The 115,343-nt window shown below is 44.7% G+C and carries 102 protein-coding genes, 1 pseudogene and 1 riboswitch (1 of these 104 running past the window's edge); of the genes and pseudogenes, 17 read left to right on the forward strand and 86 right to left on the reverse strand.

All coding sequences use genetic code 11. From position 1 onward, the window contains the following. The 8 genes from CRO25_RS05840 to CRO25_RS05875 all read right to left on the reverse strand — a co-directional run. Positions 1-168: Holliday junction resolvase RecU (locus CRO25_RS05840; RefSeq protein ID WP_179132096.1), on the reverse strand; the 168-nt coding region annotated here is incomplete at its 3' end. Next, positions 165-1,058, reverse strand: a complete 894-nt coding sequence (locus tag CRO25_RS05845; RefSeq protein ID WP_079694310.1) for a DnaD domain-containing protein — start codon at positions 1,056-1,058, stop codon at positions 165-167. The genes CRO25_RS05840 and CRO25_RS05845, both read right to left, overlap by 4 nt. Before the next feature lie 382 nt (positions 1,059-1,440). Then, positions 1,441-1,863 carry a hypothetical protein gene (locus CRO25_RS05855; RefSeq protein ID WP_079694312.1) on the reverse strand — a complete coding sequence of 141 codons (423 nt, stop codon included), beginning with the start codon at positions 1,861-1,863 and terminating at the stop codon, positions 1,441-1,443. Continuing rightward, on the reverse strand, positions 1,860-2,015 hold the full coding sequence (locus tag CRO25_RS33235) for a hypothetical protein (protein WP_179132097.1): 156 nt from the start codon (positions 2,013-2,015) through the stop codon (positions 1,860-1,862). Before CRO25_RS33235 ends, CRO25_RS05855 begins: the two co-directional genes overlap by 4 nt. Continuing rightward, positions 2,012-2,359: a hypothetical protein gene (locus CRO25_RS05860; RefSeq protein ID WP_079694313.1), complete on the reverse strand. Its 348-nt coding sequence runs from the start codon at positions 2,357-2,359 to the stop codon at positions 2,012-2,014. The genes CRO25_RS33235 and CRO25_RS05860 overlap by 4 nt, the downstream gene beginning before the upstream one ends. A gap of 14 nt (positions 2,360-2,373) precedes the next feature. Beyond that, positions 2,374-3,108, reverse strand: coding sequence for an ORF6C domain-containing protein (locus tag CRO25_RS05865; protein WP_256863586.1), 735 nt, complete (start codon positions 3,106-3,108; stop codon positions 2,374-2,376). Beyond that, on the reverse strand, positions 3,083-3,304 hold the full coding sequence (locus tag CRO25_RS05870) for a helix-turn-helix domain-containing protein (protein ID WP_079694315.1): 222 nt from the start codon (positions 3,302-3,304) through the stop codon (positions 3,083-3,085). Before CRO25_RS05870 ends, CRO25_RS05865 begins: the two co-directional genes overlap by 26 nt. A gap of 14 nt (positions 3,305-3,318) precedes the next feature. Then, positions 3,319-3,564, reverse strand: coding sequence for a helix-turn-helix domain-containing protein (locus CRO25_RS05875; RefSeq protein ID WP_257018534.1), 246 nt, complete (start codon positions 3,562-3,564; stop codon positions 3,319-3,321). Between the two features lie 183 nt (positions 3,565-3,747). Between CRO25_RS05875 and CRO25_RS05880 the strand changes: the two genes are divergently transcribed. Both CRO25_RS05880 and CRO25_RS05885 read left to right on the forward strand, forming a co-directional pair. Continuing rightward, positions 3,748-4,413 (forward strand): LexA family transcriptional regulator, encoded by a 666-nt coding sequence (locus CRO25_RS05880; protein ID WP_256863588.1) that lies wholly within the window; start codon positions 3,748-3,750, stop codon positions 4,411-4,413. Positions 4,414-4,429: 16 nt separating this feature from the next. Beyond that, a complete protein-coding gene (locus tag CRO25_RS05885; RefSeq protein ID WP_079694317.1) occupies positions 4,430-5,653 on the forward strand; it encodes a site-specific integrase in 1,224 nt (407 codons plus the stop codon). Positions 5,654-5,673: 20 nt separating this feature from the next. On the opposite strand, the gene CRO25_RS05890 is transcribed toward CRO25_RS05885, so the two are convergent. The 18 genes and pseudogenes from CRO25_RS05890 to CRO25_RS05975 form a co-directional block, all read right to left on the reverse strand. Further along, positions 5,674-7,785: a serine hydrolase gene (locus tag CRO25_RS05890; protein ID WP_079694318.1), complete on the reverse strand. Its 2,112-nt coding sequence runs from the start codon at positions 7,783-7,785 to the stop codon at positions 5,674-5,676. A gap of 221 nt (positions 7,786-8,006) precedes the next feature. Beyond that, a complete protein-coding gene (locus CRO25_RS05895; RefSeq protein WP_079694319.1) occupies positions 8,007-10,097 on the reverse strand; it encodes a serine hydrolase in 2,091 nt (696 codons plus the stop codon). A gap of 23 nt (positions 10,098-10,120) precedes the next feature. Continuing rightward, the gene (locus CRO25_RS05900; protein WP_079694320.1) at positions 10,121-11,575 is read right to left on the reverse strand and encodes an alpha/beta fold hydrolase; all 1,455 of its coding nucleotides are present in this window, start codon (positions 11,573-11,575) and stop codon (positions 10,121-10,123) included. Positions 11,576-11,705: 130 nt separating this feature from the next. After that, the gene (locus tag CRO25_RS05905) at positions 11,706-12,686 is read right to left on the reverse strand and encodes an alpha/beta fold hydrolase (protein WP_063565171.1); all 981 of its coding nucleotides are present in this window, start codon (positions 12,684-12,686) and stop codon (positions 11,706-11,708) included. 130 nt (positions 12,687-12,816) lie between these two features. Beyond that, positions 12,817-13,041: a hypothetical protein gene (locus CRO25_RS05910; RefSeq protein WP_306291797.1), complete on the reverse strand. Its 225-nt coding sequence runs from the start codon at positions 13,039-13,041 to the stop codon at positions 12,817-12,819. A 237-nt stretch (positions 13,042-13,278) separates the two neighbouring features. Next, positions 13,279-14,646 (reverse strand): HAMP domain-containing sensor histidine kinase, encoded by a 1,368-nt coding sequence (locus tag CRO25_RS05915; protein WP_079694321.1) that lies wholly within the window; start codon positions 14,644-14,646, stop codon positions 13,279-13,281. Continuing rightward, positions 14,643-15,317, reverse strand: a complete 675-nt coding sequence (locus CRO25_RS05920; RefSeq protein ID WP_063565174.1) for a response regulator transcription factor — start codon at positions 15,315-15,317, stop codon at positions 14,643-14,645. Before CRO25_RS05920 ends, CRO25_RS05915 begins: the two co-directional genes overlap by 4 nt. Before the next feature lie 82 nt (positions 15,318-15,399). Further along, positions 15,400-16,014, reverse strand: a complete 615-nt coding sequence (locus tag CRO25_RS05925) for a hypothetical protein (RefSeq protein WP_079694322.1) — start codon at positions 16,012-16,014, stop codon at positions 15,400-15,402. Between the two features lie 271 nt (positions 16,015-16,285). Then, positions 16,286-17,359 (reverse strand): cell wall metabolism sensor histidine kinase WalK, encoded by a 1,074-nt coding sequence (locus tag CRO25_RS05930; protein ID WP_079694323.1) that lies wholly within the window; start codon positions 17,357-17,359, stop codon positions 16,286-16,288. Beyond that, positions 17,356-18,030, reverse strand: a complete 675-nt coding sequence (locus CRO25_RS05935) for a response regulator transcription factor (protein ID WP_090806109.1) — start codon at positions 18,028-18,030, stop codon at positions 17,356-17,358. Before CRO25_RS05935 ends, CRO25_RS05930 begins: the two co-directional genes overlap by 4 nt. 132 nt (positions 18,031-18,162) lie before the next feature. Next, positions 18,163-18,978, reverse strand: a complete 816-nt coding sequence (locus tag CRO25_RS05940) for an ABC transporter permease (RefSeq protein ID WP_063565177.1) — start codon at positions 18,976-18,978, stop codon at positions 18,163-18,165. Beyond that, positions 18,975-19,997, reverse strand: a complete 1,023-nt coding sequence (locus CRO25_RS05945; RefSeq protein ID WP_079694897.1) for an ATP-binding cassette domain-containing protein — start codon at positions 19,995-19,997, stop codon at positions 18,975-18,977. Before CRO25_RS05945 ends, CRO25_RS05940 begins: the two co-directional genes overlap by 4 nt. Positions 19,998-20,157: 160 nt before the next feature. Next, on the reverse strand, positions 20,158-21,558 hold the full coding sequence (locus CRO25_RS05950) for a family 43 glycosylhydrolase (protein ID WP_079694324.1): 1,401 nt from the start codon (positions 21,556-21,558) through the stop codon (positions 20,158-20,160). Between the two features lie 56 nt (positions 21,559-21,614). After that, a complete protein-coding gene (locus tag CRO25_RS05955) occupies positions 21,615-23,369 on the reverse strand; it encodes a glycoside hydrolase family 2 protein (RefSeq protein ID WP_306291798.1) in 1,755 nt (584 codons plus the stop codon). A gap of 16 nt (positions 23,370-23,385) precedes the next feature. Then, positions 23,386-23,490: pseudogene (locus CRO25_RS33810) on the reverse strand (carbohydrate ABC transporter permease); the annotation flags it as partial. A 316-nt stretch (positions 23,491-23,806) separates the two neighbouring features. After that, on the reverse strand, positions 23,807-24,007 hold the full coding sequence (locus tag CRO25_RS33240; protein WP_079694325.1) for a hypothetical protein: 201 nt from the start codon (positions 24,005-24,007) through the stop codon (positions 23,807-23,809). A gap of 164 nt (positions 24,008-24,171) precedes the next feature. After that, a complete protein-coding gene (locus tag CRO25_RS05970) occupies positions 24,172-24,636 on the reverse strand; it encodes a helix-turn-helix transcriptional regulator (protein WP_257018535.1) in 465 nt (154 codons plus the stop codon). Positions 24,637-24,652: 16 nt separating this feature from the next. Next, on the reverse strand, positions 24,653-25,612 hold the full coding sequence (locus CRO25_RS05975) for a transcriptional regulator (protein WP_079694327.1): 960 nt from the start codon (positions 25,610-25,612) through the stop codon (positions 24,653-24,655). A gap of 188 nt (positions 25,613-25,800) precedes the next feature. On the opposite strand from CRO25_RS05975, the gene CRO25_RS05980 reads away from it, so the two are divergent. Then, on the forward strand, positions 25,801-26,076 hold the full coding sequence (locus CRO25_RS05980) for a hypothetical protein (RefSeq protein WP_079694328.1): 276 nt from the start codon (positions 25,801-25,803) through the stop codon (positions 26,074-26,076). 227 nt (positions 26,077-26,303) lie between these two features. Here the strand turns inward: CRO25_RS05980 and CRO25_RS05985 are convergent, their stop codons facing one another. Next, on the reverse strand, positions 26,304-27,536 hold the full coding sequence (locus CRO25_RS05985; RefSeq protein WP_079694329.1) for a cytochrome P450: 1,233 nt from the start codon (positions 27,534-27,536) through the stop codon (positions 26,304-26,306). A 450-nt stretch (positions 27,537-27,986) separates the two neighbouring features. Between CRO25_RS05985 and CRO25_RS05990 the strand changes: the two genes are divergently transcribed. Beyond that, positions 27,987-28,244: a hypothetical protein gene (locus tag CRO25_RS05990; RefSeq protein ID WP_079694330.1), complete on the forward strand. Its 258-nt coding sequence runs from the start codon at positions 27,987-27,989 to the stop codon at positions 28,242-28,244. Between the two features lie 38 nt (positions 28,245-28,282). Continuing rightward, on the forward strand, positions 28,283-28,645 hold the full coding sequence (locus CRO25_RS33670) for a hypothetical protein (protein ID WP_143813185.1): 363 nt from the start codon (positions 28,283-28,285) through the stop codon (positions 28,643-28,645). Positions 28,646-28,714: 69 nt separating this feature from the next. Here the strand turns inward: CRO25_RS33670 and CRO25_RS06000 are convergent, their stop codons facing one another. Then, positions 28,715-29,320, reverse strand: coding sequence for a TetR/AcrR family transcriptional regulator (locus CRO25_RS06000; RefSeq protein WP_064638644.1), 606 nt, complete (start codon positions 29,318-29,320; stop codon positions 28,715-28,717). A gap of 281 nt (positions 29,321-29,601) precedes the next feature. Here CRO25_RS06000 and CRO25_RS06005 point away from each other — a divergent pair, with 281 nt between their 5' ends. Continuing rightward, on the forward strand, positions 29,602-31,041 hold the full coding sequence (locus CRO25_RS06005; protein ID WP_063565244.1) for a DHA2 family efflux MFS transporter permease subunit: 1,440 nt from the start codon (positions 29,602-29,604) through the stop codon (positions 31,039-31,041). A gap of 163 nt (positions 31,042-31,204) precedes the next feature. Here the strand turns inward: CRO25_RS06005 and CRO25_RS06010 are convergent, their stop codons facing one another. The 5 genes from CRO25_RS06010 to CRO25_RS06030 form a co-directional block, all read right to left on the reverse strand. Continuing rightward, the gene (locus CRO25_RS06010) at positions 31,205-32,104 is read right to left on the reverse strand and encodes a TetR/AcrR family transcriptional regulator (protein ID WP_072732725.1); all 900 of its coding nucleotides are present in this window, start codon (positions 32,102-32,104) and stop codon (positions 31,205-31,207) included. A 49-nt stretch (positions 32,105-32,153) separates the two neighbouring features. Continuing rightward, a complete protein-coding gene (locus CRO25_RS06015; RefSeq protein WP_063565188.1) occupies positions 32,154-32,687 on the reverse strand; it encodes a GNAT family N-acetyltransferase in 534 nt (177 codons plus the stop codon). Between the two features lie 43 nt (positions 32,688-32,730). Continuing rightward, the gene (gene tenA / locus CRO25_RS06020; protein ID WP_079694332.1) at positions 32,731-33,402 is read right to left on the reverse strand and encodes a thiaminase II; all 672 of its coding nucleotides are present in this window, start codon (positions 33,400-33,402) and stop codon (positions 32,731-32,733) included. A 121-nt stretch (positions 33,403-33,523) separates the two neighbouring features. Continuing rightward, positions 33,524-33,622: riboswitch (TPP riboswitch) on the reverse strand. Positions 33,623-33,668: 46 nt separating this feature from the next. Beyond that, positions 33,669-33,959 carry a hypothetical protein gene (locus tag CRO25_RS06025; RefSeq protein ID WP_079694333.1) on the reverse strand — a complete coding sequence of 97 codons (291 nt, stop codon included), beginning with the start codon at positions 33,957-33,959 and terminating at the stop codon, positions 33,669-33,671. Between the two features lie 8 nt (positions 33,960-33,967). Beyond that, positions 33,968-35,098, reverse strand: coding sequence for an FAD-binding oxidoreductase (locus tag CRO25_RS06030; protein WP_079694334.1), 1,131 nt, complete (start codon positions 35,096-35,098; stop codon positions 33,968-33,970). A 242-nt stretch (positions 35,099-35,340) separates the two neighbouring features. Between CRO25_RS06030 and CRO25_RS06035 the strand changes: the two genes are divergently transcribed. Beyond that, positions 35,341-36,156, forward strand: coding sequence for an AraC family transcriptional regulator (locus tag CRO25_RS06035; protein ID WP_063565192.1), 816 nt, complete (start codon positions 35,341-35,343; stop codon positions 36,154-36,156). Here the strand turns inward: CRO25_RS06035 and CRO25_RS06040 are convergent. The 25 genes from CRO25_RS06040 to CRO25_RS06160 form a co-directional block, all read right to left on the reverse strand. Continuing rightward, positions 36,153-36,794: an HAD family phosphatase gene (locus CRO25_RS06040; protein WP_063565193.1), complete on the reverse strand. Its 642-nt coding sequence runs from the start codon at positions 36,792-36,794 to the stop codon at positions 36,153-36,155. The genes CRO25_RS06035 and CRO25_RS06040 overlap by 4 nt on opposite strands. A 47-nt stretch (positions 36,795-36,841) precedes the next feature. Continuing rightward, positions 36,842-37,435 carry a DUF1349 domain-containing protein gene (locus CRO25_RS06045; protein WP_079694337.1) on the reverse strand — a complete coding sequence of 198 codons (594 nt, stop codon included), beginning with the start codon at positions 37,433-37,435 and terminating at the stop codon, positions 36,842-36,844. A gap of 65 nt (positions 37,436-37,500) precedes the next feature. Beyond that, the gene (locus CRO25_RS06050) at positions 37,501-38,745 is read right to left on the reverse strand and encodes an MFS transporter (protein ID WP_072732718.1); all 1,245 of its coding nucleotides are present in this window, start codon (positions 38,743-38,745) and stop codon (positions 37,501-37,503) included. Positions 38,746-38,830: 85 nt separating this feature from the next. Next, entirely contained in the window at positions 38,831-39,862 is a 1,032-nt protein-coding gene (locus CRO25_RS06055) for a zinc-binding dehydrogenase (RefSeq protein ID WP_063565196.1), read from the reverse strand. A gap of 60 nt (positions 39,863-39,922) precedes the next feature. Beyond that, complete coding sequence (locus CRO25_RS06060; protein ID WP_072732716.1) at positions 39,923-41,203, reverse strand: aminotransferase class III-fold pyridoxal phosphate-dependent enzyme; 1,281 nt, start codon at positions 41,201-41,203, stop codon at positions 39,923-39,925. 33 nt (positions 41,204-41,236) lie between these two features. Beyond that, positions 41,237-42,391, reverse strand: coding sequence for a glycosyltransferase family 2 protein (locus CRO25_RS06065; protein WP_079694338.1), 1,155 nt, complete (start codon positions 42,389-42,391; stop codon positions 41,237-41,239). A gap of 352 nt (positions 42,392-42,743) precedes the next feature. Then, on the reverse strand, positions 42,744-43,310 hold the full coding sequence (locus CRO25_RS06070; protein ID WP_063565199.1) for a TetR/AcrR family transcriptional regulator: 567 nt from the start codon (positions 43,308-43,310) through the stop codon (positions 42,744-42,746). A 223-nt stretch (positions 43,311-43,533) separates the two neighbouring features. Beyond that, complete coding sequence (locus CRO25_RS06075; RefSeq protein ID WP_079694339.1) at positions 43,534-45,012, reverse strand: Lsa family ABC-F type ribosomal protection protein; 1,479 nt, start codon at positions 45,010-45,012, stop codon at positions 43,534-43,536. Positions 45,013-45,553: 541 nt separating this feature from the next. Then, positions 45,554-47,254, reverse strand: coding sequence for an NAD-dependent malic enzyme (locus tag CRO25_RS06080; protein ID WP_079694340.1), 1,701 nt, complete (start codon positions 47,252-47,254; stop codon positions 45,554-45,556). A 281-nt stretch (positions 47,255-47,535) separates the two neighbouring features. Next, positions 47,536-47,931, reverse strand: coding sequence for a VOC family protein (locus tag CRO25_RS06085; protein ID WP_063565201.1), 396 nt, complete (start codon positions 47,929-47,931; stop codon positions 47,536-47,538). Positions 47,932-48,089: 158 nt separating this feature from the next. Beyond that, on the reverse strand, positions 48,090-48,473 hold the full coding sequence (locus CRO25_RS06090) for a hypothetical protein (protein ID WP_072732710.1): 384 nt from the start codon (positions 48,471-48,473) through the stop codon (positions 48,090-48,092). Positions 48,474-48,667: 194 nt separating this feature from the next. Continuing rightward, positions 48,668-49,273 carry a pentapeptide repeat-containing protein gene (locus CRO25_RS06095; protein ID WP_063565203.1) on the reverse strand — a complete coding sequence of 202 codons (606 nt, stop codon included), beginning with the start codon at positions 49,271-49,273 and terminating at the stop codon, positions 48,668-48,670. A 189-nt stretch (positions 49,274-49,462) separates the two neighbouring features. Next, complete coding sequence (locus CRO25_RS06100) at positions 49,463-49,939, reverse strand: hypothetical protein (RefSeq protein WP_079694341.1); 477 nt, start codon at positions 49,937-49,939, stop codon at positions 49,463-49,465. Continuing rightward, positions 49,936-51,960: a S9 family peptidase gene (locus CRO25_RS06105; protein WP_079694899.1), complete on the reverse strand. Its 2,025-nt coding sequence runs from the start codon at positions 51,958-51,960 to the stop codon at positions 49,936-49,938. The genes CRO25_RS06100 and CRO25_RS06105 overlap by 4 nt, the downstream gene beginning before the upstream one ends. Before the next feature lie 26 nt (positions 51,961-51,986). Further along, positions 51,987-52,916 (reverse strand): ABC transporter permease, encoded by a 930-nt coding sequence (locus tag CRO25_RS06110; protein WP_079694342.1) that lies wholly within the window; start codon positions 52,914-52,916, stop codon positions 51,987-51,989. Positions 52,917-52,931: 15 nt separating this feature from the next. Then, a complete protein-coding gene (locus tag CRO25_RS06115; RefSeq protein ID WP_063565206.1) occupies positions 52,932-53,849 on the reverse strand; it encodes an ABC transporter permease in 918 nt (305 codons plus the stop codon). 99 nt (positions 53,850-53,948) lie between these two features. Then, a complete protein-coding gene (locus tag CRO25_RS06120) occupies positions 53,949-55,508 on the reverse strand; it encodes an ABC transporter substrate-binding protein (protein ID WP_079694343.1) in 1,560 nt (519 codons plus the stop codon). 14 nt (positions 55,509-55,522) lie between these two features. Then, positions 55,523-56,716 carry a M20 family metallopeptidase gene (locus CRO25_RS06125; RefSeq protein ID WP_079694344.1) on the reverse strand — a complete coding sequence of 398 codons (1,194 nt, stop codon included), beginning with the start codon at positions 56,714-56,716 and terminating at the stop codon, positions 55,523-55,525. Further along, complete coding sequence (locus CRO25_RS06130) at positions 56,716-57,465, reverse strand: FadR/GntR family transcriptional regulator (RefSeq protein ID WP_079694345.1); 750 nt, start codon at positions 57,463-57,465, stop codon at positions 56,716-56,718. The genes CRO25_RS06125 and CRO25_RS06130 overlap by 1 nt, the downstream gene beginning before the upstream one ends. 287 nt (positions 57,466-57,752) lie before the next feature. After that, positions 57,753-58,850 (reverse strand): Gfo/Idh/MocA family protein, encoded by a 1,098-nt coding sequence (locus tag CRO25_RS06135; protein ID WP_079694346.1) that lies wholly within the window; start codon positions 58,848-58,850, stop codon positions 57,753-57,755. 12 nt (positions 58,851-58,862) lie between these two features. After that, positions 58,863-59,786, reverse strand: a complete 924-nt coding sequence (locus CRO25_RS06140; protein WP_024634223.1) for a helix-turn-helix domain-containing protein — start codon at positions 59,784-59,786, stop codon at positions 58,863-58,865. Between the two features lie 18 nt (positions 59,787-59,804). Then, positions 59,805-60,809, reverse strand: a complete 1,005-nt coding sequence (locus tag CRO25_RS06145) for a Gfo/Idh/MocA family protein (protein ID WP_231952525.1) — start codon at positions 60,807-60,809, stop codon at positions 59,805-59,807. A gap of 239 nt (positions 60,810-61,048) precedes the next feature. Further along, positions 61,049-61,807 (reverse strand): YheC/YheD family protein, encoded by a 759-nt coding sequence (locus CRO25_RS06150; RefSeq protein ID WP_079694347.1) that lies wholly within the window; start codon positions 61,805-61,807, stop codon positions 61,049-61,051. Between the two features lie 227 nt (positions 61,808-62,034). After that, the gene (locus CRO25_RS06155) at positions 62,035-67,233 is read right to left on the reverse strand and encodes a S8 family peptidase (RefSeq protein WP_079694348.1); all 5,199 of its coding nucleotides are present in this window, start codon (positions 67,231-67,233) and stop codon (positions 62,035-62,037) included. A gap of 652 nt (positions 67,234-67,885) precedes the next feature. Further along, positions 67,886-68,545, reverse strand: a complete 660-nt coding sequence (locus tag CRO25_RS06160; RefSeq protein WP_090949669.1) for a DUF1232 domain-containing protein — start codon at positions 68,543-68,545, stop codon at positions 67,886-67,888. Between the two features lie 165 nt (positions 68,546-68,710). Here CRO25_RS06160 and ytaF point away from each other — a divergent pair, with 165 nt between their 5' ends. Further along, positions 68,711-69,334, forward strand: coding sequence for a sporulation membrane protein YtaF (gene ytaF / locus CRO25_RS06165; RefSeq protein WP_079694350.1), 624 nt, complete (start codon positions 68,711-68,713; stop codon positions 69,332-69,334). 120 nt (positions 69,335-69,454) lie between these two features. Here the strand turns inward: ytaF and CRO25_RS06170 are convergent, their stop codons facing one another. The 5 genes from CRO25_RS06170 to CRO25_RS06190 form a co-directional block, all read right to left on the reverse strand. Continuing rightward, positions 69,455-70,048 (reverse strand): hydrolase, encoded by a 594-nt coding sequence (locus CRO25_RS06170; protein WP_063565215.1) that lies wholly within the window; start codon positions 70,046-70,048, stop codon positions 69,455-69,457. Further along, positions 70,020-71,249: a multidrug efflux MFS transporter gene (locus CRO25_RS06175; RefSeq protein WP_072732703.1), complete on the reverse strand. Its 1,230-nt coding sequence runs from the start codon at positions 71,247-71,249 to the stop codon at positions 70,020-70,022. Before CRO25_RS06175 ends, CRO25_RS06170 begins: the two co-directional genes overlap by 29 nt. A gap of 76 nt (positions 71,250-71,325) precedes the next feature. After that, positions 71,326-72,072 (reverse strand): AraC family transcriptional regulator, encoded by a 747-nt coding sequence (locus tag CRO25_RS06180; RefSeq protein WP_256863589.1) that lies wholly within the window; start codon positions 72,070-72,072, stop codon positions 71,326-71,328. 329 nt (positions 72,073-72,401) lie between these two features. Further along, positions 72,402-74,126 carry an exosporium glycoprotein BclB-related protein gene (locus tag CRO25_RS06185; RefSeq protein WP_079694352.1) on the reverse strand — a complete coding sequence of 575 codons (1,725 nt, stop codon included), beginning with the start codon at positions 74,124-74,126 and terminating at the stop codon, positions 72,402-72,404. Positions 74,127-74,256: 130 nt separating this feature from the next. After that, a complete protein-coding gene (locus CRO25_RS06190; protein WP_063563599.1) occupies positions 74,257-75,495 on the reverse strand; it encodes an RICIN domain-containing protein in 1,239 nt (412 codons plus the stop codon). 258 nt (positions 75,496-75,753) lie between these two features. Between CRO25_RS06190 and CRO25_RS06195 the strand changes: the two genes are divergently transcribed. Then, positions 75,754-76,686: a carbohydrate deacetylase gene (locus CRO25_RS06195; RefSeq protein WP_179132098.1), complete on the forward strand. Its 933-nt coding sequence runs from the start codon at positions 75,754-75,756 to the stop codon at positions 76,684-76,686. A gap of 78 nt (positions 76,687-76,764) precedes the next feature. Here CRO25_RS06195 and CRO25_RS06200 read toward each other — a convergent pair whose 3' ends face one another. Continuing rightward, positions 76,765-78,225, reverse strand: coding sequence for an alpha-L-fucosidase (locus CRO25_RS06200; RefSeq protein WP_372828761.1), 1,461 nt, complete (start codon positions 78,223-78,225; stop codon positions 76,765-76,767). A gap of 130 nt (positions 78,226-78,355) precedes the next feature. Between CRO25_RS06200 and CRO25_RS06205 the strand changes: the two genes are divergently transcribed. Next, positions 78,356-79,180, forward strand: a complete 825-nt coding sequence (locus CRO25_RS06205) for an AraC family transcriptional regulator (protein ID WP_079694354.1) — start codon at positions 78,356-78,358, stop codon at positions 79,178-79,180. A 109-nt stretch (positions 79,181-79,289) separates the two neighbouring features. Here the strand turns inward: CRO25_RS06205 and CRO25_RS06210 are convergent, their stop codons facing one another. The 5 genes from CRO25_RS06210 to CRO25_RS06230 all read right to left on the reverse strand — a co-directional run bounded on the left by CRO25_RS06210 (position 79,290) and on the right by CRO25_RS06230 (position 85,411). Next, entirely contained in the window at positions 79,290-80,639 is a 1,350-nt protein-coding gene (locus CRO25_RS06210; RefSeq protein ID WP_079694355.1) for a glycoside hydrolase family 30 beta sandwich domain-containing protein, read from the reverse strand. 22 nt (positions 80,640-80,661) lie between these two features. Continuing rightward, the gene (locus CRO25_RS06215) at positions 80,662-82,305 is read right to left on the reverse strand and encodes a sugar ABC transporter substrate-binding protein (protein WP_072732697.1); all 1,644 of its coding nucleotides are present in this window, start codon (positions 82,303-82,305) and stop codon (positions 80,662-80,664) included. 70 nt (positions 82,306-82,375) lie between these two features. Further along, positions 82,376-83,263: a carbohydrate ABC transporter permease gene (locus tag CRO25_RS06220; protein WP_063563591.1), complete on the reverse strand. Its 888-nt coding sequence runs from the start codon at positions 83,261-83,263 to the stop codon at positions 82,376-82,378. A gap of 15 nt (positions 83,264-83,278) precedes the next feature. Further along, complete coding sequence (locus tag CRO25_RS06225) at positions 83,279-84,190, reverse strand: sugar ABC transporter permease (protein ID WP_052016450.1); 912 nt, start codon at positions 84,188-84,190, stop codon at positions 83,279-83,281. 198 nt (positions 84,191-84,388) lie between these two features. Further along, positions 84,389-85,411, reverse strand: coding sequence for a LacI family DNA-binding transcriptional regulator (locus tag CRO25_RS06230; RefSeq protein ID WP_063563590.1), 1,023 nt, complete (start codon positions 85,409-85,411; stop codon positions 84,389-84,391). 181 nt (positions 85,412-85,592) lie between these two features. Between CRO25_RS06230 and CRO25_RS06235 the strand changes: the two genes are divergently transcribed. Further along, entirely contained in the window at positions 85,593-90,677 is a 5,085-nt protein-coding gene (locus CRO25_RS06235; RefSeq protein WP_079694356.1) for a DUF11 domain-containing protein, read from the forward strand. Positions 90,678-90,680: 3 nt separating this feature from the next. Here CRO25_RS06235 and CRO25_RS06240 read toward each other — a convergent pair whose 3' ends face one another. Together CRO25_RS06240 and CRO25_RS06245 are read right to left on the reverse strand one after the other, a co-directional pair. Continuing rightward, the gene (locus tag CRO25_RS06240; protein ID WP_170867785.1) at positions 90,681-91,529 is read right to left on the reverse strand and encodes a methyltransferase domain-containing protein; all 849 of its coding nucleotides are present in this window, start codon (positions 91,527-91,529) and stop codon (positions 90,681-90,683) included. 121 nt (positions 91,530-91,650) lie between these two features. Beyond that, on the reverse strand, positions 91,651-92,004 hold the full coding sequence (locus CRO25_RS06245) for a thioredoxin family protein (RefSeq protein ID WP_079694357.1): 354 nt from the start codon (positions 92,002-92,004) through the stop codon (positions 91,651-91,653). 166 nt (positions 92,005-92,170) lie between these two features. On the opposite strand from CRO25_RS06245, the gene CRO25_RS33245 reads away from it, so the two are divergent. Then, entirely contained in the window at positions 92,171-92,308 is a 138-nt protein-coding gene (locus CRO25_RS33245) for a hypothetical protein (protein ID WP_179132099.1), read from the forward strand. Positions 92,309-92,421: 113 nt separating this feature from the next. Here CRO25_RS33245 and CRO25_RS06250 read toward each other — a convergent pair whose 3' ends face one another. The 3 genes from CRO25_RS06250 to CRO25_RS06260 form a co-directional block, all read right to left on the reverse strand. After that, entirely contained in the window at positions 92,422-92,715 is a 294-nt protein-coding gene (locus CRO25_RS06250) for a DUF3817 domain-containing protein (RefSeq protein WP_064638677.1), read from the reverse strand. Between the two features lie 176 nt (positions 92,716-92,891). After that, a complete protein-coding gene (locus CRO25_RS06255) occupies positions 92,892-94,100 on the reverse strand; it encodes a macrolide family glycosyltransferase (protein WP_079694358.1) in 1,209 nt (402 codons plus the stop codon). Between the two features lie 80 nt (positions 94,101-94,180). Then, on the reverse strand, positions 94,181-95,149 hold the full coding sequence (locus tag CRO25_RS06260) for a LacI family DNA-binding transcriptional regulator (protein WP_063563584.1): 969 nt from the start codon (positions 95,147-95,149) through the stop codon (positions 94,181-94,183). 166 nt (positions 95,150-95,315) lie between these two features. Here CRO25_RS06260 and CRO25_RS06265 point away from each other — a divergent pair, with 166 nt between their 5' ends. Then, positions 95,316-96,749, forward strand: a complete 1,434-nt coding sequence (locus CRO25_RS06265) for a glycoside hydrolase family 1 protein (protein WP_079694359.1) — start codon at positions 95,316-95,318, stop codon at positions 96,747-96,749. A gap of 129 nt (positions 96,750-96,878) precedes the next feature. Here the strand turns inward: CRO25_RS06265 and CRO25_RS06270 are convergent, their stop codons facing one another. From CRO25_RS06270 to CRO25_RS06290, 5 genes are all read right to left on the reverse strand, one after another. Beyond that, the gene (locus CRO25_RS06270) at positions 96,879-97,883 is read right to left on the reverse strand and encodes an ROK family protein (protein ID WP_079694360.1); all 1,005 of its coding nucleotides are present in this window, start codon (positions 97,881-97,883) and stop codon (positions 96,879-96,881) included. A gap of 117 nt (positions 97,884-98,000) precedes the next feature. Continuing rightward, entirely contained in the window at positions 98,001-98,588 is a 588-nt protein-coding gene (locus CRO25_RS06275) for a sugar O-acetyltransferase (protein ID WP_079694361.1), read from the reverse strand. A gap of 41 nt (positions 98,589-98,629) precedes the next feature. Then, the gene (locus CRO25_RS06280; RefSeq protein ID WP_179132100.1) at positions 98,630-99,205 is read right to left on the reverse strand and encodes a sugar O-acetyltransferase; all 576 of its coding nucleotides are present in this window, start codon (positions 99,203-99,205) and stop codon (positions 98,630-98,632) included. A gap of 242 nt (positions 99,206-99,447) precedes the next feature. Next, positions 99,448-100,611 (reverse strand): MFS transporter, encoded by a 1,164-nt coding sequence (locus tag CRO25_RS06285; protein ID WP_072732689.1) that lies wholly within the window; start codon positions 100,609-100,611, stop codon positions 99,448-99,450. Positions 100,612-100,716: 105 nt separating this feature from the next. Further along, complete coding sequence (locus CRO25_RS06290; RefSeq protein WP_079694362.1) at positions 100,717-101,475, reverse strand: TrmB family transcriptional regulator; 759 nt, start codon at positions 101,473-101,475, stop codon at positions 100,717-100,719. A 210-nt stretch (positions 101,476-101,685) separates the two neighbouring features. Here CRO25_RS06290 and CRO25_RS06295 point away from each other — a divergent pair, with 210 nt between their 5' ends. Then, entirely contained in the window at positions 101,686-101,814 is a 129-nt protein-coding gene (locus CRO25_RS06295; RefSeq protein ID WP_079694363.1) for a DUF4023 family protein, read from the forward strand. Between the two features lie 133 nt (positions 101,815-101,947). On the opposite strand, the gene CRO25_RS06300 is transcribed toward CRO25_RS06295, so the two are convergent. Beyond that, positions 101,948-103,984, reverse strand: coding sequence for a catalase (locus CRO25_RS06300; protein ID WP_372828752.1), 2,037 nt, complete (start codon positions 103,982-103,984; stop codon positions 101,948-101,950). A 233-nt stretch (positions 103,985-104,217) separates the two neighbouring features. On the opposite strand from CRO25_RS06300, the gene CRO25_RS06305 reads away from it, so the two are divergent. Further along, positions 104,218-104,481 (forward strand): hypothetical protein, encoded by a 264-nt coding sequence (locus CRO25_RS06305; protein ID WP_063563578.1) that lies wholly within the window; start codon positions 104,218-104,220, stop codon positions 104,479-104,481. Between the two features lie 82 nt (positions 104,482-104,563). On the opposite strand, the gene CRO25_RS06310 is transcribed toward CRO25_RS06305, so the two are convergent. The 3 genes from CRO25_RS06310 to CRO25_RS06320 are packed head-to-tail and all read right to left on the reverse strand — an operon-like array spanning position 104,564 to position 108,077. Further along, entirely contained in the window at positions 104,564-106,177 is a 1,614-nt protein-coding gene (locus tag CRO25_RS06310) for an extracellular solute-binding protein (RefSeq protein WP_063563577.1), read from the reverse strand. A gap of 39 nt (positions 106,178-106,216) precedes the next feature. Further along, complete coding sequence (locus tag CRO25_RS06315; protein WP_063563637.1) at positions 106,217-107,113, reverse strand: carbohydrate ABC transporter permease; 897 nt, start codon at positions 107,111-107,113, stop codon at positions 106,217-106,219. A 40-nt stretch (positions 107,114-107,153) separates the two neighbouring features. Beyond that, positions 107,154-108,077 carry a sugar ABC transporter permease gene (locus tag CRO25_RS06320; RefSeq protein WP_079694364.1) on the reverse strand — a complete coding sequence of 308 codons (924 nt, stop codon included), beginning with the start codon at positions 108,075-108,077 and terminating at the stop codon, positions 107,154-107,156. A gap of 335 nt (positions 108,078-108,412) precedes the next feature. Here CRO25_RS06320 and CRO25_RS06325 point away from each other — a divergent pair, with 335 nt between their 5' ends. Together CRO25_RS06325 and CRO25_RS06330 are read left to right on the forward strand one after the other, a co-directional pair. Then, positions 108,413-110,164, forward strand: coding sequence for a sensor histidine kinase (locus CRO25_RS06325; protein ID WP_072732686.1), 1,752 nt, complete (start codon positions 108,413-108,415; stop codon positions 110,162-110,164). Further along, positions 110,145-111,755 (forward strand): response regulator, encoded by a 1,611-nt coding sequence (locus CRO25_RS06330; RefSeq protein ID WP_072732685.1) that lies wholly within the window; start codon positions 110,145-110,147, stop codon positions 111,753-111,755. Before CRO25_RS06325 ends, CRO25_RS06330 begins: the two co-directional genes overlap by 20 nt. A gap of 73 nt (positions 111,756-111,828) precedes the next feature. On the opposite strand, the gene CRO25_RS06335 is transcribed toward CRO25_RS06330, so the two are convergent. From CRO25_RS06335 to CRO25_RS06345, 3 genes are all read right to left on the reverse strand, one after another. Further along, complete coding sequence (locus CRO25_RS06335) at positions 111,829-113,472, reverse strand: extracellular solute-binding protein (RefSeq protein ID WP_079694365.1); 1,644 nt, start codon at positions 113,470-113,472, stop codon at positions 111,829-111,831. Between the two features lie 118 nt (positions 113,473-113,590). Further along, positions 113,591-115,249: a response regulator gene (locus CRO25_RS06340; protein ID WP_079694366.1), complete on the reverse strand. Its 1,659-nt coding sequence runs from the start codon at positions 115,247-115,249 to the stop codon at positions 113,591-113,593. Between the two features lie 4 nt (positions 115,250-115,253). Next, positions 115,254-115,343, reverse strand: partial view of a sensor histidine kinase gene (locus tag CRO25_RS06345; RefSeq protein WP_079694367.1) — the 3' end only. Its footprint extends 1,662 nt past the window's final position; only the last 90 of its 1,752 coding nucleotides appear in the window; the start codon falls outside the window, past its right edge; the stop codon is at positions 115,254-115,256.

A 115,343-nucleotide genomic window follows, 5' to 3' on the forward strand; every position in this document is an offset into this window, starting at 1 on the left:
CGAAGGCTCTTCATAAAATCCCTCAAGTACCTTCGCCCCAGCTGCCTTTGTTACCTTGACCGGAGTAGGCCGCTTGTTTACCACGGCCAGCCCTAGTTTGTCATATCGTTCATTACTAAAAGTTATGATTGCTTCAAATCCCATGCCTCTATTTCCTTGGAGTGTCATTGTGGCACCTCCTGTTTTTTACTGGCTTGCTGTTCAGCTGCAAAACGCATCATTTCTTCAAACTCTTCTTCCGATAGCTCCGGCTCGTCCGGATTAGGACTTGCTGAGACCACATCAATTTTGGGTTTTCCGTTTCGCCCTCTGCCTGCCGCAGGCGAATTCTCCTGTTTCCAAGGTTCATCAATCCCGTTAGCTTTCCAGTTTTTTAAGATACCGCCAACATACCTAACTGTACGTTTGCCTGAGAGAACAGCGGCTTTCATAGCTTCTGCGACCCACCGATTTCCGTAATCTCTTTCCAAACATGTTATTTGGTCTGATATCACTGAACTGAGTGTTCCAAACCCCTCAGATTCAAATAATCTAAAAAGATTAACATCATCAAGACCACGACCAGCATCTAAGATCTTTTCTGTTCTGTTCTCTTCGTTTCTCTTCTCTTCTGTTCTCTTCAGTTCAGTTCTGTTCTCTTCAGTTCTCTTCAGTTCTAGGGGAATATTTCGGAACTGCTCAGAACTTCCGGGAACTTCCGGGAACCTCGCGGAGTAATGGTCAGGTGGATCAGGGAATTTAGAGCGTGTTCGCTTGTGTAAACCAGACTGGTGGGCCTCGAAATTCTCGATCTGCACCACTTTTTGCCCTTCGCTCTCGTACCATTTGATCAACCCTGCCGCCTGTAGATGCTCAAGTGACTCGTTGACATCGGCTTTGGTCTTGTCCAACATCGGAACAACCAACGCAAGTACCTTCGCAGGTGTCCCGGCAAGACGACCGAAGTCGTCTGTATGTGGGATCATCCATGTGAAAAGCAGCATATCGAAAATATCTGGCAACTCATTCACTTTTTCGCTTATGGAAATTACTTTAGAGATCATTCGCTTCTCAGCCATCGAAAACACTTCCGTCCGTTTCCTTGGAGTTCCGGGAAATTCCCGGAAGTTCCAAAGCGTGATTGATTATTGCGGCGAGCAATCGTCGCATTCGTATCCCTTCAGTTGTGCCATCAAACATCTTGTGACACTCAAGGCAAAGGTGGGCCAAATCGTATACTTTAGTTTTGTGATCAATATGAGTGCGCCCGGTGAGGTGAGCGCGTTGCACTGCCCGTTTATCATTGCAGGATTCGCATAAACCTTGTGAACGCTCTTTCAATAACACATCCACTGGATGGCTTATGTCTCCCTTTTGCCGCTGTGTCGGCTTTACCCGCTTACTCTTTACCTGTTGTGATTTAGGGTATGGCCTGAAATCTGTCATTACACTGCGCCTCCCTTAGCCCAACTTGATTTGCCGCTGAGTATTTGGTAAAATTACATTAATTGAATTAAAGAAGTGTTCGGAAAGTCGGTTGCGTTCGCGAGACGCAGCCGCTTTTTTGTGTCCAGCCAATTCTTCATAGTGCGCTTGGCATCCTTGCGAACAAAACATAGACCCTTTATCCTCCACTCGATCCTCGTTGTAAGCCGATACCGCAACCTCACAGTTCAAGCAGTGCCCTACAATGTGTTTGCCAGTTACGTACTCCCGGTCGTCCCGAGCGTTATCAACCTTTTTTAGAAGTTTTTGGAGTCGAAGACTTTTCAACCGATAGTCAGCTTGTTTGTGGACATCCTCCGTATCCATCAGGTTGATATAGGTCTGTTTCAACTGTGCGCGCAATGCCCGGCGAAGACGTTCTTTCTTTGCTTTATTCATGCTTGTCCCTCTTTCTGGCGTAATCCCGCCTCTAATTCTTCAATTTGTCCATCAAACCAACTTGCAGCAGAAGGATCTGCCAGCCGCATCCGTAGCAACTTGTCCAATCGACGTTTCATATCAATGCGTTCTTGCAAGCGAGCTGCTGTCATAAGCGCCCCACCTTGTCTGCCAGTTCAGTGAAAACATCATCAAGCACCTGAAGGTACTGGAATTTGTTTTCATTCAGCCAATCTACGCTCATAATGGCATGTGCCTGCATGCCGTACACTTGGAGGTAATCCTCGTCAGAGTTGATAAAGTTGTCTATCAGCGTTTCGCGGTAATGTTGAAGTTGCTGGAGAGGTACCTCCCCAGGGAATACCCAATCTTGATTTTCTTTGATATAGAGCTTGTCACCCTGTTCGATTGCTTCATGATCCATTATTCTCCGAGCTGCATTTGGAGTTATTTCTCCAGTCTCGACCGATTTTTTTAACATGTCGTGTATGTTCATCCTGTTCACTCTCCTTAAAATGCCATCTGGCGATTGCTTTCTTCAATTTCGCGTTGTAGCTGACCCGGGAGCTTCCAAGATTCAATGTGTTCCAAGGCTCTGTCAAAGCTCTTTTTGAGTGTGTTGTGATAGGAGTTAATGTTGAAGTAGCCTTTGTAATCCCTCCATAGAGCCTTGTAGACCTTGCTCCGCAAGCCTTTGTTTCTATAAGCTTCCGTGTCCCTTCCGCCAAGGAGATCGGTTACAACCTTATGTGCTGCTGTTTGAAGGGATAACAACTGACTGTGGTCAATAGTTGTATTGTTCTCGATGCGATGAAGGCGCTGATCAAACTCTTGCGTTCGTTGGTCGAGAACGAAGATTGCTTGCAATTCAGAACTAAGCGCTGGCATGTTGTAACTTCCTGATTTCCTGATAGATGGAATGACTTCATGTGTGATCCATCTTTTGAATTGTTTCGCATCTGGCTTGCGACTCCCGAGAATAAGAGAATACAAACCGAATTCGTTCACTACGTTAGCTTCGCCGTGTAATCCCCCTAAGTTGAACTTAGCCACCTCGTCGTTATCCAGTCTCTGTAAAACGACTGTGGGATTGGATAAATCAAGGACTTCGCACACGTCTTTTGCAACCCACCATGGTTGTCCATCTTTCTCGATCACTCGTACTGCTGAACTGTTGAAGTTGAATATTTGAATTTGTTTGTCCAATTTGTTCACCGCCTTATGCTGAATAGTTTTTTCTGCCACGTGCTTTTGCTTGTTCCCACCAAGTGACGAATTCATTTTTATCTGCATATAGCGATCTACCAATCCGAAAAACGGGTATTCCGCCGTTCTCGGGATTGGTATTCATCAAGTCATACACAGTTCTTAGCTTTATGTTAGTGAATGCGTGGATGTCGTTGGCTGTTAAACTGTTAGGAAGCGTTGCTAATGAATTCATATATCTTCACCCTTTCATGAGTATTCCGAACTTCTTATCCGAAAAAATTCGGATTTTTTACCGAAAAAAATACGGCCTTGCGGCTGCCCATAAACCTCCTTTACCTTTATCATAAATTCCCTTGATACTTTTGTAGAATCCTGCTCATATCTCCACAGGGTATCCTTATGAATGCCGAGAAGCTTTGCTGCATCAATAAGATTTAACCCACAGTTGACCCTGGCAGCTTCCAATGTCAACATCGACATGACTTCTGTCATGGTCTCTTGATCAACTATATTGACCACCCCCTGCCTTGTTGCTGTGTTGACATTCCAAATAATATCCGATTTTTTTCGGATAGTCAACCGATTTTTTTCGGATTTTTCCTTTTCTTTTCGGTTTTGTTCGGATATAATTGGGCATATATTGTAGACGAAGATTATTTTTAAGGAGTGGAGCAGTTGGAGCGCGGAAAACACACGGAGTTTGAATTGAAAATAAGATCTGCTATAGCAGATAATTTAAAAAGACTAATTAAAGAGAACAAACTTTCTCAAAGAAAGCTAAGTGAAATAACCGGCATACCCACAAGTACACTTTCTGACTATGTTAACGCTCGGTCTCTTGCTTTGCCAGGTAATGTTCAAAAACTTGCCTTAGCTCTTGGTGTACCAAAGCATAAAATTGATCCTAGCTATGGCGAGTCAATAGATGTTCCGATTGAATCGGCAAGCAAAATACCGTTGGTTGGAACGATATGTGCAGGTGATGGATTGCTCGCGGATAACAACATTGAGGAATACATCTACTATCCTTTTCCTAATAAAAGACAACCCGATTTCGCTTTAAGAGTTAAGGGCAAATCTATGATCGGCGCAGGAATCAATGATGGAGATATTGTGTATATGAAGAAAGCTCATTGGGCTGAAAATAATGGGCAAATAGTTGCCGCTCTTTTGAATAATTCAGATGAGGGCGTATTGAAAAGAATGAAATGGTCAGAAGGAGATCCGTTTATATCTTTGATTCCCGAAAATGAACAATTCGAACCTATAGTTGCACTACCGAACGAAATTAAAATCTGTGGAGTCTATATGGGTCATTTCAATATTTACAATCAAGATTGATTTTGGAGGTGTGAAAATGGCATACATAAGACTTAGGGGTTGCAAGTGCAATCCCAAGCCTACAGTTAAATCGAAATGCAAGTGTGGAGCTAAGTACTCATTTACTGTGGATGTGGGTATCGACCCAGCTACTGGCAAAAGAAAGCAAAAGACTGTAAGTGGATTTTCTACAAAGAAAGAGGCGGAGAATGCAGCGAGAGTTTTAGAATATGAACATTCACAAGGAGTCTATGTACACGAAAAGAATATTAACTTCAAAGAATTTTCTTCTGAATGGCTAAAGATGTATTCAACAGCGGGAAAAGTAAAAGACAGCACCATTGATGTCCGAAAGATGTGTATCAACAGATTGATGAGTTACTTCGCTTATATACCTTTACGTGATATCACAAGAAAGAATTATCAAGACATGCTTTTTGATTTACACGATCGCGGTTATTCAAGAGAAACAATAAATTCCTCGCAAGGTACCGGAAAATTAATATTCAATAAAGCCGTTGAATTAGGGATAATTAAAAACAATCCTACACAATATTCGATCGTGCCTGTAAAACGAGAAACAGTTGAGGAACTGGAAAACGGAGATAAATTGCCTGCTTTTCTTGAGAAAGAACAACTTAGAGCCTATCTTAAAACATTAAAGCCGAAGATAACATGCCAAGAGTATGCTCAACTTTTTTTGTTAGCCTACACCGGAATGAGGATCGGAGAACTTTGTGTTTTAAAATGGTCTGATGTTGATTTTGACGAAGGTTTGATTAGCATAACCAAAACATTGTATAGTGTAAAAAATAATACTAGAAAGTTCAAGTTACAAACACCAAAAACAAAAGGATCGCAACGAGTAATCACCGTCACTCAGAATGTACTTAAGGTGCTCAAGGAAATTCGTAACGACCAAAAAGAATTCAAAATGCTCAGAATGAAAGAATACGTGGAGCATGATTTTATTTTTGTAAATCGTTTAAAACATCCGGGATACCCCGAAATGCAAAAAACTTTAGAAGAAAAGATGCCTCGATTTTCAAAACTTAGTGGTTTGCAAACGAAACTCACCCCACACACATTTAGACACACACACGTTTCACTTTTGGCTGAAGCGGGCGTTAGTCTTGAAGCTATCATGGAAAGATTAGGTCACCAGGATGATAAAATCACTCGAATGATTTATATGCATATCACCAAATCTACAAAACGGGAAGCTGCCAGAAAGTTTGATGAACTTATGGATGAATTTTGAACTGAGTGGTCAGTATGTGGTCACAGACGATAAACACGTCCTGAAAACCCCATTAAAACAGCACATTCAACACTCTCTGGTAAGACAACTTTATTCTTACCGCTGACCACGGTGTGATTAATACAAATTCCAGTCTGGTCATATACAGCAAAGGCTCCATTTGAAGGCAACTTGACTGTCATGACTTTTCCTTTCGCAGTCGCTGGTACCGAAAACCATTTGGCATATCCATCTGCTTGAATGGTTGTTGCGGATTGTTTACCCGAATAGATTGGTTTCACCAGTTCCTCACTGGCGTATACATACCCTAAGGCTGTAAGATACTCTCCTTCGTTCTTTTTAGAGAAATGAATGTCCATCGTATCACGTCCGGCTGTACCAGGAATTTGCAATAGATTGGCTGCTTCGTTTGCTCCAATAATCTTATGATTAGACATATACCCTGGGTTCTCTTTACTCAAATGAATAGGCAGGATCGATGAAGCATTCAGATAGACCATTGATGTGTATTTCTCATTCACTAGATAATATTTTTTACCATCGCGCTTTGCCCATGCGGCGTTAATCTCTTTGGATAATTTATTGGCTTCAAGCTTCTCCGCATTATATTCTGAGAAAGCCAGCTGTCCGAGTCCTGGAACAGATATATAAGATCGTGACCACAAGTAGGTTTTCCCATTTTTCTCCACAACGAATTTCAACTTGTCTGTACCTTCGTTGTTAACAAAAGTACCATCTGCTGTATATGTGTATTCTTGAACCGGATTACTCGGAGCTGTAAGTGAAGATACAGTCATTTGTCCAGTCTTATTGATGTTGATCTTCGTAACTGAATTATTGCCACCATATATACCTGCAAACTTGGATATTCCCTTAGGCATATCGGCCTTCACGGGTACGCCAAATGATTTTTCCGGCTTCCGTTCTGTAATAACGCCCTTTTCCTCAAGTGCGCTGAGTAATAATTCATTCGCAATGAATTGATTGGTCAAGCTCGCCCCGCCTGAAGAGATAACGGCTGCAGCCATGTTGTGTTCTGGGAGTACCGTTAATGAAGACTGATAAGATAACGTATCCCCTCCTTTCATAACGGCCTTAATGCCGTATTCATTGAATGGGAACAAGTTCACACTATCCCACCCTAACCCGTAAGACATCAGCGTATCGCTATCCTCTGGCCACATTCCTTTTTTATATTCTTCTTGCCCCATTTCTTCTACAGACTTGCTGGAAAGAATTCCATTGACTTCTCCCGTGAAGATTCTAGAAAATTTGACCAAATCTTCAGCGGTGGAATACAGACCTCCAGTACCGATGATATTATAATTCTCTTTTGGAAGTTGTCCCTCATAAAAAGGGGAATAGATTCCCGCCATTTCTGCCGGATTAACTACATCCTGTGGTGTCTTGGTATGGTTCATGTCCAAAGGCTCTGTGAAATACTTGTGTATAAATGCGGTATAACCGATGCCGCTAACTCTTTCGACCAGAATCTCGGCTAACGTAAAGCCATCGTTGCTGTAGACTGAGTATGCGCCGGGATCTGCTTTCAGGTTTTGATTCGCCAATTGCTTCAAAAACGTATCATGTGAATACGTGTCATTATCTCCGTACAATGTGGCATTGCTGGTTGAGGTGCCCAGAAGACCGGCTGAATGATTCAACAGCATACGGGGTGTGATCTGTTTGTATCGGTTATCTTTCATTTTAAAGTCAGGCATATAGTTCATAACAGGCACATCCAAATCGATCTTGCCTTCGTCAACCAGCTTCATTACAGCGGCGGTAAGCATCATTTTACTGGTTGAACCAATGCCATAGATCGTGTTCGAAGTAAGAGGTACCTTGTCGTTTATATCGTTCTTGCCCGTTTGACCGGAGACCACAATCTCTCCATCATCGATGAGCGCATATTGCAGACTCGTCGTACCATACGTCTCAGTCAGTAATTTGGCTTTTTCCATCACGGTTTTCTTCGTTGCCTCATACGTAAGGTTGCTGTTGTTCATGGCAGCCGGTGTGGCCATTGCAGATAATGGGGCTAACATGGTTAACGCTAGCGTTAAAGCTGCAATTGAAGTTCGTTTTTTGACTGTTCTCTTGAGCACTTTCATTTTCTCTTGTTGTATCATTTGCATCTTCTCCTGTCAGTATCTCTTTATTAAAGTATCATAGCTTTGGTACTAAAATAAGCTTAACCAATAGAAATGTACTCTTCGTGACGTCTATATGAACCGAGTATGAATAGGCAAAATAATTTGAGTACATGATGATTCACGATCCTTGATCCTTCCTTTTTACGTCATAAAAATATCCCCTTTAAGTAGACACTTAAAGGGGATAAAGACTTTGTCTATTTCAATGAAATTTCAAATGTGGAACCGACCTCACCTGCAAATACAATACGGCCGTTTTTGGGTAAGACAACCTCATTCTTACCGCTGACCTCGGTGTGATTAATACAAATACCCGTCTGGTCATATACGGCAAAGGCTCCATTTGCAGGCATCTTAACCGTCATAACTTTTCCTTTCACAGATGCTGGTACCGAAAACCATTTTGCATATCCATCTGCTTGAATGGTTGTAGCGGATTGTTTACCGGAATAGAGTGGTTGTACAATTTCCTCACTGGCGAATACGCTACCTACAGCTGTAATGTACTCCACTCCGTTCTTTTTGGAGAAATAAATTTCCTTTGTATCACGTCCAGCCATGCCAGGGATTTGCAGCTCAGTGACTGCTTCGTTTGCTCCAATAATCTTATTATTAGACATATACCCTGGTGTCTCTTTATTCGAATGAATAGGAATGATTGGTGACGAATGGAGATAAACCGTTGATGTATATTTCTGATTCACCACGTAATATCTTTTACCTTCACGCTTTTCCCACGAGGCGGTAACATCCTGGGATAATTCATTGGCTTCCAGCTTCTCCGCTGTATATTCTGAGAAAGCCAACTGCCCAAGTCCTGGCAAGGAAATATAAGATCGAGACCACAGATAAGTACTTCCATTCTTCTCCGTAACGAATTTCAACTTTTCTGTGCCTTTATCGTTAACAAAAGTACCATCAGCTGTATATGTGTATTTTTGAGCCGAATCACTCGGAGCTGCGAGTGTGGATACAGTCATTTGTCCAGCATGATTCATTTCGATCTTCTTAACCGAATTATTGGCGCCATACATACCTGCATACGTGGATATTTCTTTAGGTATATCTGCCTTTACTGGCACCCCAAATGATTTTTCTGGCTTCCGTTCTGTAATAATACCCTTGTCCTCAAGTGCGCTGAGTAATAATTCACTCGCAATAAACTGATCTTTTGCACTTGTCCCACCTGATGAGGTAACGGCTGCAGCTAAATTGTATTCCGGCAGTACGATTAATGATGAGTGATACGATATGGTATCTCCACCTTTCGTAACGGCCTTGATGCCGTATTCACTGAATGGGTACAAGTTCACACTATCCCAACCTAACCCGTACGAAATAGATGAATCGCTGTCCTCTGGCCACATGCCTCTTTTGTATTCTTCTTGCGCCATGGCTTCTACCGACTTACTGGAAAGAATACCTTCGACCTCTCCCGTGAAGATTTGTGAAAATTTCACAAGATCTTCAGCGGTAGAATAAATACCTCCAGTAGCGATGATATTATAATTCTCTTGTGGAAGCTGGCCTTCATATAAAGGAGAATAGATTCCCGCCATTTCTGCTGGCCCAACCACATCCTGTGGTGTTTTGGTATGATTCATGTCCAGAGGCTCTGTAATATACTTGTGTATAAAAGCAGTAAAGCCCATGCCACTAACTCTTTCGACTAGAATTTCCGCTAATGTAAAACCATCGTTACAATATACGGAGTACTCTCCTGGATCGGCTTTTAGAGTCTGTATCGCCAATTGATCCAGAAAAGTGTCATGTGAATACGTGTCATTATCCCCGTACAGTGTGGCATTGCTGCCGGAGCTGCCCAGCAGACCGGAGGAATGATTCAACAGCATGCGTGGTGTGATTTGTTTGTAGCGCTTATCTTTCATTTTAAAGTCAGGGATATAGTCCACAACAGGCTTATCCAAATCAATCTTACCTTCGTCAACCAGCTTCATTACAGCCGCTGTAAGCACCATTTTACTGGTTGAACCAATGCCATAGATCGTGTTCGAAGTAAGAGGCACCTTGTTATTGATATCGTTTTTGCCCGTTTGACCGGACACCACAATCTCTCCAGCATCGATTAATGCATATTGCACACTGGTCGTACCGTACGTCTCAGTAAGGATCTTCGCTTTCTCCGCTACTATTTTCCTGGTTGGTTCATACGTCAGATCGCTGTTGTTACTCGTAGCTGGTGCGGCCATGACTGACATTGGAGCTAACATCATTAACACCAGAGTTAAGGCGGTGATTGAAGTTCGTTTTCCCGTTTGTCGTCCCATTCACATCATCTCCTGAGTTTAAATTAGAGTTCTTTCGGATCTATAAATTTCACCTCTGGATACAAGTCGCTCGGCCCCTGAATTAGAGTTCCGCCCGATCCTTTCAATTGCTTATTAAAGAAATCAAGTACATATTGATTTACGATGTTTGACCCTCTTTTACCATTGATGTCTCCTGTAATTCCGGACAGTTTAATCAGCTCCGAATAGAATTGAAGATCCGTGAAATTGAAGTGCTGGGTTCCTTCTATATAAATCACATTCCCCCCCTGATTGATAACCGTTTTCATAATGTGCAGCTCATCTGAAAGAAACTTAGTTACTTCGTCATCCGAATTTCTATCACTTTCAAAATTGGCTAACCAGTCTTCAAAATTTCCCGATCTGATAAACATAAACGGCTTGTTTATATCATCTCTATCTTCTACTTCATTCAGTGACCCATCCATATTAACCCCGGCCTTGATTCGTTGATCTAAATACGTTGCATTAAACGCCGTTGCTCCCCCAAAAGAATGTCCCATCGCGCCTATGTTATTTAAATCGATCTTCCCTTTAAATTGACTTTCAATTACACCTGAATTTAGCTTTTCGATTTGATCGATAACAAACTCAACGTCTTTTGTCCATATATCCCCAACTTCACTGCGGTCATCTATGGTTGTCATTTTTGTTGTATAGCCCGTTACACGGCCATCCGGAAAAAGGGTAGCAAAGGTGCTGTACGTATGATCGATTGTGACCACGATAAAACCATGACTGGCCAGATTCTCGGCCTGTGATGCTTGTAGAACTCTACTGGTTCCCATACCATGAGATAGCAGTACCACGGGATAAGGACTTGTGGAAGGTAATATTTCTACATTTTCATAAGAGTTGGTTTGACTATACTTCAAGTAGTCGAGCAAAAATTCGGGCAGTTTTAAAGAAGCAGAGAAGCTCTTAATATACGTTTTGAACATTTCTTTATCATTTGGAAACAGCGTGTCACGCTTGTTGTTATTCATGTTCTCAGTAGGATACCAGAATTGGACCATTAACTCCCTCTTGTCGCTTTGATCTTCAGTTAAGACTTCAGCTCTATTCTGGTCTGTAAAATGAAATGTTTGAGTACCCACTTTCTCTGGACCATCCGGCTTCGGCAAATTAAAAACAGGTAGGTATACAGACAAGGCAGTAGAAACAACCAGCAGAATGACGATTAGGGAAGATAAACTATATTTCAAGAACTTCCCTATTTTTAGATTCACCATCTTTTCGGAATGTCTGAATAAAACGATGAGTATGAACAGAGCCGTCATGATATATACCAAAAGCAGCTGCCATCTGTATCCCTCAACAAACAATTGGACTAATAATATAACGCTACTTCCTATACCCAAACCCAATCCTATTTTCTTTGCACTTCTTTTAATAAACAATAGATCTACGAGTAAAGCGAAACAGGATAAAACTAAAAGTATTTCAAATAATCTCATTTGAATTCCTCTCTTTCATCACGGACATCGGCCGAATTGGATATACTATGGAAAAACCGCCCCACAGGACGGTTTTTTCATATTCATTTATACACATCTGTAAAATCTCGAGTAGACTTATACAGGATATTTACTTTGCTTCGTTCATGAATGCTCTAAAGTCCTCAGCTATTTCTTTAAATAACGTATGGTGTAAATAATGTTCGCCATCCATTGTGATTACTTTTCCGTGTACCGAATCTTTGATCTGACCTTCATGCAAAGGTATCCAACCTTTTACACCTTCATTATTCGCTTGAATAAAGAGAAGAAGTGGAAGGTCTTTGGGGAAGGTTAAACCTTGAGCATCTTTAAAATTGGAAGCAATATGGTCCATCTCATTTAACATCGTGGAACTATTCGAGTTTTTATTCGACAGCATTTTCATCTGCTCTACGGTGTGCTCATCAAATGCGAGTCCAGCATAAGGGTCACCACCAAATTTGACTACTAATCTTTGGAGACCTGATTTTTTAAGGAATCCGAACATTTTTGTAGGTAATTTGGCATCCATACCCGGTTGTGTTGAAACACTGCTGTCGATTCCGACAAATGCAGTCACCTCGTTTGGATATTTGTTCACATACTCAATGCCGTAAATGCCTGCAATGGAGTGGCCCATGAGGATATACTGGTTAATGTTAAGCTGTTGTAAAGCTTCATGAACTTCAGTTACGATATTTTCTGCGGTTCGTTCTTTTTCAGTTCCATCACTTAATCCATAACCGAAAGGTTCAACCGCCACAACTTTGTAATATGGAGATAGCTCATCGATGAGCAGCTTAAAATCAAGCGCTGGCGCAGCTGTTCCATAACCTGGCAGAAGCACGATCGTTTCCTTGCCTTCGCCTTGAATTAACACATTCATATTTTTCCCGTCTACAGATACGTGCTGGCCGTAAGTCTCTATCTTTTTCGCCTCTGAATTGGTACTGATCACATTCGTGATATAAACAATACCTAGAAACAGAACAATGACGATTACGATTGCTCCTAGTACTTTAAGTATATTGTTTCTTACCTTTTTGGCCCTCGAGCCATTCTTCGCTTTCTTTTCCTCTGGTTGTGTCACTCTCATCTTCTCCTGTCTTGAACTGTTTGTTCGGCTTTCTTCTGTGCTACTGATGTAATCTTAACCAATGAAAATGTACTCCTCGTGACGTCAATATGAACTGAATATGAACAACTAAATAAATTAATATTTACTGGGACGTCATAAATGCTCTGAATTTTTCAGCAATTTCTTTGGCATGGGAACGATACAAATAATGATTTGCCTCTAGCAGTACCACTTCACCATGTACAGAATCCTTTATTAACTTCTCGTGCTCAGGGATCCACCTGTCTGTTGCCGGATGATTCTTTTGAATAAAGAAAAGAACAGGGAGATTCACAGGGAACGCCCCACTGTTTCTTCTCTGTTTCATGTGTCACACTCATCTGCTCCTGTTCTCATCTGTTTAATGGCCGTAACAAGCCGTTAAATCAAGCCTAACCAACCAAGATGTCCTCATCATGACGACAATATGAACGAAGTATGAACTAACAAAAAAAGGCCACGTTTCACATGCAAAGAAGCTTGCATGTGAAACGTGGCCTGAACATATGGTTTAGACAATCGGGTGAATATTCTACATATCCACCCCTTATCCCTGTAAGCCTAACTATTCTAGGGGTGGAGTGATTGGCAACGTGACAATAAAGGTTGTTCCCTGACCAGGTTCACTTTCTACTCGAATATCCCCTTGATGAAGCGACACAATCTGTTTAACAATAGCAAGCCCCATACCACTGCCGTCATACTTGCGACTGTGAGAACGATCCGACTTGAAAAATCGTTCGAATATACGCTTCTGGTCTTCAAGAGGGATACCGATACCTGTGTCGGAGATTCGAATAGTCACGTTCTTGATATCCTGCTTGGTGCTAACGTGAATTACGCCGCCATCCTTGGAAAATTTGATACCGTTGCTGAGAATATTCGTCCATACCTGGTTCAACTGATCGTGATCAGCCAAGACTTTAACGCCTTGGAGATCAAGCTCAAAGTGAATGTTGCGAGCAGACCATTGTGGCTGGAGAGTTACAATAACCCGCCTGATCTGTTCATCCAGGCTGAGTGTGCTAAGTCGCGGTTGCTGTGACTGTGATTCAAGCATACTCAACTTGAGCAGATTATCACTCATTTTGGACATCCGCTTCGCCTCGGCGATAATAATCTCAAGATATCGGCTTCGTTCTTGCTCTGAGAGGTTTACTTGTTTCAGTGCTTGAGCATAACCGGATATCGAAGTCAGCGGAGATTGAACCTCGTGCGACACATTCGTTACAAATTCCCTGCGCATCTGTTCCAACTGCTGCAAATCATGCATCATTTCTTCGAAGCTGCGCGCCAGTGTGCCCAGTTCTCCGGTTTGCTTGATATTCAGCTTGACGTTGAAATCTCCAGCAGCGATCCGCTTCGTTGCTTTTGTCAGTTTTTTAATCGGTCTAACCAAGAATATGGAAGCAATCAGAATGATAATACTTCCTGCAACCAATGAACAGGTTGCAAAGATCGAAGCCCATTTGACGACAAACGAGGAAGAAGGTGGAGCGAGCGTCTCCAAAAACATTGCTTTCGTTCCCACTTCCGTTTTCACCGGCAACCCTAAAAGAACTGTAGCAATACCGTTCGGATTGTCCTGGACTACGCCTCCATCTAACACTTTCTTTAGTTGCTCTTTCGTCACCGCGGCCGATTTATGTCCGTTAAGCTTTCCATACGACTGGAACTGACCCGTTGCATCGTAAATTCGAATATGATATGAATTCAGTAGCTTCATTTCACTAACAAACGATTCTGCTTCACTTAATGGAAGGGTCTTGTAAATCTGCACGACATCTTGGCCGAAGTTACGTATGTTAATTTGAGCATTTTCATTCAATTGATCTTCGAATATCATCGTGGACATGAAAAAAGAAATGACCGTGCCGGCGATGACGGAGACCAGAAATGTCAGGACCACACGAATATATAACGATCTAATCATTCGTAAACCTCAAGCCGGTACCCCAGGCCTCGCACCGTTTCGATCCGAAAATCGGGTGTTGATGCGAACCGTTCACGCAGGCGTTTAATATGTACGTCTATCGTTCGATCATCACCGGCGTAATCAATACCCCAGATTTGATCGATCAATTGCTCACGTGTATAGACTTGTCCGGGTGTTCCAGCGAGTTTATAGAGCAATTCGAACTCCTTCAGCGGCAATGTAAGCGACTCTGTTCCGCTCGTCACCTTGTAGGTTTGTCGATCCAGGATGACGTTGCCGAAATGGATCGTCTGTGTGGAGCCGATTTTGTATCGTTTGAGTAATGCTCGGACGCGAGCCGTGAGCTCCAACGGATCAAACGGTTTCGTTAGATAATCATCGGTCCCCAGTTCGAATCCTTTCACCTTTTCCCAGGTCTCACCTCTCGCCGTCAGCATGAGCAGCGGAAGATCAGGATTGGCTCTTCGCAGCTCCTTACATAACGTCCAGCCATCCATGACAGGCATCATGATATCAAGCACAACAAGATCGACATGTGTTGAGCCGTAAACGGTCAGTGCCTCCTTGCCATCCGCAGCTTCAGCCGTTTCAAATCCGTCATTTCTCAAAAATAAACAGACGAGTTCACGAATATTCGGATCATCGTCAGCAACCAGTATTGTAGGCATTTGTTTCCTCTTTTCCTGTTTCCATGTCATGTAGTCGTAATCATTATACTATTATTGAATTTGTAAAAAGCAAGTAAGAAGTTTAATCTCGCCATTCCCTCAGAATGTTCTGCATCCCCGACTTCGTATGAAGAAACTGTTTCACACGAGAGCCATTGGCACCAGATGGATGAGGAAATCCCCATAAAATCTTCTCTTCATCTACCCGATGTTCATCAAGCAATTGATGTAGTACAGCCTCCACCGACTTTCCTAATGGAATAATAAGAGGATGCTTTAACTGTTCCAATTCAGGCAGAAATGACTCAAGTACAGCTTGATACAAAAATTCACTTTGAGGAATGGAAGGCTGATGTCCATTGTAATTTTGCTTATTCACCAAGACTGGATATCGAATCAGAGAAGTTGTATGTAACAATGTACAGTTTGCTTCAAATAACCTTTGTACATGGGGCACTCTTATATATTCATGCAAGCCTATTTCCTGGAGCATTAAAATCAAATTGGTACGCATAGAGCCGGCCATTCTTGCCGCTATTTTGGCTTCTTTACAGGCTTGCTCATATGATTTGTGTGCTTTCAAAGCTTGGATAGCCGTTCTATAAGCAATCTCCATTTGCTGCCAACCTGGTGTGATGCCCACAAGCATGACTTTTGCGGCTGCATTGATATATTCATTATGTGGGGAATAGAACATCTCCACCTCTCCTGAAGAGCTTAATTTCAGCTCATTAATCAGCAGCTGTGCTTTGGAGTACTTGGGTTGTATCGGGAATGATTTCATCACGTCAATCAGACGCTGTTGTTGAGTGGGAGATATCAGCAGAATTGCTCACTCCTTACGGCATTTATGTATTAGCACCCTGCAAATTATCGCTTATATACCTTATTTTGTACAATAACAGCCGAATTAATTGAAATAAAAAGGGTAATTGACGGACAACATCCATCGATTGCCCTTTTTATTATTATAAATGGACAGGTAGCTGTACAATAAATGTCGCACCTGCTCCTGGTTCACTGAACACGGAGACAGTACCCTCATGCATCTCCACAATTTTATGCACGATGGAGAGGCCCAGTCCACTGCCACCCAAGGCACGTGTGCGGGATTGATCCGCTTTGTAAAACCGTTCGAATATGCGAAGCTGATCCTGCTTGGTGATGCCGGGTCCACTGTCAGAAATACGTACACTGACCTTGCCATCACTTTGTGTAAGGAAAACATCAATTTTTCCGCCTTCTGGCGTGAACTTGATTGCATTATGAATAAGGTTAATCCACAACTGAATCATCAAGTCCTCATCAGCAAAGATTTCAACTTCTTCCAGCTCTACGTTCATATCAATTTTTTTGTCATCCCATTGGGGTTCGCAGGCCAGAATCAGAGTCACCAGCTGCCGATCCAAGCGGTAAGATGTTTTATGTGATGCATGCTCGGATGAATCCAGAACGGCGAGCTTCATTAAATTATCACTCAGTCTGGACAAACGAACACATTCCGTCTCAATGATCGTCAGATACTTTTCCCGTTTTTCCTGATCCATATCTTTATTTTTCAGCGCCCTGGCGAAACCGCTGATTGACGTGAGCGGCGATCCGATCTCATGTGATACATTGGAGATGAATTCCTGACGCAAATCTTCCATCGCTTTGAGATTTGCCGCCATGTCATTGATGCTTTCAACCAACTGCACAAACGGATGGGGATTTCTCTGTCTCCCGTTTCTATTGGCAAATTCCGCATCCAGATTCACACGAAAATCCCCCCGGGAAATGCTTTTCAAAGCCTGAATCATCTCATTAAAAAATTCATATTGCCTGCCTTTAACCAGCGGACCGATCATTGTAATGCATAATCCAAAAAAAATGAACCCCAGCATGGCATTAATCAGAAAAGCAAGCAATTCATGCGGTTCCCATGGGACAAAGGAATACACATATCTCGTAAGGTAGAAAGCTGCTGTCCAGCAGGCAAACAGGGCCAGAGATACCAGAATGACGTTTCTGGAAACATGAAGAAATCCACCCTCCTGCTTCATTGCCTTACCTCTAGGCGATAGCCCAAACCCCGCATAGTACGAATGACGAAAGCATGCTCTTCCTCCGGAAACCGTTCACGAAGTCGCTTGATATGCACATCAATCGTTCTCTCGTCCCCTTCGTAATCATACCCCCAGATCTTTTCGATTAACTGATCACGGGTAAAGGTTTTGCCAGGGTAACTCGCAAGGGTGAATAGCAGTTCAAATTCCTTGCGTGGCAACACAATATCCTGATCACCTTTCTTGCACTCAAACGTATCACCCCGCAGGACCAGTTCACCAAGCAGGATCACTTGTGAAGTCATAATCCGATATCGTTTCAATAAAGCCTTCACCCGAGCAACCAGCACCAGCGGATCAAAAGGCTTCACCAGATAATCATCCGTCCCCAGGGTAAATCCTTTGATGATCTGCGAGGTTTCCCCTTTGGCCGTTAACATCAGGAGCGGCAGATCCGTCTGCTGCCGCAACTGGCGGCATAGTTCCCATCCGTCCATGCCTGGCATCATAATATCGAGAACGACCAGATCTACCTTATGGTCAGCGAGTAATCGCAGTGCATCCAAACCGTCAACAGCCTCGATTACGTGCAAACCCTCCTGCTGTAAAAAATGTCCTACCAGCTCTCGGATATGCGGGTCGTCATCAACGACCAATACGCTTGTCAAAGTGACCACCTCCATTTTTTCAACCTTGCCTTATACTCCACATTCTGTCAAGAAAAAGACCTTATACCATGAAGGCATAACATCTCTTTCCTGACACGCTACACTTGTTTAACAATATTTGATGATTTCCAATTACGTTCTGCGCATATATGCTCGCACTGTCAATGGTGCAAAAATGGCTACAATAACCGCTGCTCCGGCAAGGCTGGTCACCAGATCTGTGCCCATTGTCCCTTGATTCGCCAATTCGCGTACAGCTGAAACCAAATGGGATATCGGATTGACATTAACTACCCACTGAAGCCAATTCGGCATCGTATCTACCGGAACGAAAGCGTTTGAAGCAAAGGTGAGCGGAAACAATACGAGCATGGAAATCCCTTGTACACTGGACGCTGTACGTGCAATAACACCAAGAAAAGCAAAAATCCAACTGATGGCCCAAGCGCAAATAATAACTAGCAATCCTGCCAAGGCAACATGACCCAATCCACCTGCAGGGCTATATCCCAATAAATATCCAATCGTAAAGGTAAGGAACGTTGCAATGGTATAGCGTATCGTGTCTGCCAGCAATGCTCCGGCCAGTGGCGCAATACGTGCTATAGGCAATGATTTGAATCGGTCGAATACCCCTTTATCCATATCCTCACGCAATTGCACACCAGTAACGACGGAGCTTGTAATTACCGTCTGCACAAGTATACCCGGAATAATGACCAACAAATAAGCTTGAATATTTCCCGAGATCGCACCACCAAAAATGTACGTAAACATCAATGTGAAAATGATCGGCTGTAGGGTAACATCGAATAATTGCTCTGGTGTTCGTCTAACCTTCAATATCCCGCGATAAGCCATCGTTAAGGAATTCCGGACAGTTTGCCCAAAGCTTGTGTATTTTCTCAGCTTACGGCTTGGATTTTGTTTCGCTATTGTACTGTTCATACTTGCAACTCCTCCACTGCTTTTGATTCTTGAGACGTATGAGACGCATTGCCACTCGCATCTTGGCCCGTAATGGTGAGAAATACTTCATCAAGTGTAGGTTTCTGGACACTCATCTCTGCCAGATCAATGCCTGCGGAACGAAAGGCAATCAGTAGATCTGCTGCAATATTCGCATTTGCCATCGGTGCAGTAATCTTCCCCGCTTCCGCTGATACGCTGGATTCTGTTCGAAGGATCTGCTCTACAATCTGACGGGCGTGTTCAATCCGTGTCGGTTCCTGGATGCGCAGTTGAAGTGATGCAGTGCCAACGGAGGCTTTCAAATCATCCACCGTACCTTCGGCCACAACATGGCCCTGATCAATTACGGCAACACGGTCGGCCAGTTGATCCGCTTCATCAAGATATTGTGTTGTAAGAAGCACCGTTGAACCGGTCTTGACCAACTGGCGAATCGTATTCCACATCTGTGCACGTGTCCGTGGGTCAAGTCCAGTTGTCGGTTCGTCCAAAAAGATCAGCGGCGGCTGAGCAATAAGGCTTGCTGCGAGATCGAGACGGCGGCGCATGCCTCCGGAGAACCCTTTGATTGGACGTTTCGCCGCCTCCGTCAAGCCGAACTCTTCAAGCAGCTCAGCGGTCTTGCGTTTCGATTCTGCGCGGCCTAAACCCAGCAGCCGTGAAAATATCATCAAATTTTCGTTGGCACTCAGTGACTCGTCAACCGATGCGTATTGTCCTGTAAGTCCAATTAGCTGGCGTACGATATGTGACTCCTTCACCACATCATGTCCAAATATTTTGGCTGATCCTCCATCGGGCCGAAGCAGCGTGCCCAGCATCCGAATGGTTGTTGTTTTCCCTGCTCCATTCGGGCCCAGTACGCCATAGATCGTACCTGCCTTCACCTTCAGATTCACACCATCCACTGCACGTTTATCTCCAAAAATTTTCACAAGCCCCTCTGCCTCAATGGCCCAATCTCCAAGTTCATTACCTGTTGTTCTTTGCTGTATGTTTGTCAATTGTGGTTCCTCCCATATCGTTTATAGGGGAAGAATATCGTACTTTTATGAACTGAATATGAATGGAATCGGAAAGTTTTCAATTTCAAATCACAAAACCCCGCCAAGGTCCAAATGGACACCGGCAGGGTTCGGATGGGATTATAACACTCTAATTTGCAGGTTTGATATCAAAGAAGTCCAGTTCTCCATATCCTTCACCTTTGGAGAAACGAATTTTGTTCACACCAGCCTTTAGCTGAACTCTCGCTGTGGACAGTCCCCAGTTCTCCCATCCCTTGTTCGTAATGTAGAAAGGACTGGCTGTGCCTCCATTCACACTCAGCAGCAGGTTGGACCAGTTGCTGCCTGCTGTGCCATTCGCTGTCCTCGCCAGGAGAATATATGTGCCCGCAGTTGCTGCATTGACGTTAAATTCTACATAGCTATCCACCGTATCGATATGACCAGCTTTCATGCCACCTGAACCAGAAGGACTCTGGGAAGCATAAGCGATCCCACCAAAGGTTCCCTCTTCTCCTTCATATCGAACGATTGACTTTTCTCCCGAAGGTAGAGCAATAGGTACGTTGGGATTCACCGGTGTACCCAAATTCGGGGTATTGTCGGCATTCCAGGTGAACTTCTGTAAGCGGATCTCACGATTCCATCCGGAATTATTGAATTTCGCTGTGTGGTACATGATCCAGTCCTCAGTCCCGTCAGGCGATTTCGTAAAAGAATGATGACCCGGACCATACAAGCCGTTCCCCGATTTGAAGATAGGCTGACTGTGCTTGCTCCAGGATGCCGGATTCAGCAAGTTGCTTGAGGCGTTAGCGGTAATAAGCCCCAGACAATAGTCGTTGGTCCAACTACCACTTGCCGAGTAGACTAGACTGATAACTCCGTTTCGAACGATCACCTGCGGTCCCTCATTTACATTCGGGGAATGATTGGTTTCCCAGGCGTAGGTTGGTCGCGCAATTTCCACGCGATTTGAATCGATCGTCCAGGGATTACTCATATGGGCAATGTACAGATTCTGCCTTACATTCGTATCTGCTTCCCAGCCCGACCAGATGAAGTAGAGCTGTCCGTTTACCTGTAATACCGTCCCGTCGATAGCCCACTTGTTGGTGGGATCCGTAATCTGCCCTTTGTATTGCCAGGTTCCCTGTGTCGGGTCAGCTGACGTGTTTTCCATGACATACATGCGGTGATTGACGTTGTCTCCATCATCCTTCGCATAATAGATGTACCATGCACCGTTGATGTAATGAAGCTCTGGAGCCCAGATGCCACAGCAGCCGGTATTCACCACAGTGGTTGGAGCCGCATCAATGATTGTTAATTGAGCTGACTTCCAGATGGTAACGTTACCACCTGTTGTTTTGGTGAAATAATAGAATCCGTCAGTGTGTTTGTAGACCCATGGATCAGCTCCATCCTGCATTACGACATTATAGAAATTATTCTGAACGGTCGCTGCATGCGTCGTCTGTCCCATCGGGAAAATAAGAAATACACATAAGGCCAGCAACAATTTGTTCCTGTAATTCATTATTTTCATCTACAGTCACGCTCCCTATAGGATTATGAATCATGCGCGTACCTGACCTGCAACGTTCAATCTTCGATGGCAGCCTTGCGGGAATTAATGCGACGAATCGTTTCCGGGTCGAATTTGGGACGGCGGTCATACGTGTACAGTCCATTCACTTCCTGTTCCACATCATATAGCTGGGTATAACAAAACCCGAACATCTTCGGATGGTCCAGCAGGACATTGGTTAGTCCCTCATAACGTGCAATGAAAGCTTCTTCGGATTGTGGTCTGTCCCCGTAACCCCAAGCTTTCTCATCTTGCTGATCCGGATTCCACCAGATACCGCCATACTCACTGATAAAATATGGCTGCCCTTCATACGTCTGCCGCTCTGGAAAGGTATTAAATACTTCCCCACCGCTTTTCATCGGTTCATATCTGGCCCGGAACGTATCCGGGTTCTGATCATAGTCATGCAAATCGAAGATGTCCGTCACCACATGAAAGTTACCGCTGGTATCAATGACAGGACGTGTCGGGTCCATACGTTTAGTCATCTCATAGACAATGCGCAGCACGTCGTTATCCTGCCGGGTTCCATCGCGATCCCACGTTTCGTTGAACGGACACCAGCCGATAAGCGAGGGATGATTTAAGTCACGTTCCATACCTTCCATCCATTCCGGTAGGAACCGGGCAAGGCTTTCGGTCGTTGTAATATCCTGTCCCCAGTTGGCATGTTCTCCCCATACCAGGTAACCAAGCTGGTCAGCCCAATATAGGAAACGTGGCTCAAACATCTTTTCGTGCAATCTCGCTCCATTAAAGCCAAGCTCCATGGAGATCTCGATGTCCTTGCGCAGATCTTCGTCGCTAGGTGCCGTGTAGATGCCATCCGGGTAAAAGCCCTGATCTAGTACAAGCCGCTGAAAAACGGACTTCTCATTGATACGAAATGCCATGCCATCCAGCCTTACCGTCCGCAGTCCGAAATACGAGTCTACCGTATCGATGGTCTGATCCTGCCCATGCAGCTTCAACTCCAGATCATACAATTTGGCATTCCCCAGCTCCCATAAATGGATTTCGGATAATGGGACGGTAAGCTTCACAGCAGGTCCATGAACAACCGCCATTGCCGATCCAACATTCTTGCCGTCAAAGTGGGCAGTTGCAGCCAGCTCTCCTCCAGCAGCGTTACCGCATATTTTCACTTCAAGGTGCACACATGCATTATCCGGATCAGCTGCGACTTTCATGTCGGAGAGATACATCTCTGGCACTTGCTCCAGCCACACCGTTTGCCAAATGCCAGTAGTCCGCGTGTAATCGCAGCCATGTGAGTGGAATCGTTCGCTCTGTTTTCCTCGCGGCTGAAGTCCAGAACGCACATCGTCTTCCGCATAGACCGTGACTACATTCGTTCCCGACGAAACATGGGATGTGATATCAAAATGAAATGGCGAATAGCCTCCCCGATGTTTGCCAACCACTTTTCCATTGACCCAGATCTCGGCTTCGTAATCAACAGCGCCAAAATGAAGCAAAATGCGCCCATTCATCCAGGCATCCGGGATAGAGAATTCCCGTTTGTACCATACTGCTGTCATAAAATCGGTATAGGCCACCCCGGACAGTTTACTCTCTGGACAGAACGGAACAGTGATTGTCCCAGAGAGATGATGTTCGGACTGTTCATAACCTCGTTCTTTTCCACTTTTGCCATGATCCATTTCGAACTGCCAAGTTCCGTTCAGATTGATCCAATGGTTACGCACCCACTGAGGGCGAGGGTATTCCGGACGTGGTGTTAATGTCATCTTGTCTTTATTCATACGAAAATCACTCCTATTAGCCTTTGATTGAACCGTTATATACTCCTTTTACAAAGTACTTTTGCAGGAAAGGGTATACCATCAGTATTGGAACGGTGGACACAACAATGGGGCAATATTTGTTCTGTATTTGAATCAAAGTATAATTACACAATAATTAGATGTCAACGTTTTCAATTTATTTTCTTGTAATAAAATTTGTCTGGTATTATTGCTTAGATTTCCTTCAAACAGCATTGGAAAGTTAATTTTCCACCGAATAACACCATTAAAATACTGTTCCAATGCGGAAAAATCCAGTTCAAGCCAAAATAATTATTACTTTCTTCGTCTAATAAGAGCATTCGTTTTCACCAAATCATTTATCTACTCCGCCATTAATTACAAAATAGTTGTAACTATACGCATACCCAGCCCCTATTCTCAAGTCTTCTGTTTTACGCTTCCGATGGAACTTGGAGCGCATGATTATCGCTGAAAGGCACACCAAAATCAGGAGTTCCATCCCTGTTCCATTCAAATTTTTGAATGCGCGTTGCCCGTAAACGCATAAAATAATAATAACCATCGGAGTGCCTGTAGACCCAAGGGTCTGCGGATTGCAATGCCACCGGATTACAATATGTACTGGTTGTCATCTCTTTTCTCTCCCTTCATATCGTGCTATTTTCTATTATCTAGAAGAATTTGTTTGCAGACAATTGCGAAAACGCTTTTATTAAGTTGTAAAAAAAGACAACCTTCAAGCGATTTCGTCGGTCGAAAAAAACCGTCCTGGAGACGGTTTTTTCCTGTTGAAGCTTTACTGAATGCTTTGCATCCGCCATTCCAGTGGGGTAACCCCGACAGATCTGACAAAATAATCATAAAATCGGCTGGACGAAGTAAACCCTACTTCCGAAGATATCATTTCGACTGCCTTGTTGGTTTGTTGTAACATCCGTTTGGCTTCCATTAGACGAAGATTGATAATGTATTGCTTTGGAGAAACCCCCACCGATTCCGTGAATTTCTTTCGCAGATTGCTTTCTGACAGGAAATGTCGAGAGGCCAATTCACTAACCGTAATCGGCGTGTAGTAAGACGAATGGATCTCTTTCAGGACTTCCTGAACGATGCATTGAACCGTTGGATCGTTGACAGCATGAGGAGCTTCGACTGAGCAATTCCGCTGAAACAGTAGCAGTGCAGCATGTGAATGGGATTTGAATAAACCTTCACCCTGCCCCAGATGAAACAAGTTCGGTTTAAAACGCTCGATACTCACGATACATGAGGTACCGTTATTTGGCATATCTCGCATCCTGATCACCCGCATTCATCGTATACCTTACCTGCATAATAATGTTCTGTTCATGATCTCCGAACTCATTGCCAAACAGGTTCATGCCTCCCTGATGCCTAGCATCCGGATGAATTCCAATGCGTAATCTTAACTTGTGTTTATCCTCAAGATGAAGATCTGACAGGGACACATCCGAAATTTTCTCCTTGTCCAGCATGGTCATGTTGGCGTCCACACGCCATTTTTTGAGAATGCCGTATTGTGTGGAGCCATCAGACCACCATGCCGGATTCAGTTTACCTCGGCGGTCGCCCAAATCTCCGGGACTAGTCCACATCCCGATCTCAGTGCCATTCACCCAAATGGAAATATCCGAGGGCCAATCATTGTTATAAGTTGCTACTTCAGAACAGATTTCCATGGACAATTCCAAAGAATCAATCGTTGCACCTTGCGGAATATCCATTGGAAGCAAATATTCCAGATAACCTTTTGCCAGCCAAATGATTTGAGCATCAATATGCTTAGGATGATAGAAGCTTGCCGGGTCGTCTTCCTTCAGAATCATCTCCTCTGTGCTCGCCATGCCGCATGTTGGCTCAACTTCACAGTCGCTGTAATGCCCTATCGGCATCTGTACTTCATAAACATTCGTATCCCGTGTGGGAAAGGAAGTCACTCGACCCAGGGCGATATGAATATCATCATAATTGCGGCTGCAAACCTTCATGGCCCCACGAGAGGCTGGGAGCATCTCCGTATGTATTAAATGGGCTGCCTCCAGCACTTTAATATGGTTGGCTACCGTTGACACGGGCAGGTTAAGTGCTTCGGCAATTTCGATAATGTTTAATTTGTTGGCATTAAGAAGCTGGAGAATGTCAATCCGGGAACGAGTCGACAAGGCGTGGGTTACAGTTACCAGTTTTTCCGGGTCGTTAAAGCTGAGTTCCAGCACGTATTTGCTCTCCTTTGGAAAATATTAATTAAAATAATTCTACTGAATAACAGGAATAAACACAATGTTGCTATGCTCCATCCTGCTTTCGGAGGAATCCATCTGAGAACATTTTCCACGTAATCTTTCCTATAACGAAGGCAATGAATAGAAGTAATCTGCATTTCTTGTGAAAGGAAGAGTTATACGTGATAAGTGAACTCAATAGCTGGATCAGGCATATTGCTACTAACTATATATTGATTATTACGGCAGCTGTTATTTTCTTCGCGATTAAGGCTGTAATCGGATTCTACACCTACAAACATTACAACAAACAATTGGACCATTTGCACCATAAAGTCGATCTGCTCATCAAGGAACAGCAGCTTCTAGCTCAGCAGTTCTCCGTTCCCAACGGAAACAGAGACATGATGCACAAAGAAGACCACTTCGAGTCTTCATCGCAACCTCCTCTAATGTGATCTTCTCATTTGTCTTATGTGTGAGATGACCCTTCCCCTCTTTTAAATCAAAGGCTTACTCACTCACCGTAAGAGTCGACTACATCGTTCTGATCAGTCTTGTTTTATTTTTCCATTCTTTCCTGACAGAAAAAAGCCTTGAACGTTATAAAAGCCGTTGATCAGATGTTGTTAAACATCCAATCTACGGCTTTTGTTATTTTGACTGTATGATTTTAATCTATATCCTAATGCACAACCTTCATAGGCAAGTACGTCAGCGACTGACCTGGAGCCGAGACAGTAAGGTTGTTTTCCAAATCAAATGATTCAACCGATTCGATGAAAGGTACCCTTTCTACGAATGCTGTCAAAGCAACAATCAACTCCATTCTCGCCAGCGGAGCACCCAGACAGAAATGTGGACCATTTCCAAAGGTAAGGTGTTTTTTGTTATTGGGACGGTGAATGTTCAAGTCGAACGGATTTTCAAATATAGTTTCATCCATATTCGCCGCACTCATCCAGGAGATAACGACATCCCCTTTTTTCAATTCTACACCCAACAGATCATTATCCTTCTTAACGGTCCGGTGTCGCTTGGCGTTATGGAAGCGATAACGAAGCATCTCTTCCACAGCAAGTGGGATCAGTTCAGGGTTCTCTCGTAATTGCACATACAGGTTGGGGTCATCATAGAGAAAAGAATAAAATGTATTAGATACCATATGACTGGTTGTTTCGATACCGGCCCCGAGCAAAAGCATTGTGGTTCGAACAATCTCATCATCGGAAAACTTCTCGCCGTCTACATCTACTTTCAACAGATCTGTAATGATATCATCGCCAGGCTGAGTCCGTTTCTGAACGACAATAGGGTACAGGAATTGGTAATACTCCTGCGCTGCGACCTGCTTTTTCTGTTCCATTTCCTCTGCATTTTCTCTATTGGCGGGTTGAAACAGAATATCTACCCAGCTTTTGAAGCGGTGGCTGTCCGTCAGCGGTATGCCCAACAAATCAGACATAACCATGGAAGGCAATGGTGCTGCCAGTGCTTGCACAATGTCGATTGTTGTATTCAGCTCGATATCCTCCACCAGTTGCTTCGCAATGTTCCGAATCCGTGGCTCCCAGTTTTTCAGACTGCGGGGTGTAAAAGCAGCTGAGAGCAACGAACGGCTTTTTTGATGACGTGGAGGATCTATGCTCGAAATATTCATTCTGTCCGGCGGTGTACCTTCCTTGTTTTTAGCTCCAACTGAAATGGTTGTTCTTGAGCCTTCGGATGAAAAATATTCATGATTACTTAGTACCTGCTTGACATCGTCATATCTGAACACATTCCAGGTGTCCGTATCCTCATGATAGTAGACAGGTTTCTCCGACAACATCTTCCGAAACCAGTTCAAGGGGAAAAACTCTTCCGATCTTGACTGGAATTTGGTAATATCGTGAACTCTAATCACTTCTTTGTACATCCTGACACCGCCTCTCGAACTATTTTTATCCAATGGAAAGAGGAATTTCTTCCATGCCTCTGATAATCATCCCCAGCGCCACTTCAGTTCTTCGGCTCCCTTTGATTCCTCCTTTGTTGCACATGAATTGACAGTTCAGCGCACAACCAATTTTATACTAATCGTATATTATTTGGAATGAAACTTTCGGACTATATTCATTTTATGGAAAATTCAAGGCATATTTTTATACCGTTCGTATATTTAATGACGAGAATTAAGTTCTTAAGGGTTATGTATTTTTGGGCAAAATAAACAAGCTCAAGAAATGAAAACATCATTAATCTGGGATTACAGATAGGTAGGGATGAACATGTCTAAACCTCATACGTGGACCATATGGTTTACTATGGTATGCTTGAACACTAGACTCATTTTTTGCACATCGAGGTTTCGTTCGGGAGGGATACAGTGAATTGGATACGTCCAGTGAATAGAGGAGAATCTGTCTTTAAAGTTAAAAATAATCGAATTATCTACTTTGCAAAATTATCTATTCCACTTAATGCCCTTATCGCAGTTGGGAAAATACTTTTAGGAATCTTTACGCTCTCCTTCTTTTTATGTATTAACGCCTTTTATAATGTTGGCATCGCTGTTGCTAAGTATTACGCAGCCAAAGCACATGAGACTCGAATCTTGATGATTCCAGCCCGGAGGAAATCCTAAAAAAACAATACGCGGCATACCGATTTATAGGTAATATTGTGCTCGCTTCAAGTGCGGTGTACATCATTTACTGCAGTAAGTTATTATTTGTTACAGGCAGCAGAACGCATTATCCTCACTATGCCGCCTTCATCATTGCTGCCGTTACTTTTACCGAAATCGCAGTATCTCTTGGGGGCGCCATTATGGCGAGACGGAATAATGAACCGGTCATTGAAGCCATCAAACTGACGAACTTCTCTTCATCATTGATCTCACTTTCATTAACACAAACTGCGATCATGTCATTTTCATACAAAGGAGATCCCACCTTTTACAATGGACTGTCCGGCATCATTTTTGGTGCTCTGGCAGCACTCATCGGGCTGTATATGATTTTACGAACTCCGACAGGAGATTAGCCCATTTATAGTCTGTTGAAAAGACATCTGCGTATAGTTGAGTCTAACTATAGCTGGATGTTTTTTTTGTTATATCAAGTCATTGTAAGAATAAGCACGAATTAAAGAGAACTGTTTGGCAAGGAAATGCGGTGCATAGGGCATGTCATTACGAAGCCAGGATACAATGGTACCAATCAGAGCTGAGGAACTGTACCAGATTGCGATCTCCTTATGAATACCCGCTTGTGAAAGAGAGCTTCCCAGCTCCAAGCTTTCGATCTTGGCCGAAACGAGTGTCGTTAGTAATTTCATGAGCCTCTCCGTAAAAATGGGGGTTCGTCTGGAAGCGAGAACGACGCGATAGAATTTGGAATGATCAGCAAAGTGTTCAAGCAATTTTACAAGCACTGGCCAACCATCGTCTTTGGCAGCATCTTCAAATTGAGGAGCATATTCGTCCACAATTCGTTCAATGTGCTCGATCATCTCGTCCGCCATTTTCTCCATCATGTCTGTGATGTCACGATAATGCAGATAGAAAGTCACGCGGTTGATCGTCGCACGTTCTGCAATTCGATTGACGGATAGTTTCTCGATGTCCATTTCCTGCAACAGATCTACAAAAGCATCACGAATCAACTGTCTTGTACGAAGTATACGAGGATCTGTAGCAGACTTCTTTTCATTTTTCATGCAATATCACTCCTCAAATTTTAAAAATTACAATTTTAAATGATCAGTCGTTTATTTCCGAATTAGACGACATATTTTATCATTTCGTAAAATAAGCAACGAAAATACCCAAAATCGTAAATTGTAATCTACGGGAATATGTATATAATTCAATAAATACAATGTAAACTATACAACACGTTGTAAATTTAGTCACGTGTGGATTGAAAGGATGGAATGGATTGAGTCAGGCTAGATTAAAAGAAAGAGATGACGTAAAAAAGGGCCCCATACTGTTTGTTATGATTTTGGGTGCATTTCTTGCCACATTGAACCAAACCGTTATGAGCGTGGCAACTCCGGAGCTGATGGGGGATTTTAATATCTCAGCAGCAACAGCCCAATGGTTTACAACAGGCTACATGCTGGTGAATGGTGTACTCATTCCTATCACGGCCTATTTCATGCAACGCTTTTCGACACGGCAATTATTTCAAGCTTCGATGTTTATTTTCCTCATCGGTACGATTATATCTGCCCTTGCGAGTAATTTTGGTACACTGTTGACAGGACGTATGGTTCAAGCAGCCGGTGCTGGTATTATCATGCCATTGTTAATGCATGTCATTCTTACCTTGTTCACTCCTGAGAAAAGGGGCGCCGCGATGGGGATGGTCGGCTTTGCCATCATTTTCGCTCCAGCGATTGGGCCAACCCTTGCTGGATATATTCTTGAGAACTACACATGGCAAACGATGTTTTACGGGATGATCCCACTAACCGTTATTGTTATTGGTTTTGCGTTTGTATATCTCAAAAATGTATCGGAACGAATCAATCTCAAGTTCGACACACTCAGCGTGTTGCTGTCCACGATTGGATTCGGCGCATTGCTGTATGGCTTCAGCCGGGCAGGAACTCTGGGATGGTCAAGCGCAGAAGTAATCATATGCATTGCAGCAGGAGTCATTGCTCTTGGACTGTTCACATGGAGACAACTCGCGTCTGCAAATCCGCTGCTCGATCTGCGGGCTTTCAAGTATAATATGTTCTCACTGACCACAATCATTAATATCGCGATCACGATGATCATGTATGCTGATATGATGTTGCTTCCTTTATACCTCCAAAATGCACGGGGTTACACTGCATTGGAGTCCGGATTATTATTGCTTCCGGGGGCGCTTGTCATGGGCTTCCTGATGCCGATTACGGGTAGATTGTTTGACCGGTTTGGCGCAAAATGGCTGGCGATTATTGGGATGGTCATTACGATTGTAACGACTATCGGGTTCATCGATCTAACCGATTCTACCAGTTATACTTACCTGGTGTTAATGTCAACAGGTCGCAGAATTGGTATGGCCTTGCTCATGATGCCTATCCAAACGGCAGGGTTGAATCAACTGCCTCCAAGACTTGGGCCACACGGTACAGCGATATCCAACACCGTGAGACAAGTGGCTGGCGCTGTGGGTACTTCATTGCTCGTAAGTGTAATGACCAGTCGCACAACGGCACATGTACAGGATATGGTGGCAACGGGCGCAGCCAAAGGTTTAACCCAGCAGCAATTGGGAATGGAATCCATGATCCAGGGAATTAATGATGCTTACGTTGTCATTATCGGCATTGCCGTTCTTGGATTGCTCCTTTCCTTCTTCATCAAACGTACCAAACAAGCGACGGAGGAAGACTCCAAACAGCCTGTAAGACAAAAAGTCTCGATGAATACAAATTAAGAGCAATATTTACATGAATTACATCATGTAGAGCCTATTGTATCTTATATAAAAAGCGGCAGATCAGGACACTAAGCTTTACGTCCAATCTGCCGCTTTTTTGTGGTGTATTACATAATATAAATGAACAATTTGCCTGCACACGTAAGTAAGAACAGCTGCGTTAACTCGTTCTCTCCATGAGGATCTGCCTGAATTGTTCGAGATACGATCTGCAGTCTTTGACAATCCTGTTTGCCTCACACTGAAGAGAAGACGATTCAAATTCCGTTTGAAACGCCTGTAGCGTTACTTCCAACATGGAGATATTGATCTCTTTCTGCTCAACTAAAACAAGCAGCCCTTTGGTCAGTTCTTTCGCTTTAATAGGTACTTCCAATTGGAGAATAGAATGACTGAATTTCTGAAGACCTGCAATCAGGTTATTTTTATCCAACACAATTTCTTTGGAATCAGGAGCGATCATCAAAAGACTTGGAAAATCTATAATATGCTCTTGTCTTTCCAGCATGGAGCGAAGCAAGATTTCAATGTAGTTCAGGATTTTGGGCACAAGATGGTTCCAATCCGGTTGGTCAAGATGGAAGTTTCTCCACATGTTCGAGATTTGATGGATCATGCCAAAACCAAAAATAGCCCCTTCATAAGCAAAAGGTTTTAATTCTTTACCAAATACCTGTACCAGTCGTTCAGATAACCAATTTAACTGTATGCGAGTCAAGTTTTTCAGATCGCATTCTCCAGAGTAGAAGCCTGTCCAGAATAGCTCCACAACAAGCTTTTTTTCTGGCAAAATCATCGGCACCATAATCTGATCCACCAGTAAATCAAAATCGGAAGCATAGCTTTGGCTCTCCAAATCTTTGCGAATCATCATATCTTCCTGTACACGTTGCTCCAGAATGGCAAGAATACAATCATCCTTCGAGCCAAAGAATTTATAAAATGTTCCTTTGGACACACCTGACTCGTCTAGGATCATTTGTATGGAGGTGTTGGTCACTCCATGTTTCCCAAAGAGTACAAGCGCTGAGTCCAATAACATTTGTTTCCGCTTATTCATAAGTTCCCCCTGGATGATTTAGGTGGTTCACGTTACGATATCTAATAACCTATTGCAAATCCACTGCAAACATCATATGTTCCTTCCAAATCCCCTTGATTTTAATATTCTGCCGGTCCGTCTCCTGAAAGCCCGCCTTGCGAAGCACTCGAATCGATCCGGCATTGTCAGGCAGCGCACCTGCCTCCACTCGTTTTATACCCGCTTCATTCATAGCAAAATCCAGTGCTAGCTGAAGGGCTTCACTCATATATCCCTTGCCATTCTGCACCTGATCGAGCACATAACCAACAATCCATTTGGTGGTGGAATCCAGTTCAAGCTCGAACAGAGAGATCTCCCCAATAAGCTCATGCGTATGGTTCAGAAAGATCCCGAAAGAGTACCGTTTCCCCTCTTCCCTCGCCTTGTTCCAACCTTCGAGAAGGGCTACTTGGCCCTCCAATGTATAGAATGTATCCGATCGTTCGCTTGCCGATATTTCTTCGAAAATAGCCCGGTTACGGAACTGCAAATCCAGTAGCCCAGCAGCGTCTTCCACGTTCAAAAATCGTAAATAGATGCGTTCTCCACGATTGTCCATCTGTATGTTCATCCTTATCTCTGGTTGTAGTAGATTGCATTCATCAGAAGTACGAGAGTTGCCGTTTATAAGCCATATCCCAGAATAGATATTCAAATTCAACACTTCTTCTGAATATGTCTTCAATGGCCTCCAGTTCCTGCTCGGTTTTATGTTCGCATAATGCATCCAGTGTATCATAGAACCATTTGAATGAGTCGCGGAATTCATCACTTGCATAATTTTCGATCCAAGTCTGATAGAAATTGCCCTCTAATGAATCTCGATATTGTTCTTTTAATCTTGTGGCATAGTCGTAATACGTCCACGCACAAGGGAAAATGACGGCGATGATTTCGGCAACCCCACCTGTTTGTGCAACACTCATCATATTCGACGTATAGGCCTTGTTATAAAGAGAGGGTTTGACAGTATGATTTTCATCCAGCGTAATCCCAAATTCATTCATATAATTTCGATGCAAATCCATTTCTTCGTACAGAATAGCGTGTTGAATAACCGTAAAGTTCGTCATCATTTTTTCATCTGTCGCCTTGACCGCACCCATGGCAAAAATCTTCGCATATTCAATCAGATATGTATAGTCCTGAAGAAGATAAAACTTAAACGCTTCCTGATCCAGTGTGCCTTTCCCCATTTCATGTAAAAAAGGATGGTTGTATCCATCTTCCCATACGTTTCTGGACTTATCTTTTAACGTTCTTGAAAATGACATGATCATTTCTCCTTGTATTAAAATTATAATGTCCCCGCTTCACATCCAGCTATCGCGTTCTGTCATCCAAAATGCAGACCAAAAAGCCCTTGTCCTATTTTCGGCAAGGGCAAAATAACATGAGTACATGTCATTTGCTCCCTACGTCAGTATTAACTAACAGGTTCAAAGGGTCAGGTTTTAACCTTCTCAACTGCGAACAGTCCCCCTGCAAATAGCTCAGGCTTATTACAACATGTGTTTTTCCAAATGTCAATCCATTCCTATTAATCTTCAAGTTCCCCTAAATCTTCTTGCAACTTCTTAAGTCGGGTGCGGATATCCTTAATCATACTTTGCAATTTGTTTAACTCATCTACCCATTTTTGCTCATTAGAGACGTTCGTCGCTGAATTTGAATGATACGCCGGAGACGTCTTTAACTTGTTTAAATCCGATTCGTAACCCCTCCGCTCTTCCTCGGCTTTTGCTAATTCCTCCTCGGTGATGCCAATCTGGTGCTCCAGATAAATAATGTCTGATGAGTTACCGTGAGTTAAGCGCTGTGAATACGTCATCGTTCACCTCATTTCTGATGATCCATTGCTTTTCCAAGGTCATATGGCTGAATATCGATATCCAATTTCATACCCAGAGCCAATTTGGCCAGTTGACTTCCAATAAAAGGCCCCATCGTGAGACCAGACGCTCCAAGCCCGTTGGCTGTGATTAAGCCATTCCAACCAGGAACAGCACCCATTACCGGAAGAAAACCTGGTGTAAACGGACGGAAACCTACTCTTACTTCCTGAAACGTGCTATCGGCTAAACCTGGAGCCAGTTCCAATCCTTTATTCAAAATTTCCTGCATTCCGCCTGCGGTTACTCTTATATCATAGCCTTCAATATCATTTTCGTGAGTCGCCCCGATCACAATCTTCTGTTGATCAAAGGCTAACAGATATTGATCCGAAGGAGGCATGACCACAGGCCATTTCCCAGTGTCTTCTCGATCATGAACCTGCAAATGCATAATTTGCGCCTTCTGATAATGAACCTTAAAATCAATGCCCAAGGGCTTCAACAGTTCACTAGCCCAAGCGCCGGCACACACAATAACCTCGTCAGCCGATATGACTTGACCGTCAACAACCACTCCAGTTACTCGGTCCGATTCATATTGAAGTGTCGCGTCCCCATTAATCAGGACCGCTCCATTTCGCTGTGCCGATCGGATTAAGGCATCACGCAGTGCACGTCCATCGATACGCGCAGCACCACTGATGTAGACGGACTGAAAGTTCTCCTCCAGGAGAGGAAAACGCTCATGGGTTTCTTTTGCATCCAGACGGGTAATATCGGCAATCTCCGGTGCATCTTCTTTACGAAGGTGTGCTCGCTCCTGCATCTTGTTGATTTTCTCTACTTCCGTATGAATACTAAGAGCACCCACTTGAGCGTAACCCGTTTCCGTTTCCCCTTCACTCTTGAGTTCTTCAATCAAACCGGGATAAAAACGTGCACCCGCCTTGGCAAGCTGATACCAATCCTGATTACGGCGCTGAGATAACCAGGGACAGATGATCCCGGCAGCAGCATCCGTAGCCTGCCCTCGATCTTTCCGGTCTATAATAAGAACTTCCGCACCCCGTTTTGCCAATTGATATGCTGTGGAAGCCCCAAGAATTCCTGATCCTACGACGATGACTTTCTTCATGACTGCATCCCTTTCCTAAATCACTGTATCCATTATAGCGTATACTGTTTGGTCTGATAATGGCAAGGCATCGACATGATGATACATAATCCTAAAAGGTTTTCGATAAGTCGTTCATCGAAGTAAATAGTTCGTTTAAATTAATGTTATTTATGTAATATAATTCAAATCAGGTTTCTTTTAACTCTGTATCCGCGCCATTTACGCACACGACCTTTAACGAAATGAGGAATAACACAACGATGCCGAAACCTAGTACGGGGAATTCACTGGATACCGATATGCCGCTTATGATTACAGGTCAAAACCAGCTGACCGTAGATGAATTAATGAATTGGAACGGCCATTCACGGGATTACAGTATTGTGCAGTGTATCGGGGGAACAGGGAAAATTGCAGCCCAAAATCATGAGTTTTCGATTCGGAAAGGAACAGCTCTTATTATGTTCCCGGAGGTCACATACCGTTACGACAATCTGAGTGATTCATTGTTGTTCGATTGTTTGTCCTTTAATGGCTATTTATTGCCCCGGTTTCTGCATACCTTGCAGATCGGGGAGCTGCGCGCCTTCAAGCCGGATGGGATGCTTCATATCCTGTTGCATGAAATAACGTTGGCGCTACAGTCCCGGCACAAGGATCAGATCTGGCACGTATCCGCATTGCTATACATGCTACTGGTCAGGTTAACCATTGATGGAGATCGTTATGGTGCTTATGAACGCTCGGATGCCCGATTAAAGCTGGGTGGACTGGTTACTTTTATCAAGCAAAATTATGATCAGGATATCTCGCTCTCCATGCTGGCTCAGCAAATGGACGTCACCGAACAGCATTTGAATCGGATATTCAAAAAGGAATTCCAAATGACTCCGCTTGATTATCTGACACGGTATCGGTTATTGAAAGCCAAAGAAATGCTCGTCCATGACGCCGGAATAACGGCCCACGAGATTGCCCGGGCTGTTGGTTTCAACAGCGCCAGTTATTTTGGATCCGTATTCAAAAAATATGAAGGAATCTCCCCTATCGAGTTACGCAAGCAATACCAGAGTTAAAGGATTTCCATCGTGATCTCTGCCAGCGAGGTTAACCGCAGATCATACTTCGAGAATTCCAGATTACGCGTTACCTCGTTAGGCACAATGACACAGCGAATCCCCGCGGCTTTGGCTGCCTTCAGTCCATTCGGTGAGTCTTCGAACACAACCGCTTCGGATGCCCCGATCCCGAGACTCTCCAGGGCGAGCAGATACAATTCCGGGTCCGGTTTAACCCTCTTGACGTCCTCGGCTGTATGAATGACATCGAATAGTTCGAAAATGCCGAGTGTGCGCAAATAACCATGAACCCAATCCCGGGTAGAGCTGGAAGCAACGGCAAGTTGAATTCCCTTTTTACGGGCAGACCGGAGCAACTCATGCACGCCTGGAAGAATTGCTGCCTGTCCCAGGTATGCTTCGTATTTCTGTTCAGAGAGCAACTTGATATGATCGTGATCGATCGGTTTTTGCAGCGCTTGCTCCAGGTATAGAAAAGGATGAAATTCTTCAAACGATGTTCCTACGTTTTTCGACCAAAGCTCCAGCCCAAGTTCAAGTCCATGCTCTTTATAAATATCGCGAAAAGCATAGAACCAGGGAGTCTCCGTGTCCACAATAAGTCCATCAAAATCCAAAATAAAGGCTTTTACCATTCCGCTTTTCTCCCTCCAATGATCAGCCGATTGGCGGGAAAATGGGCTTAGAAGCGTGCAGTCACGTCCGGACGGGTAACATTCATCGATAAGAAGTGACAGGTGCATCCCGTTCCGGCTGGTGACTGTCCAACAATTCCAGCCCGGATCTCCCCCTCTATCGGCATGCCGAAATATCGAATTAATTTCCACTCCACCCCATCGGGTGAATAAAAAAATGAAATGCAGTCCTCCACTTTGCGTATGCGCAGATAAGGATTCGTTACGGGAACTTCAACCGAATTGCAATCGTCGGATGAACCTTCCTTCGTTACTACCGACACAATGGTAGCCGCTTTTCCATCATACTCAAAACAAAGCTTGCACCAGTTTCGCTCATCCGCCATCACCATCAAACATCCGGAATCATACTGATGTTGCATGTTCACGGTTAGCTGGGTCGTCATTTCGAAATCATTAGGCACCGGCATCGACAGAAATGGCGCGGTTGCACGGATGTGTTTACCCGCTGGGTCCTGGAAAAAGTCCGTATCAGCCTGAGCTTCTACAATTAGAACGCCTTGATCGGTATAAGACCAGATCTTCGGCTCATTAATCCAGTTCATTTGGTTTCTTGTTTCTGTTGCAAATACGTTTGTCATTTCTATGCCTCCCAGGTTCATTTTCTGTATTATATATTCGTTCGTTATACAGAAAACCCCTTCTCCTACATATTTTTGTAAGAACTGATCACTTGGGAGTGTTTCTGGGGATCAGGGAGGAATAACATAATGACCATGAGTACGATGTAAAATATAAGAATGACACTGAATAACAGCACAGGATTATAGTGATACAGTAGCCCTGTCAGGTAACCTGATGGAATCGCGGTTAACGTCATGACGGTCTGCACTGCCGAGAACATATCCGCTTTTTCATGTGTACCCAATCGGTTCATTAGCAGTGAGTCCCGGTACGTTTGTAAGATGAAATTGCCTGCCGCCAGTACAATTAGAGTCAGAAATAACATGGCTATATTTCCCGCTGGGATCAACAGAAAAAGTATTGCCCCCACTGTACTCAAAATGATCGAGAAACTGACATACTTCTCTTCTGAACGCCGTTTCAGACGCGGGATAATGACCAAATACAAGAGCATGACGGTTACAGCGGTGACGACCGGGATAAATGAAATAATCTGATCATTGAATTTTAATTGTTCCTTGAAAAAAATCACCTGAAAAAAGTTCAGCTGCAGGATCAGATTGGAAAGCACCGTGATGAGAATAATCGGTAAAAGTCTCCGTTTGTAGAATGATTTGCCGAAAAGTCGCATACTGGAAGCCAGACTCTGGATCACCCGGGTCTGGCTATGCATTCCCATAAGTTCCTTCCCTACTGCGGTCTCATCCGTATATCGGTTGCGAATGAAGAACATGACGGTCATGAGGATGCCACCGACAAAATAAATACTGGCTAGTGTTGGCACAATGCCAACATCAGCAATCACTACCCCGGCGATCGGTGTCAGTACTCCAGCACCAGTAATGATCATGTTGAGAATGGCGAATACCTTGGATCGTTTATGTTCCTCAACATCCTCAATAATTAGACAGTTGAAGGAAACCGTCACAAATTTGGAGGTTGCATTCAGCAGGTAAGCGATCAGAAACAACCAAAAATTCTGGGAGAAAGCCCAGATGAACATGGGAACACTCCAAGCAATCAGATCAAAAATCAGTGTTGTTCGCTTGCGGCCAAGCTTATTCGTGATTGAACCCGCAAATAACTGAAATATAAAAGCAAAATAAAGATTCACCGAATTGATCAAACCAATTTCAATATCCGAAAGTCCGGCTTCCTTCATATATAAGGGAGCATAAAAAAGAACAATCGTGCCCGGAATGGCCCATACCGGTTCAAGTAAGATGGAGTACCGCGGATTTCTCGGCAAATCCTGTAGCAGCTTCAATCGATATCTCCCCCTTTTCTGCGGTGGTTTTCACCGCTGCGAACTCCTTCTTTTCGCAGCGGCAAACCCGACAATGTCTACATGCTTACAAGATCAGAGCTGTTTTAACCGAATTCATGGGCAATTTCTCTCCGCTACGCAGATGATACCCAATTGTCCCATTGAATGCCTGTTCATAATCACTCAGCAGTTCCTTGGAGGTAACCATTTGCTCCAGTTCCGGAATACTTTGTGCAAATTTCAATGCTGTACTGATCATCGAGTGATTAGCTACCGCACCAATGATACTAATACCATCATTAATTACGGCAGTTGATTTGAACGTCACCTCATAGCTGTCGTCATAACCCATAGGAATGATCTTGCCGCCTTTGGCAATCATCTCAAATCCCACATGAAGCTGGTTACCAACCGCGTCCACTACAATATCAAACTTCTTGTTATTATTGATCTCGTATACTTTATCCAGTGTCAGATCCTGAGGATAGAACACATGATCCGCGATCTCTGAAGCGAACTCTTTGCGGAATGGATCAACTTCCGTTCCTACAGTAAGCCTTGCCAATCGTTTGCTCACAAGCTGACACAGAGAACCGATTGCACCAGAACCGAGGACCAGTACAGAGTCACTTGGCTTAGTCCCTGCTTTCATAAACGTCTGAAGTACACATCCCAGTGGTTCGATCATCATAGCGGTTTCCCAGCTCATGGAATCCGGGATGGCATAGATATACTTCTCATCCCCTACGTAATATTCTGCAAATGTACCGTGCGTCGTCATCCCTACTTGATAGTCATCAAAATTCTCGCAATAGATGAAAAGACCTTCACGGCAATAGGAGCAGGTACCGCAAGATTGCGTGGGATCAACCAATACCCGATCACCTATCTTGAAGCCACGAACTTCGTCGCCCACCTCAACCACTGTACCTACACCTTCATGACCAATAATCGTTCCTTTATTCGCCGGCACTTTGCCTTTGACAATATTCAGGTCTGTACCGCAGATGCCTGAACCATAGATTTTAATTTTTACTTGGTTTGGCTTTTGTATGGTTGGCTCATCAATATCCTGGTAAGTCACCTGTTTAAGATCCTGATATACGAGTGCTTTCATTGAATATTCCTCCTAGTCGATGTTCTTATTTGAATAAAATTTTAAACGTTTTCGTAAATCTCAATTCGAAAGGTGTTCCTGTTTCAGCATTTCTTTCCAGTCGGAAAGTGTCTGCAAGAGAGCTTCCTCCACCCATAATAATTCATCCCGGGTATGAGCATCTGAAAAAATAAAGTACCCTTTGGTAAAAATTCCGAAGTGGGCCATTCTTTTGACCATAAACTCACGGAACGGATCGGTATGAAAGTTTTCCTCCGAAATAGAGCTAATGGAGAAGCTCGCATAGGTACCCTTCAACACCAATTGATCGGTTAATCCAAGAAGTACGAGTTCAGCTTCAATCAGATCCATAATTCGAATGGTGGCTTCGCGCCAGCTAGGCCATACTTTAGCGCTTTTCATCAATCGCTCACATGCAATCGCTGCCGCAAGCGCAGTGGTCTCGCTGGAATGCGCATTGCTGAATCTGACCTGTCCTGATAATGACATCAGATGTTCTGGTCCCATTACGGCTGCGAGTGGCAGTCCATTTGCCATGCCTTTGGAAATACAAAGCAGATCCGGCCAGATGTCATACTCCCCAGCTGTAGCTTGCTTGCCCATTCGAATGCCGGAGGTGACTTCATCAAATATGACAATGATATCTAAGGACCTACATAGGGATACAACTTGCGCCAACGGCTCACGTTTCCATTCATTTGGACAAAGGACAATGCAGGCGATATCCTCGGGAGAGGATTGGATTTGGGCCTCGATACGCTCTGGTGAGGGCTTATCTATCCAGATTGTTGTGCGCTCGATATCCACGGGGATACCTCGTTCTTTCGTTTCGCGGCCATAGTATCCATACGCAGACCAGTCATGCCAGCCATGATAGGCCGTCGCGATGACCCTGCTTTTTCCACTTCCCGCACGAGCCAGACGTACGGCTCCACTGACTGCATCGGCGCCGCTTTTGGTGAAACGTAATGAGGGGTAGCGACCTTCAAATCGTTCCAAAATCAGTTCAGCGCATTCAAGTTCAATGTCAGCAGGAATAGAATAACTTGTCCCTTTTTTCAGCTGATGGATGACGGTTAGTTGAACTTCATGCCGTGCATGTCCCCATGGCGCCGTACCCATGGCCATCTCACAATCCAACCATTCATTTCCATCGATATCTATAAAACGGGAATTGCGTGCCTCTGCGCAGCATACGGGTGTATATCCCGGAAATAATCGTTCTGGTGCTTTGGCTAACGTACTGCATCCGCTCGGAATAACCTTCTCGACATGTTCCAACCACTCCAGATTCCGTGTAAACCTTACGGCACGATCAAGCGTGCTCTCTTTTGATTTCACCTTTGGTTCCTCCCTGTTTACTTGGTTTGTGAGTTAACGAACTTTGGAGCCTGGCCAGCAGCCATCATATATGCGATCCATAGTGATGACATTGCCATACAGATCAATAATCAGATCTTTAGCCCGATGAGCATGTCTCATCTCGATCCAGTACCGGTTTTCCAGCAACCGGGCGAAATTGTCCACGAGAAACAATAATCGGTTCTCGCTATGAATCAGCTCCTTGCCCAGAACCTGCGGCAGCCAGATGGCTCCATTAGAGTTAAAACGGTTGGAATAGTCACGTACCTCGGCAACAGGCGCAATGTCAGCTTCCTCCAGCTTGGTCCAGAACGTATCCGCGTCACTGCGTACTTCTGCAAGATCAATGCCAACGATCGGCAGATGATGATATTCACTCTGGCTATCCAGCTGTTCTTTCAGATGACCGAATACGAATGGCCAAACATCGGCCTCAATTTCCCCACCCCACTTTTTCCAGAAGCGTGCCAGATTGTTTTTCCGGTTAAAGTTGCGATGAATGCCACTGCTCCGTTCCCAGTGATAGGCGAGAATATTCGGATTAATGACCGTATCATATCCGGCTGCCCGTGCTCGCATCTGATAATCAAAATCCTCATATCCGTTAAAGAACTTCTCATCCAGCTCGCCTACCGTTTCATACACTTCTCTCTTCATGCCGAACATGGCGAATACAACAAGCTGAACTGAAAATGTTTCCTTCGGAATGTCTTCAGGCGAAGCGTTCAGAAATAAGTGGCGACCAATTGTATCGGCAAATGCAATACCACAATGCTGCACACCTCCCGTTTGCGGATAGAGCAGAACACCGCCAATCATACCGATCGTAATGTCGCTGTCCATCGTCTCTTTCATCATTGATTGCCAGTTCGGTTGAAGAATCGTATCGGAATCCAGGAAGAAAATATAATCTCCCTCTGCTCGCCGAAGTGCGCTATTGATTGATACAGCACAACCGAGTGGAAAATCATGCTGAAGAATTTCAATCGTTACACCTTCTCTAACCTCATGTTTCAGTTTCTCCAAATGCTGTAAGACAGCGGAACCGGAACCATCGTTTATAAAAATGATTTGAGTGGACGGGCTTACTGTCCGTAGCAATGAGTCCGTGAAAAGGTTCAAAATGTTATAGTCCTGGTTAACTGGCACAATAATGGTGTAAAGCATGGAATCCCTCCTGTTGGATATGATGGAATGAGTGCTAAAGCGAGTTGAAACGTTATCGAGTTCAGCGCAGATTATCGACCTCCTTGTCGCAAATTCACTGTCTTAATTTGGTAATGATTTGAATCTACTAGAAATTTATATCATTTTTTGTAAGTTTGAAATCTTAAATTCTGAACTCTGTTAAAATTTGAATACGTACCGAAAAGAAAATATGCGCCTTTCAAGTAGCGCCCATAGCTAGCTCTCCACGCAAAAAAACACCTCCAAAGTGAGTCCGTATCCAATGACACGACCGACTCCACAATGGGGTGTAATATTGCATTATTGTATGTTGTTATAAGGTAGAGCCTACTTATCTGGCCCTAAAGCCATGATAGAACGTATCCACAACCAGCGAAGCTGCTGATTTACGCGCAATGTCACCACTTACAACCTGCTGCCACGTCAGAAAGAGGATAGAATATAGCACATCTACAATCCAGTTTTTATTGACATCCTGACGAAAATAATTCTTTTGCTGCAACAAGCTGACCGCATGCAGTATAGGCTCTCTCAGCTTCAAATCTGCTCCCTCAATCTCAGGATTATAGTGTATAGCTGCATCATGGGTAAGGAAAAATATTTTATCTCCTAACGGAATAAGCACTTCAATCAGCTGTGGAATATATGTTTCACAGTTTTCCTCATCCAGCTGAATGTTTTGCATGGCCTCACTGACCACCTCAATCGCACGCAAGCCCAGATAAACCATTAATTGTTCGCGACTCTCCACGTAACGATGAAGGGTCGCAATGCCGATTTTTGCAGAGTCTGCGATATCATTCATGGATGCATTGGGCTTTTCAATCAGCAGTTTGGTTGCTTCGTCCAGGATGGAATTAAGTCTCGTTTGCTTCATCGATGTCATTTCTTTTTTCAACGGGTTTACACCTCTTGGGGAGTTTATTCTATAAATTGATTCAATGATCCATCATTTGATTAGTTGTGACTATAAAATTATAGCATAGTTGCTCATAATTCCGATGTCTGAACACTAACAAGCATCACCTATGATTGGTTATGTATTGCAAAGATAGATGTGATGATTAAAAGCCGCCAAGCGGCGGCTCTTAGAATTTATATCTTTTTTCTTTCCCTGTTGCTTATAGCTCGATAATTCTTGTTGCAATATTTGCGCAAAAATCACTGTCATGCTCTACAAACAGAAGGGTTGGGGAGTACTCCAGCAGCAAGTCTTCAATTTGCATGCGAGAGATGACATCTACAAAATTGAGAGGTTCATCCCAAATGTGCAAATGAGCTTGCTCACTGAGACTTTTAGCAATCAGCACTTTCTTTTTTTGGCCAGCGCTATACGTTGAGATATTCTTCTCCAATTGCAACCTAGAAAAATCCAGCTTTCTTAGGATGGATTTAAACAGGCTTTCATCGATTCTCTGCGTGACAGCATAGTCAGATAAATGGCCGCCGAGATTCGAAGTGTCCTGCGACACATACGAGATTTTAAGCTGGTGATCCTTTCGAAAATAACCTGTATAAGGGATATTCTCATCACAAATCAGTTTAAGGATGCTTGATTTCCCCGATCCGTTTTTACCATAAAGCGCAATACGATCCCCTTGTTCAACTGTGAAATTCACGTCCTTACATACCATATTGGAGCCGTATGCAATCGACACATGTTCCAATTCGACAAGTTCTTTTTTGTGAAAATCCAGTTGATGAATCTGTAGACGTTCTGCACTCTCAATATTTTTCAGAAGTTTGGACTTCTCATGAATGGCGGATTGCTGTCTCTGCTCAATATTTTTGGAACGTTTCATCATTTTGGCAGCCTTGTGTCCAATATAGCCTTTATCCACCTTAGAACCGGAATTTCTCGTACCATTTTTGGTTCTTTCCACTTCATGCGACCATCCACCCGTCCGTTTGGCAGAATCGGATAAACGCTTGATGTCCTTTATTAATTTTTCATTATTTGCAAGTTCAAACTGATCTTGCCTTTGTTTATTTTCCCACCAAGCGGAGAAGTTCCCTTTCTGAATCTCGATGTTATTTTTATTAATGGACAGGATGTGGTCTACGCTGTTATCCAAAAAGGATCGATCATGTGACACCAGAATAAATCCACTTTTGCTGCGAAGATAATTACTAACGAGTTTTCTGGCATGAATATCGAGATGATTGGTAGGTTCATCAATGAGCAAAAATCGATTATCCTTCAGAAACAAGGCAGCCAGCATCACCTTCGTTTGTTCTCCGTTAGACAAGGAATCGAAAGGCCGATACAGGATATCTTCCGAAACTTTTAACAGGTTAAGCTCACGCACAAGCTGCCATTGTAAATATTCAGGATAGACATCTTCAATGATACCGAGGGTCATAGCTCCTTTATTCTCAACCTGAAAAGGAAAGTACTCAAAGCTGACATTCGCAGAAATAGTTCCGCTGTATTCATATTTACCAAGCAGCAGTTGGAGGAATGTCGTTTTACCTCTGCCGTTCCTTCCGGTAAAGCCCAATTTCCAATCGGAGTCCAGCTGAAAACTCACATTTTCAAATATATTATCGTAACTGCCATCATAGGCAAAGGTTAGGTTGGTAACGTTGATTAAAGACATAAAGATCATCCTTTTTATGTGAAATATAAAAGTTAACCGACGGGGTATTTACCACGACATGGTCCCTCACTTTATATTTGAACATAATCAGAATTTCAGTCCGCCCTTGAATGAATGACACATTCCTTCTGTCATAGTGATTAGAATATCCTCAAATGAAAAAACGCAAAAAAGCCCCCATTCACCGGTGCTTTTTTGCGTTACATCAACCTGACTATACGATAAAGAAACCTGGCGTCCAAAAATTTAACGCCAAGATGATCTATGCATAGGAGGATAAAGTGCCGGATTCTGATTAGTTATGTTGTGAACCATGTCAGTGTTCATGTTCGTTGACAGGTTCACATAAACATCTACAACCTCTAATTCAGTCATCGCTCTATCCCCCTTTAAAAGCTCCACAATTTAATATCAGAAACTTAACATGGAATACAGCCATGGGTCAAGGCGAGAAATCATGTCGATCCTTTTAAACTCCACCTTACACCCGACCCTCATGGATTTATAGTCACCATGCGCTGTATTCAATTTATTTCAATTTTTAAACGGCCGCATACAGCGGTTTGTACACCGGATGCCACATGGCAGCTTTTACCGCCTCTTCAACGTCTTTCAGCTCTACACGCGCAACGCCATCTTCCACTGCCGCCTTAGCGACCGCCACTGCAACTTTGTACGAAACAGCATGTAGTTCTTTCACTCTTGGCAGAAGTGGAGCACCTGGTGCAGAGGAATCTACCGAATTAGCTACGGCCACTGCAGCTGCGGTGAACATGTTTTTAGTGAATTTAGATGCTTTTGCAACAATCGCTCCCAGACCCAAACCAGGGAACACAAAAGCATTATTGGATTGACCAATTTCATATAAAGTGTCATTAAACATGACAGATTCAAATGGACTGCCTGTTGCAATCAATGCTTTGCCATCCGTCCATTCAATCAAACTTCTTGGTGCTGCTTCGGCAAGCGAAGTCGGGTTGGACATTGGCATAATGATTGGACGTTCCACATGCTTCGCCATTTCTTTGATAACTTGTTCATTAAAGGCACCTGTCACACCAGAAGTGCCGATCAGAATCGTTGGTTTGATCTGTTTCACAGCTTCCAGCAAGCTGACCTGCCCTTGCTCATTCAATGCCCAATCTTCCACTTCCGCAGCTTTGCGCACATATGGTTTCTGGAATTCAAATAGGCCTTCCGTCTCATCAGTAAGGATTCCACGGTAATCGAAAGCCCAGAACCGGTTCTCCGCTTCCTCCCTCTCAAGTCCTTCTTCCATCATGGCGTCAAGAATCTGATCCGCGTTACCAATACCAGCGGCCCCTGGTCCAAATACAAGGATACGATGCTCACGAAGAGGCACACCCGTCACTTGAACTCCGGACATAATCGCCGCAAGTGTAACCGCACCCGTTCCCTGAATATCATCATTAAACGTAAGCAGTTCTTCCCCATATTTCTGTATAATATTTCTGGCATTCACGCTGCCCAGGTCTTCCCAATGAAGCAGGATATCCGGGAACCACTTTGTTGTTTCTTTCACAAAGGCTTCGATAAATTGTTCATATTTTTCTCCGCGAATCCGTTCATGACGGTTACCCACATACAATGGATCATTCAGCAATTTGGGATTATTGGTTCCGACGTCCAGCACGACAGGTAATACGCGGCTTGGATCAACGCCTACGGCTGCTGTGTATACCGCGAGTTTACCAATGGCAATTTTAATGCCGCCAACGCCCCAGTCTCCGATGCCCAGAATACTTTCCGAGTCGGTCACCACAATCAAATCCACATCTCCAGCATGTAATCCACTGTTGCGGAAAGCTTCTTCCAGTCCATCCATATCATTAATGGATAAATATAAACCACCCGGTCTGTGGTACTGATGGCTATATTCCTGAATAGCTTGGCCAACCGTAGGTGTATACACAATCGGCAGCATTTCACTAAGGTGATCCTTCATTAGACGGTAGAATAGTACAATATTTCGGTTGAACAAATCACTAAGCATGATGCTTTTTCGCAAATTATCCGATTCATTCAGCAATTGCTGATATACTCGAGTCACTTGTTCTTCAATATTTAAAACCATAGGTGGCAAGATGCCATTCAGGTTGAGCTCTCTTCTTTCTTCTTCGTTAAAGGCAGTACCCTTGTTCAACATGGGATTGGACAGAACATCCTTACCTTTCAAAGAGGTTTTTAAGTTTCCATTGGAATCTACAAAAAATGAGTTCATTTACTAATTGCCTTCTTTCATGATGTCTCTTGACGTTACGTCTTTTTAATGTATTTTTAACACTTAATAACTTTTGGTTAGTTATAGTTCTTCCGATGACAATTATAAAATATTTTCTATGGTATGTAAACGAACTCATGAAACTTTCATGAATGAAATTCAATTTCATTTCGATAAATAAAATTTATCACTTTGTCATTTTTCAACAAATTCATTTTATAATCAGATTATCGTAGAATACAAAAAAAGCCACGAAATTTCGTGGCTTCAGTGGATTTAATTTATAGTTTTCCAAATGATGGACGAGGTCCTTTGGTTGGATCTTCCCCTTCGATGAGACAGTATGCTTCAAGTGTGATTCCACCTGGCGCCTGAAGATAAAAGGTGTAGGAACCATGAACAATAGCCGGGCTTTCTACCTGAATTCCATCGTTCTTGAGACGTTGGTTCAAGTTATCCACCTCTTCCTTACTGTCTTGTGGGAACCCTACATGGAAAGTTTCTGGATATTTGATATCCTTGCCATACATTAAGTTTAATAAAAATCCATCGTCGTCGGTCATAGCCGCAAATGCTTTACCTGCATTGACGTAACAGGTTAATCCAAAATATGTTTCGAGAAAATGTTGAACCTCAATAACGTCAGTTACCGTTAAGTTTAAGTGATTAATTTTCATATGAACTGCCTCGATTCTTCTATCAATTTATCTCGAAAATAAAGTATCTAGATTATCAAGATAAATTAATTCTAAACCAGTTCATACTTCTAGTCAATGTAGAACCTGAATCATTTTAATGGAAGTATTTATCCCAACGCTGCGTTCAACAGTCAAATTCACGGAACATAGGCATCCTCTACCTCAACCTTTCGTTCATTTCCGTTTACAATGTATCTTACGTGAATGACATTTCCTTTCTGAAATTGGGGAATATGTGTAACCGGGATATATGTCTCTACAATCGTGGGAAAGGTACGGCCGTCAACTTGGGTTACGGTCAAATCCAGTCGCACTCCCGGCCTTCCATCCATACTGGACGAAGTTTGTGTAATATCATGAATAACCGCCTCTGCGGGTATTCCCTCCGTTAAAATGCTTTTTCGAAAATGCTGTTTGTGTTTATTGTTACGAAGCAGTTTAAATATCATAACCATAGTGATTGTGCCTGTTATAATCCCAAAGCCAATAACAGCAACAATAGTAATTAATGCAGTCGTCATAATGGCCTCCTTTTATTTGAAACTTATGTTTACTATTTCTTGTTTATATCTCTTATACCTTCAAAATTTGTTTTAAATGGAAATCATTCATGCCAAAAAAGCCACCTTTTTGGTGGCTTCATACAGTTTATGACGTTTTTAAAGTTTTGAATTTTCTATATTACTAGCAGGAACTGTAGCAGTATATGTTCAAATTAATCTACTTTCGCACCATAAGATCGTACAAACAGAACGGCTTGTTCGCGATCCAAACGTACGCCTTTAATATCCAATGATTTCAGATCGATTCCTTCCAGATTAGCGCCTCTAAGATCGGCCCCTTGCAGCTTGGCTCTGCTTAAAACTGCTCTTGTGAGATCACAGTCTCTCAGATCCGCTTTGGTAAAATCCGTGTCCGTAAAGTCGGCTTCAAAGAAACGAATTCCTCGCAAATCCTGTTTGCCCAACCGGGTATGTCTCAGATTCGTATAAGACCAATCACCCTGACTTAGTGTAATACCATCCATTTGTGCACCGGAAAAGTCCGATCCCGTCATCTTGCAGGAGGTGAATTTGGAAGCAAATAGATTAGCACCACCAAATAAGCAGTTTTCAAACGCCGATTCTCTATGGATGGAGCCATTCATGGAAGCACCTTTAAAGTCACATTCGATAAAACGGCAGTTGCTTGTCTCGATTTCTTCCATCGAAGCGTTCATAAAGGTACACTGTTTGAAAACACAGCTGATTAGTTCTCCATAACGCAAGTCGCGTCCTTCAAAATGTACAGCTTCATATTCCTGATCCTTATATTGATACATCACGTACACCCCATCTTGTATGATTATCATGTGTTCACCATTAAAAGAGCTTTTTATAATATACCATACGGATGTCAAGTACCTGCTTAAACGTCTGCAAAAGTCAAGTCACTTTTTTATAGAAAACGGAGCTGCTTCAAATAAAAAAACCGCGAAAATCGCGGCTTTTGGCTCCATAAATGTGTTTAGCTAGTACTTTAATCGGATATGAACAGGGATGCGAAACGATGCGTCTCTTCTATTGTCTCTGTGCTCGTCTTTGTTTTGTTCTTCTTCTTGCACAATCCACTGTCTGCCAATTAACAATTGCAGCAACTCGGTCTCTTGCAAGGTCAAATGAATATCTTTCAGTGTCAGATCTTCCTGGATATAATCCTGATCTGCCTTGAGATCGAACCGGAAATAGAGCAGTCTTTTCAGGGCGTTAATATGCAAAAATTTGAATTCATAAACCCTGCTGCGTATGGCCTCTTCCCAGTTGTCTCCCACTTCAGCTGCTGTGTCCAGTCTCTCCACCAGATCCATCGTTGGTTCCTTGATCTTGGATAACAACGAAGAGAACTCTTTTCTCTGTAAACGATCAATGATTAATTCGCTCGGTTCACCGCTCGTCAGAACATTTTCGACTAGCAGAGCTACAGGAATGGATAACTGAACACGGCTCATGCTCCGCCCTCTCCATCTTTGAGATATTGATTAAACCAGGCATTGACCTGTTCAAAGCTATCCACGCGCAGCGAGGGTTTTCCGCTTTTGATCAACGTGTGATTGGAGCCTGGATATCGAATCAGTTTGGTCGTTTTTCCATATCGTTTTAACGTAGTATATAACTCCTCCGCCTGTGCGATCGGTGTACGATAATCTTGCTCTCCATGCATAATCAGAAGTGGCGTTTCAATCTTGTGCGCATGAGCAAGGGGAGAACGGGCCCATAACATGTCTGCATGTTCTGTCGGATTGCCGCCAATTACCCCCTCCACATAGGAGATTCCAATATCACTGGTTCCATACAGGGACAACCAATTGGATATACAACGCTGCGTTACTGCCGCCTTAAATCGATGGGTATGAGCTACGATCCAGTTAGTCATGACGCCTCCGTAACTGCCTCCACCAATACCAAGACGTGTTTCATCCAGAAAATCATATGTTGCCAGTGCATAGTCCACCGCCTCAAGCAGATCACGACAGTCTCCCCCGGCAAAATCTCCTCGGCAAGCTCTGGCGAATTCCTGCCCGTATCCCATACTTCCCCGGGGATTTACCCATAGAACGGCATATCCCTGTGCAGCAAGTGTCTGCATTTCGTGGCTGAAGATGCCTGTATACATGGCGTGCGGTCCACCATGAATCTGTAATATCATCGGCACTTTCGTGTCCGATTTCTGCATAACCGGCTTCATCAACCAACCTTGAATGGGCCATCCGTCCGACGATGTAAACTCGACACGCTCAGGTACATTGACTTCCAAACCTGCCAAAAATTCATCGTTTCGCCGAGTGAGTCTGAACATATCACTACTGTTAATATCCACACGGTACAGTTCTCCAGGGTGATCCTCAGTCAATGCGCCAATGACCAGCGTCTTACCATCAGGTGACAGGGTATATTGGTATACATCCTTCTCCCCGCTTCCCGTCACGGCTTGGCAATACCCATCCTCGGTGATTTGATACAGGTCCACATTTCCACCCTGGGTGCCCAGTACATATGTCGTACGTTGCGCATGATGGTCATCTATCAGTGGCGACGGAGATGGGCTTGCCGATTTCATATCCCCAAGTGCTGCGTTCCCCAACTGCATATCAACATCAGGTGCCAGCTGCTTTGGAATACCTCCACTACTCGGCACTTCATATAGTCTGTTGTGACTGCCACTTCCGTACTCTCGGTCGCTGGCAATCAGAATCAGTTGCTCTCCATCGGGTGAATATGCGAACTGGCTCACCTGAAGACTGGAATCCGTTACTCTGCGCTGCTCACCGCTTGCCAGATTCACGGTATGTACATCCGCAAAGTACAACAGATCGGCATCCAGCCCCTCATCCTGTACCTGCTTAGAAATAAAGGAAATAGCCTGACCGTCTGGCGACCATACCGGAGCAGCAACATTCCATGATCCGGTTGTTACCTGTGTAATGGTTCCATTTCCGATCTCATATACAAACAGATGGCTATAAAGACCGTCCCACCAGCCGGAGCCTTCTGCCTTGGGTGTCGTGCGCTCAAAGACCTTGCCTCTCAGGGGAGTTACTTTAACTTTAGGTGATTCGTTTGTCTTTGATGTTTTGTCAGTTATCGCTTCAACTTTGCTTGTAAACGCAATATATTGCCCATCCGGGGACCAGACAAATTGTAAAAGCTTGCGCTCAGGGGAGATGAGATTTATAGCCTTTGTATCACCTGACGCAAGGGCCCATAACCCTTTACCCCCACTTTCCAATCGTAAAAAAGCGAGTTGTGTTCCATCTGGTGACCAAGAAGGAGATGAATCCTTTACGCCGTCTGTAAGCGGCTTGTCCCCACTACCATCAAGTGAAACGCCACGAATTTGCGTAATATACTCATTTTTCTGCTGATCAATCGTCTGTTCAACGTATGCCACCTGACCATCTTGATTGATTACAGGCTCGCTAACCCAGCGGTATTGAACTAAGTCCTCTGGCAAGATCGGTCTTTTGTTCATGTGCATGGCTCCCTTCTCCGTTCATCTTATTTCTTGTTTGTATCCGTACGTGGATCAAGTACATCGCGCAGCCAATCTCCCAGGAAAATGACACCAAGAACCGTCAGCGTAATTGCTAGTCCAGGGAAAGTTGCCACCCACCAGCTTGTTGCAACATATTGTCTTCCATCACTGAGCATGCCTCCCCAGGAAATGTCAGGTGGTTTAATGCCCAGGCCCAGGAAACTGAGCGAAGCTTCCATAATAATCGTGGTCCCAACATTCATACCGCAGATCACGATAAAGGAAGATAAAATATTCGGCAGAATATGTTTTAGAATCAATCTCCCATTCTTGGCACCGATTGATCTGGCAGCGTGTACAAAGTCCCGTTCCTTGATACTCAACACTTCACTGCGGACCACACGGGTGAAAGGCACCCAGTTCGTCACACCGATAACCAAAATCAGCGTCGTAATCCCTGGTCCTACAATAGCCATCACAACGAGCATAAACAGAATCGTAGGGATAGCCATGAATGCATCACCCACGCGCATAATAACCGCATCCAGCCATTTTCCGTAAAATCCGGACAAGAGACCAAGAATAGCACCAATGATTCCGGACACGATGACTGCTCCCATACCTACAATTAATGAAACCCGCGCACCATATACGATTCGGCTCCACATGTCCCTGCCCAGATTATCCGTACCCAGCCAGTATTCAGCCGTTCCCCCATCAAGCCAAGCTGGCGGTTTAAGACGATTGAGAGGATTCACTGCACCAGGATCATGACTCGTTAACAGAGGTGCACATATGGCGATTAACACAACCAACAATACGAGCACAGCGCCAAATATTCCGGTCTTGCTGATGATCAGTTGTCTCCAGATATAGCGAAGTCCTGTTGGTGTACGTACATTCTCTTGTTCCTGTTCTGCACCCGGAATTGGCTTTTCATTGCTGCCTGTCATCGATTGCACCTCCTTCTAATCGTATTTAATGCGTGGATCAAGCAGTCGGTAGGCCACATCTGTCAAAATATTGGTTACAACGACGATAAACGCAATGACAAAAACGGCGGCCTGTACAATCGCCATGTCATGGGTGTTGACTGCAACAACCAGCAACTGACCTAGCCCGGGCCAGGAGAATACCGTCTCCGTAATCAATGTTCCACCAATTAAGCTTGTGAACTGCAAACTCATAATCGTCACGACCGGAATCAATCCGTTGCGAAACGCATGTTTGCCAATCACGACCATCCGGCCAAGCCCTTTGCTCCGTGCTGTACGGATGTAATCCTGACTCAGAATTTCCAGCATGCTGGAGCGAATCAGACGAGTCATTTGTGCAGCAAGCCCTACCCCTAGCGTAAAGGCTGGCAATATCAGATGTGATACTCCGCCGCGGCCGGATACAGGTAAAACTCCCCACATCACGGAAAATAACAAAATGAGCATGATACCCATCCAAAAATTCGGCATAGCTTTACCAATGACCGATATCCCGGAGATGATCAGATCGGTAAACGTATTTCGTTTGACTGCTGAGGCAACTCCAAGCGGTACAGCCATAACAATGGCAAAAAACATCGCTGCAACAGCCAGTTCAAAGCTGGCCGGCAATCGTTCCAGTACAAGCTGTAAAGCCGGTTCTCCATAACGGAAGGATTGACCAAAGTCTCCCTGCAAGGCGCTGCCAAGGAACTTCATATACTGCGTGTATAACGGCTGGTCCAGTCCGAGTGCCTGCGTTAATACAGCGCGGTCTTCTGCAGTAGCTGTTTCGGGCAGCATCAGAGCTACCGGATCACCCGTGACGCGGACCAATATAAATACGATTAACGAAACAATGAACAGAACCGGTATAACCTGCAGTAGTGACTTCAGTACATATTTGCCCATTTCTCTGTCCACCTCCTTTTAAAAAAGAACGACAGGAACGTGGTGCAGTCCCTGCCGTTCTCGGCTTATCGTTGTCATAACAGGTTGTTCTGTCTGAAGTTACTGTGCAGGTGTAATCTCGTCAGCATAGAACATTTCATCACTACGCGGCTTGAAGTTCACACGGCTATCGGTACCATAAACCCCTTCCATCTGGTACAGATACACAGCTGGGCGATCTTCAGCAAGAATTTGCTGTACTTGCTGGTACTCTTTCTCCCTGGTAGCCGGGTCCATGTTGATCAGCGCAGACTGGAGCAATTTCTCCACTTCCGGATTGTTATAGTCCGACTCACCTTTGGCCTCTTCCAACATGTAACGATTGTAGTTATTTGAAGCATCAAAGAGGGAATTACCAATTCCGATCATGAAGATTTCCTTGAATGACTTGGAACTGTAACGTTCACTGAAAGCACTTGGTTCCAGCACGTCCAGGTTAATTTTGAAGCCCACTTGCTCCAGCATCGCTGCCACGACTTCGGCAGGCTCTTTGTATTGAGAGGATACCGAGATGGTCATCTCCGCTTCACCTTCTGCATAACCTGCTTCCTGCAACAGTTGCTTCGCCTTCTCTTGATCATAAAGCGATGTTTTGTACAACGAAGGATCTGCCCCAAAGTTGCCAGGCGTTACGGATGTGCGAGTCACAATACCTGCACCTCCGGCAATGCTGTCTACAATGCCCTGCTTGTCAATCGCCAGATCAATGGCCTCCCGAACCTTCGGATCAGCTGTGACGCTGCCCTCTGTTTGGCGGAAAATCAACTGAAGTACACGCTGAATCGGTGCTTTGACGATCTTTTTGTCTGCTTCGCCTTCAATGCGAGCAATATCTGTCGACGGTATGGATGCTGCGATATCAACACCACCAGCCAGCAGTTCCGATACACGTGTGGAAGCTTCCGGGATGACACGGAATACAACCTCATTCCATTTCGGTTCACCATCGAAGTAATTTTCATTTTTCACCACTTCAACGCGATCATCTTTTGTCCATTTGCTGAATTTGTATGGACCTGTGCCAACCGGTTGTTTCAGGAATTTATCGAACCCATTGTCCTTAATATATTTTGCTGGCAAGATGCCTGCCCCCATTTTGGACAGACGGTTAAGCAGCAACGGATCTGGTCCGTCTGTAATAATATCTACCGTATGTTCATCGATCGCTTTCACTTCAACAATGTTTTTGAAGTAGCTGTTTTGTTTCAGTGTGCTGTCTTTAGCTACGCGCTCCAGTGTATACTTCACATCTGCTGATGTGAATGGATCACCGTTATGGAAGGTCACGCCTTCACGGAGCTTAAAGCGCCATGTGGTGTCATTCACTTGCTCCCATGAAGTCGCGAGACCTGGAACCTTCTTCTGTTCACTATCATTTTTGATCAGATAATCATATACGTTGACCAGTACTGCTTCACTGGATGTATTATTGTTGTTGTGCGGGTCAAAGCTCTCAATATCCGTAGCAGCTGCGATTGTAAGTGTAGTGCTGGCAACAGTACCGCTGCCAGATTCACTGGATGCCGAATTGCTATCCGTACTCTTACCACCGCAAGCGCTCAGTACCAGTACTACAGCCAATAATGTGATCCACATGCTAGCCCATTGTCTTTTTTTCATTTTCCATGCTCCCCCTAAGAAGTTGTATGTCTTGCCAAATATTCAAGCGCTACGGCGGACAGCATGCCTACACCATAAGGCATGACCGTCTCATCCAGATCGAACATCGGATGGTGAAGCGGGTAACGGGTTCGCTCTTCCTCGTTCCCTGAACCCAATCGGAAGAAAACACCCGGAATCTGTTCACAATAGAATGCGAAATCTTCGCCACCCGTAGATGGCGGAATACTACTCCATCCCTTCGCCCATTCGAGTCCATCAACGGTCTCCGCAAGCAGGTCCACCATGCCCAGATCGTTAACCACAACGGGGTAGCCATCACCATAGATGACTTCATGGCCCGCCCCGAACGAACTGCACACACCACTTACGACCTGTTCAATCAAGGCTGGCATGCGTTCACGAATGGCAGGGGAGAGTGTTCGAACCGTGCCGATCATCTCAACCTCCGGTGCAATGGCGGTTCCCATGTAGCCTCCAGTTATTTTACCGATCGTTACCACAACCGGCTCCAGCGGGTCTACCATACGACTAGCCAGGTTCTGTAGTGCAGTGATGACCTGAGCAGATACGGCAATGGCATCGATACCTTCATGCGGCCTCGCAGCATGTCCACCCTTGCCAAGTACCCGAATCACCAGACGATCTGCCGAGGCAAACGCCACACCTTTGCTTACCCCGACGGTACCCGTATCTTGTCCCGGAGTCATATGCAATCCTGCAATCGCGTCCACTTTCGGATTCTCCAGTACCCCATCCTGAATCATGGCACGTGCACCTGCCAATCCTTCCTCCGCAGGCTGGAACACAAATTTGATGTTACCCGCTTTCGGTCGGCCGAGGCTCGTTAGCAGCTCCGCCGCTCCCATCAGAATGGTTGTATGTGCATCATGCCCGCACAGATGCGCCTTACCTTCTACTTGCGAACTGTACTCAGCCGACTTCTGATCTTGTATAGGCAATGCGTCCATATCTGCCCGAAGTGCAAAAGTGGGGCCCTCTGTCTCTCCCCTCAGCAAGCCTACAACTCCGGTTTTTCCGACATTGCGCGTCACTTCAAGACCCAGACTTTCCAAGTGTTTGGCTACGATCTCTGACGTTCTGAATTCTTCATAGCCGATTTCCGGATGGCGATGGAAATCTCTCCGCCAGGCAAAAAGTTTGGGCTGCAATGCTTGTGCATGTTGATATAGTTGTGATTGGTCCATTAGTTCTCATTCCCTTCTTTGTCATCCGATTCTGATACCAGTCGGGCATAGATCGCATCAGCCGAGAATTCAATGTGTCTTTTCATGGTCTCCCGGGACTTGATGCTGTCATGTGCTTTCAGTGCTTCAAGAATCTCCATATGTATCCCATGATTGACGGAGCGAATTCGGTCATCATATGGCATTAGGTCCAATGCCGGATTAATTTTTGTTCGGATCTGTCTCACGGCCGCCTCGCAGTATGGATTCCCGGATGCCTTGGCAATGGTCAGATGGAACTTCACATCCAGAGCCCGGAACCATTCCCTTGTACAATGAGGTTCAATGCTTTGCTCCATATAAGCTTCCAACAGCTCCAGCTCGCCTGCGGTAATCCGCTCAGCAGCCAGAAAAGCCGCTTCCGGCTCAATAATGGTCCGGTATTCAAACACTTTCAGCATCTGTTCCCAATCCCGTTTAATTTCTTCTCTTGTGCGTTTATGAGAATTGGCTGTCAGAGGCAAGACAAACGTTCCGCCCTTAGCCCCCACGCGCTTCTCTATCAGACCTTTGTCTTCTAACGTAGATAACGCCTCACGCACCGTAATGCGACTTGCATTAAAAATCTCAGCCAGTTCTCGTTCCGAAGGAAGCTGTTCTTCACTCATTAATTCTTTGAGTATGATGGCTTCTTCCAGTTGTTCTCTAATAAATTCACTGACCTTTTTGGTAGATACTTTTTCAAAACGAAATGAAAACGTACTGGACATGCAAACACTCCGATCTGTAAATGGTCTAGACCTTATACCATTAATATAATTCCGACTAAACAGATATGCAATACTTTTTTTGAATATATTTAAAAATAGTTTTCAACTCGACCCGTTTTCCAAATAAAAAAAGATGCATCTGCATTAGACAGAAACATCTTTTTAATTTGAATTATTCTCTCTATATACGTACAGAAGTAAGGCACGGTATAGACAAATGGAAAGCGTATAAAAGACCAAAAAACCTTTATCCCCCCTAATGAGGATAAAGGTTTCTGAAATTCATTTTAGGCTTGATTGGATTCGTTCATGTAAACGGCTTTACCTGTACGTGCGGACTCATAAAGTGCCTCCAGGATCTGTGAAACCACCAAAGCCTGTTTAGGAGTTACAACCGGCTCCAGATCTTTATCAATCGCTTCAATCCATTTTCTCATCTCTACATCCGGTGCACTTTCACTCTTTCCATCGTAGAAAGCGACCCCGCCTGCACTCAGTTCAATTTCATTGGTGTACAGACGACTGAATTTCTCGCCATTAATACGCAGGCCATTCTTCATATCCGCACCCGCTTCGCTTCCGCTCAAGCTGCATTTCGCTTCATCCACATCCAGTGAATTGAGCGCCCAGCTGGATTCCAGCATAATTGTCGCACCATTCTCCATTACGATCATACCAAAAGCGGAATCTTCAACCGAGAATTTTTCCGGGTCCCACGGGCCCCATGCATTCGCTGCATTTTCTCGTTGTGAGAGCTCATGATACGTTGTGCCCAGAACAACCTTCGGTTGATAGTTATCCATCATCCACAGCGTCAGGTCAAGTGCGTGTGTACCGATGTCAATCAACGGTCCACCACCTTGTTTCTCCTCATCAAGGAAAACACCCCAAGTAGGTACGGCTCTTCTTCTGATCGCATGTGCTTTGGCAAAGTAAATCGAACCCAGTTCGCCAGCTTCACACAGCTGCTTCAGGTACAAGCTATCTTCTCTGAAACGGTTATTGTATCCGATAGTCAATTTTTTACCAGTACGTTCGGCTGCTTCAAGCATTTTTTGCGCTTCAGCAGATGTCTTGGCCATTGGTTTTTCACACATGACGTGTTTTCCGGCTTCCAGTGCAGCAATAGAAATCTCTGCGTGAGAGATATTTGGCGTAAGAACATGAACAATATCAATCGTTTCATCCTGAAGTAATTCTTGATAATCCGTGTATACCTGTGCTTCGGAACTACCATACTTTTCTTTGGCTTCTTCTGCACGTTCCTGAACGATATCACAGAAAGCAACCAGTTCTACATTATCAAGCTTGCTCAAACTTGGCAGATGTTTGCCGTTTGCAATCCCGCCACAGCCAATAATCCCTACACGATACGTTTTACTCATATCTAATCACCCTCACTTTTGGTTTGGTTGTTTCATTTTACGGAAAGCCGATGGGGTCATCCCCAGACGCTTGCGAAAAACAGCATGTAAATAATTAGCATTGGTAAACCCTGAAGCCAGGGCAATTTGTTCGATGGAAACATGACTTTCTTCCAGATTGCGGCACACCGCGCGCAGGCGGATATCCTCCAACACACGGCTGAAAGGCATTTCCGGCTGAACCTGATAAAAGATTCGTTGCAGTTGTCTGCTGCTAATATGTAGCTTCTCCGCTACATTCTCCAGCGTTACTGCTGAGGGATGATTTGCCTCCATATACTGAATGGCATAATCGTACCTGTACACCGACATGTCTCGCACAGGAGCCTCCGCCCGATTCCCCCCGATATCGTAGGCTCGGACGGTTTTCAGCAGAATACTGATCACCTGCTGCTTAATGGACGTGTAATATCCAATCAGTTTACGGTCACAAGCCTCATAAGCTTCCAGGAAACAGTTCATGGCGCGATGATAATCATGTACCGGAGCAAGAGGAAGTGTTCTAAGCTTTTCGATCGTTTCCTCTGACTCTGCTGCCTCCCACGGATCTACACCCTCTCTGGGATGTTCAATGATATCCACATGCAGGCATAGTTCATCCATGGCCTCTTGGGAATCCGCCTCCTGATAATGAACAAGACCCGGACCCGTTAAATAAAGCATGCCTTCAGAGAGCGGATGCATCTCATCCCCCAGAATGACTTTTCCTTTCCCTCTCGGGATGAAATGTAACTCGAATTCCGCATGGTTATGAAAATCAACGATTCTGCCTGCTGGAAAAGAAGTCAGATGAAATCGCAGAACTCGTATCTCGTAGTGTCCCCACAGGATCGAGACATCCAATCTTTCCAGGATATCCTGTCGTTCAAGCATCTTCTCAAAAGGATATCGGCTCAATGCGGCACCTCCCAAACCCTATCCCTGTAACTCCTTCAAGGAGATTTTGCGCCCTTCCTTCGCAGAAAGGTTGGCAGCCTCCATCAGGCGAGTCAATTGAGTAGCCGTCTGCAAATTCTCGGTAGCAATCGTATCATTCTGAATATGGGATACCCACTGGCTGAATGCGCTTTCTCTTCTGTCCAGCAAAGGAATCTCTGTCCATTCCTTCTGTTGATCTGAACCAACATTCGTGCGGATTAGCAGCTTATCCTCTGGTGTTCCGTATAAAAGTGTGCCTTCCGTACCATGAACCTCTATCGCAAACGGCGAATGACTGTTCACAAACCCAGCCTCGACTACACCGATTGCTCCGGAATCCGTAAATAACGTAGCAACCGCGTTATCTTCCACTTCTTTTCCAGTAACATATCCGAAATTAGCATTAACCCCAGTCACTTCTTGACCTAGGAACAGATTCGTCAGATACATCGGATGACAACCGAGGTCAATTAATGCCCCGCCCTGACAATCTTCCAGATGATAAAAATGCTCAGGCAGCCAATTGCCAATCGCACCGTTATGCGATAAACGCACACGAACATAAGTCACCTTACCAAGTAGTCCTTGGTTCAGAACATCTTGAATCGTTAATGTATATCCATCGTTCAAACGAGGTAAAGATACCGTCATTTTCACTCCGTTATCCTGTACATCCGAAATGATCGTATTTACTTCTTTAATCGTTGAAGCGATAACTTTTTCTGTGAAAATGTGTTTGCCCGCTTTCGCAGCAGCAGTGATCACATCTTCGTGAAGACGTGTCGGTGCATCAACAATGACGGCATCGATGTTATCCTGTGCCAGCATATCTTCAAGCGAAGCATAGAATGGCACGTTCAGACGTTCAGCAGCTTCCTGTCCGCGCTCGGCATCTTCATCCCATACAGCAGCCATCACCGTATCTTCGTGCTCCTGAGCCTGTTTAATATAATCCCAGGCATGTACGTGCCATAAGCTTATTTTACCTATTCGAATGGTCACTATGATTAACCTCCATACTATATGATATTCTGACATCTAACTATAAATTAACACAGACCTGATCTAATTTTAATAGGATCTTACGACAATAACTATATAAAATTACGACATCAATTAGAATGACCTTCTTAAGAAAACAAGCAAAAAAGCTTCCTGCTCACCAAGTCGTGATAATAGGAAGCTTTCTCTGCATGTAACAATTCGGAATCAAGGATGTCCAAAGTTAAGCTGAAGATATTTTATGGCTTATGATCTGTATGGCGGAAATACCGAATTACCTTGCGATACATCGTCTTGTCTTTTAATTTTTTAAAAATATAAGGGTCCGGCTTGGCATTCACTTCAATGACCCAAGGTGTCAGACTTTGATCCAGTCCAATATCCACGCCAATTGCCTTCAATCGCTTGTATTTCTTGTTCATATGACGAGCTATCCCAACACCCAGCTTATTCATCTCCTGAATCAGTTCATTTCTGCGCTTTGCGGACACATGAGATTCCAGAAGCTTATGAATATCCATTGGCTGACCGCCGTTATGATAATTGGTTACTATTTTTTTGGAATGTCCAAGTCGACCGATAACCCCCGTTGCTTCCCACTGCTGTTCTGGGCTTAACTGTACCATGACCCGGATGTCAAAGCGCCTGTTGTTGTGTTTTAGCAGATGTATTCCTCTTTGAATGAGATAGCTTCGCTGTTTCACAACGTGTGCAAGACTTTTATAGAACGAATCAAAGCTATTAAACGTCAGACGTTTTTGATTCATCTGATACGCAAAATCATGTTGATTTTCCATCTCAGCCTTAATGACGCCCACTCCATGAGTTCCTATTTCAGGCTTGATATATAACATTCCATATCTGGCTATCATGGATTTTAGATTCACCTTGTTAAACTTTTGTGTATCAGGTATGAACGGTTTTATTGAATCATTATTGATAAGCTGCTTTGTTTTTAGCCATTTGCTTCTTAACGGTTGTGATTTCTCAATACCCACAGATCGTTCCTCCAGTCTTCATATTGAACACATATCGCTGTTTCATTAAGTTCATGCATCATATGCAATATCATTGAACGAATCTTAGGCAATACTTCTTGAATTTACATACAAAAAGCCGACAAGCCCCTCTTCTTTGGGCTTGTCGGCTTTTGACTTTACATTTTCAAATCATCGTTTCTGTTTCAATTTGAAGCTGGATTATAAGCATCTCCGTGATGCTTCGATTAAGGTAACAGATTTTCGTCAACTGGCACATTCGTGTCGGGAGCTTCTGCTGCAGATACGAATAACCGTCCTGGCGCTTCCACTTCGACTTTGTTTCCTGCTGCATCCTGAGCACGGATCACGATCACTCCACCCTCAAGCACCAGCGAAGATGCAGTGGTATAGGTCCCTGTATAATGACCAGGTTCCGTTTCCAACAATGGAATCTCTGCGCCAGCCTGTGTGCTCAAATTGGATGGCAGTTCAATCCGGAAAGAGGCCTGTAATTTGGGGATACTGTCGAACGAAACCGTTACAGTTTCTCCTGCCACAATCCGTACATCCTCAGCCGGAGAGATATTGGTCAGTTCAGGCAAAGACGTTTCCACATAAACAGTCCGTGTCACGGTTGTTTTATTGCCTGCAATATCTGTCGCAATGATTGTAATCGTGTTCTTGCCCTCATTCACAAGTACGCGGTGATTAAAACTTCTGTCTTGCTCCAATTTCACCTTCTGTCCGTTAATGGTCACTTTGTCGAGGAATTGGTCCTGTACATCGCCCGTCACATGAACCACTTCTGTGTTAGTTCGACTTCCTTCTTCAGGTGTAAGGACCGTTAACACAGGTGCTGTCTGATCCAAGATGATCACAACTGGAAGGGAGCGATCGGTCGTTTTCCCGTTAACTACCGCCTCGGCAGTAATGGCATTAACCCCTGCACGAAGTTTAACATTCAGCTTAAATTTTCCATTCTCCACTTTCGTTGTTCCCGCTACTTCTTTTCCATTATATACCTTGATCTGGGCTCCTGAAGCTGGAGAAGTTCCAGACACAGCAAATGTCGACTGATTGGTATAGGTGCTCGTCGGTTGTGTGAGTACAGGTGCATTCACTGGATATTTCACGACTGCACGAATCATATAGTTACCCTCTTCTGCTGGTGCAGTACTCCATACGCCACCTACACGCTGCCAGCTCCGCCCTGCATTCACACCGTTTTCATCGGTTGCGAGTCCAGGTGCGCTCGTTCCAACAGCAGTCTGTACATACACGATATAGAAATCGCCTTGTACCACTACTGGCTCAGGAAATTCAACGGTTGTCCACTGATCATTGCGCAATGCCGTACCGTCGAAAGGTCCTGCCAGCAATCGGCCTGGCGCTCCACCCGATCCGGAGGCATCATAGACGGCATATTTGAATGCTGTTCCACCTGGTACAGGCCATTGTGTATTCCAGAATCGAAGTGATGCACCTGTAAGCTGTGCTGTCTCTAGTTCTGGCGTCATACGTACAGCCCATGCGTTATCTGCGGCCACAAAGGCTCTTGCATTTTCAGCCGTTCCATCGTCATAAGCGATTTCACCAGGAAATCCGATAAATGGTTTTAAGGAAACTTTCGCTTCGACTGTACCGTTTCCAGGTACTGTTACATTTACCGTTTTGCTATAGTAGTCCGTCTTGATGATCGATAACGTATAGCTTCCTTCCAGAACATCCAGAGCAAATTTACCGTCTGCTCCTGTGCGTACAGCACCTACTTGAGCATCTTCCAACACGAGGACGGATGCTCCAGCGATAGGTTTCCCTGTCCGTTCATCGCTCACAATACCTTCAATCTTTCCTTGAGGAATGGTTTCCAGATTGAAGTTGGCTGTTGCTCCACTTCCATCCGTGATGGTTACCGCCTTCGTTTGAGGATAATAGCCATAGGCCTCAGCCTTCAACGTGTAATCACCCGCCACGTGAGTGAAACTGTATTTGCCTGTCGTCGGGTCCGTCTTCACTGAACGTCCTGTTTCCAGAACAGTGACCGTTGCACTTGCAGGCAAACTTTGCGGCGTTACAGAACCTGTTCCAGGTTTCTGTACTTCGGGCTGTTCCTGTTTGGTTTTATTAAATTCGGCCTTGTCCGTACTTGAAATTTTGTACCAAGAAGTATCATATTCCGGCTTAGGCTTATCGCTGTTCAGAACAACTGCCGTATCTTTTGTAACCGTCTCAGCGGCGATACCCAGAATGCGGAAGTCATCGATGTACCAGCCTTGCTTGACGACACTGCTGTCTGAAGTCAATCTGAACCGGAATTGAACTTCATTCCCCTTCAAAGCTGCCAGATCGTAAAATACCGGAGTCCATTGTTTTCCATTTGAAGAATGAGAGAATTTACCTAGCTCCGACCATGTGTTGCCACCGTCTTTCGTGGCTTCAACATAACCGTAATCGTATCCACTTTCGATTTCATACCAATGATTGAACGTCAGCGTAGCTTGATCCACCTGAGTTAGATCCACGACTGGCGATACCAGAGAATAGTTAGAACCGTTCTCATAGGTACTGTCCAGATCGGTTGCCCAAACATTCGGCGGAGAAACCGCACTGGCAGGTCCAACGACAGGTACTCCGCGTTCCCACTCGTCCTTGGTGCCGGAATGAGTCCACTCATTGTCACTGTTGCCATCAAAGTGATCGATGAAGATATCTTCAGGGACCTCCACGGTCACGGATACCTCATTCGACTTGTCACTCTCATTGCCACTATAATCAAGAGCGGCTACCGTATAAAAATAAGTCAAATCTGTTACTGTAGCCGTATCCGTAAATGTCGTTGCAGATGTATTTCCGAGCAATTCATAACCTGTGCCTGAATTCGTTGAACGATATACGTTGTAGGATTTCAGATCCTCATCGTCCGATCCCGTCCAGGACAAGTATACATTCCCCAGTATGTCGGCAGAAGCGGACAATCCGCTTGGTGCTCCCGGAGCAATATCATCTGGAGCTTGTACTGAAAAGTCATCGATATACCAACCAGCCTTCTGAACGGAATTGTCACTGGTCAGATTAAACTTGATAAATACCTGTTGACCGGCGTATTCACGCAAGTCAATATATTGCGTTTTCCAGCCTCCACCGGCACCTGTAAAGCTCAATGCCTCTTCAAATACGAAGTCACTATCCTCTGTTGCAATGTACACTTTGCCAAAATCGATATTGCTCTCCAAATCATACCAGTGCTTGAAGGATAACAATGCTCCCTCAGGGCTCTGGGTAAGATCAATTGGTGGTGCAAGTAAGTAAGCATTACTGTTGGCTGCATAAGTCCCAGTCAGATTAGTTGCAATCACTTTGTCACCAGAGTAGGCACTTCCCGGTCCACTTGTTGGTGCTCCCCATGCCCAAGTGTTGCCAACTCCACCCGAAGTAAAGCCCAGATTGTCTTCCTCAAAATCTTGCAGATACCCAGGCTGGACTCCATTGGAGACAGCAACCTTGTAAACTTCACTCTCGAATCCGTTGTTGCCATAATCATTGACCCGGATATAGTACTCCAAACCCTGTGACTCGATTAGAAATGCCGGAATTGTCGCTGTATAAGTTCCATCTTTGGCATCCCCAGCTACTCGATTCATCGGCAGATATACGTATTGGCTCGTGCCCGTTGTTTTGGCAAATGCCTCCACTGTGGTTACACCGACATTATCGGTAACACGTGCAGTCAGTGGAATATCAAGCCCCGTAAAGGCAGAATTGACAGGCGTATGTTCCAGGACCGGCGCTTCCAGATCGTCACCTGCTGTGACAACCCTGCCAGATACCGTGCCTATGCCTTCGAGGACAGAGCCCACAGCATCCAGTGCATTGATAATGCCGTGACCGTAACCGTTATTTGGCGAATTTGGATACCGGCTGTCTGTTCTCGGTGTCGCTGTATCCATAATGATCTGCTCTAACTGATCAACCGTAAGGGAATGATTAGCTTGAAGCAGGAGTGCGGCCAGTGCAGTGGTATGCGGGCCTGCCATGGACGTGCCGTTCCAGCCACCCTCATATACTCCGCCCGGAACAGAGGAACGGATGTTAACACCTGGAGCCGAAACTTCCGGCTTAATTTCCTCATAAGGGGAAGGACCAAGAAGGGAAAAAGAAGCCAGATTCCCGTTGATATCCGTTGCTCCCGTAGCGAAGCTCTCTGGATAATTCGCAGGGTTCGCCACCGAACCTGGACCTCCCGGATTCGTTAGTGTCACATTCCCGGCTGAAAATTCCGGAAAGATCTGTGCATCACGCCAAGCCTGTACCATTGGACGGAACCACTCGTCCAATCCTGGACCACCACCCCAGGAATTGTTAACCACATCCGGGGCAAGCTCAGGATGCAAGTTTCCTTCAGCATCCACTGGAGCAATCAGCCATTGACCGCCATCCAGTATAATGGCATCCGTGGTACTCGGATTGAAAATCCGAACGGCAATCCATTTTGCCCCTGGAGCAACCCCAATCTTGTTGGTGCCGTTCGCTTCGGAGCCTACCATCGTACCCATGGTATGTGTACCATGACCGTCTCCATCCGCAGGAAGCGAAGCATTGCTATGGGGATCGTACCAGCTTAGTTCGGGATCAACGATATTTCCCGAAGCATCAAGCCCTCTCCATTTGCTGCGGAGAGCCGGATGGGTATAATCAACCCCGCTGTCCAGGTTGGCAACAACGATTCCTGTACCGTCGATTCCTCTATCCCAGACTGCTGGCGCGTTGATAGAATCGATATTCCATTCTACGTTCTCTGTCTGCAGGCTCTTATCGTTAGCCGCTGCGCTTTCTTTCGCTGGCGACTCTTTTGCCGGGATCGTTGTAGTGTCTGCCGCAGGGGCTGCGGTTGCTTTTTCATTGCTGACCTCGGTTTTTTGCAGAAAACGCTCCTCATTTGGTAATATTTTATCTACCTCAGGCAGAAGTGCAATCTGTTCCATGACTTCTTTGGTGCTCGTTACTGCGAGTGCATTAACGATAAAATAGCTTTTATATTCTTTGACCTTGCCAAGGTCAAGTTCCTTTTCAAGAAAACTTTCAAGTGTGTACTGAGATCGCGAGGCCGTTTCCCGCAGAGAGCTGACAACGGTGCTTCGTACCGACAGTTTCGTTGCCGAAGCCGTTTGCTTTTCGATTGTTGCCTTTTGCATGGCTTGTTTGGAGACAGAGGCAGTATCTACCTGTTCTTTCATTTTCACCAGATAAGTTACATAATCATTACTCTCAAATTCCTTGCTTAATTTGGCGTTGACTTTGGAAGTAGTGATTTTGTCCGAACTGGATTTCATGTCAATCTTCTGCGATGCGGCGTTTTCAGCTGAAACCGGTTGTATGATAGATAATGCAAGGAGAAGCGACAGGCCCATGGACAGCGGCTTGCGTAAACGATTCATCTTTATCAAACTTTTCCACTCCTTTTACCCGGTTTTTGTAATACAGTGATTTACTGTATCCATTCTAAAAATGAAAACGATGAAACGGCCTCAACATGGGCAGACGTGTTGCGTTCATTTACATCAAGCCTCACCTCCTTTACAGGACAGGTTATTAAATTACATCGCATGTGAAAGATTATAGATAGCCAAATTTAGCATATATGGAAGAGGTGAATTTCAGATCAATTAATCTTGTGGGTGGAAGTTTATTCGCATTCATTAAGGAGGGTAATCACCGGCGTTAGCAAGAACGCTTACTTTACATGGGAGTATGATTGCTCTGGATAGATCAGGAGATTTCTTGAATATGTACAAACACTCTTAAAATTACATATAATATAAAATTTAGAATCTAATTGTATATTTATGGTATATTATAGAGTCATAAAAAGAGATATACAAGCACTTTTATAGAAAATAATAGAAAATAAGCCTTTTTAATGCTTTCATAAGTCTAATGACTCTCCGTTAACCATATGTTTTTCGCAAATGTGAATACCACGGCTTTTTAATTGATCCAAACAGTTCTTTATAACTATGACTGATTCACTCAGATAGTAAAAAGAACGACGCGAGAAACTTCGCGCCGTTCTTTTGGTGTTCTCCCAAACCAATCGTGTCATGTGCGTTGTTTCAGACGATCCAACACCAGATACACAACGATGGCATCATCCAGATAACCAATCGGAAAGAGATAGTCCGGGATCAGATCCGCAGACGAAATAAAGTATAACAATGCACTTCCAATCAGAGAACGATCGTTCTCTGGTGTAATCTCATCACAGTATTGAATATGCATTTCCTTCAAATGTTCAATGAACGGTCCTGCACCGTTTATCTGATTGATTTTTAGATCAAACTCCTTACATATTATTCGATGCCCTTCATCTGTACGTGCATATTGTTCGTACTTAACCATTTCCTGTTCTATCCGCTCTGTTGTCACATCGAGGTCAAATAATTTCGTATGTTGCAGGACCGTCTTGATCGATTCAAGCGAATCCAGAATCCCCCGCTCTGCCCCTCTTTTTGCGTTATCGATTTTGTAGCCTGCAGCCTCAATGAGATGATCCAGAGATACATCCAAATGTTCGGAAAAGATCTGTAAATGCGTGAGCTTCGGTTGCTGCTTTCCGTTCAGAATCCGAGAAATGGTGGCCGTGTCCATTCCGCACAACGTACTGAATTTGCGCATCGAGAGAGAGCGTCTGGCAAGCAGAGGCTTGATCAAATCTCCGATATGGCAATCCTTTGTTTGATCATTTGCTCTCACCAGCATCCCTCCAGAGATATGATCGATAGTCTAGTATATGGGACAATGTGGTGAAAGTTTACTTTATTCTTTCTTCATCAGCAGCGTTTTGTTGCATTTTTCTCAAGGACGGGCACATGAATCTCAACACGACATACATTAAGAGCAGAATACAGATCATGAGGTGATTGTATGGCGTGGATGCTCATTCTTGCTTTGGCCGTCTCTTCGAGTCTTGACAATCTGGGTGTCGGACTATCGTACGGGATCAGAAAAATCAGAATCAGCCTATTTTCGAATTTTTTGATTGCCGTTGTTTGTTTGTTGTTCAGTTATTCAGGCATTTTGTTCGGAAAATGGATTTCGATCGTGCTACCTGGCGTTTTCCCTATACTACTGGGGACATTTATCCTACTCGTTATCGGTTTTCGTATCATCTTGTTATCCGTTCCCCGCAAGAAGAAAGATCACGAAGAGGACGAATCCCAAACCCTCGGGATCGGGTCTATTTTGCAAAATCCGGAACGGGTAGATTTGGACAAATCGAATCATATTGGAATTCTGGAAGCATTGATTCTGGGTGTTGCCCTTTCGACAAACGCACTGACGAATGGCTTAAGCGCAGGGCTGATGGGCTTATCCCCCTTGTATATTTCCCTTACCGCAGCTATCGGCAGTTTTGTTACCGTATGGTTTGGCGTGTGGATGGGGTCCAAAGCGGCAAACGTTCGTATTGGTTCATTCACATTGGGACAATTCGGAACGCTTGTCAGCGGGGTTCTCTTGTTGCTGATTGCAGCCAATAATTTGTTCTGATCATGTATGCAAATTCCAAAAAGGAGACATCTGATCAGATGTCTCCTTTTTGAGCATGTTAAATCTTTTGTTAATGGATTATTGTCTTGTCAGAATCCTGGGTTATTTACCCGGCTCATCTTATTTCAGTGCCGTAACCACTTCTTCACTGGAGCGAATCCGACCCAATCTAGGGAAAATGGTTTTACAAACGTAGTCATGCTCTTCCTTGGTTGCAGCTGTCATTGCATCTTCTACAAAAATCTGTTGATAACCGTGCTGATAAGCTTCTCTGGCTGTAGTATCTACACCGATTGACGTAGAAACGCCACATAATACAATGGTATCTATTCCCCGACGTCGCAACTGGAGGTCGAGATCCGTACCGAAGAAAGCACCCCATTGACGTTTGGCAACCGTATGATAAGGAGTATGGGCAGTCATTTCAGGCACAAATTGATCCCAGTCTGCGCTAAACTGAATCGCTCCCCGTTCCATATCCGTCTTTGGTTTCAACATGTCTTTTCCATCGACTGAAGAGACTTTTACAAGCACCACAAAAGCTCCCTTTTCCGTGAAAGCCTGTGCTAACTTGGCCGCATTCTGCACCACCTGCTCACCTGTATGTGGAGACTGTAGCGGGCTATTTACAATCCCCTTTTGCAAATCAATCACGACTAGCGCTGTTTTTTCAGCTGTAAGCTGTTCAGCTTCTGCTTTTTTCAAGTTTTCCATGATCTTCTCTCCCAATCGTTTCAAGTTTTTTGTATACCTTAAAATACACCCAGCCAGCATTAATCAATATCAATGCACTGGTAATCAAGAACACATATCGTATTCCCATCCAGGCAGCCACTTGTCCGCCTAAAACAGCACCGCCGAATACTCCCAGATATCCTGCTGACATGTTAAAACCGAACATTCTACCAGTCAGGGAAGCTGGTGTAATTTTTTTGATCAGAGTATTCACCGAAGGAATTAGCCCAGCTGCCGCCAATCCCAATAAGAAACGCAGGCCCATCAACTGCCACGGACTCGTTACAAACGCCTGTGCTATGAAGAGAATTCCGGCAGCTAAAAGAGCAACCAATATGACCTTCTGTGCACCTATTTGGTCCGAAAGCTTACCCAGTCTTGGCGCAGCAATGAGATTGGCCAATCCTGATGCCGAGAACACGATTCCAGCCAACAGAGCAACATGCGAAGTGTTACCGGAAAGCTGCGTAATATATACGGTAATGATAGGCTCCACCGAATATAAGGCCACAGTGAGTACAAAAAAAGTAACAAACAAGTTAATCGTCAGACTTTTCTCGGGCACTTTTCGCCATACTTCCCTAAGACCAAGCACCACCTTGTCCTCTCGCGTGAACGATTCCTTCACAAATAAGGCGGTCGTAATAAAGGCAATCATCATCAGCCCACCCGTTATAAAAAACGAATTTTGGAGCCCCCAATTTACCCCTATGAATCCACCAATTGTTGGACCGATTAAGGAACCTGCGATGTTGGCGGTTGAAAGTGTTCCCAAAGCATAGCCCGCATGTTTGGAATCGGTTTGGGTCGCTATCAGCGTTGTACAGGCGGTGCTATATCCTGTGATGACACCCTGTAGCAGCCGAAGTCCAATGAGCATATACACATTTGTTGAGAACCCCATACAACCTACCACTACAGCCATCCCCAAACTGGCTCGAAGTAGCATTGGTTTTCTCCCCCATCGGTCGGCAGCCGCTCCCCATATGGGGGAGAAAATGGCGGAAAGTATAAACGTGATGCCAAAGGCAATTCCGGAGAATTGGGCAATCGCTGCTGAGTCATTCACACCAAGCTGCTTGATGTACAGCGGCAAAATCGGTGCGATCTGACTCATGCCTACTCCGGTCACAAACATTCCGAACCAGCATACAATCAAATTTCTTTTCCACAGCGGCATATCAACAAGCCTTCCTCCCGCTTCAGAATCATATCCTCATCTTAGCGATCAGAACGGCTATGCACCATGCATTATGTTAAACTCCATGGACATTTTTGCTGTAAAATTCCGTTGGACTCATGCCTTCCAATTGTTTAAATAGCCTACTAAAATAGAATTCATCCGTGTAACCGAGTACCTGCGCCACCTCTTTAACTTTGTTGTTTCCTTCCAAAATGATCTCTTTTGCTTTATCCATCTTCAGTTTGTTAAAAAATTCTATGATGGAGTATCCTGTAATCTCTTTGAAAGCTCTTGATAAATACGGGGCTGATAACTGCACGAGCTCAGATAGTTCGGTCAAGGTGACTTTACGATGCAAATGTTGATTCATATAGTTGATGATCTTTTCCACTTTCAAGGATGTCGCATAATTACGATGCCGCTTTTTTATATTTTGGCCAATCGCGATAATTAATTGCTGTAGTAAAGACTTGGTGCTAAACTCATAACCCGGTAGTTTTGTATGCCAGGTGTCCACCATATGTTTAAATACTTCTTCCAATTGATAATAATCCTGTAATTGCTGGACAGCTGGTAAGGGAAACATCTCGACGTCCTCGTTTACAGTCCATGTATTGTCATTCTGCTCGATCCGGACATAACTGAAGTGAACCGAAAAAAAACTTATGGGATTCTTAAAGTCATTCTCTATCAAGTGAGGCACATCCGGTTGAAGGTAGATCAGGACGCCTTCCTGAATGGTATGTCTTTTACTCTCAATGGTAATCTCCGCTTTGCCGCCTGTAATAAAAATGAGTTCATGATGCTGAAGCGTTCGCACCCCTTTATTGGAAAATGTCCGAAGTTCATTCGGCTTCCTTGAGTTGCAGTATAAAATATGAAAAAAAAGCTGTTCTATATTCATAGTTCCCTCCACGCACATATCGTTCTTGCTGTCTCATTCGCTCTTCCGGTTCACCTGTTCAGGATTTCCAAAGAGTGGCATGTTTAGTATACAGGGATTTCAGCTGAAGATGGTTTTTCAGTTGATTCATTCAATCCTGTTTGTGACGAAGATAAACCTAAAAGAACAAAAAAACAAGCTGTCTCCAATACAAATGGAGCTCAGCTTGTTTCCTGACTTATTTATTCTCATTGCGTGTTAGTAAATCAAGTAATATTCAAGCCACCACTTGCATAGCCGACAACGGTATTCACAAGTGTGAGTCCGGCAGCTGTCGCCGAGAACACCAGCAACAGACGTGTCTGTGCAGTCACCGGGATAGCCAATCCGGTTGTTATACCATTGGAGATGGTGCCCAATGCGATAATACCTGTAAGTGGAGGTGCCAGCGTCACGACAGCTCCAGGAACAGCCGTAAATGCATTGTCTGGCGTAGGCGAGCTGAACAGTTGTGCTGTGATGGTTACCGTTGAACCGACTAATGACAAGGCTGCGGTTGTGCTAAAGTACGCAGCAATGGAAGTTATAACGCCATCCCTTGGAGCTGAAAATGCAAAGTTAATGAGTGGGCCAACTACTGACCCTGTTAAATCAATGGTGCCCCCGACCAAGCTTATTCCCGTTGCCGAGCTACCGAAACCAATCAGGCTTGTAGTACCAACCAATCCACCAACGAGTGTTGTCAAAATGGCTGGACCACCAGAAGCAAACGGAATGATGGCTCCCGAACCTGTAGCTCCCGTTACGCCAGTAACACCAGTTACTCCGGCCAATCCCGTAGCTCCTGTTATACCAGTAACCCCAGCTACTCCTGTCGCTCCTGTATCACCGGTCACTCCAGTGACACCGGCTATTCCTGTCGCTCCTGTGACACCAGTGGCTCCGGCCAATCCTGCGGCTCCCGTATCACCAGTCACACCGGTGACTCCAGCTACTCCTGTCGCTCCAGTCACACCAGTAGCTCCGGCCAATCCTGCGGCTCCCGTATCACCGGTAACACCAGTAACCCCGGCTGTTCCTGTCGCTCCAGTCACACCAGTGGCTCCGGCCAATCCTGCGGCTCCCGTAGCACCCGTTACTCCCGTCGCACCCGCCACTCCAGGATCACCCGTAGCTCCGGTTACGCCTGGATCACCTGTGGCTCCCGTAACGCCCGCTGCACCGACAGCTCCAGTCGCACCCGTTACGCCTGCCGCTCCTGCAGTTCCTGTCGCTCCAGTCACTCCGGTGGCTCCAGTTGCACCACCTGCTGGACCTGCTGCACCCGTGGCTCCGGTTGCACCCGTAACTCCGTTCAGACCAGCTGCACCTGCTGGACCTTGGCTACCCGCCGGACCGATCGGACCAATGGGTCCCGCAGGCCCAGGGTTACCCTGCGATCCCGCTGGACCTACCGTTCCTTGAGGACCAGCAACACCTTGAGATCCGGCCGGACCGGCGGGTCCTGCTGGTCCAGCGGGTCCAGCAGGACCCGGAATTCCTGAGTTTCTAAGTGCGTTGGCAAGAGCTACCTCTACTGCTCTGATGGCAATGACCAATTGATCTTTGTCCGCAGAATGGATGCATTCCTGTAAAACAACAGACAACAGCGTATCAAGCAACTGCTGCAAGTTGGTGCCTACGCTTATTGGAGAGAATGGGATGACCTCCGCTGAAGCAATGGAAAGTTCCAAGGCAGCTTCCAAGCTGGCCTTGTTTCCTTTCTTTAATTTCAAATGATGAACCAAAGCCAGCAATTTGCGCAGAATTTCAATCAAAACAGAAACATTAACCTGAGTTGGATTAGCAAATACCTGTACTATGGCAGCTTTCAATTCGCCAATTAATTTGAGGAGTAAATGGGCTTCTTCCCCAATACCTGTGAGATGTGATTCTCCTCCACCTTTTCTAAAGCCGCTTCCGCCGTGCACACTGCGTTTCTTGTACTTCATCTTCCATAATCTCCTCCTTGGGAGCCCTGTTAATGTCCGCAGGTCGGGCGAACATCACTTGCTTGATGTCAACAATATATTACCAACATCAAATTTTGTGATGAATTCATCTAAAATTATTGCAATTTAATTAATTCAATTTGTTAAACGACCATCTTTGTGCATCCGTACCGTTATCATTCCATTGCTGGATTGCAGCTCCATCCGCCGTTGAAGAGCTCGAAACATCTACCGCCAATCCATTCACCTTGGAAATGATTTTATAGAAACCGTTACCCGCATCCTGGATGCTCCACCTTTGGGCGTTAGAGCCATTATCATCCCATTGCTGGAGCTGTACGCCGGGTGATGCTGTTGAGTTAGGCACATCCAGAACTTTTCCACTGTGAACCGCCGTGAGTTTATAGAAACCATCCCCTGTGCTGTCGACCCTGAACGTTTGGTTGCTCGCACTGTAGTTGGTCCATTGTTGTACTTTGGCTCCGCTTGCCGTGGATACATCCACAATATCCAACACTTTACCGCTTGCTTTGGAACCGATCGTATAGAGACCCCCGCTGACAATGTTCGGTGTACTCGCTGCTTGATATACCCGCACATAATCCACCAGCATTTGTGATGGGAAAGGTGTCGCATTATTAGGGCTGCCAGGCCAATTCCCACCCACAGCCATATTCAAGAGGAGGAAAAACGGACGTTGGAACTCCTCCGTGTTGCCTGTTCCATTTTCGATGTAAAACTCATTGAACTGTTTGCCATCCACAAACCATCTTATATATTTGGAATCCCATTCGATGCTGTATACATGAAATTGGGAAAAATCAAGATTCTCCGATATCTTTCCATAATCGGCATGCCCGTTAGCATCCCAGTGTACGGTACCGTTTACAAAAGCATTGTTGTTGACCCGCTCCATAATGTCGATCTCTCCGCTCTTAGGCCAGCCGACGGAATTAATGTTGCTTCCCAACATCCAAAAAGCAGGCCACAGCCCCTGACCGGACGGCAGCTTGATGCGTGCTTCAACTTTCCCGTAAGTAAAATCCTTCAAGCCTTGGGTTTTGATTCGTGCGGAGGTATAGCTGCTGCCATTGTAATTTTCTTTGCGTGCAGTGATGACCAGATTGCCACCTGTAACTTGCAGGTTCTCGGTGCGATTCGTATAATACTGCAATTCATTATTTCCCCATCCGCCGCTGCCGGTACCAATCTCTGCAGACCAATTCGACGTATTCAGAGAACTTCCATTGAATTCGTCACTCCACACCAGATTCCAATTGGTCGCTGCGTTTGTCGTCGTGCCAGGCAGTAAAGCGATTAGGAAACTGAACAGCACCAGCGTACTTACGATTTTTCTTTTTCTCAACAATCTTTTCCCTCCCCATATTAACGGACTGATTCTGAACGGGGATACCCCATTTTTCTCAATCCGTAACAACGTTTACATTAAATGTATTCTGTCTGCAACTGGATTATTTCTAACAGCGAACAGGATATTCCATGGACAAGACGGCATTTGAAGTATTTTATCAGGCCTGTGCGAATGAACGGTTCATACCTTGTGACCTTTAATATATTAGGGACATGGCAAATGGTTTGTTCTCAACGTGAGGAAGGAGTAAGCGGTATGAGCAGGCAAGTAATCATTAATGCGGATGATTTCGGGCTGTCGCCCGGCGTTAATCAGGGGATTATTCAAGCATATCAGGCTGGTGGAATTACGAGTACTTCGATGATGGTGAATATGCCGGGCTTTGATCATGCACTGAGTTTAGCCCGATCGCTGCCGGACCTCGGAATCGGATTGCATTTTAACCTGACTTACGGGAGACCCGTATCCGATCCGGCCATCGTGCCTTCTTTGGTGAATCCTGACGGTGCTTTTCATCAAGGCCAGTGTGGATTAATACGAGATTTCACTGATATTACCAAAGAACTCGATGCTCAATGGAACGTTTTGGCCCAAGCGTCACTTTCCCCTACACATCTCGATTCCCATCAGCTGCTTCATCAAAACGATCCCATCATATTCCAAATCATGGCGGAGAAAGCTGTCCGGGAAAACATCCCGCTTCGGCGATCTCAGGTCCGGCATGCAAGCCCTATGCCAGCCCCTCGGATGACGGATACGATTCTGCTGGATACTTACGGAGATCATGAGGGTTTGCAGCGATTGCTACAACATTTATCTAAGCTCCCAGATGGCATTACCGAGATTGTATGTCATCCCGGATATGTCGATGGTGCTCTGCGTAAAATTTCCAACTGGCTGGACATCCGCGAGCATGAGCTTGCAGTATTTGTCAATCAGGATGTTCCCCGAACGATACAGGCTCTGGGCATTATGCCAATAAACTACAAAGCGGTGATGGATACCACGGAAGAACCATGCGAACTGCCACCAATACAAATGACATCACTTCTCAAACCAGTAGAAAAAAGACGGCCTCGTCATATGCGGCAGCGCTTGTTGAAGCGGCAGCGTTTGGCGAAAGTACATCGCTTGTCCAAAAAACGAAGAACACTCCGTCGATCTTCTTCAACCCGTAAACGAGTGTAATCCATTACAGAATCGCACAAAGAATAGGACTATAACCAGTACATATTACTGTTGGTTATAGCCCTTCGATCTCATCTCTTAATCCAGTTCTAATTTAAATACGACGGGTGAGAAGCTATGCACGTTCCTTGTCGTTATCGTCAAGGACTCTTCCGTCCTGCTCCATTCCGGTTCTTCGTCAAAGCCCAATACCTGAATGTCCCTGATCAGTCCATGGAAATGATGAGAATTCTCCTTCAGCGAACGAATATGAACGATTCCGTTCTCCGGGTAAGCCATAACCGTGGCATAAAGGCAGCTTTCTTTTACAGTGAAACGAATGTCTTCACTTGTGAAGATCTTGGTCTCTCCATCTGTAAATTGTCCTTCCTTCACCTCGGTCGGCCCTTCCCCATACGTCCGCCAGAATGTCGTGTCATAAATCGCCTCGCCATTCACTTCTAGCCATTGACCTATGGCAAGCAAAATATCCCTGTCTTCATTCGGGATACTTCCATCTGCCTTTGGTCCAACATTCAGCAGCAGGCTGCCATTTTTACTCACAATATCGACGAGGTCCCTGATGATCTCATCCGCTGTTTTATAGTTGTTGTTTTCTGTATAACACCATGAATTCTTTGCTACAGCGGTATCTGTTTGCCAGAAATACGGTTTCAGATCGGCGAATTGCCCACGCTCCACATCCGGAACGGCACAACCGAGCATAAAGGCATCATGTTTGTAGTTAATCGCTACGGGAATGCCCCACTCTTGACCTTTGTTATAGTAGTAGGCGCTGAACTTTTTCAAGTAAGGTTTGAACGCTGCCGTCTGGATCCACCAGTCAAAATAAAAAATGCTCGGCTGGTATTGATCCACCAGTTCACAGCAACGAAGCAGCCAATCTTCCAGATATTCATCCGTTGGAGGTGAGCCGTATAAATCCTGATGATCCGGTTCAGGCATGGCGGGCCAGTAGAAATCACCTCGTCTGAGCGGCTCCTTGACATCTGAATCGAAGCTTTTTCCATGGGACATGAAAAACCAATGTTCAGCACGGTGTGACGAGACACACAAAGTAAGTCCCTGCTTCTCATACGCGACCTTCATCTCACCCAACAGATCCCGTTTGGGTCCCATTTCAACTGTGTTATAGTGAGAGATGGAGCTTTTGTACATTTGAAAGCCATCATGGTGCTCAGCTACAGGCATCACATAACGGGCTCCTGCCTTTTTAAAAAGCACGGCCCACTCATCTGCGTCAAACTTCTCTGCAAGAAACATCGGAATAAAATCTTTATAGCCAAAATCCTTCGGATGACCATAAACGCGAAGGTGATGTTCATAAGCTTTGGAGCCCTCAATATACATATTTCGTGAATACCATTCACTGTCATAAGCCGGGATCGAGTACAGACCCCAATGAATGAAAATACCGAACTTGGCGTTCTTGTACCACTCGGGAACCTCGAATGCGCTAAGTGAATTCCAGCTGTCCTTATACTTTCCTTCGGCAATGGTCTTTTCGATCTGTTGCAAATATTCATTTTTATCCAGCATTGTTCTCATTCGATTCTCATCCCTTCCGTTATCGGCTGCACTTGTATTGTAGTAGCTGGTTGAGCAGATAGACATGCAGAACGTTAACTTTAGGATGGACAATAATAACCTTTGTAGGGAGTTGAGGATAATGAACCATAAGACGTTGCTCACAAACCACTTATCCAATCTGCAGGTTGATTTGTTCATGGTCAACTTCAATCGCTGCGATACGGATTGGCGAGACCTCGATTACACACCCGATTACAGCAAATTTTATTTGATCTGTGAAGGCGAGGGCTGGCTCAAGATCGGCGATCAGGAGTATTATCCTGCACCGGGACAGCTTTTTTTGATGCCAGAGGGGGTCACGCAGTCTTATTCTGCCATCAGTGATCGTCCTTTTCTCAAATACTGGTGTCATTTCAGCGCGAAGGTTGGAGGCATCAACCTATTTCAAATTCTGAATTTCCCCCACTTCTGTTCATCGGATCGGCCCGAGCTTATACAGGAAATATTCAACAGCATTCTTGATTACGCCCGATCAGGTGAAGTCTATGCGCATATGATGGCAAAAAGTAAATTAATAGAATTGTTGTCCCACTACATTATGCATCTGGATCTGGAACAGATCTGTTATACAAATATACCTGTTATGGAGAAAATATCTGCAATACTGGCCTATATTGATTCCAACATTGAAGAAAATATTTCTGTCCGGGATCTGGCTCAGATTGCCTACATGCATCCAAATTATTTCATTCGTTTCTTCAAACAGCACATCGGCGTTCCCCCCATCCACTACATTGCCAGCAAAAAAATGGATAAGGCAAAAGAACTTCTGACCTGTACGCCAAAAACAGTCACAGCAATTGCCGAGCACCTTGGGTATAGTGACTTATATTATTTCTCAAGGCAATTTAAAAAGCATACAGGTCTGAATCCAACGGAGTATCGCAAACAAATCATGGTATGAGGAACACCAAATCTAGCGATCCAAAGAGTACAGACTCACTGGATGCAATATAAAAAGGCGATACTCAGAGTTAATTCTCTGAGTATCGCCTTTTTTCACTACAACATTATTATCCTTGGTTAATCAAAATGGACAAAGCACTTTTGGATTCGAGTTGGAAACTTAACAATTCTTCTTCTCTTAGCTGAACCTGCACATTTCCTGTTTCTTCTCCGTCATTGAAAAGCACGAGAGCAATCGAACCATCCGTATTTTTGAAGGCTACGGAACGAATGGATGCCTCATTGGAGGACGAGTCAATGCGTACGGCTTTGGGACGAATCAATGCACTGAAATGAGCCAGAGCATAATAGTCCAGTGTATAGGTAAGCTCTTTCGTTTGCTGGTTAACCTTCACAATGCCGCGGCACGTACTTTTCCCGAAGCCAGGAACGGTAGGACCGTTGTTCTCATCCAGTGCCATATTCCAGAGCACAAAAGATTTGCTGTAATTGCGAAGAATCTCAATACCCGTTCTGATCACATTGGAGAAAGCTTGTTCGAATGGAGGGATCCATTCTCCTCCTGATCCTTCGGTGAAGTGTACCTCTTTACCGGCAACAGCTTCATACACCTTTGTTTGTGCCGAGGATTCGCCCCCATACCAGTGCCAAGCGACTCCATCTACCTCTTCTGCCGCCTCATCAAGTACTGTCAGCGGGTAATCAGGACGATCCCAGTTGTGATCATAACAGAGGATTTTGGACTGAATGTCATTTTTGACCAAAGCCGGCTTGAGATGATTTTTGATAAAGTCTGCTTGCGCTTCAGCTGGCATCAACATGCCGGGATAATGACCTGGTTCATAAAGTGCTTCATTCTGTGGTGTTACTGCATGGATAGGCAATCCATGTGATGTGTAGGCTTGGATATATTTCACAAAGTATTCCGCATACGCCGGATACCACTCATTTTTCAGTTGACCTGTAATCATCGAGCCGCTTGTTTTCATCCAGCCCGGAGCGCTCCAAGGTGAAGCGAATAGCTTCAGCTCAGGATTGAGCTCCAAAGCCTTTTGAGTCAAAGGAATAACATCTGCTTCATCATGTGCAATGCTGAACCCGGATAATTCCGGGTCCGTTTGATTTTCTGGCAGATCATTATAGCTGTATACCGTTCTGGCATAGTCTGAAGCTCCCATCGGATTGCGGATGACCGATAATCCAATGCCTTCCTCGGGATGGAACAACCGAGTCATGACTTCCGCTCTCTGCTCATCGCTTAATACCTGGTTAATCAGATAGGCAGATGAGTCGGTAAAAGAAGCCCCAAAACCATCCATTTCCTGATACGTTTGCTGATCATCTAGAAGGATAGTCGTTGTTTCCTTGGCGGAGTCCTGCGATTTCAATTGATCCTGGGACACAGATACAAACAATGCATCTTCTCCCGTGGATTTGTACATTTTGAATTTCGTCATATGCTTTCCCTCCACATTCCTCTTATTGGATACCCAATTTCTCTTTATTCTGTTTCATTTTCTCACTACGGACCTTCAGGATATCATCCCAACGGTTTTCACCTAAAAATGACTTGTAAGCGGCGAGCGCATTGTCAAAAGAGGCATCATCTTTGGCACGTACCATGCTTACCAGGGTTGAATTCCACTTGGCGTTGATCGCCGACAACGCACGTGCTTCAGGTGTTCCTTGATTCGGACTAATATTCTCCAGAATGAAGTGTGGTTTCAGTTTGCCTTTGCCCCACTCTTGCATTTGTTTAATCGCTTCCGGGAAAGCATCTGCACTCAGTGCTTTGTAACGGTCATGGCCAAAGAACATGAATTCGCCCATCCGGTATTCCTTCTTGAATTTGTCCGCATTATGAAGTTGCAGGTCTTTCACAGCTGGCATCAACTCAACCGTACCATCTGCATTCTTTTTATACGTCTCGCCTTCAATACCATAGTTCATCAGAAGCTGACCTTCTTCACTTAGCAGGTACGTAAAGATTTGAATCGCTTTGGCTGGATCTTTGGCGTCCTTGGAGATGAAGTTGATCATCCAGCCTGTAATACCGGATTGATTAAGTGTCGGTGCATTACCTTTGGTGCTTTGTGGTCCATCAACGGCAACATACTCTTTGCCTTCATTGGCACTCAGATAAATTTGCAGATTTCCTCCCTGTTGAGGTGTACCATCCAGCAGCATCGTTGCATATTTTCCGGATTTCACTTTTTCCTCAAAGGCCGTACCATCATCAGCAAAGCTGTCATCACTGATATTTCCGTCTCTGTATACCTTATTTAAAGTCTTCAGCCATGTAAGATAATCTTCATCCTGATTGCGATCATAGAATTCTCCATTTGCAGTTTCAAGCGGCACGCCAATGAAGTCTTGCAACACGTCTCCGAGTGAACCTGTTCCTTCACCGATAGAGTTAAAACCAAATGGAATCAGTGTTGGGAACTTTTCCTTGATCTGTTTCATCACACTTTCGAATTCCTCTGGTGTTCCCATGACAGGACTTCCCAAAGCTTCGTATACATCTTTACGGATGATAAATGCCGTTTTGGCTGGGATGTTGCCGCTATCATAATCGGCTTGCGTATTGGAGTAGTTTGGATAGCCATACGTCTTGCCATCAGCCTGCTGGAACCAGTTCAGGGTATCGGCAGCTGCGACTTTGTTGAAGTATGGATCATATTTCTCCGCAAGATCATTCAGCGGCATAGCCCAGGTTGCGGCTTTTTGCACCACAGGAGAGTTAGAGTCAAATACTGTCAGCAGGTCAGGCATATCTCCACCGGCAAAGAACGTATTTAACTTCGTATCATCACCTGTAATGAATTTGATATTGATGTTCAGATCTTCCTTGATCTTTTTGGTTACAATGTCTTTGCCGAAATCCGTGTTCCACCAGTCGGCATTAACGTACCAAGTTAGGTCTGTAGCTTCTTCCTTTTTATCCAGCTGCCAAGCTGGTTTTTCAGGATCGACTGTATAGCGATCTTCAATGGAAACCCAGTTTCCTTCGCTCGAACCCCCTGATCCACTACTGCAGCCTGTAATCATGATCACCGCTGTCAGCAATGCCGCGCACAGTTTAACTCCTTTTTTGCCTGCTGCCTTATTCATCTTGAACATATTGTTTCCTCCTTAAAGTTAGGTGAGAAATATTGAATAGAGCGAACTTTCTAACAAGCTTAGGTTCCTCTTACTCCTTGACTGCTCCCAGCATCATACCCGAGATAAAGTATCTTTGAAGGATAGGATAGATCAGTATGATCGGCAGTGTAGTAATAACAATCGTAGCCAGTTGCACCCCTTTAGTCGTTGTTTCAATGACTGCCGAGCCACCCACATTTTGCATGGATTGCGTTTGGGACTGAACAATAATCTCGTACAGCATCATCTGCAGCGGATACAGCGACTGATCGGTAATGTACAACTTAGTTGTCATAAAGTCATTCCATTGCCCTACTCCATTGAACAATGCAATAGTTGCCATCGCTGGCATGGACAGCGGGATGAAGATTTTGAGGAAAATATGCCAGTCTCCTGCACCATCGATTTTGGCTGACTCCTCCAGGGAATCCGGTACATTCCGGAAGAAATTCATCAGAATGACGACATCATAGAAGCTGAACAATGCCGGAATAATGTACACCCAGAAGCTGTTGAGCAGGCCAAGTGATTTGATCAATAAGTACGTTGGGATCATTCCGCCAGAGAAGAACATCGTGATAACTCCCATGGCTACGTACAGTTTACGGCCACGTATGTGCTTTTTGCTCAGACCGTAACCGACCATGGCACAGAAGAATACGTGTGTAACGACTCCGATTGTTGTTTTGGAAACGGAGATGAAGAACGCTTGCCAGATGTTCGAATCGTTGAATACGGCTCTATAATTCTCCAGCGAGAACTCCGGTGACCAGAAGATGAACCCGCCTTCCGCCAAAGCCTTGCCCGAGCTAAAAGAAGAGATAATGACATTCCAGAGCGGAACCACAATAACGACAGTACAAATAGCGAGTAAAATAATATTTAAGGTATCAAAGATCCGACTATCGAGATCTTCTTTAGCCACCTTTCCATTCACACGGGATGCCTCCTTCTACAGCACAGATTGATTATCGTTTAATTTGCTTGTAATTTTGTTCGCGGTGACCAACAGAATAACGGACACGATCGAGACGCCCAGACCAACCGCGGTAGCATACGAAAAGTCACCCTGTGACATCCCCATACGATATACATACGAATTGATAACTTCTGCCTTGTCACGGTTTTGCGAGTTCATCAGAACGAGCGTCTGGTCCAGATTGGAACCAAGTAAACCGCTTACAGTAAGAATCAGATTAAGGCTAATGATTGACTTCATGTTAGGCAATGTGATATTCCAAATTTGTCTGAGACGGCTTGCACCATCAATTTTGGCTGCCTCGTAATACGTAGGATCAATCTTGGACATAATCGCCAAATACAGAATCGTTCCCCAGCCGGCCTCTTTCCAAATATCGGATAAAACTGCAATCCACCAATACTTGCCTGCATCCAGCAAAATGTTCTGCGGTTGCGAGATCACTCCCAAGCTGAGTAGCAGCTGATTAAACAATCCCGTTGTTGAAAACCAGGTGATCAGCATGCCGCCCAATACAATCCAGGACAGAAAGTGAGGTAGATATGAAATCGTTTGCACGAACTTTTTGAAACGTCCGCTGTTTAATTCATAGATCATGATCGCCAGGATAATGGGAATGACAAACCCGATACCCAATTTCAAAAAGCTGATCCCCAGCGTATTCACTACGGCATCCCAGAAGTATTTGTCTGACATAATGATTCTGAAATTTTCCAAACCGACCCATGGTGCGCTAGACAGCGTATCAATAACGGTGTAATTTTTGAATGCAATCGTCAATCCGTATATCGGAATGTAACAAAAAATAATCATAAAAATGATGCCGGGTATAATCATCGATTGAATTTCCCATTGTCTTCGATAATCGATGACGAACTCTTTCATTCTTTGTCCGATTGGCTTCCTTCCCCCCGGTCTTACAGGCTTTTTACCGGTTGACGACGTCTCTACGGCTAATTTACTCACGCTCTTTTTCTCCCCTCCAACTTAAGCATTTCCTCATAAAAACGTTTTTATTTTATGACAAAAAAACCCCCTATTATCAAATCTATAATTAAAAAAGACCGGAAATGATTGAATCAGTTATGTTAAAAAATCACTCCGGTCCATCTTCACATGACTTGAGCCCCGTATGATAAGTTCACCCGCCAGTTTTTGTGAAACCCCATGTTCCTTCTTCTTGATCATGCGAACCAAGTGATTGATCGCCAGGATACCCTGCCTTGCAATCTGGTTTCGTACGGTACTTAATGGCGGGGAAAAATATTGGGCAATATCAATATCATCGAAGCCTACTACACTTACATCTTGAGGAACCTCGAAGCCATGAGACTTCAACGCATGGATGCAGCCGATTGCACTCACATCATTTCCTGCAAGAAAAGCATCAGGCAGCTTGGCAGGATGCAGATGAAGAAAAGATTTTACAGCACTGTAGGTGCCCTCTTCCTCAAAATATCCCTGTAAGATGTAATCATCATCCAACGGAAGCTGGTACTCACGCAAAGCGGCCAAATATCCATCTCTACGCTGATTACTGTCAAACATGGTGTCCACGCCGGATATGTAAGCAATTTTCTTGTGCCCCAGTCCAATTAAATACTTGGTTGCTTCGTAACCCGCTACATAAGAGTCAAATATGACGCTTCCCATAGTATCGCTCTGATAGACCCGATCCAGAAACACAGCCTTAATCTTGTCTTTCTCCATAGCGACAATATCCTGCTCATCAATCCGCAGTTCTTCGTAGATGATAACGCCATCCACACGCCGTCCCAGAATATTACTCATAATGACCTGCTTATCCTTGGTCACAAACACATTCAGCCCGTAGCCCAGACGATCGCATTCGCGAGACATGGATTCAACCAGCTTATAAAAGTATGGACCCGACACACTTGTGGTGAAAAAGCCCAGCATTTTGGTTTGCCCGGATTTTAGCAGCTTGCCGTTCAAGTTGGGAACGTAGTTTAAACGCTCTGCCACCTTCAGGACATGTGATTTGGTCTCTGGGTTTAAGACATCCACGCCGTTCAAGGCGTTGGAAACCGTAGAAATGGATACCCCGGCTTCCCTTGCAACATCTTTAATTGTAATCTTTCCCATAATTTTTTGGTCCTTTGCTATAAAAACGTTTTTATATATTTTAAATTAGCATAAAACCGTTTTCAATACAACACTTATTCACTGATTTTTTTTGCTACTCATTTATTTACGATTTTTGGCATGGTACAAGATACTACGAAAGTATACGTGTAGAGACTAACTATGCGGAAGGAAGATGATAATGGCCTTTATTGAAAGGTATGCGATAAATGAAAATGGTGCAGTGACTTTCACAGGCAATACGCTTGGACTTAGCCGCTCTGAAACTGTTGGTGTTCCCGGGACAGTTGACAGCATCGGGGCTTATATTACGACGGATACCACACAGCAGTTTGGAACATATCCACCAGGAACAACGAATCTTTTTCAGAACAACAGCTCCTCTGCTGTACTACAAATCCCCGCAGGCAGCAGCATCCTGTATGCCGAATTAATCTGGGGGGGTACATACATTGACAATACGGAGAACAATTCCGCCTTTATCAATGATGCTGTACAGTTTACAACTCCAGCAAGTCAGACCAGTGTTTTTCCGGACCCGGCAACCAGTTTTGAAGTCATCTTGTCCACCGCTTCCGGATTCCCCACAACCTATGCCTATGTTCGTTCTGCAAACGTTACAAGTCTAATCTCTGCTGGAGGAGCAGGAACCTATACGACCAGTGGAGTAGTTGGAACACTGTCCATACCCGATCCGACCTCCAACCATGCGGGCTGGACACTTGCGGTAGTGTACCAAAATGCTGCCTTGCCTTTGAGAAACATGTCCATTCGAGTGAATGCCGATGTCATTCTTTCCACTTCGGGTCCTGTCAACATGATTATTGATGGATTTGCCACACCATTCATGGGTCCACTGGCAGGTCGGGCACAATTCAGTACACAGGAGGGTGATGCGAACAAGACCGGGGATCAGGCTCGTTTTGGACCGACCATTGCCACTGTGACGAATCTGTCAGGTCCGAACAACTTCTCCAACAACTTCTTCGCTTCACAGATCAATGATGATGCCGGAAACCTCGATACCTCTGGTACGTTCGGGACAAGGAATCAGATCAATGGAACCCCTGGTACAAACATCGTTGGTGGTCGTCAAGGCTGGGATATTACGAACGTGGACGTCGGATTTACATTGCTCAATACACAGACTCAAGCTGCCTTCCAGCTTACAACGAATGGAGACGGCTATCTTGTTGACGGCAACGGATTACAGATCGATATCAACCTCCCTGCCCTTAATGCCGTCAAAAGTGCCAACGTAACTGATGCTGTCGTCGGAGATACGGTAACATATACCATTATCATCTCTAATACTTCATTGGTTAATGCAACGAACGTTATGTTCTTTGACAACATTCCTGCAGGAAGCTCCTTCGTAACGAATAGCATCACACTCAATGGGGTTTCACTGCCGGGTACAGATCCGGTAACCGGATTTCCGATTGGAGATTTCAACTCGGGAACCTCCGCTACCGTGACCTTCCAGGTATTGGTCACATCCGTACCTGTACCGGCTCAGTTGTTTAACCAAGCCAGAGTCGGTTATACTGCCCCTACCGTACCCGATGGTCCGATTATTAATACTGCGGTTACCTCCAATGCAGTGGTGGTTCCCATCTATGAACCCAATGTGGCTATTGTCAAAAGCGCAGACACAACCAATGCTCTTGTCGGAGATACAGTTACCTACACGTTGGTCGTAACCAATACGGGAAATATTGATGCCACAACAACCGTCCTAGACAATATACCAGATGGTTCCGTCTTTGTACCGGGCAGCGTAACCGTCAATGGTGTTTCTCAACCAGCTTCTGACCCTGTTGCAGGAATACCTATTGGTCCGGTTGCACCCAACGCAACCTCTACAGTCACTTTCCAGGTAAGTGTTGTTAGTCAGCCAGCTGGATTGCAATTGGTCAATCAGGGAACAGCCTCCTATACCTTTCAGCCACCAGATGGCCGTGTAATTCCCGGATCTGTTACATCTAACACGGTTGTCATCCCTGTCTCGCTACCTATGTTGAGTGTTGTGAAATCAACTGCTGCTACAGATGCAGTGGTTGGTGATACCGTTACCTATTCCTTTACAGTTACCAATCAAGATGCCAGCAGCATTACCAACGCTGTACTGACCGATAACATTCCAACGGGTTCCTCGTTTCTAACTGGAAGTGTCACGTTAAATGGTGTACCCCAGCCTACAGCAGATCCTGTTTCTGGTATCTCTGTCGGTACTCTCTTGCCTGGTGCATCAGCCACAGTCACTTTCAGTGTTCAGGTAAATACCCTGCCCTCACCACCTCAACTAACAGATCAGGCCCAGGTGAGCTTCGACAGCGGTACCTTTAGCGGAGTTTCCTTTTCCAATATGGTCATCATTCCTGTGTTCCAGGCCATTATAGCCGTTGCTAAGGCTGCTACACCTACGTTTGCTGTAGTCGGGGAAGCCGTGACCTTTCAGTTTACCGTGATCAATTCAGGAAATATTGGCGCAACAACCACATTAACGGACATCATTCCGCCAGATGCCACCTTTGTTGCCGGAAGTGTACTCGTAAATAGCCTTCCGGTCCCTCTTGCCGATCCGAATGCCGGCATTTCTCTAGGCCTCGTACCGACAGGTAGCTCGACCCTGGTCAGTTTTCAAGTCGTAATTACATCATTACCGGCTTCGTTTCAGATTGTTAACCAAGGTAATGCCAGCTTCACCTTCACTCCACCGGACGGCCGCATTATTCCTGGCAGCAGCAGTTCCAATCTAGTCGTTATTCCCATTTCGGCAGACAATCTGACCGTAGTCAAAACAGCAAGTGAGCTCCAAGCCGTTATTGGGGATATTGTCACATACACGCTAGTTGTTCAGAATAATGATCCGGTTGACGCAACCAATGTCAGTCTCACAGACCCTATTCCTGTTGCTTCTGTTCTGGTTCCGGACAGCGTAACGGTGAACGGTGCATCTCTCCCAGGAGTCGATCCTAGCACAGGGGTCCCTATCGGAACAATTCCAGCCAACGGCTCTGCAACTGTCACGTTCCAGGTCAGTGTGGTCGGAACAGCTCCGCCGGTTCCTTTTCCCCTGTTCCTGGTTGACCAGGCCACCGTTACGTTTACAACCGGAGAATTCACTGGAACGGCCTTATCCAATATCGTCAATGTCCGGGTGTTTGAACCCGTCATTGCGCTGGTAAAATCAGCTGTCCCATCGACTGCTGTTGTGGGTGATATTATTGCGTATACCGTTTTGGTGTCCAATGAAGGTAACTATAACGCTGACGTTATCCTGGTTGACCCATTACCGGCAGGAGAGGCTTTTGTACCGAATAGTGTGCTGATCAGTGGTAACCGTTGGAGCAGTGCCAACCCTATAACCGGAATTAACTTGGGAACGATCCAGCCCAATTTTCCGGTGACGGTTACTTTTCTAGCCACAGTGACATCCGTGCCAACTCCACCCGAGCTTGTCAATCAGGCTACTGGAGATTACACCTATACTCTTCCTGACGGGCGGATCATTCCGGGTTCATCCTTGTCCAATACGGTGACGGTTCCCGTGTCCGAACCGGGGGTTCTGTCCCTTGCCAAATCAGCTGACGTTACCGCCGCGGCCCCAGGAGATATTATTACGTATACGCTGCTCGTTCAGAATCCTACAGAATTGCTGGCAACATCCGTCTTTCTTACGGACCCGATTCCGGCTGGGTCAAGTTTTGTGCCTGACAGCCTCACCCTGAATGGTGTAGCTCAACCTGGGGTTAATCCCTCCACAGGCGTAAGTATCGGCACTATAGGTGCAGGCAGCTCCACGACAGTGACGTTCCAGGTCAACGTCAATGCACTTACACCGCAGCCTGTGACCCAGACGTTAACCAATCAGGGCACCGTTACCTTTGCCATAAACGGAGTAAGTGGAAGTTCGCCGTCCAATGTCGTTTCCATTCCTGTCTATAATCCTGTCATTACCATTCTTAAATCCGGTACCCCCGATGCCGTAGATCTTGGAAATACCGTGTTCTATCAGCTTGTTGTTCAAAATACAGGCAATATTGCAGCCGATGTAACCGTTATTGATCCAATTCCACCTGAATCATTCTTTATCCCTGGATCTTTAACCGTAAACGGAGTGGAAATAAGCGATAATCCGGTTAGTGGTATTCCATTGGGGGAAGTGGCACCAGGTGAAACATTCACGATTAACTTTCAGGTAAATATTCTGTCATTCCCATCGAATAATCAGGTTGTGAACACAGCGATAGTCAATTATAATTTCACTCTTCCTGATGGCAATGTCATTTCCAATTCTGTGGAGTCCGATTCAGTCACTACTTTTATCAGCGATCCTCTTCTGGAAATTGTCAAATCTGCTTTGCCGAGTCAGGTCGTCCCGGGAGAAACGATTACGTTCTCCTTCCTGCTGACGAATGGTAACAATGTCCCGTTTAGTTCCATTATATTTACGGATCGAATCCCTGAAGCAACTACTTTTGTTAATAACAGTGTTACGATCAGAGATGTGAGTGTACCCGGAGTCAATCCGATTAATGGATTTGAGGTAGATAATATCGCACCCTTATCCGCGATTCCTATCACCTTCCAAGTCATTGTGAATCAAGGAATTACATTGGCTCAGATCACCAATCAGGCCAGTGTTTCCTATACATTGGGCGAGGTTTCATTTAACGTTCTGTCCAATGACGTTCTCATGCAGGTGATTTTCCCAGTTCCACCAGTACCGCCAGTACCACCCGGGCCTCCTGAGCCTCCAACGCCGCCGTTACCACCTGTTAATCCGACTACACCAACAACGCCTGGTTCTTCACAACCGTCCACCCCATCCGTTCCTTCCATACCAATCTCAGCACCTGTGATTCCTGTCCAGAAGACGGCAAGCAAAAGCATTGTTGAGGTAGGAGAAAGCGTTGATTATGTGGTCCTCATTCAGAATACGAGTGCATTTGCAGCCAAAAATCTGGTTCTCACGGATCAACTGCAATCTGGCGTTAATTTGGTTTCTGGTAGTGTCACAATACAGGGTATTGCTCAACATAATTGTAGTTTGGCGAGTGGAATCTCCTTGGGTGATCTGCTGCCAGGAACATCGGTGGATGTTGGATACACAGCCATAATCAAACATCAGCCATCCAACGGAAAGGTCATGAATCAGGCTACAGTCTCCCTTTCCTTTGTTCTTCCAGACGGCAGTTTAATTCCCATTACGCTGGCTTCCAACAAGGTTATCGTCACTGTTGTTGAGGCCGAAGAGTAAAATTCAATCTCTTTTCTTTTTCCGCTTTGGTGATCGCATATTGCTTTTGCGTCCGGACTTTAAACGACGGTTACCTGTCGTGCCTACACTCCTCTTACTGCGTTGCGGTAAGGGGAGTTTTTTCTCTGGTATTTCACGCTTCTCTTGCCCTAATGTGGGAGACAAGTGTTCCAGATAAAAGGGCTTCTCCAGTCCTTCCTGATCCTGATATTGAATTCTTTGCTCTTTGATGTAATCCGGCTCCTCCAGCAGTTCGCTTGATTGGTATCCAGCAACTTCGGCATCTGAAATCGGCTGCTTTACAACAAGAAGATGATACATAATCTGATAAGCTACATTCAGTTGGGAGTGTCGTAACAGTTCCAGTTCCGTTTCATTGTATAAACCGTGATAGGAAGGGAAATAGAAAAACTCCATGTTGAGCAACCTGAAATCGATAGGGGATTCTACTGTCTCCTCCTGAAGCTGCAGGCGATCTGAACTATACAAAGGTGACTTGTCATCATGTATTTCATTGACCTGAGAGGTCCAGAATTGGGGCATGTATTCATTAAACAACTGCTTGAAATGGGGATTAACCATATGTGAGGTTACATGTGCATAGGGGGCTACGATACAGACAATCGCTTTGTGTGTACTAATCCTGTATATTTCCTCCATCACCTGCTGCAAATGATCAACATATTGCAAGCTGTGTGAACACATCACAAATGTGGCACAGTTATCATCAATCGGGAGGGGCGAATTGATATCGTGAACAATGTTGGTCGTGGGATATGCTATTCGATCAATTCCCGTACAATTTTGGTGTTTATTTTTTCCGCTACCCAAATCGATTCTCAATCCGCTCACTTCTTCCTCATACAATTTAATACTGTATTTTATTCCAAAGTGGGACTACGTGTATAAGCGTTCACCCTATGTTCATGGCATATTATGCAAAAAAAGCAGCTCATATATGAGCTGCCGATAATCATGCTTCTAATTCCCCGTTCTGGGTGTACATACGATAAATTTGTTGTACCTGCTCTTCCAATCGATCAAAGCGAACAAAACGATCGGCTCGAATATACTCCTTCTGCTCCACCAACATAATCATCGTGGGAACTGTGAAAATAAGAAACCTGGACGCCACCTCTTCCACTTGGTTAGCATTGATGTGGGCCAAGTGCACCATTGGATACGGTTCAAGTAACTCCCTAATCTTAGGGAGTAAGGCGTGACATACACTGCACTCTGGCCGTGATACGTACAAAAAAACCAATTCATGTTGCTTAATCATTTCTTCGATCATTTCTATGGATGTTAAAGTATGGAGCTCTTTCATAAGGGTCATCCCTTTCGGTCAGTTGGCAACTATAGTTAAACTATAGTTTATCACGAATGATTGACTGTACAAATCTCGCACTCACCTAAACATTTTCTTTTCAAACACAGCCTATCTGCATTAAAATGAAGTTGGAAGATCATCCCAAATGAAAAGAGGTTTTTGTATGAAAAAATCATTTGTTTTTCTGCTTACTGCCCTGATTGCTGTTATCTCCTTCTCCGCGTATGCACCTGCATCTGATGCCTCTGGTGATATTGGAGTTAGCCTGCTATCAGATCGTCAGCAAGGCACCGTAAAATAAGCGTTCGCACTCTTTCCAAGAAAGAATTTGTACAGAAAATCAGCAGGCGACCAGTTCGGATAACATCCGGGTTGGTCGCCTGCTGTCATTGTCATTGTTCTTTTCAGCAATCTTTACTTCCAATCCCTCTTGCGAAGATAGGATTCGAATACAAATGTTCCAAAAGGCAATAAGCCTGCTACCAATCCCATGAACCAGCGTGAAGCTTTCCACTTCTTCACAACTGCCAAATGCACAAGTGTAATCAGATATAGCGGAAAAAGAATACCGTGAATCATACCCATAATCATTACTGGGGAAGACATATCGGCTAAATATTTTAGCGGCATGGCTATAAAAATCAACAGCAGCAATGATACACCTTCCCAAATGCCTGCAATTCTAAATCGACCCGTCACTGTCTTCATCCTGTTCAATCTCACCTTTCCAGCGGCTAGTTTGTGAAATGTGTAACTTGTTACAAGATGTTTCAACTTGAAGCCACATCATCTGTAATAATGCAGCTTCTCTTGAAACGTCTTGTTCAGTATACCGCATGGTTCTGGTCCGGAAATGCTTCAATTTTGAATAATTAATGACTGAACTATACGTGAATGAAATGTTGAGTCTTAAATTCAAAAATCGCATCAACAGCATAATGATATCCGCCTGATTTTCGAAAGGATTCCCTCAAATTCGCAGCAGCTTTCTCAAAAGAAGGAACGCTCAACACATGATCCACAGCTTCACGCAGCTGACTGGCAGTCAAGGTTTGCATTTGTAAGCTGATACCTGCTCCTCTACTAACAACCTGCTCAGCGATGATCGGCTGATCCGCGCTTTGAGGGAGTATAATGAGGGGAACCCCATAATATAAACCTTCATTGGTACTGTTCATCCCGCCATGTGTAATAAATAATTTAGCGGACTGCAATACATCCATTTGTGGAACATAACGTTTAACCATAAAATTCCCCGGAATTTCTCCCAGATCCGTAATTTGTGTTCTATCCCCTACAGACATGACGATTGTATGATCGGTATTCCCCAATGCTTCCAAGCAAAGCTTATAGAAATCAAGAGCTTGGTTAAAAATTGTACCCAGTGAAATGTAAATAGGTCTTTTCCCTTTAATTGCTGTCAGGTCGAAGTCTTCATGCGTTAATCGCGAGAAGATGGACGGACCTACAAAATGATACGTGTGGTCGAATGCATCTCCATAAGGCTGGAATTCCCTTGTTGTATATACGATGGTAAGCGGCGCGGGATTGCAAAACACTTCGTAGGGAGTAGCAATCTCCACATCATATTTTTCCTGTAACCTGATCGTCAGGCTATGGAATGTATCGTTTATAGGTTGGGCGATTTCGGTAGGAACATTTAAGAAAAAGTGTTGCATCAAATGATCGAAAGATTCTTCATTCTGCGCAAAAGAAGTGCATGAATTAATTGCAGGCAGCTTCAGAATTTGCGCAAGCAAACGTCCGCAGCCAAACATGGAATCATGGATGATGTAGTCAAAATGTTCACCCTTAATCTGTTCAAGCACGCTCGGAATGACGATATCTGCCGTAAGTAAAAGACCGTTGACTCGCTCGAGCACATAATCTCTGCCACCTGAGACAAAGGCTTTAATGAATTTTTGACCGTCAAAGGTTCGGACTATAGCCCCCGTCTTTTCCATACGTTCCCGATAAGCTTCTATAGTGAAGTACACGACCTCTTCCCCGCGTGAAATAAGCTCTTGCACGACGCCAATTGTTGGATTGACATGACCCTCTGATCCACCGTTAATAAATAAAACACGTGCCATAACGATCCCTCCTTTGCTATGCTACGTTCTCTAAATGGTGTAAGAATTCGTATGCAATGATGTGCTTTTCCCAAAAAAATTTAGGTGGTTGCACGTTCTATCAGTTGAAATTCCAATTGCTGAGGCTGTAGCTCCTGCTTGCCAAGGACGGCCCATAATCGATGAAAGGCCTGCGTAGCTTGTTCTGCAATTGGATTATGTATGGTTGTTATTCCAAGCACACGCGACAACTCAATGTCATCGAAACCAACAATAGCAAGTTGTTCGGGAACTTGTATATTCTGTTTGCGTGCTTCGGACCAGATTCCAATTGCTGCATAATCATTCGAACATAACACCGCTTGAGGAAGTTCTGGCCCACTTGCCATTCTTCGCATCGCCTCTTCTCCGTCAGATGAGCTGAACACGGAATATTGATAAGCTTCACGCAATACAGGCAGACCCTTATCTGCCATAAATGATTCATAGGCTTCCCGCCGACTCTGAGTATTCAGGCTTTCTGCTCTGCCAAAGGCATTGGCAATGCGGGTATAGCCTTTGGACACCAGATGTTCAAGAGCTAGCCTGTAGCCTTGCGCCTGGTCCATAGCCACTGACGGAATTTCGTCATCTCCCATCCGCTGCCAAGATACAATCGGACCATACTCGCAGTAGGCTTTCAGTTTGTCTGGATGATTGACACAGGTCATAATCACCAGTCCATCTACTCGTTTACTCCGCAGATCCTCGAACGCCTGCAATTCAATCTCTTTATCTCCACGCGAAGTATAGATCAGGGTCTGGAATCCATAATCCATCGCTGTATCAATGAATTGATTCATGAACGTAATAATAATTTCGTTGGTTGCGGATGTGACAATTCCAATTTGCTTGGTCTGTCCGGTAGATAACGAAACGGCATTTCGGTTCGGGATATAGTTGAGCTGTTTCATGATTTGCGTTATTTTCTGCCGGGCCTCGTCACTCACATGTGGTGAATGATTAATTACTCTGGACACCGTGGCCTTCGAGTAGCCGGACAGCTTCATAATTTCATCGAACTTGGACACATGAAGTCTCCTTTCTTGCTGACTTTCTATGATGATTTACAGTTTGCCTCAAAATAAATAAAAAGTAAAACTTGACGTGTAACCCGTTCCAACGATTAAGCTTTTTTTATGCAGTGCTGCTGTATGTAATATTCACAACGAATTCATAACGATTGGAGCGATACACATGACTCATTCTCAACATCCATCATTTCATTTCCCTGAAAACTTTCTGTGGGGTGGTGCGATTGCCGCCAACCAGGCTGAAGGTGCATATAATCTAGGTGGCAAAGGTTTGTCCACTCAGGATGTGGCTCCCAAAGGTATCATGGGTCCCATTACTGAAGAACCGACTGAAGATAACATGAAACTGATCGGGATTGACCTCTATCACCGTTATAAAGAAGACGTGAAGCTGTTCGCTGAGATGGGATTCAAGGTATTCCGTACTTCCATCGCCTGGTCCCGTATTTTCCCTAAAGGCGATGAGCTGGAACCCAATGAAGAAGGCCTTCAATTCTATGATGATCTCTTTGACGAGTGTCTTAAATACGGAATCGAACCACTGGTCACCCTTTCCCACTACGAGACACCTCTCCATCTCTCCAAGGAATATGATGGCTGGGTTAATCGGAAGATGGTCGGCTTCTACGAACGTTATGTGACTGCTGTATTTAAACGTTATCAAAATAAAGTGAAATATTGGCTCACGTTCAACGAAATCAATTCGATTCTGGAAGCACCATTCATGAGCGGTGGGATCTACACACCAAAAGAGAAATTGAGCAAGCAGGATCTTTATCAGGCAATACACCATGAGTTTGTAGCCAGCGCTTCTGCTGTGAAACTCTGTCATGAGATCATTCCAACTGCACAGATTGGTTGTATGATGCTCAGTATGCCGACCTATCCACTAACACCGAATCCCGATGACATGATTAAAGTGATGGAATTCGAACACAGCAATTATTTCTTCGGAGATGTACATGTGAGAGGCCGCTATCCTGGATACATGAAACGTTACTTCCGTGAAAATGGAATCCAGATTCAGATGGAAGATGGCGACGAAGACATGTTGCTCCATACCGTCGACTTCATTTCTTTCAGCTATTACATGAGTATCTGCCAAACGGCTGATCCGGATAAACAAGTTGCAGGTGAAGGTAACCTGCTTGGAGGTATACCTAACCCTTACTTGCCTGCAAGTGAATGGGGATGGCAGATCGATCCGCAAGGACTGCGTTATGTTTTGAATATGTTCTATGACCGTTATCAGAAACCACTCTTTGTTGTGGAAAATGGGTTGGGCGCTGTGGACGAGCTTATTACCGGATCTGATGGTGAAAAGACAGTTGAAGATGACTATCGCATTCAGTACTTGAATGATCATCTTGTTCAGGTCGGGGAAGCCATTGAAGACGGCGTTGAAGTTATGGGTTATACGTCCTGGGGATGTATTGATGTGGTCAGTGCTTCGTCAGCACAATTGAAAAAGCGTTATGGTTATATCTATGTTGATCGCCATGATGATGGTTCAGGAACACTCGAACGGTATCGCAAAAAGTCGTTCCACTGGTACAAAGATGTCATTGGCAGTAACGGCAAGAGCCTAAAACGTTAAGGAATTGTTACAGCTGTAGCAGGTGCATTCCTGCTCTCCCCCAGCAGAAAACAAGGACATGCATTGGTATACAATGTGATGATGTATTGTTTTCTGCTGAGGGATTTTTATTATTATGGGAGTCCGTCTTCAGTTGAATTGGACCAGGTCCGGTTCCAATGCTTTCAATGTTAACCATCGCATCCCTGCTTCAAAGTCTTCCTGGAAGGAATCGATCAGAATGATGTCAGGATAAGATGGCATCGACAGATCGCCTTGATACATTTGCCACGCTTGAACCACTGCATCTTCTTCAACCATCTTCTGGTAAATCACCACCTGGTCTGGAGCAAGAATCGCATTTACCATTTGAATCATTTTGCATACCGTTGCAATAAACGCTTCCTTTTCCACTGTATCATACCAATCAATTCCCATAGGAAGGTATTTGACTTCCCCGGCCATGCCAAGTTTTCCTTTGATCACTTTACCGTCCACATAAATGCCCATACCTGGAGGATATTTGGTTGGAAAATAAATTCCGATGACACACTGATCCTCGTCTAACTCTTTTTTTGCGCAATATCCGCTAATTGCAGCGTTCACATCATTTTCCACCATGACTGGTAATCCGAACTGTGCTTCAAGATCTTCAATCATGCGGACACCTTCTAACTGCCGGTGACTGCTCACCGTAATTTCTCCATTCACGGTTTGCCCCGGAATACCGATACCGATGACTTTAATGGAAGCATGTTGAGCCAGTACGTTCCCAATGATTTCATAGAAGTGTGTCTGGTCAAAGGCGGGCATCGTATATTCTTCTCTGAAGACCATGTTATCCTCTAAGTTAATGACAGTGGCTGTGATCAGATCCTGCCCCTGCTTTTCGTTGATATACATGACCAAAGCCAAGCTAAAATCGTAATTATATCTGTAGGTTAATGCAGGTCTCCCCCCGCTGGAAGGCACTGTCTCGTCCTCAAACAGTTCACCCAGTTCACACAACTCTTTGACCAGTGAATTGACGGTTACCACACTGAGCTTGGTCAAGGAGGCCAGTTGTGGCTTGGTTGCTGTTTCTACCCGTTTCATGACCTGGCGTACATGGTTTATATTAATTTCTTTCATCAAATACGCGTTCGCTATTTTCATAAGCACCCCTACTCCATAGTTTCTTCTCCAATGTAGTAACTATACAATATCTCCAAAGGGTTTAAAAACACCCGATGAAAAAACATCGGGCATTCTGAGGGTTCGTATACATTTGTGTTAGCTTCTTCTATACTTCGTTTTGTCTGCTTCCGTTATTTTGCGAATCACTCTGCATGGATTACCCGCAGCAATTACATCCGAAGGAATGTCTCTGGTAACTACACTTCCTGCACCGATGATTGTGTTATCTCCAATGGTCACACCCGCAAGCACAGTCACGCCGCCACCGATCCATACATTATTGCCCACTGTGATCGGACCTACAACTTCAAGCCCTTCGTTACGTTGTTCCACATCATAAGGATGACCAGCAGTGTAGAATCCACAGTTCGGAGCAACAAAAACGTTGTCACCAAACCGGATTTTAGCTCCATCCAGCATAACTATATTATGATTGCTATAGAAGTTCTCGCCAATTTCAATGTTATAGCCGTAATCACATACAAATGGCTGCTCGATCAGGAAACGATCCGTCGTTTTTCCAAGCAACTTTTTGATCAATACTTCTCTCTCAGTGATCTTACCTGGGTGAAGTTGATTATACTCGTAACAAAGTCCCTTCGAGTACAACCGCTCATCAATTAATTCTTTGTCATAATTCGCATTATACAGTAGTCCCAGTTGTGATTTCTCTTTTTCTGTCATGAATTCTTATGCCTCCAACTCTTCTGTCCAAAATGAATAGATTAAAGCTCTATCTCTCTAATGATTCTAGCAGGATTTCCACCAACAATCATGTTATCCGGGACATCTTTTGTGACTACCGCACCGGAAGCAATAACGACATTGTTACCAATGGTGACCCCTGGATTAATGACTGCCCTGCCTCCGATCCATACATTATTCCCTATGGTTACTGGCTTGCCATATTCTGCACCTGTTATCCGTTCAAATGGATTCAAGGGATGAGTAGCGGTATATATGTGAACATCAGGTCCCATTAAACAGTTATCCCCAATGCGCACTTCACATACGTCAAGTATCGTACAGTTAAAGTTGGTATAGAAATGCTCTCCAACATGAATGTTGTAACCATAGTCAAAATGAATATTCGGTTCCATGCTCAGGTGATCACCCGTTGATCCTAACAGCTCTTTCAATACCTTTGTACGGAGCTCCCCATCTGATTCTGTGGTCTGATTGTACATGCGTGTCATTTTTCTTGCATATTCCCGGTCTTGAGACAATTGGGGATCGGAAGCCAAGTACAGCTCACCATCGATCATTTTTTGTTTTTCCGATTTTGTTGTAATACTGCTCATGATTGTTTCCCCTTTACGTCTATATTAATTTTTGAACCATTAAATTAAGATACTTTATAAAGCTATAATAATTATATGGGATAACCTAAATAAATCAAGTTCCTTTGCAAATTGAATATAGAGATATTATGCCTAATGTTATTAAAAAAACCTCTGCGATCCAATAATTATTGGATCGCAGAGGTTTGCTGAAGTAAAAAAAATATATAGCAGTTTGCAAAGACAACTTTTAAATCAACACATTATCCAGCCGCCTGAACAGTTTGCTCCTTGCGACTAATTGCGTAAACGGCCGACACCAGACCCATCAGGATTAAAACTGATCCCACCCATCCTGTATACATAATGGATGAATGATCGATAACCACCCCGCCAATATAGGTTCCGAGAGCTATACCAGCATGTGCAATTCCTGAATTGGTGCTAATTAACGTTTCAGCCGTTGCCGGTGAGGTTTTGATAATCAGACTATTCTGTACCGGGGTAACGGTCCAGCTTAATGCACTCCAGATACTTAGCAGAATCAAGAAGGCAATTAAAGGCAACCCGGTACTAAATGGAATAACCGCCATGCTTATGATAAAGGGTATCAGCACGATAATAATGGCTTTGGCTGGGTGCAAGCGATCTGATAAGATGCCGCCGATTCCTCCCCCTGCCACAGCAGCGATACCAAACATCATATAGATAAAGGTGACCATTGTTGAGCTGGCTCCCAGCGCTTCCTGGAGAAATGGTGTGAAATAAGCATATAACGTTAAGTGTCCTGCGAGCACAAGCAATGTTGTAACATGGATTGCCAGCATTTTCGGATTCCATAGAGCAGTAAGCTGCTTCTTCAGGGATACTGCCGGAATCGGCTGCACACGATCCATGGCAATGCCAATGGCAACCATGACTACTGCAGTCAAAATCGCGATCAACATAAACACTTCACGCCATCCTGCGATATTACCCACAAAGATTCCGAGAGGTACCCCCAGAATCAGTGATGCACTTCCTCCCATCGTGATTATTCCCACAGCACGCCCTTTATATTGGGGCTCCACAATACGAGCTGCGAGCGTCAAAGACAGGACAAAAATCAGCGAGCCCGTTGCAGCCCCCAATGCTCTGCCTGCCAAAAGAATATAGAAATTAGCACTGAACGCAGAGATGAGATTGCTGATTAGAAAAACGAATAAAGTGCACATATATACTTTTTTACGTTCGAATCTGGCCGTCATATTTAACAAAATTGGCGCAGATAACGCATAGACAAGGGAGAAGATGGAAATTAAATACCCGGCTTTGGCCAAGGTCAGATGAAGATCTGTTGCAATCAAGTCCAGAATCCCGCCTAAAATGAGTTCAACGGTACCAACCACAAATGCCGCGATTGCCAGGACATATACTTTTTTATTCATTTTTGAAGCCTCCTCGAAAGTTACAACTACGATAGTAACTTAATCAAGAGAAGATTTCAATACAAAAAAGCTATTCTCCGAAAGAATAGCTTTGGAACCATCGTTTTAATAAATTAATCGCGCCAGCAGACGTGCGATTTCTTCGTCCTGAAGCAGCTGGTCACCATATTTTTTGGTAATTTGAGTAAGAGCGACGTCATGATAGAAATAATCCGTCATTGCTTTAACAATCGGTTTGGACGTTGTCTTGATGGCCTTCCATGAATCATGTTCGATTCCTGCAAACAAGAGATAGCCATGGTCAACAATGATTAGCTGCGAGGGCTCAAGATTACTGTCCTCAAGCATCGGAATTAACGAATATTTATGGGTTAGAGACGTTTGCAGTCCTCCTACAGCCAAGACCTCTACATGTACCCCTTCGGCCTCTTTTCTCTCCAGAAGCTCCCGGTATTTCTCCATTTGCTCGTTCCAGGCCAGAAAAAGGATATACGAATCCGCTTCCTCAATGAGCTGTTCAATGTTCGATGCAATGGATGATGCATCCTTCAATGTCCAGATATGTTCATCTGTGAATGTACGTTTGATTTTATATGTCTTTAATTCCTCAATATCCTTCTCAAAGTCAGCCCTAATTTTGAGGATAATGGACTGAAGATCAACCGCCATGTACAATTTTTTCTTCCCATGCATAGTTGTTAGGACGATTCCCTTATCAATAAGCCGATTAAGCACTTCGTATATCTTAGCCTTGGGTACATTGGAGTAATTAACAATGGATGTGGCATCGAGTGGTGAATCCTGCGCAAATATGGCCTCATATACCTGACTTTCATATTGTGTAAAACCGAATTTCTGCAACATGGTTCGATTCGGGCTCCTTCTTGTTTGTATCGTTCTATACAGTTTAGACGCCTGAACTTCCCATGTCCAGTTTATCCCACCGACGTTTCATACTAGTCGTAATGATATTACTGTAAGAGTGGAGCATCCAAATATAATGATCTTCCAATGGTTATATTAAGATTGATTCAGGCTACACATTTTGATTTTCTGAAGGAGGTTTGCTTAAACATGGAGAACACCCATGATTTTGTAAAGAAAGTGAATGAGAACGCCGAAAAAGCACGTCATAACAAAAACAATGGTAAAGGTACACCAACAGATAAACTGCCGGCGAAGCGGCATAGCACCAATAAGTAAGGCTAAAATCAATTGCAGCAAATTAGGGAAATAGCGCTCTTATTTTTTTCAAGCACAAGAAACAAGAAAAAGGATCTCTAGTGAGGTCCTTTTCTTGTTATTTGAGATCTACTCGTTGAAGACATTCAATCTGCTACGTTCGATTCCAGAAGCGTTGTTGGGTCATGGCTTGAATGAATTGTTCTGCAAAAGCTGCAGGTTGCTGTTCCACAATGACACCAGGTTTGCCGATAATGCCGACTGGCTGAATCAGGGCCGCCCCCGTCGGTGTAGCTCCTATCGGTTTAAAATGATTGTACGTTTCAATGGCATAGGATCGGGTGTATTTTTGAAAATAATTATCTTCCTTCTGTCCTCCAACAATGAACAGTCCATCATATACCAAAGGTGATCCGGTCAAAAAGCTGTCATCCACTTTCAACTCCACACCGCTCGTTCCATGGACCACACCTTGTCTTTCATGAACAATGACTGGACGAAGTCCCGCGCTCTTAAACTCATCCAAAATGTATTGTGTGCTGGGACCATCAAATCCTTCACCGACAATCACCCCGACGCGCAGTGTCTTGGGAGAAAATACGGTATTGGCCATGCTTAGCGCAGGGGAGAATTTTGTCACCGTAGATTCGGAAACCTTAGGTACAGCGACTCCAAGCTCGCGAGCCAGAATGGTTGCCAGCTCTGTGCTGATATTCCCTAACATATCGACGACCTGTTGGCGAATCGAAACATCTTTTACTTTCCCAAGCTCAAACGTGAGTGCCTGAATGATATGACCCTTCTCCACACCTGTCATGCTGTTCCAGAATAAACGTGCCTGTGAGAAATGATCCAGGAAACTAGCTGCCGTTTTTCGTTCCTTGAGACCTTGCACCGTGGAAGGATACGTTACAAACCCACCTTTTGTACCGGGCACAGTATAGGGAGAATTATTGGCAAGAGAGTTTTCGTGATAGGCGACTCTTCCTCGATCAATGGTGTAGCGGGAAGCACCGTCTCTCTGGTTGTTATGTACAGGGCACACGGGACGATTGATCGGCAATTCCTGATAATTCGTGCCCACCCTTGCCAATTGTGTATCCGTATACGAGAATAGCCGGCCTTGAAGCAGTGGATCATTGCTGAAATCAATGCCACGTACAATGTTGCCAGGATGGAAAGCCGACTGTTCCGTTTCCGCAAATACATTCTCGACATTTTGGTTAATCGTCATTTTGCCAATGATTCGTACCGGAATGTCTTCTTCTGGCCATAATTTCGTTGCATCCAAAATATCAAAATCAAACTTGAATTCATCCGCTTCCTCCAGCACCTGTATTCCAAGTTCGAACTCAGCAAAGTTACCTGCATTGATATTCTCCCACAGGTCCCTGCGATGAAAATCCGGGTCCGCACCGCCCAGCTTCTGCGCCTCATCCCACACAAAAGAATGCATGCCAAGTACAGGCCGCCAATGAAATTTCACGAATCTGGATTTGCCTTCTTTGTTCACCAGCCGGAAGGTATGTACTCCAAATCCCTGCATCATTCGAAAGCTTCGTGGTATCGTGCGATCCGACATAATCCACATGACCATCGCTGCCGACTCCTGATTATTGGCGATGAAGTCCCAGAAGGTATCGTGCGCAGTGGAGCCTTGTGGAATTTCATTATTGGGTTCCGGCTTCAGTGCATGAATCAAATCCGGGAACTTGATCCCATCCTGAATGAAGAAGATCGGAATATTATTGCCGACCAGATCAAAGTTGCCTTCTTCGGTATAAAACTTCACTGAAAACCCACGCACATCCCGATTCGTTTCGTTCACTCCTTTGGAGCCTGCAACCTCGGAAAAACGAACGAATAGCGGTGTCTTCACACCGGGATCCTGAAGAAAATGTGCCATCGTTAACTCTTCAAGTGACTCATATAACTCAAATTCACCGTAGGCTCCATATCCCCGGGCATGCACAACTCTCTCCGGAATGCGTTCCCGGTCAAAGTGAGACAATTTCTCACGCATCAGAAAATCTTCAAGCAGCGTGGGTCCGCGATCCCCCGCTTTTAGCGAGTTGCTATCATCCGATATTTTAACCCCTTCGTTGGAAGACATCTCTTTTCCGTTATTATCCCGAAGAAAGGCATTTCGCTGTTCTATCTTTTTGTTCTCATCCATGGGTTCCTTGCTCATTCCAATCACCTCCAGCATTATATGTATGGGACTGGAAGTACACTTATGATTGACTGATACACCATACTTTGGTCCGAATCATGTGTGTGAATTACAAATATGAATTGCATGAACTTATCAATGGGTATAACTGGGGATTGTCCCATTTATGAAATATCGCGTCCTTTGTCTAGCACCTTCCTCATTTCCTTTTCATTTACTATAAAGAATCTAATAGAAAAGAGATGATGAGGATGGCTAGTGTAAAAGCTGTTCCACAACCGGATTTGGTATTGATCTACTGGTCCAGAAATCCGCTCGTTCCCGGTTCTGCACGCCGAATCAGAAGTGTGCGTGTGATTGGGAACACATCCCCTTGTACCTTCACACTGGTGCGTGGTGCATTGCTGATTAATGCCTTAAACTGTTTGCTGGACAATGATATTGGTTTTAAAGTGGTGTATAGCAAAAAAACATCGAGCATCAGTGGCGTTTTATTGTTGAAACGCAGATCTTAAACGAACAAACAGGTGCCCTCCTTCAATAAGGAAGTGCACCTGTTTGTTATTTAATCAATGAATGATGTGACTGAACTCCACTCTATTTGACGTTCATATAACGTTCGAAGGCATCATTACGGATGGTCAGTAACTGTTCAAGTCCCATATCATTCAACTTTTTGATATAAGCATCCCAGCCGTCTTCGATGCCGCCTTTGGTTACCCACTGAGCTCGCATCGTCGCTACATAACCGTCAATATCCGTTGTCAGCGTTGGCAGCTCCTGGAACTCTTCAGCATTGTACATAACCTTCGGATAAGGTGTCGTTACATCTGCACTGCCCAACTGATCAATTTGCAGCTTGAGTCCGTCACCAGCCTTCGGATTAAGCTTAATTTTTTCTTCAAAGGAAGGGCTTACATATTTGGGTCCGAAATCACGCAGGGATTGATCCCAGTACCAAGCATCGGCGCTAGTGCCTGCTGGCGGGTCCATCAGCGTATATGTGCCATCATCATTTTTCTTGATTACAGTTCCAATCGCACCCCAGAAATTCTGAATGCTGGCTTCGTTGGAATAGAACTGATCAGCCCAGCGTGCCGCTACTTCTGGAACAGTACATGAACTTGTAATCAGCAGTTCATTACGGGCCAGATTCATACCGCCTGGATCACCTGGTTGATAACGTTTGCCATCAGGTCCGGCAATAGGCGCAATCGCTTCGTATTGGTCGCTCCACTTGCCAAACACCGCATCAGGTGTCCATTGGTTGCTGAAGCCGACGATTGGAATGTCTGCATTTTGCCATTTGGCTGATGTCATTGTATTGTCTTGTGTGAACAGTTCCTGATCAATCAACCCTTCTGAATACAGCTTATGTGTATAAATAAGAGCTTCTTTATAGGCGTCAGTCGTTGGGAAGAAGACCGGTTTACCGTCCTGCACAATCATACTGCTGGCATTAATGTCAGTGATTCCGAATGGATTGAGGAAATCCACATTCAGACCCGTTTCCGTGTACGGAATTTCGTCCTGTTTTCCATTTCCGTTCGGATCTTTTTCCTTAAACGCTTTCAACACCTGATACAGTTCTTCTGTTGTCGTTGGTGCTTTCAGCCCCAGCTTATCAAGCCAAGCCTTATTAATTACAGGCTGATTCCGGCTCTTCGGACGGGCAGGCAGTCTTGTTGGCATGGAATAGATTTTGCCATCAGGAAACGTACTGATTTTCTTCATGTCTGGCGTCTCTTGCATAGCCGCCTTCAAGTTGGGCATATACGAGTCAATATACTCATCCAGTGGACGGAAATAGCTCAGGTTGTTTACAATGTCCGAATCGCTGAACACCTGGTCACCCAAGATAATGTCCGGGAGTGTACCACTGGCAAGCATAATGGATTTCTGCTCCCCCCAGTCATTAGAGGACATGACCTGCCACTCAATTTTCACATTGGAATCCTTCTCCAAATCCTTGAGCCATTGGTTCTGTGTAAAGGTGTCGCCCATATTCCCCCAACGAACCGTCAGTACCTTGAGTGTGACTGGTTTATTGACAATCGGCAGACCTTCCTGATTAAAATCACTTGAAATCGTAGTCTCCGCAGGTTCACTACTATTTCCACTACTACAGCCAACAACGCTGACCAACATGGCCGACACGAGAAGCAGGCTGTTCATTTTGGTGAATAACTTCTTGCCTATCTTTTTCCCCATTTGGGAACCCCCTTGATTCGTAATGAATTTCAACCCGCCTTATTCCTTCACTGCGCCGATCATCACCCCCTGATTGAAATACTTTTGGATGAACGGATACACACACATGATCGGAATTGTAGCGATGATAATAACGGAATACCTCATCAAATTGGCAAGACGCAGGGCAACTTGTGCTGCTTCTCCTGTACCCATGCCAGACTGCATCTGATTCGTGATGAGGATATTACGTAAAATTAGTTGCAGCGGATACAGATTCGGATCTTTTAGATAAATCAGGGCATTAAAATACGAATTCCAATACCCTACAGCAATCCATAGTCCAAGGACTGCGATGATTGCTTTGGACAGCGGCAATACGATGAGTACAAAATACCGCAGGTTACCACAGCCATCGATCTGGGCAGCTTCCCATAAATCTCCCGGAATACTGGTCTGGAAAAATGTCCGGGCGACGATCATGTCGAAAACCACGACGGAGAACGGAAGCACCATCACCAGGAACGTGTTATAGAGATGGAAGTCGCGGATCGTCAGGAAGGTTGGAATCAAGCCGCCGCTGAAGAACATCGTAAAGATAAAGAACAGCGAGAAAAATTTGCGCCCGACCAGATCTTTTCTCGATAATGCATAAGCCGCCGAAATATTAACGACAAGCCCGAAGAGTGTTCCCACCACCGTATACAGAATGGTATTTCGATATCCAATCCAGATATTTTCGTGTCGCAGCAGTTCCCTATACCCTTCAAGCGTGAAGCCTTTGGGGAAAACCCACACCTGTCCGTTAGCCACAGATGAAGGATCACTGAACGAGGCGATGACAATAAAATAGATCGGATAAATGATAGCAATCAGAAAAAGAACAGCAAAGGCATACAGTACAACTTCTGCAACCGTAACACGTGGTCGACGTTTTGTACGGGGAGTTCTGGTCATTGCTGCCGGTTCCATAACGCTCATCTTGTTTGTCTCCCCCCTACCATAGACTGTTTTCACTGTATTTCTTGGACAACTGGTTGACCAGAATAAGCAAAATAAAATTAATGACGGTATTAAACAGGTTTATCGCTGAGGAGAAGCTGTATTGGCTGCTCAGTAACCCGATTTTGTATACATAAGTAGACAGAATCTCACTTGAGAGAATGTTCAGGTCATTTTGCATCAGATACACCTTCTCAAATCCTACGCCCAGTAATCCGCCTACCCGCAGAATAAGCAGCGTGATGGCAGTCGGCAGCAGCATCGGAATATCAATATAACGAACCTTGTGCCATCGACTTGCCCCATCAACCGTGGCCGCTTCATAGAGGCTTGGGTCTACGGCAGATAGCGCGGCAATATAGATAATGCTATCCCAACCGACATGCTGCCACACGTCAGACCATACATACACACTGCTGAACAGAGCTGATGAACCCATTAAGTCCGGTGCTTGTGCTCCAAACAGCTGATACATATTGCCAACGAGCCCTGTACTTGGCGAGAACAGGATCAACATCAACCCAACCATAACTACCGTTGAAATAAAGTGAGGCATATAGGAGACTGTCTGAAAAAGCTTCTTGAATCTTCCGGCTCTCATCTGGTTCACCAGTAGTGCAAGCATAATTGGGATCGGAAAAGTAGCCAAGCTGTACAGACTGATCACAAGTGTGTTACGTATCGTATTGGTAAATTGATAGGAATGAAAGAATTTCTCAAAGTATTTGAATCCAGCCCAAGGGCTGTCTCCGATTCCCAACGCCGGACTGTAGTCCTTAAAAGCGATTAATACGCCGTACATCGGCTTGTAGGCAAATAAAAGTGTCAACAGAACCGCTGGAAAAAGCAAAACGTAAAGGCCCCAGTTTCGCCTGATTCTCTCCAACGTTCTTCCAATATAAAGTGGATTGGTCCTCATGGTTCTTCCTTCCCTCCTGTAAATATACTGATGCTGCTCTCCCGTAGGACCTGTCATCTCTGGAATAGCTTCAGTATAAACTGCTTCACATTGGGTTTACCGGACCGCTAAGGACGTTATTCGGACTTCTATGGTTCCATCCATGAACTTTACAAGTAACCAAGATGCTTACAAGCAAAAATCATATCGTTATCCAGACTTTCGTGTGTGTAATCCGGACTTATGAATCAAAAGATGCAAATCTTTATGTTTTTTTCAAATAAAGGTTTTATACTATTCCTGAGATATTAAAGCGTATTCATAACCAAGCAATCAAGAAAGTGGTGCATTGTTCCATGGCAAACCTGAACACCATCAAACCCTACCCCATTCGGCATTATATCCGCATGATGTTCGTCATTTCCTTTGTCGTGCTCATCTTGGATCTCGTAATCAGCATTGCTTCCATCTCCATGGTCAAACAGCAATCCACCCAATACTTGCAGGATGCAGCCGATCTGTATATCAATCGCATTAATCACGATTTTGCGTACATTAATCATTTCATGGGGTGGACACTGGCCAATGACGAGAATCTCGACAACATGAATACATATGGCGTGAACAGTATTCCGTTCCTAAAGGCCAACGAGAAATTACATTTGCTCTTCGCCGAACTACAGCGAAACTACGGGCAGTCGTACAATTTCTTTTATTATTTGGAGAATAGTGAATATTTCCTCAACTGCGCGCCAATAAGTATCTCCTATTCGGATTATTCAGAAGTGAAGAAGCAGATCATTACGCTGACCCGTGATAAAGGTGTGTATGAGAAGTTCTATTCCCATTGGACACCAATTCACGTGAACGGCACTTCTTATCTTATCAATATTGTGCCGTACTACAACCGTTATCTTATTGCCTTGATATCCGCAGATGAACTGATCGCCCCTCTCCAGCAGATTAATCTGGGGGCCAACGGATACGCCTCTCTGGTAGACGAGAATGGAGTGCAACTTTCTGGACCTGCCGGCGGGGATCACATACCAGAAGTGAGACATTCATTTCTCGATCTGTTCCAGTCTCATAATATTGTCAGCAGCGACTTCTCCAATGCGGCATTCAGCGTGCGCATGGCCATCAAGTTTGGTGCATTCGAGAAAATTATGGTAGCTCAGCTGCTCATTATGCTGCTTTTTCTGATTGTGACCTCCACATTAAGTGCAATCATCATGTTTTTCAGGAGAAATCTGCTTGTTCCCATTCAGCGATTCTCCAAAAATTTGGCGCGTATTAACGAAGGGGACGAAGCGACAGACTTCAAGAGCAGTCGGATTATGGAACTGGAGCAGGTCAATGCACAGTTTAAAGAACTGGTAGCCCAGATTAAACGGTTCAAGATCGATCGCTACGAGCAGGAATTAGAGAAACAGAAAATACGATTGGATTATATGAAATTGCAGATTAAGCCCCATTTCTTCCTGAACTGTCTGACGAGCATGTACAGTATGGCACAGATGCAGATGTACGAGGAAATTGAGAGTATGGCCCTGGCTACGTCCCGATATTTCCGATATATCTTTCAAAGTGGGGAGAATTTCGTTCTTCTGAAGGATGAGATTGAACATGTGAGAACGTTTCTGGATATCCAGAAGTCGCGTTACCGCGATGCTTTTTCCTACCGCATTGAACATCCAGATGTGATCACGGGCATCGCTGTGCCACCACTCGTCATTCAGACATTCATCGAGAATGCCGTCAAATATGGGGTCTCCCGAGACCGGGAATTATGCATTACTTTATCCGTAACGGAACAACGACAGGAAAATGGCGATCATGTGCTGATCCGGATTTCGGATACAGGTCCAGGATTCAGCCCGGATGTTCTTGACGCACTGATGCGTGGAGAAGCGCTGGAACAAACCGGTGGTAACCGGATTGGCATTATGAATACCATCCAACGTTTGGAGTTGTTATATCGGGATGAAGCGAATATTACCTTTGCAAACGATGCAAGTGGCGCTCGGATCACGCTTTCCTTGCCTAAAATGATACTGAATTCAGATACTTCGGGAGAGGTGACAAACCATGAATGCATTGCTGGTTGATGATGATTATTTTGTAGTTATGGCTTTGGAAAAGAAAATCGATTGGAAGGCCTTGGGGATTCATACGATATTCACAGCCTACAATATTGCGCAGGCCAAGGAGGTTTTGCAAAATCATCCCGTTCAAATTCTCATCTGTGATATTGAGATGCCCCAGGGCAGCGGGCTGGAATTACTCGCATGGGTCCGGGACGAATCGCATAATGTACAGACGATATTTCTGACCAACTATGCCGATTTCAACTATGCCCAGAAAGCAATTGAGCTGCAAAGCTTTGATTATTTTCTGAAGCCTATTGAGTTTGACAAGTTAACGCTTATTATACAAAAGGCGGTTGCCAAAGCCCGAGACCAGCAGTTCATTGAGAAAGCCATTCATGAGGGTGAACTGTGGCAGAAAAATCGGAGCAAACTAATTGAGGATAGCTGGCGCAGGCTGATCTCCGGTAAAGCCTTTCCTTCCGGCCCTGCCGACGTCTCTGCCTTTTTGACAGAACAAAACCTGCCTTATGACACAACAGATCTGTTTCTGCCTATTCTGGTTAACCTGTTTCCGTATGATCATACGCTGGGCAAGACCGACAAGAACCTGTTCGATTACGCTTGTTTGAATGTGATGGTTGAACGGTTTCAGGACACTCTCTTCTCCATTGAAGCCATTACCGAGATCAAGGATCATAACTGGATGATTATTCTAAAATGGAACAGAGCGCCGGATGCACAGCTGATCGAATCCATGTGCGGTTCGTTTATCCCGGAGGTTAATAATTACCTGAAGTCGGATGTCTGCTGTAGTATCGGGTTCTCTCTGCCACTGGGTCAGATTCGTCATACCATCAACGAGTTGTTGCTTATGAATGAAGAACGAATCAAACACCGCAACCAAACCTTTTTACTGGAAAACTATAATAGACCTGAATTGAATTACACACCGCCTGATCTGGGATTGCTGGAGAAATTGTTGAATGAAAATCGCTTCCAGGCGTTTCTGGATGAAACAGGGCGTTATATGCATCAACTTGTCCGTGAAGAGGTGGTAGGCACCGCTGTTCTAAGTCTGTTGCGTCTTGATCTGGTGCAACTTGTGTATGCCCAATTGAAGAGTAAGGAGATCGAAGTGCACAAGCTGTATATGGGCAAAACGAATGATCAGTTGTTCATGCAATCTCTGCATTCTATTGAAGACATGCAATCCTATATTGCCTACCTGGTCAATACGGCTGCGGAATATCTGAATGTTGCCGAGCAGCCCAAGTCGGTTGTACATGAGATTACCCATTATATACGCACTCACTATGGAGAAGATCTAACGAGGAATAACCTGGGGGAGATGGTCTATCTGAATCCAGATTATCTAGCAAGACTGTTTAAGAAAGAAATGGGCATTTCACTGGGCCATTATGTCATCCATACCCGTCTTGTGGCGGCCCGACATTTGCTGGAGACCACCGCACAATCGGTGCATACCATTGCTGGAAATGTCGGTTATACCAACTACTCTCACTTCACCAAACTGTTTAAGCAAGAGATGGGCTGCAGCCCCAATGAATATCGCAAAAAGCAGAAAGAGAACTCTCATGAAACAGGATGACCTTTCTCGCTTGTAATACAAAATGCCACCCTGCGTATCGCACGCAGAGTGGCATTTGCTGTTTTGCTATGCCTTATTTATTCGCATTAATGACTTCATTCACTTCCTGAGTGATCTGGTCTCCGCCAAGCTTTTTCCAATTTGCAACAAATTTATCGAACTCGTCAATAGACAGGTTGCCGTAGATGATTTTCAAAAACGTCTCAGCGCGCAGTTTATCCAGCGTTGCCTGTTTGGTATTCATGGTTCTTGTTGGGGCATAGATAAATTCATTCATGACAATGAGATCGTTATCCCGATAATATTTAATGACACCCTGCGAGCTTTCCGGTCCAAAAATACGTTCCATATGCCACTTATCCAGATTTCCATTGCGGTAATCCATAATATCATCGTAGAATAGCTTTGCTTCGAGCTCTAATCCGGAAGTATCTCCCGTTTTGAGCGCCTGCTCGACTTCATCTTGTGCTTTTACGTTTTTGTTGGCAGGCAGATTGGATACGGTCGCATTCTGAAAACCGAGTCCGGTTACCCCGTTCAAATATGCAGCACGCTCTTCCTTGGCCGACTCACCGAACATTTTCTCTGCTTGGAAATTCAGCAGCTTGATTAAGGCTTCCGGGTGCTCATAGCCTTTACGAACGGCGAATATACCGCCCAAGCTAAGGTGGTTCTGCGTTTTGGCAGGCTGATCATCAATAGATTGGACAGGATAAGGCAGCCAGTCCACATTCTTATCCTTTTTGATCATGCTGCTGACTTGAAATGGTGCCCATTGTGGCAGGAAGAATATGCCTGACTTACCCCCGTTGACATCCTCCATCATTTTTGCAAAGTCCTTCACTCCAAACTCAGGATCAATAACGCCCTTCTGGTACAGATTTTGCAGTTCTCGCAATCCTTCCTTCACTTCAGGCTGAACGGTACCATTCACGACCTGACCCGATGCGTCCTTGATCCAGGTTTCAAGATAACCATGATAACCGAGCAGGAAGCTGTTGATTGGCAAATCCTTGTTTAATGCAATACCGTAGGTATCATCTTTACCATTTCCGTCCGGATCTTCAAAGGTAAAGGCTTCCGCAATCTTAATGATATCCTGCATAGACTTTGGCGCTTCCAGTCCCACTTTCTTCAGCCAGTCCTGACGAATCCAGACCATATCTGAGGAATCAAGTGAGCCTGGGAAACTCACCATCGCGTAAATTTTCCCATCCTTGGTTACCGGTTTCAAGCCTGCTCCATCCTCAGCAGACATAAATTCCTTGACCAGATCGGATGCATACTTATCATAGACCTCAGTCAAATCTTCCAGCATCCCAGCTTCATGCAGCTGCTCAAACTGCACAGCACTTACTTTCAAAACATCTGGCAAATCGCCACTCGCCAGGGTGACGTTCATTTTGTCGTTGTAATTGGCATCTGGGACAATCCAGTCATAGGTGACATCGATCCCAAGCTCGTCCTTGTATCCTCTGGTCCATATGTTATTGGCGTGTGTATCGCCTTCGGCGAGCGTTTCTTTCCCTGTTTCATTCATAGTTGATGTTAATTTGATGGGTGGATCATATTTCGTAAGCGGGCCTCCCGCCTCCTGCTGTTTGTTCGGTTGCGCTTCATTCTCAGCACTACCCGTACCCGATGAACAGGCTGCAAGCGTGGTTGCCAGAACCATGGTTAACGTTAACAATGAGAATTTCTTTAATGACATGTTCATGCGAATCCCCCTTTTTATTCCCCCGTGAGGTATAATTTTATTGTATAAAGAAAGCGCTATCACTTCGAGTGTACCCCGTTGACATCTGGTATCTTTGATTTACCATTTCAGACTTGATCTAACTTTTTTGATCCCGATATTCCTGCGGCGTGCAGCCGGTGGCTTTTTTGAAGAAACGATAAAAATAATGCTGATCACTAAATCCGACCTTAGCGGATATTTCATGCATTTTGCAGGTGGAGCCGAGAAGTAATTCCTTGCTGCGCTCGATGCGCCGGTCATGGATATAGTCGGATATGCCTTTGCCTGTAATACGCTTGTACCAACGGGACAGATATGACGGATTAAGGGAAACCTCCTGTGCAATTCGGGTTAGCGATAGGTCATCCTCCAGATGGTGCTTGATATAATGATGAATCGCAATTAGAATCTGCGACTGATCATGGATACGTGTAACACTTCTTTTGGAGATAATCCATTCATATGCCGATTGATAGAAAACCACCAGATCAGACCAAGGCGTATGGATGTCAAAATAAAGCATACGAGATAACGCAATTTCCTCCATCGCTGATTCGTACAAGCCCAGTTCATGAAGAAGCTCGATCAGTCCATTACCTGCTCCTGAATAGATCTTCATTCGAAAGAAGGGGTCCTGAAGCCCTTCTTTTGAAGCCTCTGTCCATTTGTGAAACGACTCCATCCACTCCCTGTCTCCTGTTGTAACCCGCTGCCTGATCTGATCCAGATGAAGAGCTGCAACACTCTGCTGATTCAAAATATTGGGGGTGTATGGCGAATCATGCTGCACTTTGACCCGAAGAAGCTTCTCCATCCCAAGTCCAGGGCCCTCATGGATCGACAGGCGCAGCTGTGCAATCGCCTGACTTAACTCCATCCACTCCACCGCCTGTTCGCTCACCATAATGGAGACGGACAGATTCAGACAATCCGCACAGGATTGCTGCACAGACTCCAGCGTTCCATAGACGAAACGCAGTGTCTGTTCCCACTTCTCCTGCTGTCCTGTATGGAAGCTCGATGGCTCCACCTTGGGCTGAACAAAGCAGGCGATCACCTGATAATCCAGATCAATAGCCTTGACCTTGGCCTTATCCTGAAGCAGCTCCTCCGCAACGTTGGCAACCGCATAGCGAATTAAACTTCGGTCCGCCTGGGATTGATAGTTGTTCCACTCCTCAACCCGTATAATGACCGGAATTACAGGCTCGTTGGACATGAAAGGTAACTGGACCGCATCCAACTCTTCCTGAAGCGAGGCGGTATCATGTCTTTCCGTTCGTTTTAGGAGATCCAGCAGTAACTGTCTCTGTAGCTGCGGCAGCGCTCTGGGCAGCTTGCTGCGGAACCAGGCATGCTGGTAACGGAAATCATTTTCCTCCGATATTTGTGTTAACGCCCGCTCTACCGCTGCGCGAATATGACTCATGCCCTCTGTCTTTAACAGGTAATCCACAACACAAGGGTTACGTATTGCTTGGTGTGCATAATCAAATTCGTTATGACCTGTCAGCAATAGCACTTTGCATCGTGGCCAGCGATCCATAATCTTCTCGATCAGTTCCATGCCATCCATGCCTGGCATACAGATGTCGCTGAGCACGATATCAATTTTGACAGAATTCAACCACTCGATTGCTTCAAAGGCAGAGTATGCCTTAATGATCTCCATATCCTGAAAATCCGCTTTTTGAAAGAATGCATAAAGACCATCCAAAATAACCGGTTCATCATCGACAATTAACATGCGCTGCATACGATTACTCCCGTCTCCATGGAATATTTAAAATCATGCATAAACCGCCCAACTCACTACGCTGCGCACAAAGACCATAGCCCGTCCCGAACTT

Source organism: Paenibacillus sp. RU5M (genome assembly GCF_900221055.1).
In the GTDB taxonomy this organism is placed as follows: Bacteria; Bacillota; Bacilli; order Paenibacillales; family Paenibacillaceae; genus Paenibacillus; species Paenibacillus marchantiae.

Bases quoted from the DNA above. Each gene is read 5' to 3' on its own strand.
- CRO25_RS05930 (WP_079694323.1), bottom strand. From the start codon at position 17,359: ATGAAGCAGGAGGGTGGATTTCTTCATGTTTCCAGAAACGTCATTCTG.
- CRO25_RS06210 (WP_079694355.1), bottom strand. From the start codon at position 80,639: ATGACGAAATTCAAAATGTACAAATCCACGGGAGAAGATGCATTGTTT.
- CRO25_RS05920 (WP_063565174.1), bottom strand. From the start codon at position 15,317: ATGCCTACAATACTGGTTGCTGACGATGATCCGAATATTCGTGAACTC.
- CRO25_RS06295 (WP_079694363.1), top strand. From the start codon at position 101,686: ATGGAGAACACCCATGATTTTGTAAAGAAAGTGAATGAGAACGCCGAA.
- CRO25_RS06340 (WP_079694366.1), bottom strand. From the start codon at position 115,249: ATGCAGCGCATGTTAATTGTCGATGATGAACCGGTTATTTTGGATGGT.
- CRO25_RS05985 (WP_079694329.1), bottom strand. From the start codon at position 27,536: ATGTACAAAGAAGTGATTAGAGTTCACGATATTACCAAATTCCAGTCA.
- CRO25_RS06265 (WP_079694359.1), top strand. From the start codon at position 95,316: ATGACTCATTCTCAACATCCATCATTTCATTTCCCTGAAAACTTTCTG.
- CRO25_RS06290 (WP_079694362.1), bottom strand. From the start codon at position 101,475: ATGTTGCAGAAATTCGGTTTTACACAATATGAAAGTCAGGTATATGAG.
- CRO25_RS05860 (WP_079694313.1), bottom strand. From the start codon at position 2,359: ATGAACATACACGACATGTTAAAAAAATCGGTCGAGACTGGAGAAATA.
- CRO25_RS05955 (WP_306291798.1), bottom strand. From the start codon at position 23,369: ATGAATAAAGACAAGATGACATTAACACCACGTCCGGAATACCCTCGC.
- CRO25_RS05915 (WP_079694321.1), bottom strand. From the start codon at position 14,646: ATGATTAGATCGTTATATATTCGTGTGGTCCTGACATTTCTGGTCTCC.
- CRO25_RS06110 (WP_079694342.1), bottom strand. From the start codon at position 52,916: ATGACAGGCAGCAATGAAAAGCCAATTCCGGGTGCAGAACAGGAACAA.
- CRO25_RS06250 (WP_064638677.1), bottom strand. From the start codon at position 92,715: ATGAAGACAGTGACGGGTCGATTTAGAATTGCAGGCATTTGGGAAGGT.
- CRO25_RS06315 (WP_063563637.1), bottom strand. From the start codon at position 107,113: ATGACCAGAACTCCCCGTACAAAACGTCGACCACGTGTTACGGTTGCA.
- CRO25_RS06065 (WP_079694338.1), bottom strand. From the start codon at position 42,391: ATGCTTTACACCATTATTGTGCCAGTTAACCAGGACTATAACATTTTG.
- CRO25_RS06215 (WP_072732697.1), bottom strand. From the start codon at position 82,305: ATGTTCAAGATGAATAAGGCAGCAGGCAAAAAAGGAGTTAAACTGTGC.
- CRO25_RS05895 (WP_079694319.1), bottom strand. From the start codon at position 10,097: ATGGGACGACAAACGGGAAAACGAACTTCAATCACCGCCTTAACTCTG.
- CRO25_RS05890 (WP_079694318.1), bottom strand. From the start codon at position 7,785: ATGATACAACAAGAGAAAATGAAAGTGCTCAAGAGAACAGTCAAAAAA.
- CRO25_RS06075 (WP_079694339.1), bottom strand. From the start codon at position 45,012: ATGTCTTTAATCAACGTTACCAACCTAACCTTTGCCTATGATGGCAGT.
- CRO25_RS33240 (WP_079694325.1), bottom strand. From the start codon at position 24,007: ATGACAACCAGTACATATTGTAATCCGGTGGCATTGCAATCCGCAGAC.
- CRO25_RS06255 (WP_079694358.1), bottom strand. From the start codon at position 94,100: ATGGCACGTGTTTTATTTATTAACGGTGGATCAGAGGGTCATGTCAAT.
- CRO25_RS06015 (WP_063565188.1), bottom strand. From the start codon at position 32,687: ATGGACAATCGTGGAGAACGCATCTATTTACGATTTTTGAACGTGGAA.
- CRO25_RS05845 (WP_079694310.1), bottom strand. From the start codon at position 1,058: ATGGCTGAGAAGCGAATGATCTCTAAAGTAATTTCCATAAGCGAAAAA.
- CRO25_RS06170 (WP_063565215.1), bottom strand. From the start codon at position 70,048: ATGGAAAACTTGAAAAAAGCAGAAGCTGAACAGCTTACAGCTGAAAAA.
- CRO25_RS06080 (WP_079694340.1), bottom strand. From the start codon at position 47,254: ATGAACTCATTTTTTGTAGATTCCAATGGAAACTTAAAAACCTCTTTG.
- CRO25_RS06195 (WP_179132098.1), top strand. From the start codon at position 75,754: ATGAGCAGGCAAGTAATCATTAATGCGGATGATTTCGGGCTGTCGCCC.
- CRO25_RS05870 (WP_079694315.1), bottom strand. From the start codon at position 3,304: ATGAATTCATTAGCAACGCTTCCTAACAGTTTAACAGCCAACGACATC.
- CRO25_RS06280 (WP_179132100.1), bottom strand. From the start codon at position 99,205: ATGAGCAGTATTACAACAAAATCGGAAAAACAAAAAATGATCGATGGT.
- CRO25_RS05910 (WP_306291797.1), bottom strand. From the start codon at position 13,041: ATGAAACAGAGAAGAAACAGTGGGGCGTTCCCTGTGAATCTCCCTGTT.
- CRO25_RS06320 (WP_079694364.1), bottom strand. From the start codon at position 108,077: ATGAGGACCAATCCACTTTATATTGGAAGAACGTTGGAGAGAATCAGG.
- CRO25_RS06105 (WP_079694899.1), bottom strand. From the start codon at position 51,960: ATGAACAAAAGACCGATCTTGCCAGAGGACTTAGTTCAATACCGCTGG.
- CRO25_RS06115 (WP_063565206.1), bottom strand. From the start codon at position 53,849: ATGGGCAAATATGTACTGAAGTCACTACTGCAGGTTATACCGGTTCTG.
- CRO25_RS06130 (WP_079694345.1), bottom strand. From the start codon at position 57,465: ATGTCCAGTACGTTTTCATTTCGTTTTGAAAAAGTATCTACCAAAAAG.
- CRO25_RS06030 (WP_079694334.1), bottom strand. From the start codon at position 35,098: ATGAAGAAAGTCATCGTCGTAGGATCAGGAATTCTTGGGGCTTCCACA.
- CRO25_RS06300 (WP_372828752.1), bottom strand. From the start codon at position 103,984: ATGAGCAAGGAACCCATGGATGAGAACAAAAAGATAGAACAGCGAAAT.
- CRO25_RS06275 (WP_079694361.1), bottom strand. From the start codon at position 98,588: ATGACAGAAAAAGAGAAATCACAACTGGGACTACTGTATAATGCGAAT.
- CRO25_RS06045 (WP_079694337.1), bottom strand. From the start codon at position 37,435: ATGACAAACGTATTTGCAACAGAAACAAGAAACCAAATGAACTGGATT.
- CRO25_RS05855 (WP_079694312.1), bottom strand. From the start codon at position 1,863: ATGAATAAAGCAAAGAAAGAACGTCTTCGCCGGGCATTGCGCGCACAG.
- CRO25_RS06000 (WP_064638644.1), bottom strand. From the start codon at position 29,320: ATGAAAAATGAAAAGAAGTCTGCTACAGATCCTCGTATACTTCGTACA.
- CRO25_RS06125 (WP_079694344.1), bottom strand. From the start codon at position 56,716: ATGGACCAATCACAACTATATCAACATGCACAAGCATTGCAGCCCAAA.
- CRO25_RS33245 (WP_179132099.1), top strand. From the start codon at position 92,171: ATGAAAAAATCATTTGTTTTTCTGCTTACTGCCCTGATTGCTGTTATC.
- CRO25_RS06085 (WP_063565201.1), bottom strand. From the start codon at position 47,931: ATGAAAATTAATCACTTAAACTTAACGGTAACTGACGTTATTGAGGTT.
- CRO25_RS06270 (WP_079694360.1), bottom strand. From the start codon at position 97,883: ATGAAAATAGCGAACGCGTATTTGATGAAAGAAATTAATATAAACCAT.
- CRO25_RS06135 (WP_079694346.1), bottom strand. From the start codon at position 58,850: ATGAGTAAAACGTATCGTGTAGGGATTATTGGCTGTGGCGGGATTGCA.
- CRO25_RS06175 (WP_072732703.1), bottom strand. From the start codon at position 71,249: ATGCCGCTGTGGAAAAGAAATTTGATTGTATGCTGGTTCGGAATGTTT.
- CRO25_RS06005 (WP_063565244.1), top strand. From the start codon at position 29,602: ATGATTTTGGGTGCATTTCTTGCCACATTGAACCAAACCGTTATGAGC.
- CRO25_RS06225 (WP_052016450.1), bottom strand. From the start codon at position 84,190: ATGAAAGAGTTCGTCATCGATTATCGAAGACAATGGGAAATTCAATCG.
- ytaF (WP_079694350.1), top strand. From the start codon at position 68,711: ATGGCGTGGATGCTCATTCTTGCTTTGGCCGTCTCTTCGAGTCTTGAC.
- CRO25_RS05925 (WP_079694322.1), bottom strand. From the start codon at position 16,014: ATGTTCTATTCCCCACATAATGAATATATCAATGCAGCCGCAAAAGTC.
- CRO25_RS06160 (WP_090949669.1), bottom strand. From the start codon at position 68,545: ATGCTGGTGAGAGCAAATGATCAAACAAAGGATTGCCATATCGGAGAT.
- CRO25_RS06055 (WP_063565196.1), bottom strand. From the start codon at position 39,862: ATGAAAGCACTCGTATATCAGGATCTTAAACAGGTGACTTACCAGGAT.
- CRO25_RS33235 (WP_179132097.1), bottom strand. From the start codon at position 2,015: ATGACAGCAGCTCGCTTGCAAGAACGCATTGATATGAAACGTCGATTG.
- CRO25_RS06040 (WP_063565193.1), bottom strand. From the start codon at position 36,794: ATGGTAAAAGCCTTTATTTTGGATTTTGATGGACTTATTGTGGACACG.
- CRO25_RS06095 (WP_063565203.1), bottom strand. From the start codon at position 49,273: ATGTATCAATATAAGGATCAGGAATATGAAGCTGTACATTTTGAAGGA.
- CRO25_RS06230 (WP_063563590.1), bottom strand. From the start codon at position 85,411: ATGGGAAAGATTACAATTAAAGATGTTGCAAGGGAAGCCGGGGTATCC.
- CRO25_RS06335 (WP_079694365.1), bottom strand. From the start codon at position 113,472: ATGAACATGTCATTAAAGAAATTCTCATTGTTAACGTTAACCATGGTT.
- CRO25_RS06100 (WP_079694341.1), bottom strand. From the start codon at position 49,939: ATGAGCCGTGTTCAGTTATCCATTCCTGTAGCTCTGCTAGTCGAAAAT.
- CRO25_RS05875 (WP_257018534.1), bottom strand. From the start codon at position 3,564: ATGACAGAAGTCATGTCGATGTTGACATTGGAAGCTGCCAGGGTCAAC.
- CRO25_RS06200 (WP_372828761.1), bottom strand. From the start codon at position 78,225: ATGCTGGATAAAAATGAATATTTGCAACAGATCGAAAAGACCATTGCC.
- CRO25_RS05940 (WP_063565177.1), bottom strand. From the start codon at position 18,978: ATGAACAGTACAATAGCGAAACAAAATCCAAGCCGTAAGCTGAGAAAA.
- CRO25_RS06010 (WP_072732725.1), bottom strand. From the start codon at position 32,104: ATGAATAAGCGGAAACAAATGTTATTGGACTCAGCGCTTGTACTCTTT.
- CRO25_RS06305 (WP_063563578.1), top strand. From the start codon at position 104,218: ATGGCTAGTGTAAAAGCTGTTCCACAACCGGATTTGGTATTGATCTAC.
- CRO25_RS06330 (WP_072732685.1), top strand. From the start codon at position 110,145: ATGAATGCATTGCTGGTTGATGATGATTATTTTGTAGTTATGGCTTTG.
- CRO25_RS06285 (WP_072732689.1), bottom strand. From the start codon at position 100,611: ATGAATAAAAAAGTATATGTCCTGGCAATCGCGGCATTTGTGGTTGGT.
- tenA (WP_079694332.1), bottom strand. From the start codon at position 33,402: ATGTCATTTTCAAGAACGTTAAAAGATAAGTCCAGAAACGTATGGGAA.
- CRO25_RS06310 (WP_063563577.1), bottom strand. From the start codon at position 106,177: ATGGGGAAAAAGATAGGCAAGAAGTTATTCACCAAAATGAACAGCCTG.
- CRO25_RS05885 (WP_079694317.1), top strand. From the start codon at position 4,430: ATGGCATACATAAGACTTAGGGGTTGCAAGTGCAATCCCAAGCCTACA.
- CRO25_RS06235 (WP_079694356.1), top strand. From the start codon at position 85,593: ATGGCCTTTATTGAAAGGTATGCGATAAATGAAAATGGTGCAGTGACT.
- CRO25_RS06090 (WP_072732710.1), bottom strand. From the start codon at position 48,473: ATGACGACTGCATTAATTACTATTGTTGCTGTTATTGGCTTTGGGATT.
- CRO25_RS05950 (WP_079694324.1), bottom strand. From the start codon at position 21,558: ATGAAAATAATGAATTACAGGAACAAATTGTTGCTGGCCTTATGTGTA.
- CRO25_RS06120 (WP_079694343.1), bottom strand. From the start codon at position 55,508: ATGAAAAAAAGACAATGGGCTAGCATGTGGATCACATTATTGGCTGTA.
- CRO25_RS06025 (WP_079694333.1), bottom strand. From the start codon at position 33,959: ATGACGTATTCACAGCGCTTAACTCACGGTAACTCATCAGACATTATT.
- CRO25_RS06205 (WP_079694354.1), top strand. From the start codon at position 78,356: ATGAACCATAAGACGTTGCTCACAAACCACTTATCCAATCTGCAGGTT.
- CRO25_RS06185 (WP_079694352.1), bottom strand. From the start codon at position 74,126: ATGAAGTACAAGAAACGCAGTGTGCACGGCGGAAGCGGCTTTAGAAAA.
- CRO25_RS05900 (WP_079694320.1), bottom strand. From the start codon at position 11,575: ATGAGATTATTTGAAATACTTTTAGTTTTATCCTGTTTCGCTTTACTC.
- CRO25_RS06245 (WP_079694357.1), bottom strand. From the start codon at position 92,004: ATGAAAGAGCTCCATACTTTAACATCCATAGAAATGATCGAAGAAATG.
- CRO25_RS06035 (WP_063565192.1), top strand. From the start codon at position 35,341: ATGCCGAAACCTAGTACGGGGAATTCACTGGATACCGATATGCCGCTT.
- CRO25_RS06325 (WP_072732686.1), top strand. From the start codon at position 108,413: ATGGCAAACCTGAACACCATCAAACCCTACCCCATTCGGCATTATATC.